The sequence below is a fragment of the Stenotrophomonas sp. SRS1 genome (assembly GCF_026130205.1).
GTDB lineage: Bacteria > Pseudomonadota > Gammaproteobacteria > Xanthomonadales > Xanthomonadaceae > Stenotrophomonas > Stenotrophomonas rhizophila_B.
Window position 1 is genome coordinate 168,269 of sequence record NZ_JAINFD010000005.1, and the last position, 115,343, is coordinate 283,611.

Below are 115,343 nucleotides of genomic sequence, written 5' to 3' on the forward strand. Positions count from 1 at the left end.
GGAAACGAGACTCGAACTCGCGACCTCAACCTTGGCAAGGTTGCGCTCTACCAACTGAGCTATTCCCGCTTGGGAGGCGAAATTCTACAGCCAAATGCATCCCTGTCAACAGCCCTCACGCATTCTTTTTCGCTTTGGCGTTCTCACGCGCAAGGCGCTCGTCTTCGCGCAGGCTCGGCCACGCGGCGTGCAGGTATTGCAGGCCCGACCACAGCGTCAGGATCGAGGCGATCGCCAGGGTCCAGTCACCGATGTGGAAGACCTCGGTGCCCATCCAGATGTCCTGCATCGGGGTGTGCGGTGCGACCGAGTACAGCAGGCACAGCAGCGCGACCATCTGCGCGGTGGTTTTCACCTTGCCGATCACTGCCACACGCACCTTGGCGCGCTGCCCGATTTCCGCCATCCATTCGCGCAGTGCCGACACGGCGATTTCACGGCCGACGATCACGGCCGCCCAGACCGCCATCCACGCGGTGGGATGGCCCTGCACGATCAGGAACAGCGCCACGGCCACCATCAGCTTGTCCGCGACCGGGTCGAGGAAAGCGCCGAATGCGGACTGCAGGTCGTAGCGGCGGGCGATCCAGCCGTCGAGCCAGTCGGTGAGCGCAGCCAGGCCGAAGATCGCCGCCGAGGCGAAATTGGTCCACTTGTAGGGGAGATAGAACACCAGCACCAGGACGGGGATCATCACGATCCGCAGCAGGGTCAGCCAGGTGGGGAGGGTCAACTTCATTGCGTCTCTCTACTCGCCCGCCGCGTCGGGCGTGGGCAGTCCATGAAGGTTAGCGTAGATACGCGCAGCGAGGGCGTCATTGATGCCGTCCACTTTCGCGATTTCCGCTTCGCCGGCGGCTTTCAGGCCGACCAGGCCGCCGAAATGTTTGAGCAGGCTGGCGCGCCGGCGCGGGCCGATCCCAGGAATATCCTCGAGTTTGCTGGTCATCCGGGCCTTCTGTCGGCGACCGCGGTGGCCGGTGATGGCGAAGCGGTGGGCCTCGTCACGCACCTGCTGGATGAACTGCAGCGCCGGTGAGGCCGCGCCCGGGCGCAGTTCGCGGCCGTCCGGCATGACCAGGGCTTCATGCCCTGCCCTGCGCTCCACGCCCTTGGCCACGCCGACCAGCATCACCCCTTCCACGCCCAGATCGGCCAGCGCGGACTGCGCCTGGGCCAGCTGGCCGGCGCCGCCGTCGATCAGCAGCAAATCCGGTAGTACCCCGTCCTCTTCCACCGCGCGGCGGAAGCGCCGCTCGATTGCCTGGCGCATGGCCGCATAGTCATCGCCGGGCTCGATGCCACTGATGTTGAAACGGCGGTACTGGCTGCGCACCGGGCCGGCCGCATCGAACACCACGCACGAGGCCACGGTGGCTTCGCCCATGGTGTGACTGATGTCGAAACACTCCACGCGCTTGACCTGCTCGGTCAGGCCGAGCATCTGCCGGAGGTCTTCGCTGCGTGCGTGCTGCGCGGTCCGGCTGCCGAGCTCGGTCACCAGAGTGATCTGCGCATTGCGTGCGGCCAGTTCCACGTAGCCCGCGCGCTCGCCGCGCACGTTCCAGCGCAGCTGCACCTTGTGCTCGGCCGAGGCGCTCAACGCCGATTCGATCAGGCTGGCATCCGGGATTTCGCGATCGAGCAGGATCTCGCGCGGTGGCGCGTGCTCGGCGTAGTACTGGGACACGAACGCGCCCAGCACTTCATCGGCACTCTCTTCGCCATTGGTGCGCGGGAAGAACGGCCGCGTGCCCATGTTGCGGCCATCACGGAAAGCCAGCAGCAGCACGCAGGCACTGGCGCCCTGGGTGGCGCAGGCCAGCACGTCCAGATCCGCCGCGCGGCCGTCCACGTACTGGCGGGTCTGCATGCTGCGCAACGAGGCGATCAGATCGCGCAGGCGCGCGGCCTGCTCGAATTCCAGTGCTTCGCTGGCGGCCTGCATCTGGGTGCCGAGCTCGCGCGCAAGCTGATCGCTCTTGCCTTCCAGGAACATCGAGGCGCGGCGTACCGACTCGGCGTAATCGTCCGGCGCGACCAGCTCCACGCACGGCGCGCTGCAGCGGCCGATCTGGTACTGCAGGCAGGGTCGCGAGCGGTTGCGGAACACGCTGTCTTCGCAGCTGCGCAGCTTGAACAGCTTGTGCATCAGGTTGAGCGTTTCGCGCACGGCGGTGACGCCCGGGTACGGACCGAAGTACCGCCCCGGCACCGCACGCGGGCCACGGTGCAGCGCGATGCGCGGCCATTGCTCGCGGGTCAGCAGCACGTGCGGATAGGTCTTGTCGTCACGCAGGGAGACGTTGTAGCGCGGTGAGAGCGACTTGATCAGCTGGTTTTCCAGCAGCAGCGCCTCGGCCTCCGAGCGGGTCACGGTCACGTCCATGCGCGCGACCTGCGAGAGCATCGACATGATCCGCGTGGTCTTGGGCGTGCCGTTGAAATAGCTGCCCACGCGGTTGCGCAGCGCACGCGCCTTGCCGACGTACAGCAGGGTGTCGTCGGCGGCGTACATGCGGTACACGCCGGGGGCGGTGCTCAGGTGGGCCGCAAATGCCTTGCCATCGAAGGCGGGGGCGGAAGAAACAGTCATTCGTTGATCGGCACGTCGCTCAGGACACCACTGACGGGGTCGAATCGAAGCACGGCGTGGGCATCGGTCTCGGCGATCCAGACCGCGCCACCGCCCAATGCCAGGCCAGCCGGGCCATGCAGGCGCCGCGGCAACTCCAGCGTGCTCAGCTCACCGCCGCCCAGGCGCAGCGTGCGCAGGCGACCGTTGCCGGCATCGGCGATCCACAGCAGCGGCGCATCCGGACTCAGGGCAATTGCCTGCGGGTACTGCAGCAGCGCCGACGCGCGTGCGCCGTCCTGCTCGCCAAAGGTCCACAGGCCCTGCCCGACCAGCGTCTGCACCAGATCGCCACGCAGCTGCATGGCACGGACCGACGAGCCCAGTGCGTCGCAGACGTACAGCACCTGCTGGACCGCGGCGACCGAGCACGGTTGCGCGAACGCGGCCATGTGCCCACTGCCATCGCGCTCGTCGATCGCCCCGCTGCCGGCGCGCCACTGCAGGCTGCGCTGGCCAAGGTGATAGCTCCAGATGCGGTTGTCGCCGGCCATCGCGATGTGGATCTGGTTGTCGGCGACCGCCAGCCCCTGCGGATGGTTGAGCGCGGTGTAGCGTGGGTCGGCGACCGGCCCTTCGATGGGCTCACCGGGGCGGCCGGTGCCGCACAGCGTGTCGACCTGGCCGGAGAGCAGATGGATGCGGCGCAGGGCATGGTTGCCGGTGTCGGCCACGTACAGCCATTCGCGCTCCAGCGCGAGGCCCTGCGGATGGTGGAAGGCCGCCTGGGCCTGGTCCCCATCCATGAAATCGGCGGTGCCCATGCCGAACTGGCGCAGCACGCGGCCACCATGGCTGCACTCGAGCACGCGGTGATGGCCGGTGTCGGCGATGTACAGGCGCTCGGTGGTCACCGCCAACCCGGTCGGAAAGCGCAGCGGCAGGCGCGGCTCGGGGCTCAGCTCACGGGCGCCGTGCAGATCCTCATCGGACGGCCGCGAGCTGCCTTCGCACAACGCAGCAAGGGAGCGTTCCAGTTCCCCGCCGAGACCGACCAGACGCTCGCGCTCGCGCCCCTGCGCATCGAGCAGGACCAGGGTCGGCCATGCGTTCACGCCGAACCGGCGCCAGCCATCCCAGTCCGCATCCAGCAGGGCCGGCGCGTTCAGCCCCTGGCGGCGCAGCAGCTTGAGGGACTGATCAGGATCGCGCTCGCCATCAAAACGTGGCACCTGCAGCACCAGCAGCTGCAGCTTGCCCGGGTGGCGTGACTGCCACTGGGCCAGCTCGGCCAGCCGCTGCGCGCACCATACCGAGGCGGCGTTGACGAAGGCCAGCACGACCGGCCGCCCCTGCAACTCGGCCAGGGTGGTCGGTGTGGCGTTGAGCCAGGTGGCGAACTCGGGCAGATCCTGGACGGGCTGGACGTTCATGCCCCGATTATGCCGGACGACGCGTCATGCCACCGTCGTGCCACGGTCACGGGTGTGCTGCCCACCAGGCCTCGGCACGCGCCAGATCGCCCGGGGTATCGATGCCGGGCGGGAACTCGGCGGGGGTCAGCGCCACACTGATGCGGTGCCCCGCTTCCAGCACGCGCAGCTGCTCCAGCGACTCCAGCTGCTCCAGCGTGCCGGCCGGCAACGCGGCAAACTGGCGCAGGAAACCGGCGCGGTACCCGTAGATGCCGATATGGCGCAGCCAGTGCGGGCCGGGCAGCGTGTCGCGTGAGCGCGCGAAGGCATCGCGGTGCCATGGAATCGGCGCGCGGCTGAAGTACAGCGCGTCCAGGTTCTGCTTGCGCACGACCTTGACCACGTTCGGGTCGAACAGGGTTTCAGCGTCGTCCACCGGCGTGGCCAGCGTGGACATCTCCGCACCGCTGTAGACCAGGGCTTCGGCCACCGCACGGATGCCTTCGGCCGGGGCAAAGGGCTCATCGCCCTGCAGGTTCACCACCAGGGTGTCATCGGACCAGCCCGCCTGCGCGGCGCACTCGGCCAGCCGATCGGTGCCGGAGGCGTGCTCGGCGGAGGTCATCGCCACGCGCACCTCGGCCAGGCCCTGCAGGGCATCGGCGATGCGCTGATCGTCGGTGGCCACCCACACCTCGCGCGCGCCCGCGAGCAGCGCGCGTTGCGCCACGCGCAGCACCAGCGGCTCGCCGCCGAGCAGGCGCAGCGGCTTGCCCGGCAGCCGGGAGGCGGCATAACGGGCGGGAATGGCGACGACGAACTCGACGGAAGCGCTCATGGGGGATGACCTGTACGAAAGGAATGCAGTCAGAGACGCAGTGTGCCGCAACCGGCACCGGGCCCGTCAACGCTTGCCGAGCTTCTCGACGCGGTCCAGCAGGCTGATCCAGAACGCCGCTGGCAGCTCGGCCGACAGCGGCACGGCGAAGTGCCATTCGGTCGCGAAGGCCTTGCACTTGACCGCGTCCTTCTCGGTCATCAGCACCGGCAGTTCGCTGCCGAAGCGCAGATCCGCTGGCTGGTAGGCATGGTGATCGGCGAAGGCATGCGGCACCACACCGATGCGATGCGCACGCAGCATGTCGAAGAAGCGCTGCGGATTGGCGATACCGGCCACCGCATGCACGCGCTGGCCCTGGAAATGCGAGAGGCGCCGCGCGCGGCCGCCCTGCAGCGGCTGTGCGCTGTCGATACGCAGCTGCATGGGCCATTCGCCGAAGCCGCAGGCGGTCTGTGCCTCGGTACCATCGCTGGCCTGGCCCATGTTGACCACGCGGAAATCGCAGTCGCGCGCGCGGCTGGCCGGCTCGCGCAGCGGCCCGGCGGGAATCAGCCGACCGTTGCCGTAACGACGCTGGGCGTCGACCACTTCAATTTCGATGTCGCGCGCCAGCCGATAGTGCTGCAGCCCGTCGTCGCAGACGATGATGTCGCAGCCCGCCTCGACCAGTGCCTTGCCGGCCGCCACACGGTCCGCATCCACCCGCACCGGCACGCCGGTTTTCCAGGCGATCAGCACCGGCTCGTCGCCGCCGACGGCGGTATCGGTACTGGCCAGCACCCAGCGCGGTGTGCCCGCATCGTCGCGACCATAGCCACGGCTGGCGACCCCCGGCTTCCAGCCCGCTTCGCGCAGGCGGTTGACCAGGGCGATCGTGAGCGGGGTCTTGCCGGTGCCACCGGCGGTGACGTTGCCGACCACCACCACCGGCACCGGCAGTGAATGCCGTTTCAACCAGCGACGGCGATACGCCATCCGGCGCAGCGCGATCGCCGCGCCGTACAGCGGCGACGCCAGGCGTGCCAGGAACGGGATGGCGCTGCCGTCGTACCAGTACGACGGCGTGTGGGTGCCCTTGCCTGCCATCAAGGCTGCCTTTCGCGGAACTGCATCTTGTGCAGATGCTCGTACAGGCCACCCAGCGCCAGCAGCTCGTTGTGCGTGCCGCGCTCGACGATGCGGCCATGGTCCATCACCAGCACCTGATCGGCATGTTCGATGGTGGACAGACGGTGCGCGATCACCAGCGTGGTGCGCTCGGGCATCAGACGCTGCAACGCATCCTGCACCAGGCGCTCGGATTCGTTGTCGAGCGCGGCGGTGGCTTCATCCAGGATCAGGATCGGCGCGTCGCGCAGGATCGCACGGGCGATCGCCAGGCGCTGACGCTGGCCGCCGGAGAGCAGCGCACCGTTTTCGCCTACCGGGGTCTGCAGCTGCTGTGGCATGCGCGCGATGAACTCCCACGCATTGGCCGCTTCGGCGGCAGCGCGGATCTGCTCTTCGGTCGCGTCCATGCCGTAGGCGATGTTGGCGCCCACGGTGTCATCGAACAGCATGACCTTCTGCCCGACCATCGCCACCTGGCGACGCAGGTCGGCCAGCGGATAATCGTCCAGCGCCACCCCATCCAGCGTGATGCGGCCACCGCTGGGTTCGTAGAAGCGTGGCACCAGCCGGATCAGGCTGGTCTTGCCGCTGCCGGAACGACCGACAATCGCCGTCACGGTGCCAGGCTTGGCCACGAAACTGATGTCATCCAGCGCGATGCCGGTGTCTTCGCGATAGCGCAGCATCACGTGCTCGAACGCAAGCTCGCCACGTGCACGGCCGATCCGCTGGATGCCTTCATCGCGTTCGACCGGCATGTCCAGAATCCCGAACAGGCGCTCGGCCGCCGCCACACCGCGCGAGATCGAGGTCTGCACACTGGTCAGGCGACGCAGCGACGGAATGATCGCCATCATCGAGGTCATCAGGCCCATGAACTGGCCCGCGTTGAGTTTGCCGGCCAACGCCTCGCGGGTGGACACCCACACGATCACCGCCAGCGCCAGGGCCGCCAGGAACTGCACCGTGCTGGAGGCCAGCGCGCGCGTGGTTTCGACCTTCATGTTCAGGCCGAGCATGCGGTTGGCAAGCCGGGAATAGCGCGAGATTTCGTGCGCCTGGGTGCCATGCACCTTGACTTCCTGCTGCGCGGCCAGGGACTGTTCGGCGGTCTGCGCCATGCCGCCCATGCCATCCTGGATGCCACGGCTGATCCGGCGGTAGCGCTTGCCCACGATCGACACGATCACGCCGATCAGCGGCACCACCACCAGCATCGCCATGGTGACCTTGACGCTCATCTGCAGCATCACCACCAGCATCGCGATGATGGTGAGGGTATCGGCCACCAGGGTCTTGAGCGCATCCGCGCTGGCCTGGGTGACCTGCTCGGTATCGAAGTTCAGGCGGCTGACCATCACCGGCGTGGCCTCGGCATCGAAATGCGAGGACGGCAGGTGCAGGTACTTCTCCAGTACCTGCTCACGCAGATCGCGCACCACGCTGCGGCCGGTGCGGGCCAGTGCGTAATCGCTGACCAGGGTGGCCAGACTGCGCATCATGAACAACCCGAGGATGGTCAGCGGCAGGATCACCGCCATGCGCGGCTCCGGGTTGACGAAGCCCCGGTTGACCAGCGGCTCCATCAGCTTGGTGAAGCTGTACCCGGCCAGGGCCTCGATCACCATCGCGACCACGGCCGCGACCATGAACACCCAATAGGCACCGGTATACCCGAGCAGGCGCTTGTAGATCGGCCAGACGGGGGAATGTTTCTTGCTCATGGACGCACCTCCGGCGCGGTAGCGATGGCGATGCGGCGGAAGCCCAGCTGGCCCAGAGCATCCTGGGCCGTGACGACAGCCTGGTAAGGCGTGCGCGCGTCGGCGCGCAACAGTACGGTCTGTTCCCGATCGCTGCCGGCCACGGCGGCAATCGTCTGCTTGACCGACTCGACGTCGGTGCGCAGCACCTCCTGATCGTTGACGAAGTAACGCCCTTCGGCATTGACCAGCACGCTCAGCGAGCGCGGCGGCTCGGTGGTGTCCTGCTGGCTGGCGGTCGGCAGCTGCAGCTGCAGCGTCGAACGCGCATCGAAGGTGGTGGTGACCACGAAGAAAATGATCAGAACGAGGATCACATCGATCAGGGGAACCAGATCGATATGCGGCTCGTCCTGGATCCGGTCATTGCGGATGCGCATCCGTCAGCCCTTGACCGTGACCGGTGCCGCACCAGACGGCGCACCCGCGCCGCGCGGCGCGTTGTTCATCACGCCCGGGCGACCATCAAGCGCATCCAGCAGCGCCGACGCCTCCTGCTCCATCTCGATCACGTAGCCGGCGATGCGGCCTTTGAAATAGCGATGGAACATCAGCGCCGGAATCGCCACGATCATGCCGGTGGCGGTGCAGACCAGCGCCTTGCCGATACCGCCGGCCAGCTGGTTCACATCGCCCACGCCGTGGTCGAGGATGCCCATGAACATCTGGATCATGCCGACCACCGTGCCGAGCAGGCCCAGCAGCGGGCCGGCCGAGGCGATCGTGCCGAGGGCATTCAGGAACCGCTCCATGCGGTGAACCAGATGCCGGCCGGCATCTTCGATGCGCTCGCGGATCTGATCGCGCGGACGGTTGCGCGCTTCCAGCGCCGTCGCCAGCAGTGCGCCCAGCGGCGAGTTGCCGCGCAGCGACTGGATGTGACTCGGGTCGAGCTTGCCGCGCGCGGCCCAGTTGCGCACTTCCTGACCCAGCCCGGGGGGCAGGACTTCATTGCGCCGCAGGGTCCAGAAACGCTCCAGGACGATTGCCAAAGCCAGTACGCCCAACAGCAGCAGCGGCAGCATCGGCCAGCCACCGGCCTTGACCAGTTCCCACACGTTTCAATCCTCCGGCCCAGCGGCCGCCTGTTTGATCGCCGATAGGATAGCAGCCGGCCGGCTCCGCTCCGCGGCATCCCACCAACGCCGCTCGAAAACCCGTTGTTCACGTACCTGCAGGCCTTCACGCCCGAGCCAGACGCGAACCGCGCCACTGTCGGCAGTGCTCAGCACTTCTGCGCCGATCGCCTGCCAGCGCGCGACCACCTCCGCACGCGGGTGGCCGAACCGGTTGCGGTGACCCGCCGAGACGATCGCCAGCCGGGGCGCGACCGCTGCCACCCACGCCGGCGTGGACGAGCTGGCGCTGCCATGGTGTGGGACGAGCACCGCTTCGGCCGCCAGCAGGGCCGCATGGTGCTGGACCAGCAGGGCCTCGCTGCGCTTTTCGATGTCGCCGGCCAGCAGGATCGCCCCCTGGCTGGTTTCCAGCCGCAGCACGCAACTGCTGTCATTGATGGACTGCGGCTCGTCGCGCGGTGGATGCAGTACCCGGAACGTCACCCCGTCCCATTGCCAGGATTGCCCCGCATGGCAGGCCGACGCGCGGCCGCGCAGGGCATCAGGTGGCGCCTGCAACAGGGCGTCCGGAAAGCTGCGGCGTACACCGCGCAGCCCCCCGGTATGGTCGCGGTGGTCATGGCTGATCATGATCCGGTCCAGCCGCCCCTGCCCCAGCGCACGCAGGGTGGGCACCACGATCCGCTCGCCCGCGTCGAAGCCATCGTCGGCCCCCGGGCCGGTGTCGTACAGCAGCGTGTGGCGGCGCGTGCGCACTGCTACCGCCAGGCCCTGCCCCACATCCATCACCAGCAGTTCCACTTCGCCCTCGGCCGGCCCATGACGCGCCGGCCACAGCAGCGGCAGGCACAGCAGCAGCGCGGGAACCCGGCCACCGCTGCCGCGCGGCAGCAGCAGCCAGAACACCCCGAACAGGGCCGAGATCAGTGCCCAGCGGCTGGACTGCGGCAGCCACCACAGCGACAGCTCGCTGCGCGCGGCGAACCCGAACAGCCACCAGCTCGCCTCGAAGCACCACGCGGCCAGCTGCCACGGCCAGCGTCCGGCACCGTCGATCAGCGCCTCCAATGCAGTGCCCAGCAGGGCCAGCGGCACGACCACCATCGTCCACCAGGGTATCGCCACCAGGTTCACCAGCGGCCCCGCACGCGAGGCCTGCCCGAACAGCGCCACGGTCAACGGCAGCAGCGCCACGGTCGCCACGCCCTGCGCGCCCAGGAACCCCCGCAACCAGCCCTGCTCGCGCCCGGGCAGGCACCAGATCAGCCACAGCACGCCGGCAAAGCTCAGCCAGAAGCCAGGCGCAAGGACGGCGAGCGGGTCGAACAGCAGCATCGCCAGCGCCGCCAGGGAGAGCGACTGCGCCACGGTTGCCCGCCGCCGGCTGCAGCGCGCAGTGGCCACCACCGCGATCATCAGCAAGGTGCGCACCGTCGGCAGCGCGAAACCCGCTGCGGCGGCGTACAGCGCCGCGCCTGCGACGGCCGCCGCCGCGGCCCCCATCGGACGCGGTACGTACAGGCCAAGCATCGGCAGGCACCGCCAGAGCCCGCCCGCCAACAGAGCAGCGACGCCGGCCACCACGCCGACATGGAAGCCGGAGATGGCCACCAGGTGGGTCACCCCCAGCGCACGCAGGTCGTCCCAGTCGGCCTGGCTCAGGCCGCGGGTATCGCCCAGTGCCAGCGCCTGGACGAAGCGACGGCCGTCGCCCTGGATCGCCCTGGCGATCGCGTTGGCCATCCGCTCGCGCCACGCAGGCAATCCGGTCGGCTCACCCAGCGGATGCGCCTGGGCAGGCTCCCGCACGTACCCGCTGCCAGCCACCCGCTGCCGCAACGCATAGCCCTCGGCGTCGAACCCGCCCGGGTTCACCCGCCCGCGCGGCGGCCGGACACGAACCGTGAGCGACCAGCGTTCGCCGGCCCGGAGTGTGCGCCGCCGATCATCGGCCGCGCCACGGAACCCGTCATACCAGCCCAGTGCCAGGTCACGGCCGCGAAGTTCGGTTGGCATCGTCGCACCTTCGTCCACCCGGAACAGGAACCGGGTACCGCCGGGGCCGTGTTGAGGCAGGCTGATCACGCGCCCGTGCAGCGCATGGTCCACCGCCGGGCCTCCGGGGGGCAGCTGCTGCGCCAGCCCGGCGTGACCGTGCACGGCGGCCCAGCCGATACCGAAGAGGACAGCGCCGAGGAGGCGGAAGCGGCCGGGCAGGATCCAGGACACGATGCCGAACGCTGCTGCGGCAACGCCCCACCCCAGCGGCAGCAGCCGGGGCGAGAAGACGATCACGCAGATGCCTGCCAGCAAAGCGACGGCACACGCCTTGCCGAAGATCGGAACAGACGCGTGTGCAGGCATGCCGCCGGTGTGTAGTGCTCGCCGCATGTGCAGCACCCGGGAAACCCTGAGTGTCGACGGCGGGCGCAGTGCGGGGTATCAGTGCGCCATGCAGGCCGTTGTCAGGAAACGCACAAAGCAAAAAAGCCAACCCGAGGGCTGGCTTTTCTGTTGTGCCACGACAGTCTCCGGGACTGAAGTGGTGGGCGGTACAGGGTTCGAACCTGTGACCCCTACCATGTCAAGGTAGTGCTCTACCGCTGAGCTAACCGCCCGTTTTACTTTCCTGCCCCGCTGCGAATGCGTCGGTGCAGGCCGCGTATATTACGGACGCCCCCTGGAAAGCGCAACACTTTTGTGAAGATATTTCACAACGTGGTGTTCAGCCCAGACTGGCTTCCTTCAACTTGCGGATCTGATCACGTACACGGGCCGCATCTTCGAACTCCAGATCGCGGGCGTGCTGGTACATCTGCTGCTCCAGGGCCTGCAGGCGCTTGGCGATCTGGGCCGGCTCCATTGTGCGGTAATCGGTGGACTCTTCAGCCACTCGCCCGCCCTTGCCTTTGCCCTTCCCTTTGCCGCGCGACTCTTTCTCGGCCGCTTCCGAACGCGCGCCTTCGAGCACATCGGTGATCGGACGCAGCACCGACTTGGGCACGATGCCGTGCAGTTCGTTGTATTCGACCTGCTTGGCGCGGCGGCGGTCGGTCTCGTCGATCGCGGCCTGCATCGAGCGTGTCATCTTGTCCGCATAGAGGATCGCCTTGCCGCGCAGGTTGCGCGCGGCGCGGCCGATGGTCTGGATCAGCGAACCGGTCGAGCGCAGGAAGCCTTCCTTGTCGGCATCGAGGATCGCCACCAGCGACACTTCCGGCATGTCCAGGCCTTCGCGCAGCAGGTTGATGCCGACCAGCACATCGAACTTGCCCAGGCGAAGATCGCGGATGATCTCCACCCGCTCGACGGTGTCGATATCCGAGTGCAGGTAACGCACGCGGATGCCGTGTTCGGTCAGGTATTCGGTGAGGTTCTCGGCCATGCGCTTGGTCAACGTGGTGACCAGCACGCGGTCGCCCAGCTTGATGCGCTCGTTGACCTCGGACATCAGATCATCGACCTGGGTGCCGACCGGACGGATCTCGACCACCGGATCGATCAGGCCGGTCGGGCGCACGACCAGTTCGGTAATTTCGCCTTCGGTCTCGCGCAGCTCATACGGCCCCGGCGTAGCCGAGACATAGATGCTGCGCGGGCAACGCTCTTCCCACTCTTCAAACCGCAGCGGACGATTGTCCAGCGCCGAGGGCAGGCGGAAACCGAACTCGACCAGGGTTTCCTTGCGCGAGCGGTCGCCTTTGAACATCGCGCCGATCTGCGGAATGGTCACGTGCGATTCGTCGATCACCAGCAGCGCGTCCGGCGGCAGGTAGTCGAACAGCGTTGGCGGCGGATCGCCGGCGTTCTTGCCGGTGAGATGGCGCGAGTAGTTCTCGATGCCGTTGCAGTAGCCGACCTCGGCCATCATCTCCAGATCGAACTGGGTGCGCTGCGCCAGACGCTGTGCTTCCACCAGTTTGTTCTGCTCGTACAACTGCTCAAGGCGAACCTTCAACTCAGCCTTGATCGTGTCCACCGCCGACAGCACGCGCTCGCGGGTGGTCGCGTAGTGGGTCTTGGGATAGATCGTGTAGCGCATCATCTTGCGCAGGCTCTCACCGGTCAGCGGATCGAACATGCTGATCTGCTCGACCTCGCCTTCGAACAACTCGATGCGCACCGCTTCGCTGTCCGATTCGGCCGGGAACACATCGATCACTTCGCCGCGCACCCGGAAGGTGCCACGGTGCAGCTCGAACTCGTTGCGGGTGTACTGCAGCTGGGTCAGGTGCTTGATCAGGTCGCGCTGGTCGATCCGCTCACCGGTGGACAGGATCAGGCGCATCGACAGATAGTCCTCCGGCGCGCCGAGGCCGTAGATCGCCGATACCGTCGCCACCACGATCGCATCCGGGCGCGACAGCAGTGTCTTCGTCGCCGCCAAGCGCATCTGCTCGATGTGCTCGTTGATCGAACTGTCCTTCTCGATGAAGGTGTCCGACGACGGCACATAGGCCTCCGGCTGGTAGTAGTCGTAGTAGCTGACGAAATACTCGACTGCGTTGTGCGGGAAGAACGATTTGAACTCGCCGTACAGCTGCGCGGCCAGGGTCTTGTTCGGTGCCATCACCAGGGTCGGCTTCTGCACCCGCTGGATCACGTTGGCGACCGTGTAGGTCTTGCCGGAACCGGTCACGCCGAGCAGGGTCTGCTTGGCGATGCCCGCCTCGAAGTTGGCGGTCAGTTTCTCGATGGCCGCCGGTTGGTCGCCCGCTGGCGAATACGGGGATTCAAGTTGGAAACGATCGCTCATGGTGCCGCCACTGCCGGGAAGCCTTCAGTATAACGGCCGGGTTGGTGACGGCCGGTTGAGGGTTGCACCGATGCTTCATGGCTGGTCAGGCTGATGTTCAGGCTGCACGTCAGGCGGCAACCTCAAGGCTTCCCCGCTGACGGAGGTCCTGTCCCGTGCGCCGGTCCACTCACCGTTACCGATGTGCCGGGCTGACCCTGCTGGAGCTGATGGCCACCCTGGTGATTCTCGGGCTGCTGGTTGCCTTTGCAGGACCCAGCCTCGTCGAGACGGTGTCCAATCTGCGCGCGGATGCGCTGCGGATGCAGCTGAACTCGGCCTTCGCCGGTGCGCGCCTGGCCGCGGTGACCCGCCGGGAAATCGTCAGCGTCTGCCCCAGCGACGATGGTCGGCGGTGCACCGCGGAATGGAGCAAGGGATGGATGACCTACCGCGATCCCCTGCGCAGCAGGCAACCCGCTATCGAGAAGGACATCCTGCAGTACTACCCCGGTCAGACCGGCCTGACCCTGCTGGCCCCGGCCACGGCCGGGCGCCCTCGCCTGCGGTTCCGACCGGACGGTCGCAGCATGGGAGTCAATCAGAGCGTCATCATCTGCGCGCGCGGCCGCCAGCACAGCAAAGTGATCGTCAGCAACAGCGGGCGCGCCCGCTCGGTGATCCTCCGGGACCCAATCCCCTGCGAGCCATGACGGCCAGGGGAGTGGACCGTCAGAAACGACAAAAGCCGCGATTGCTCGCGGCTTCTGCAGAATCTGGCGCCCGAAGTTGGACTCGAACCAACGACCCCCTGATTAACAGTCAAGTGCTCTAACCGGCTGAGCTATTCGGGCGGGGAGGCGCATTGTACGGGCCCCTCGCGCGGAGGGCAACACCCCGGCGCAAGGTTCCGCTCAGCACGTTACCAACATTCGGAAAGCGTGCCGCCACTGGTCTTGACGTTGGCCTGGTTGATGCCGAGGTCGCCGCACTTGTCCTTGGCCTGATTGCCCTGCGCGGTCGCGGACAGCGTAAACGCGGACTGCGTGCCAACAAAGCCGACACTGTAGGCCGCGGTGCCGCCTTCGCGCGGCGAGCTGATCGACGAGCCGCCACCGGGCAACGTGAAGCCCTCGTAGGTGTTCTGCGTGGTGTGGTAGCGCTCGGCCAGCTGCGCATACTCGACCAGATCCGCCTTGACCTGGCCACGCTTGGACTTGCGGGTCTGCTCCACGTAGCTCGGGTAGGCGATACCGGCCAGGATCGCCATGACGATCACCACCAGCATGAGCTCGATGAGCGTGAAGCCGCTCACCCCGCGCGCGAAAGTGGGCGAGGCGCGCCGGGCGCGGACCATGGCGGGAAACGAACGACTCATTGCAACTGCCTCCAGGACTGGCGACCACAGGGATAAGGCACGTACATCGGGACGCCGCCGGCTGCGGTCACGAGCATCTGACAGGGCTCGGCGGGCGGTTCGACCGGCGGCGGCTTGCCACCGCCCGGCGAACCCGGCCCGCCACCACCCGGCCCGCCCGGGTCATCGCCGGAAATGCTGCCCGGCGGCTGCTGGCGCGGCAGCACCTGGACGCCGACGTCCTTCACCGGTGCGTTGCCGCCCGTCGACAGCGGAACCGCCGCCGTGCCTGCACCGTACTTGGTGCCGGTCGGCGACCCGGCGCGCATCTTCGACAACGCGGGAGCGCCGGACTGTGCACTCAACCCGAACAGCCAGTTGGAGCCATCCGAGGCACAGCTCTTGGTGGTCGGGTTGGGCACGTAGGTGGGCATGAAGACCACCCCCGAGGCCAGCGCGGGATAGGCCACGAAACGCTCACCCGCCGGCAGGTCCACATGCCAGCCGCGCGCATTGGCCGGTACCGTCCCCGGTGTCATCGTGCGCACATCACCGGAGGCGGAGACGGTGTACGGGCGCAGATCGGCTGCGGTCATGGTCTCGCCAGGTACATCATCGGAGGCGTCCAGGACGGCATACAGCGATTGAATCGAGTCGTCGCGGACGTCTTCGTTGAACACGAAGCTGCCCGTACCGAAGAACAGCATCACGCCGCCGCGGTCACCGTTGGTGGCATTGATGCCGCCGGTGATCGGCTGGCGGTAGGTCAACCCATTGCGGGTGCTGGTCTGTGTGGTGAACAGCGGCGTGGACACCGTCGCACTGGTGTTGCGCAGGTCGAACTTCCACATCGCGCCCTTCTGATCGGCCGCGTACACCGTATCGGCATAGCCGTCACGCCCGCGGTTGCTGCCGGACCAGCGATCCACCACCAGGATGTTGCCCAGGCCGTTCTTGCCGGCCGGCGGGGTTCCCGCAGTCTCGGACGCTTCGATCATCGTGATGTTCGGCGTGCCCGTACCAATGTCCACCATGAACAACACGACCTTGCCACTGGCGCTGCCGTAGCCGTTGCCGAAGATGGCCTTCCACGTCACCGTCCCGCTGGCATCCTTGAACGGCACGATGGCCGGCTTGCCCAGGACATGCCCGATGTTGGCCTTCACCGCATCGGACCCGCTGAGATCGTTGATCTCCCACAGGCGGCTGGTGGCGCCGAAGCTGCCCGGGCTGGTCACATCCAGAGCGAACACACCGCGCCCGCCTGCACCGGTCGTGCCGACCAGCACGGTGCCCCAGTTGTTGCCGATGCGCGCATCGGACACTGCGACCGGGCCATCGACGTAGTAACGGTGGGAGAACTTCTGGAAGGCCTGATTGTTCGGATCCAGCGGGAACAGCAGGTTGCCCATGTGGCCCATCGACGTGGCGGGGATGTAGGCAAACGTTTCAGCACCGCCGCCATTGTCCATCGTGCCGGCCGCACCCATGCCACCATCGAAGGCATGCAGCATGCCGTCGTTCGCGCCGACGTAGACCATGTAACGACCACTGTCGCGCTTGGTCGTCAGGTAGGCGGAGTAGCTCGTGGCCAGGTCGCCGCCCAGCCCCCGGTAGCCGTAATCATCCACAGGTGCACTGATGACCGGCGAGGAATTGATGATGTCGCCCAGCACCGTGGTGCGATCACGGAAGCGTCCGCCGCGCCGCGTCTCGCGGCTCTTGTCGCCCAGCAGATAGCTGACCGCCGTTGCCGAGGTCGCCCCGATATCCGTCAGCTCGCCAGCCGAGCAACGGGCCATGCCCGGGTACAACGACGAGGACAGATCACACAACGACTCCAGCGTGACATTGTTGGAGTCGAACGGCAGGACATCGCTGTTCCTGCCGAAGAAAACCCGGCGCGAGGTCGGCTGGGGCATCTTGGCACTGGCTTCCCAGGCCGTGGTGTAGACCGCTTTGCGCGTTGCCTGGTCGATGGTGATCTGGCTCGCGGTGAGGCGGCTGAACCAGTCGGTCGACTCGTTGGCGATCTCATAGTACGGCGCCACCGCCATCGAGCCGGTGCCGATACGCGCGCCCGACTGTGCGTAGCTGCCGGAGGAGGAGGCGCCGGCCGTCACCGACGACAGCACGCGGCGCATGGCCTGGGTGATGTCGGCCGGCGTACGCGCGTTGATGAACTCGCCGCGCGTGTTGACCGCGGCATGCCAGATATCATCGATGGTGCTGATCGCGCCGTTCTCGCGCGGTGGCCAGTTGCCGTAGATGGCCGCGTTGGTATACGGATCCTGGACCACATCGGGATTGAACAGCTTGCCGCGGCCACCCAGGGTGATGCCGTAGAAATTGATGTGCAGGTTCTTCTGGCAATCCAGGCGCGGATCCGGATTGGCCGCGCTGCAGGCCTCAGGTACCGGCACCAGCCCCGGGGTGAGGTCCGGTCGCAGCGGGGATTTACCATCCTTGTTGTTGTAATAGGCCGCGGCGATATCGGCCAGGGTGTTGGAATGGGCATCCTTGAACGGAATGCCCATGTTGCCATCGCCATCGGCGTTGGCGACCGTCGGCCCGTCCTGGTTGCTGTAGCCATCGGTGAACAGCATGACGGCATTCTTCTGGCAGGCCAGCTGCACCGGGGCCAGCTCATCGTCGCGGGTGAACTGGGTGGCCGCCGCCTTGACCGCCTGTCGGTTGGGGGTACTGTCCGAGGCGTTCAACGCGATCATGTCGGTATACAGCGCGCGCTTGTCGTCTTTGGTACCAAGGTCGCGGATCGCCAACGCAGCGCCCTTGTCACTCATATCGAACTTGGCGTGGTCGTTGATCTTGAAATAGCCCACGCGCAGGTTGTCCACCGTGGCCATGGATCGGGTCATGCCGGCGATCATGGAACGGTTACGGTTACCGTAGTAGGAGAACCAGTTGGCGAAGTTCTGCAGCGCGACGCCGTCGGTGCTCTTGATCGTGTACTTCCACATCGTGCAGCCCGTGCCGCAGGCATTGCTGACGGCAACGCGATCCACCGCCGTGTAGGCCCCGGGAGAACCCGAGAGCTCAGGGCGCGGATCGTTGGTGCCCGTATACGGAAGGAAGAACGTGGCCGGGATGTAGGTGAAGGTGGCGTCGTACCGGGTTGGCTGATTTCTGTTGACCTTGTAGAAATCCGGGGTGCTCCAGACGTAGTCCTTGTTGGCCGCGAACGGCGTTCCGTCCTTCTTTTGGCCGTTGGCGTCATAGGCGAAGAAGACCGTGCCCTTGGGCACCACCATTCCATCGACCATGTTGAACACCCCGGTGGTGGCTGCAGTCAGCTCCACCGTGTTGGCCGCGTTGGCCGCCAAACGTGGATCGATCAGGGTCTTGCCGGTGGCGGCCTGTGCGTAATCGACCACCTTTTCCTGGGCGGTGTCATAGCGCATCCACGGCTCATACTTGATCGCGGGGTTGTAGAAGGCCGGGTTGTAGGTCGGGGAACGTGCGAAGCCGAACGTGTCGAATGGCGCAATACCGTAGTACGTGCCGGAGATACGTGTGCCCGGCAGCACGTAGTAGAAGGCGCAGGTGCCCGAGGTGTTGAGCGCCTTGGAACTGTTGAAGAAGGTCTTGGTCGACGTACTCCAGCAGGCCTGGCCATCGGCGCCGGGGAACTGGGTCTGGAAGGTCATCGAGCCGGAGTTGTCGACGGTCATGATGAACGCCGGTTGCGCCTGCACCTGATTGTTCAACGGCACCTGGGACAGCGTCCCCTGCCCCTGCGCGGCGATCAGCTGGTACGTCAGCACTCCGCCGCCGACCAGCACGGCCAGTACGGATGCGGAAATGAGTGTGGTCCTGCGCGATACCATGTGCGCGTCCTCAGAGCTTGAAAACCGTGTCGATCACGGTCGAAGAAGTGGGATTGTCAGCATCGTCGGCGGCATAGCCGGTGATCTGGTAGATCGGTATGGGGTTATCGCGCGGCCCGCCCATGCCGACGGTGGTGCCGAAGGGAACGCAGGTGTCGATCTGCCGCACCGTCACCGCCGGCACCGCATCGGAACTCTGCTCGCTGCCCCACTGCGAAGGGTCGAAGGCGGCATCGCAGGCGGGATCGATGTCGCCCGAGCCGATCAGACTGCCGTCGGGCAGCGCCTCACGGTTGGCGATTTTCTCCACGAGATGCTCGGCGGTGCGGACCGTCGCTTCGGTGTTCTGGAAGGACAGGTTGCTGGCGCGATAGTTGGCCGACATCTTCTCCTGCATGCCGGCGACCTGCATGCCGGCGATACCGATCAGCGCCAGCAGGATCAACATCACCAGCGCCACATACAGCACGGCGCCGCGCTGATGGCGCGGGACGGGAGACTGGACGACGGGGCGGACGGAGGCGTGCATGTCAGTTCCCATAGAGTCGATTGCGCAGGGCCACCGATACTTCATAGCTGGCCCGGTAGCGGGTATCACGGGTGTCGGACGGCTCGAACTCCACGCCCAGTGCGCCCTGGCGGGCCACCTTCTGCTGGGCCTGCAACGCATCGGCCGGTTGCGGGCTGCGCGCCAGGACGCCGACCTGGACCAGACCGACACGGCGCCATTGCCCGGCGGCGGTGGCATCGGTGCCCGTGGACACACCACTGGCGGTTTCCTGCGCGGTGATGTTGCCGATCGGCGACGCATCGGCACTGATGTCCGTGGTGGAATCCAGACCGAACAGCACCTGCAGGTTCTCGATGCCTTCCACCAGTTCTTCATTGAGCTCGGCAGGGTACTGGCCGGCGGAATTGGCACGGGCGCGTCGCAGCGCAGGTTCGCCGGAGGCGCCGGTGCCGATGTAGTACACGATGGACTCGGCGCGGTACACCAGCGTCTGCCCGTTGGGTGGCGCATACCTGGACAGGTCCGCATTGGTCGCCGTGACCGTGCCACCGGCCACCGTGCCCGGGAAAATGTCGACATGGGCGCAATCGGCAATGCCGAACATCGTCGGCGCGGCGGGCGTGCCCTGACTCAATCGGGCCACGCGCTCGGTGTCGACCGTCAATTCGCTGCTGCCGCTGTCCGCTGTGATCGCGGTGACCGGCACGCCTTCGCCGGCCAGGAAGCGCAGTACCAGCACATCACTGCCACCCAACGGATTCAACCCGGCGATCCCGGACGGCAGGCCACCTGCTTCACTCCAGGTCTCGCCCAGGGTCAGGGTGTTGCCAGGCGCGGTGCTGCCCGCTTCGTAGCCCTGCACCGCCACGGAAAAATCGAGCGGACTGCCGGCCCCGGTCGCGGCGGTGAAATGATGGCGCGGGTCACCCTCGTCCTTGATGAAGTGGGCCTGGTCGTTGACGCAGCCGTAGTGTCCGGCCATGCGGATGTCGCGTTCGAGGAAATCGATCGCAAACCGGGCGTTTTCCTGAGTGCGTGCCACGCCTTCGGCCAACCGGGAGGCGGTGCGCGAGGCGATGAAGACCTGGATGACGCCCAGCATCAGCACCGTGCCGATCACCACCGCGACCATCAGTTCGATCAGCGACAGACCCTGCTGCCTGCGCGACATGTTCGGGAAAGGGGTCATAGCTGCGACGTCACGGTGAAAGTGGTCTTGTCATCGGGGTTGTCCTTGTCCCAGCGCTGGTCGCCCCAGGCGATCGAGACGGTGACGCTGCCACCGTTGTAGTCGACGTCCGCGCTGGCGGTTTCGCCCAAGGCCTTGGCCACCTGGCACTGCCAGCGCGCGACGTTCTGCTCGATGGTGACCGCATCGCCGGTCGGGCGCCCGCAGGGCCCGGTCACGGCCACCGAGCCGGCCGAGAACGATGCCGTGCTGTACCAGGCGGCCTGGAACCGGTTGGCGCGCATCTGATCGATCAGGTCATACGCCAGGTTGGTCGCCTGGGTGCGGTAATTGGCGCTCTGGGTGAAGCGCACGCTCATGGTCTGCAGCAGCGCGAAGCCGAGCAGGCCGAAGGCGAGCACGACAATGGCGACCAGCACTTCGATCAGGGTGAAACCGCCCGGCACTGCGCGCAGGCGACGTTGGCGCTTGCGGTTCATTGGCACGCTCCCTGGGCACTGCGTGCCTGGCCGGAGGAATTGATGGTCACGGTGCGCTGCATCGGCTGGCTGCCACACTCATCCGGGCGCAGCGTCAGCGTCTGATCGGCGCCGGCCTGGCGGCGCCCGCGGCCATCGAAGCTGATGGCCGTGTTTTCCGGCCCATCGACGATGAGCCTGGGGTGGCCCTGGCTGTAACGCAGCACGGTTTCGCCGGTCTCCAGGGTGCCGCTGCCATCCGGATCGGCGAAGGCCAGGATGCCGCTGTTCCAGTCACCGTCGCAGCTGCTGCCGGTGGCGCTGCCACAGACGCCGCCGCCCCTGTTGTTGCGGATGGCCTCGCTGCGCGCGAGCGACAACAGGCCCAGCGCTTCATTGTTCGCCGCAACCACCCGGTTGGAACGGATCACGCTCAGGAAATTCGGGAACCCCACCGCGACCAGCACGGCAAGAACCGCCATGGTCACCATGAGCTCGATCAGTGTGAAGCCGTTGAACCGGCGCAAAGACATGAAACGCTCCCCAGCGTTGATGACACAGACGATGAACGCCCCGCCGCCGGTCAGCAAGCGGCGGCAGGACGAACGGTCGCCCGGAGGCGACAGGCGTCAATCCGTTGACACAGAACACGGCCGGCGGCAGGCCCCCTGCCCGCCGCCGGTCCGGTCAGAGCCTCAGGCCATGACCTTGTAGCAGGGCTGGTACTCGCCCGAGATCTTCATGCGGCGCTGCTCGACGAAGGCGCGCAGCAGCTCGTCCAAGGCCTGCATCATGTCCGCATCGCCATGGATCTCGAACGGACCGAACTGCTCGATGCGGCGCATGCCGTCTTCCTTCACGTTGCCGGCCACGATGCCGGAGAACGCGCGACGCAGGTCGGCGGCCAGGGCATGCGGCGGACGGCCGTGGTGCAGATCCAACGAGGCCATCGCCTCGTGGGTCGGCACGAACGGCTGCTGGTACTCCCACGGAATCTCGATGGACCAGTTGAAGAAGAACGAGTCCTTCTGCGCCAGGCGGTGCTCGCGCACGCGCTTGATGCCCTGGGCCATCTTGCGGGCGACGTTGACCGGGTCGCCGATGATGATCTCGTAGCGGCTGGCCGCCTCTTCACCCAGCGTGAGCCGGATGAAACGGTCGATCTGCTCGAAGTACGGCGCGGCCACGGTCGGGCCGGTCAGGATCAGCGGGAACGGCAGGTCCTTGTTCTCCTCGCGCAGCAGGATGCCCAGCAGATACAGGATCTCCTCGGCGGTGCCGACGCCGCCGGCGAACACAATGATCCCGTGGCCGATACGCACGAACGCTTCGAGACGCTTCTCGATGTCCGGCATGATCACCAGGTGGTTCACGATCGGGTTCGGCGACTCGGCGGCGATGATGCCCGGCTCGGTCAGGCCGATGTAGCGCGTGGTCGTCTTGCGCTGCTTGGCATGGGCGATGGTGGCGCCCTTCATCGGGCCCTTCATCGCGCCCGGGCCGCAGCCGGTGCAGATGTCCAGCCCGCGCAGGCCCAGCTCGTAGCCGACCTGCTTGGTGTACAGATACTCATCGCGGCCGATCGAGTGGCCGCCCCAGCAGACGACCAGGTTCGGGTCGCCCGGGTTGAGGATGCGCGCGTTGCGCAGCAGCCCGAACACCGCGTTGGTGATGCCCTCGGACGACTCCAGCTCCGCCGCGTACGCCGGGCCCATCTCGATGGCCATGTAGGCCAGGTCGCGGACCACGGCGAACAGCAGCTCGGCCACGCCGCGGATGATCTCGCCATCCACGAAGGCCATCGCCGGGGCGTTGACCAGGTCGATGCGGACACCGCGGTCCTGCTGGGCCACCTGGATATCGAAATCCGGATACAGATCGCGCGCGGCGCGCGGATCGTCCGAGGCGCTGCCACTGGTCAGCACGGCCAGCGCGCAACGGCGCAGCAGCTCGTGCATGCCACCACCGGAGGCATCGCGCAGGCGCGCCACTTCCGCGCGCGACAACACATCCAGTCCACCGCGCGGGTAGATCCGCGCGTCCTGCACCGGCAGCGTCCGCGCCGGTTTTTCGTTGATCGTCATGTCCATCTTGTTCGCTTTCCTCAAGGTTACCGACTGTACCGCTGCCCCCTTAAAAAGCAAAACGGCCGGGAAACCCGACCGTTTGGATATGTGGTGCCCCCGGCGCCACGCTGGGGCTGCCGCAGTTGCATGTTCATCGCGCAACCGGCTGATCATAGGCGTATTGCCCGGGTCGAGCAAGCACCGCGTGACAGGTCCCGCGCTGGCGCCGCCGCCTCCCGGACAGCAGAACGGCCAGGTTGCCCTGGCCGTTCCGGGTGTAACGCGGGTCGTTGCCTCAGTTCATCAGAACTGGTAACGGAAGCCCAGCTGCACCGACCACTGCGACACACCGACGTCGAAGCCGTCTGCGTCATTGTTGGCCACTGCCGGCAGGTCCGCGCCGCGGAAGTTATACACGTACTTGCCGTCCTTGATGCCCTGCAGGCTGGCCACACGTGCATCGGCGAAGAAGCCGTAGTCGTAGATGTTGCCCCAGTCCTTGTTGATCATGTTGCCGACGTTCTGGATATCCAGCCAGATCTCCGACTTGTGCCCCTTCATGAACCCCGGCAGCTGCTGGCTGACACGGATGTCGAAGGTGTTGATCCAGCCGGTACGGAACTGGTTGGCCGGAGCATAGCTGCCTGCGTACTTGGCCAGCTGCGGGTTGTTGGCCAGCCATTCGTAGAACGACTTCTCCATCGCCGCATCCGGGGTGAAGTTGCTGCCCACCAGGTTGCCGAACAGCACATCGCCCGGGCCGGTCGGCACGTAGAACAGGTCGTTCGCGGAACGGTTGTCGCCGTTTGCATCGTTCACGTAGACGTAGCTGTACGGACGGCCGCTGCGGCCTTCGTACACCAGACCGATCTTGGTTTCGTAGTCACCGAAGAACTTGTGCTTCCAGTTCAGACCACCCGACAGGCGGTCGCGGATCTGGTAGCGCGAGGTGTTTTCGATGTTGTCATTTGCGTTGAAGGCGTACTGGTAACCCCAGCCCGAGCTGGCGGTGGAGCTGGTCAGCGAGCCCACTTCGGTCGCGTCCGTGTAGGTGTAGCCGATGTTCCACGACCAGTCGCTGGCGACATCCCACGGCTTGGTCAGCGAGACCGTGAACTGCGAGGTGCGACCCTTGTCGGTGTTCGCAATCTCATACACGGCGTCGTAGGCCTGGTTGCGCCCAGCGCGGGCATTGCCCGTGGCCCAGGCCGAACCGGTGCTGCCAGTGGAGTAGTACATGTCACGGCCGTCCGGACCCTGATACTGCACCGGGCCCAGATTCAGGTTCTTGTAGTACAGGGCGTCCTTGACCTTGGTGACCAGCAGCTCGGCGGAGGCGACGATGCCGTACCACGGGGTCTCGTGATCCAGGGCCAGGTTGGCCTTGTACACCGACGGCATGTTGAAGTCGCTGCTGACGAAGTTCACGTTCTGCCGGTTGGAGCCCGCGGTGTTCGGAACCGGCTGGCTATCCTTGTTCGGGTTGAACGGCAGTGCGGCGTTGTAGGCGGTGTAGGTGTAGACCGAGTTGTTGAAGCCGGTCGTCGAGTAGCTGTTGCTCAGCCACACCTGCGGGGCATCACCCTGGAACAGGCCCACGCCGCCGCGCAGCTGGGTCGGGCGATCGGTGTCGAAGGTGTAGTTGAAACCGGCGCGCGGCTGGATCAGGAACTTGTTGCTCAGCACATCGCTGTTGTCGAGGCCGAAGAACTGCGACGCCGTTGCGTTGTACGTCGGCGCCGGGGAGGTATCGGCACGGTCCGCACGCAGACCCAGGGTCAGGGTCAGGTTGTTGTTGACATACCAGGTGTCCTGCACGAACAGGGCCAGGTTGCTGAACTTGTAGTCAGCCGGAATCGAACCCGGGCTGCGTTCCGGGTTGTAGTTGTAGCTGCTCCAGCGGCCGGCGGCGAAATTGTCCAGGCCGTAGAAGGTGTAAGCGCCCCACGAGTTGGCGCCGAAGTAGTTGTAGATGTCGTTGGTGTCGTACGACGCACCGAACTTGACGTCATGGTCACCCAGGGTCCAGGTGCCGGCAGCGTAGTAGTTCCACGCCTTGGTCTGCAGGATGTTGTCCTGCGAGTTGACTTCGGTACCGAGGTACAGCGAATCGCCGGTCGGCGAAGCCTGTGTGCCCTGGAAGAAGATGCGGATGCTCGGCGCGTCGGTCGACACGTTACGGATCGCAGAATACTCGCGGTACGAGGCCTTCAGTTCGGTGGAGAAGTTGTCCGACCAGTCGCTGAACAGCTGGGCGACGTAACTCTCGTTGGTCTTGTCGTGCTGGTACCAGTAAGAGCTCAGCGAGGCCGTGCTTGTGGACATGCCGTTGATGCGCAGCTTGCTCTGGTCGATCTTGCTGTAACGGATGTTGGCACGGTGGTTGTCGCTGATGTTCCAGTCCAGCTTCAGCGCGTACTCTTCCATCTCCGTATCGCCGTTGCTTTCCAGGCCACCGGCCGGGATGCCATAGCCCTGCGCGATCTGCTGCGCACGAGTAACGTCGGCCAGGGTGAACTGCGGATTGGCCTTGCCCAGTGCAGTGCCGCTGATGTCGGCGCCCGGGGCGGCCTGCTTGAACTTTTCGTAGTTGGCGAAGAAGAACAGCTTGTCTTTCACGATCGGGCCGCCCACGGTCATGCCGTAGGTCTCTTCCTTGGTGAAGCCGTTGAACGCCTTGCCTTCCGGGTTGTCGCCGAACCAGTCGCCGTCACGGTAGGTGCCGTACACGGAACCATGGAATTCGTTGGTACCGGACTTGGTCACCGCGTTGACGGTGGCACCGGCGGCAGCAGCGATGCTGACGTCGTAGTTGGACAGGTTGATGTCCAGCGCTTCGATGGCTTCCATCGCCACCGGCTGGCGGCGGGTCGGCATGTTGTTGCCTTCCAGGCCGAAGGTGTCGCTGGCGGACACACCGTCGATGCTGATCGAGTTGAAGCGCGGATTCTGGCCACCGGCCGAGATCGAGCCCGAGGCGCGATCGATGAAAGTCACGCGCGGATCCAGACGCATCAGATCCTGGATGTTGCCGCCGATCGACGGGGCAACTTCGATCTGCTGCTGGCTGATGTTGGTGCCCGAACCCATCTTGGTCGCGCTGAACACTTCCGAGCCTGCAGCGACGGCAACAACCTGCACCGCCTCCAGGTTGGTCGCCGCCAGGTCACCGGTCAGTGCCGCATTGACGGTACCGGTCTGGTTGACGCCCAGGTACACACCCTCTTCCGTCTTGGTGCCTTCACCGGACTTGTTGATGGTGATGGTGTACGGACCACCCACGCGCAGGCCGCGCGCGTTGTAACGACCCGCCGCATCGGTGGTCGCACGGCTGACCGTGCCCGACTCGGTGTGCGTGATGGTGACTTCGGCACCGGCAACAGGCGAGCCTGAGGCGGACGTGACCTGACCGCCGACACCGGCAGAGGTGCTCTGGGCGAAGGCGGGAGCGGCAGCAAGTGCGGCCACGAGACCAAGGGTGAGCTTGGACATCCGGAGACAGCGTGAGTGGGTCATTGGGGAGTAGCCTCGATGCGAGATTGGCGATGGCGGAGAAAAAAACGCGCCCAAGCAGCCTTGCTGGCGGCTGACTGGACTTTTATCTGGGTTCCCTAGCCGCGAGCTGGTTTCAGCCGCAACGGTTAACACTAGATTAACACGGTAACCTCGGATTGTGACGGTTTGGCGACAAAACACACGCCATCACAACGGGATCGTGACGCTATCTTCACATTTGATTGTGACGGGCTGAATGCGGGCCATCTGGCGCCGCCAGCGGTTTCGGGAGGATCCCCGCGGGGGTTTTTCAAGGTTCACTGGGGAGCCGGCCAGCGGCCGGCACTACCTGACAGCCGTGGGACGGCCTTGGGCACGGTCGCCCTGGGCACAATCACCCAACGGTGACGCCCTTCCCGCCCTCAGGCCTCGAGGATCTCACCGCGGTGGGCAGCGCCGGCGGCGGACAGCAACAGGACCGCCGCGGCGGCGCACTCGGCCGGGTCACGGGCGCTGCGGTCTTCATCCAGCGAAAAGGCACGGGCGCGCAACGCGGTGCGCATCGGGCCCGGCTGCAGGCCACTGACCCGGACCGGGCTGCGGCCGAGTTCGTCGTGCAGGGAGGCGATCAGGCCGCGCAGGCCGTGCTGGGCTGCGCCGTAGCCGCCCCAGTAGGCCTGCCCTACCCGCGCAGGGTCGTCCACGGTGAATACCAGCGCGGCATCGTCGCTCTGGCGCAGCAGCGGCAGGCAGGCCTGCGCCAGCCAGGCGGGGGCGGTCAGGTTCACATGTACCGCCCGGGCGAAGGCGGCCGGGTCGGCCAGTTCGAACGGGGTCAGCCCGGCGAAATCGGCTGCGCAATAGAGCACACCATCCAGATGGCCGAGCTCGGAGTGCAGCCGCTCGGCCAGGGTGGCGTAGTCGTCGGGGGTGGCCCCTTCCAGATCCAGCGGATACAGCAGCGGCTCCGGGCCAACGGCGTCGACTGCGGCGTAGACCCGGTCCAGGCGGCGCGGTTTGCGCCCCAGCAGGACCACGGTTGCCCCGGCCTGCGCGCAGGCGACAGCGGCGGCACTACCAAAGCCTCCCCCGGCCCCGGCGATGAGAATGACGCGATCGGCGAGCGATCCGGTCCCGACCACCACGGACGGGACCGCACTCACGGCTGGGACGCCTCTTCGACGATGCGCTTGAGCTCGCCGGATTCGAACAGCTCCAGCACGATGTCGCAGCCGCCGATCAGCTCGCCGTGGATGAACAGCTGGGGGAAGGTCGGCAGGTTGGAGAAGCGCGGCAGGTTGGCGCGGATCTCGGGTTCTTCCAGCACGTTGACCGTGCGCAGCGCGATCGCGCCGGCGGCCATCAATGCCTGGATGGCACGGCTGGAAAAGCCGCACATGGGGTATTGCGGCGTGCCCTTCATGAACAACACGAGGGGGTAACGTTCGACTTCGGACTGGATCTGCTGCATCACCGCCACAACGACTCTCCCTCCAATGGGACAACCCGGCCTCACCGGTCGGATAGACTTCCCTGACCGCCATTGTATGCCCTACCTTCGGGTGGTGGGCACCCTGTCGGGGCTCTCCCTTCCCAATCTGTCGTGCCCATGCCCCTCGAACTGCCTCGCCTTCCCTACGACCGCGCCGCCCTCCAGCCCCACCTGTCGGCGGAGACGCTGGACCTGCACCACGGGCGGCACTTCCGTGGCTACCTGGACACGGTGAACGCGCGTATTGAAGGCACGGAGCTGGCCGAGCTGCCATTGGAGGAGATCGTCCGCCAAAGCCAAGGCAGCCTGTTCGACGCGGCCGCGCAGGCCTGGAACCACCAGTTCTATTTCCAGTGCCTGCACCCGCGCGCCGGCGGCGATCCGCAGGGCCGGCTGGGTGAACTGGTCACCCGCCATTTCGGCGATGCCAAACGCCTGCGCGAAACATTCGACCGTGCGGCATCGAGCCTGTTCGGCTCGGGCTGGGTGTGGCTGGTGCAGCACCCCAATGGCGCGCTCGCGATCCAGGTGACGCGCAACGCGGGCACACCGCTGACCGGGGAGAGCACCCCGTTGCTGGCCTGCGATGTGTGGGAACACGCGTATTACATCGACTACCAGAACGAGCGCGCACGCTACCTGGAGGCGTTCTGGAAGCTGGTGAACTGGGACTTCGTCACCGCGCAATTGCGCGATTGAGGCGGTGCCGGCCAACGGCCGGCACTACCGGGCCGTCAACCGCGCAGGATCTCGATCACCGGCGCGACCTGGTCGGCGCGATCAAGCTGCACACCGACGCTTTCCAATGCACCGGCCAGCGCTGCCGCATCATCATCGCGCAGCGTGGCATGGCCGACCTTGCGGCCGTCCCGCGCCTGCTTGCCATAGTCGTGCCAATGGCCGCTGGCCTGGCCGAGCACGGCCGCAGCATCGGGCATCTGGCCGATCCAGTTGAGCATGCAGGCATGGCCCAGCATGCGCGTGTCGCCCAGCGGCAGGCCGAGCACGGCGCGCAGGTGGTTCTCGAACTGCGAAGTCTCGCTGCCTTCGATGGTCCAGTGGCCGGAGTTGTGCACGCGCGGTGCCATCTCGTTGGCCAGCAGTTCGTCGCCGCGGCAGAACAACTCCAGCGCGAACACGCCCACGTAGTCCAGGCGCTCGGCCAGCGTACGTGCGTAGCCGATGGCCGCCTCGTGCTGGGCCGCCGACAGCTGTGCCGGGGCCAGACTGGCCGAGAGCACGCCGTTGACGTGCCAGTTGCCGGTGATCGGCCACGCGCGGAACTCGCCATCCTGCCCGCGGACCGCCACCACGCTGACCTCGCGATCAAAGGCGACGAAACCTTCCAGAATCAGCCCGGTCTTTTCGACATAACTGCCGAGCGTGTCCCAGGCCGCGTCGATGTCGGCGGCGCTGCGGATCCGGAACTGGCCCTTGCCGTCATACCCCAACCGGCGGGTCTTGACGATGCAGGGCATGCCGAACTCGGCGACCTTGGCCGCCAGTTCGTCGCGGCTGCGGATATCGGCGAAGGCCGGCAGCGGGATGCCCAGCGACTGGAACAGGGTCTTCTCGCTGAGCCGATCCTGGGCCACCGCCAGCGCATCCGGATTGGGATACACCGGCACGCGCTCGGCCAGGAACGTGGCGCTGCGCGCCGGCACGTTCTCGAAATCGAAGGTCACCACGTCCACGCGCGCGGCGAAGGCCGTCAGGGCCGCCTCATCCTCGAACGCGGCCACCTGCAGCGGTGCCACCTGGGCACCACAGGCATCGGCGGCCGGGTCGAACAGCTCGAAGCGCAGTCCCATCGGCGCACCGGCCAGGACCATCATGCGGGCGAGCTGACCGCCGCCCAGAATCCCAACGGTCTTGGGGGTCATTGACGCGGGTCGTCGTGGGCCATGACATCTTCGGTCTGGCGGGCGCGGAAAGCCTCAAGTGCCTCACCAATCGCCGGCTGGTCCGAGGCCAGCATGGCCGCCGCGAACAGCGCCGCGTTGGAGGCGCCGGCGTTGCCGATGGCGAAGGTGGCGACCGGGATGCCCGCCGGCATCTGCACGATCGAGAGCAGCGAATCCATGCCGTTCAGCGCCTTGGACTGCACCGGCACGCCCAGCACCGGCACGGCGGTCTTGGCGGCGATCATGCCCGGCAGGTGCGCGGCCCCGCCGGCACCGGCGATGATCGCGCGCAGGCCACGCTGGCCCGCCTGCTCGGCGTAGGTGAACAGCACGTCCGGCGTGCGATGCGCCGAGACCACTTTCACTTCATAGGGAACGCCCAGCGAATCCAGCTTCTGGGCGGCGTGCTGCATGGTTTCCCAATCCGAGCGGGATCCCATGACGATGCCGACGAGCGGCGCGGTTTGGTTGAGGGTCATTGGCCGTCACCTGCCTTAAAGACGTATTCTAGCCGTCTTCCACGCAAGACGAAGAATCCATGGATCGCAAGCTGCTCGACCTCCTGTGCTCGCCCGATACGCGCCAGCCCCTGTCCCTGCTCGACGCCACCGGCCTGGACGCGCTCAACCGCGCGATCGGCAGCGGTGCCGTGCTCAAGGCCGATGGCAGCCCGCAGGCGCAGACGCTGCGCGAGGCCCTGCTGACCCGCGACCGCAAGCAGGTGTTCCGCGTGGACGACGGCATCCCGGTGCTGCTGGCCGAAGAGGCCATCGCCACCACCCAGATCGCTGATTTCCCGGAAAAATGAGCCACCTTCCCGTGCCGGCCCCCGAGGCCGCCCTGGTGGCCGCCGATGTGGCCCGTGCGCTGGCCGAGGACATCGGCAGCGGTGATGTCACCGCCGCCCTGCTCCCGGACCGCCCCGACAGCGCCTACCTGCTGTGCAAGCAGGACGCGGTGATCGCCGGTCGCCCCTGGTTCGATGCGACGCACACAGCGCTCGATCCGGAGGTCAGGATCGAGTGGCGCGTGGCCGAGGGCGACCGCGTCGCCGCCGGCACCGTGCTGGCGCTGCTGCAGGGCCGCAACCGCAGCCTGGTGAGTGCCGAGCGGACCTCGTTGAACTTCCTGCAGACACTGTCCGGCACGGCGACCACCACCGCGCAGTACGTCGCGGCCGTGGCCGGTACCGGCGCGCGGATCCTGGACACCCGCAAGACCCTGCCCGGCCTGCGCGTGGCACAGAAGTACGCGGTGCGCTGCGGCGGCGGCAACAACCATCGCCTGGGCTTGTTCGACACGGTGATGCTCAAGGAAAACCACATCCGCGCGGCCGGCTCGCTGACCGCTGCGGTCCTCGCGGCACGTGCGCAGTGGCCGGCGTTGCCGCTGGTGGTCGAGGTCGAAGACCTGGACCAGCTGCGCGAGGCGCTGGAGGTGGGCTGCACCCGCATCCTCATCGACGATTTCGACCCCGCCACGCGGCGCGAGGCCGTGCGCATCGCGGCCGGGCGGATTCCGCTGGAAGTGTCCGGCAGTGTCGGCCTGGACGGCCTGCGCGCGATCGCCGAGGACGGCGTGGACTGCATCTCCATCGGCGGACTGACCAAGCATGTGCAGGCAATCGACCTGTCGTTGAAATTGGGGCCACCCCCGGGCTGACGCGCGCGTCGATCCATGATCGACGGCCAGCCGCACTTTCACGGTATGGGCAGATGCGGTCTGCGAGGCTGCGTCTGCCCCCACCTGGAATGCACGCATGCGCTGCCTGCCGCTTCTCGCCTGCCTGTCTCCCCTGCTCGCGCTGCTGCCGCTCCAAGCGTCCGCCGCCGAGGTCTGCGATGTGCCCCCGCGGTTCGGGCTGAGTCCGCTGGCCGTGGCCATCGTGCAGACCGCCTGCAACGAACACCGCCTCTGGTATCGGCCCTTCATCGACCGTGATGGCCGCGCAGCCAGCCTGAGTGTCACCGAAGCCGAAGACGTCCACCTTGCCGACAACGGCCTGGTGGCCTGGCAGCGCGTGGTCGGCTACTGGCGGCAGAGCGGCACGTTGTCGCCGATGGGCAGCCAGCCCGGTGCATCGAGCTGCATGGCCCCACCGGGCACGCGCTACACCGACACCGACTGTCGTGCGTTCCTGGTCGACAACCCGTGGTCGGCCGCCTTCATTTCCTGGGTGATGACCCGCGCCTCGGTGCCCGGCTTCACCCGTTCGCCCCGGCACATCGACTACATCCGCGCCGCGTACCAGAACAGCGGACCGTACCGGATGACCGACCCGGCGCAGGAGAAACCCGCGCCCGGCGACCTGCTGTGCTACCTGCGCGACCGGCGCGAGGCACTGAGCTACAGCGGGCTGGTGCAGTCGCTGGGCAGTGGTGCGGTGACGCATTGGAAGTCGCATTGCGAGGTGGTGATCGCGGCCAACATGGGCGGCGACCGCACGCTGTATCTGATCGGCGGCAATGTCATGAATACCGTGGCGTTGCGCAAACTGTCGCTGGACCGCAGCGGCCGGATCGAGCTGCCGCCCGCGAAGGCCAGCGCGGGCGATGGCGTGGATCTGGGCTGCACGCCGGGCCGCGAAGAGGAATGCAGCTTCAATCGCCAGGACTGGGCCGCGCTGCTGAAGCTGGTGACCACCGCGCCGGCAGCGGTGCCGATGGATGCGCCCGTTCCGACCGGCATGCCGGTGCCCAATTCGATGACACCGCCCCCACCGCCATCGCGCACGCCGTGATGGCAAACGCGCGGATGGCTTGATCCGCGCCGCATTCGTCGCCATCTTGGGGGGACCGACCTCCCTGACCGCGCCGAGTCACCGATGCCCAGTTTGATCCTGCTGATGATTGCCGGCGCGTTCGCCTACGCCTTCTGGAATTCCTCGCGTGCCGCCGCCGAGCGTGCCGGTGTGCTCGGGCGCAATGCCTGCCGCGCTGCCGATGTGCAGTGGCTGGACCAGAGCGTGCACGCCACCGGCCTGCGCGTGTGCCGCAAGGACAACGGCTGGCTGGGCTGGGAGCGCACCTTCAAGTTCGAGTACTCGCACGATGGCGTGGACCGCCACAGCGGGCGCATGGTGCTGCGCGGTGATCAGCTGATCACGTTCGTGGGACCGTCGGCGGCACGGATCAGTGAGATCCGGCGCGATATCGATACACGGGATGCCGAGGACGTCTAATGAAATGGCCGCCTTGCGGCGGCCATGGTGACTCTTATTTGACCACCCGCAGATGCGGGCGACCGCTGGGCTTGGGTGGTGCATCGTCCGGCGGGGTCGGTGAATCGTCCGGCGGCAGCTCATCGTCCGGGCCCGGCTCGTGACCCGGAATGTCATCCGGAAGCGCCATGCCCTGCCCCGTCTCGCGGGCATACACGGCCAGCACGGCCGAGATCGGCACCTGCACCGGGTAGCTGGTGCCGGAGAAGCGGGCCGAGAAGCTCACGCTGTCATTGTCGATATGCAGGCGCACCACGGCGCGCTCGGCAATGTTCAGGACGACACGGCCGTCCTTGACCGCGCTCTGCGGCACCTGCACGCCAGGCATGCCGGCGTCGACCAGGATATGCGGCGTCAGGTCGTTGTCATTGATCCATTCCACCAAGGCCCGCAACAGGTACGGGCGGTGGCTGGTCATGCGAAAAGTGTCTTCAGTCATGTGGTAGAGCCGAGCCGTGCTCGGCTGCTCTTGATCCGGATTGCCTGATGCAAGTGTACGCGCCCGCCTACCCGCAGGTCAGCCATGGCGCGTACCGGCACCGCGATTTCGTTCAGTCCACCGGTGCCGCACGCGGCACACGTCCCGTCGATCAGACCGGCAGATCGCGCAGTTTCTTTTCCTGGTCGGTCAGGCTGCGGATGAAGCCGGGGTGCCGGAAAATGCGGTTGCCATAATCTTCGATCGACTTGCCATCCTTCGGCAGCGGCACGTCCAGCGCCTGCAGCCGCCAGATGATCGGCGCCATCGCGCAATCGGCCAGGCTCATTTCCGGGTTGAGGAAGAACTTGCTGGCCTTGAACAGCGGCACCGCGCTGGTCAGCAGTTCCTTGAGCCGCTTGCGGCCCGCCTCGGCCTGGGTCTTGTTGCCCAGCTGGATGGCCTGCACCTGCGGTACCCAGTCGTGTTCGATGCGCAGCATCGCCAGGCGGATGCGGGCCCGCGAGAGCGGATCGACCGGCATCAATGGCGGGTGCGGATAGCGCTCGTCCAGGTATTCACTGACCACCGACGCCGCGTACAGCACCAGCTCGCGCTCCACCAGGGTGGGCACGGAATGGTACGGGTTGAGATCGATGAGATCTTCGGGCGGATTCTGCGGATCGACCGGCACCGAGTCATAGGTGACGCCCTTGGCCGCCAGTACCAGCCGCACGCGATGGCACAGCACATCGTCGTTCGAGGAAAACAGCGTCAGGGTATTCCGCATGCGTACGCTCGCCGCCATCAAAGGCTCTCCAACGTCCGGTAACCGCCGGTCGTATCGGCGCCGCCAGCCCATTGCCGACGGTCGTCACAGTACCCGAGTGTGCAACCGCACATCACAAAAGCCAATAGGGCGATGGTCCCACGCGTGGAACGATCGCCACTGGACGGCGCCCGACGGTTCAGTGGACGTCCTTCCAGTATTCCTTCTTGAGCAGATAGGCCAGGAAGGTCAGCAGCGCCAGGAACAGGATCACCCATACGCCCAGCTTCTGGCGTTTGAGCGCCGCCGGCTCGCCGGCGTACTCCAGGAAGTTGGTGATGTCGCGCACCGCCTGATCGTACTGGCCGGGATCCATGTTGCCCGGCTGCTCGATCTTCAGGCCGACCACTGGTGCATCCAGTCCCGGGCCCTCGGCCTTGCCGTGCACGGCATGCTGCAGGCCCTGCATCTCCCACAGGGGATTGGGCATGGAGGCATTCGGGAACACGGTGTTGTTCCAGCCCAGCGGCCGCGTGGGATCCAGGTAGAACGACTTGAGGTAGGTGTAGACCCAGTCGCTGCCCCGCACGCGCGAAATCAGGCTCAGGTCCGGCGGCATCTTGCCGAACCACTTCTCGGCCTGGGCCTTGGGCATCGTTACCGGGACCGGCTCACCCACCGGGGTGCCGGTGAAGTTGAGGTTGTTCATGACCTCCTCTTCGCTCAGCCCGAGATCGGCGGCCATGCGCGAGTACCGCAGGTATTTCAACGCGTGGCAGCCGGAGCAGTAGTTCATGTAGAGCTGTGCGCCGCGTTGCAGCGAGGCACGATCGCTCAGATCATTGCCGGCCTGCAGGGTCTTGGCGCCCTCGGCGGCATCGGCCACCGCGACACCAAGCATCAGCGCCGCCGCGCAGGCCAGCCGGACAATCCAGTGGTCAGTCATGCGTGGTCACCCGGTCCGGTACCGGCTTGGTCCTGTCCAGCTTGGTCCATAGCGGCATGGTGATGAAGAAGGCGAAATACAGGAAGGTCAGTACGCGCCCGATGTAGGTCTCGTGCGCATCCGTACCCGGGCCGGAGCCGATCACGCCCAGCCACACGAAGCACACCGCGAACATGCCCAGCAGGCCGCGCGAGAGCAGGCCGCGGTAGCGGTAGGACTTGACCCGTGCCCGGTCCAGCCACGGCACCAGGAACAGGATGGCGATCGCCGAGAACATCACGATCACGCCGCCGAGCTTGTTGGGCACCACGCGCAACATCGCGTAATACGGGGTGTAGTACCAGACCGGCTTGATGTGCTCGGGCGTCACCAGGCGGTTGGCCTCGGTGAAGTTGTCGTGCTCCAGGAACAACCCGCCGAAGGCCGGGGCGAAGAAGATGATGAAGGCGGCGATGATCAGCAGGAAGCCGGCGCCGACCGCATCCTTGAGCGTGTAGTACGGATGGAAGGGAATACCGTCGGTGGGCGCGGTGGCCGACCAGCGGTTGCCCTTGGGGCCCTTCTTGATCTCCACGCCGTCCGGGTTGTTGGAGCCCACTTCATGCAGCGCGCCCAGATGCAGCACCACCAGCAGCAACAGCACCAGCGGCAGTGCGATCACATGCAGCGCGAAGAAGCGGTTGAGGGTGGCGTCACTGGGCAGGTAATCGCCCATGATCCATTCGGTCAGGCCGGTACCGATCACCGGGATCGCACCGAACAGCGAGATGATCACCTTGGCCCCCCAGAACGACATCTGGCCCCACGGCAGCACGTAGCCCATGAAGGCTTCGGCCATCAGTACCAGGTAGATCAGCATGCCGAGGATCCAGACCAGTTCGCGCGGCTTCTGGTAACTGCCGTAGAGCAGGCCGCGGAACATGTGCAGGTAGACCACGATGAAGAACAGCGAGGCACCGGTGGAGTGCATGTAGCGGATCAGCCAGCCCCACTCCACGTCCCGCATGATGTATTCGATGGAGGCGAACGCTTCGGCCGCGTTCGTCTTGTAGTGCATCGTCAGGAAGATGCCGGTGACGATCTGGTTGACCAGGATCAGCAGCGCCAGCGAGCCGAAGTAGTACCAGATGTTGAAGTTCTTCGGCGCGTAATACTCGCTGACGTGCTTGCGGTACACCGGCATCAGCCCGGGCGCGCGGGCGTTGACCCAGTCGGCCAGGCCGGTGGCGGTGCGGGAAAGGATATTGGCCATGATCAAGCCGCCCCCTGCGGATCAACGCCGATGATGATGGTGTTGTCGTCCTGGTAATGGTGCGGCGGCACCAGCAGGTTGATCGGCGCCGGAACATCCTTGAACACGCGACCGGACATATCGAAACGCGACTTGTGGCAGGGGCAGAAATAGCCGCCCTTCCACTGCGGGTCGTAGGGCTCGGGGCGGATCTCGGCGACCATTTCCGGCGAACAGCCCAGATGGGTGCACAGCCCGACCAGCACCGAGACCTCGGCCTTGATCGAACGGAATTCGGGATTCTGCTTGAGCACGTACTCAGGCTGCTGCTCTTTCTCGCCCGATTCGGGATCCTTCAGGCGGCCGTCCAGCCCGTGCAGCGCGTCGAGGATGGCCTTGGAGCGCTTGACGATCCAGATCGGCTGTCCACGCCACTCCATGACCAGACGCTGGCCTTCCTGGAGCGCACTGATGTCGGCAATCACCGGGGCACCGGCCAGTTTGGCGCGGGCGCTGGGATTCCAGGACTTGATGAACGGTACCGCTGCAAATCCGACGCCGACCGCTCCGACCACCGCAGTGGTTGCTGAAAGGAATCGTCGACGTCCAGTATTGACTGGATCGTTTACCCCATCGTTGGCCATCCGGCACTCCGATATTGATTTAGGTAGCTTGAGGCTGCCAGTAGACCGGTGGGGGCCAGTCCACATTGAATCAGCCGCGAGTGTAGCTGAACCGAAGTCGGCCACACAACGCGGTACTACGGAACGACATTACCCCGACAGTACGGCATCAGGTACTCCCGGCGCCATCGGTTATTGCTGGGTGGCGACCGCACTTCGATAGCGGTCGGCCAACACGGCCACCCGCTTCACGTAATACTGGGTCTCGCTGTAAGGGGGCACGCCGCCATGGCGGGCTACCGCGCCCTCGCCCGCGTTGTAGCCCGCGGCGGCGAGGGTCAGGTCGCCATTGAAGCGCTTGAGCAGCCAGGACAGGTACTGCACGCCACCCCGGATGTTCTGCGAAGCATCATAGGAATCACTGACCCCGAAGCGACGCGCGGTGGGCGGCATCAGCTGCATCAGGCCCTGCGCGCCGGCCCGGCTGAGCGCCAACGGGTTGTAGGCGGACTCGGCATGGATGATCGCGCGCACGATCGCTTCTTCCACCCCGAACTCCCGGGCGGCCGCGGCGATCTCGCTCTGGTAGGCCGTGGTATTGAGGCGGACCGAGCCGAAGTTGACCGAAGGATTCACGCCGCAGGCGTAGCAGCGTTCGATGAAGGTGTAGTGGATGGTGCGGACCTGGCCCAGGCTCGCCATCTGGGCAGGCCGTGCGCTGGTGTAGTGACGCACCCCGTCCTTCATATAGGAATAGAGCTGCCCGCTGCGCACCTGCCCTGCCTTGCCCGCCGCGGGGGCCGGAGCGGACGGTGCGGTCAACACGGTGGCCGGGGCGGGAACAGGCGCGGGGGTGATCGCGGTCGCCGCCGTGGCGGTGTCGGCCCGGGCCGGGGTGGGTGCAGGGGTGACGGTGGCGACCGGGGCGGGCACGGGCGGCGCAGACAGGGCCCGACGGGGCGCGCTGCGGTCGGGCCGGTAGCTGCTGATCACGCTGCAGCTGGCCCCGCCCACGCGCTTGCTCACATAGCTGGGAATGCCGTCGGCGCCCACACACTTGTACAGCGTGCCCGCACTGGCCGGCATAGCGGTCAGCGCAGCCAAGGCCAGCGCAGCGATCCCCAACATCCCCTTCATGAGCGGGAGTGTCCCCAATTCGTGGGGGATTGCCAAGGGGGGAGCCCGACCCGGCTACAATGCCGTGCTCACCGCAGCCATCCGGCTGCCTGCCCGCCCACCCGACTGGAATAAGCGCCATGACCGGGACGCCAGCTTCGACCGCGCCGATTTCGGCCGGTTCTGCCTTGCCTGCCTCCGCTCCGCCCAGCTCCGCCCCGCGCCCCGACCTGCTCCCCCTGCCCGGCGCCAAGCCGCAGGTGACCGGCCCGGTACGCGGCAAGCTGTACATCAAGACCCACGGTTGCCAGATGAACGAGTACGACTCGACCAAGATGGCCGACGTGCTCGCCGCCTCCGAAGGGCTGGAACTCACCGACGACCCGGCCGAGGCCGATGTGTTGCTGATGAACACCTGCTCGATCCGCGAGAAGGCGCAGGAGAAGGTGTTCAGCCAGCTCGGTTACTGGAAAGCGCTCAAGAACAACGGCCGCGGGGTCATCATCGGCGTCGGCGGCTGCGTGGCCTCGCAGGAAGGCGAGGCGATCATCAAGCGCGCGCCGCACGTGGATCTGGTGTTCGGCCCGCAGACCCTGCACCGCCTGCCGGAGCTGATCCGCCAGCGCCGTGAATCGGGCAAATCGCAGGTGGACATCAGCTTCCCGGAAATCGAGAAGTTCGACGCCCTGCCCGAGCCGCGCGCCGAGGGTGCCTCCGCGTTCGTCTCGATCATGGAAGGCTGCTCGAAGTACTGCTCGTTCTGTGTGGTGCCCTACACCCGCGGCACCGAAGTCAGCCGTCCGTTCGAGGACGTGGTGGTGGAGGTGGCGCAGCTGGCCGCCCAGGGCGTGCTGGAGATCAACCTGCTCGGCCAGAACGTCAACGCCTACCGCGGCCCGTATGGCGACGGCGAGTTCGCCGACCTCGGGCTGCTGATCCGGACCATCGCCGAGATCGACGGCGTCGGCCGGATCCGCTTCACCACCTCGCACCCGCTGGAGTTCAGCGATTCGCTGATCGATGCCTACCGCGATGTGCCGCAGCTGGCCAACTTCCTGCACCTGCCCGTGCAGGCGGGCAGCGACCGCGTGCTCTCGGCGATGAAGCGTGGCTACACCGCGCTGGAATTCAAATCCAAGATCCGCAAGCTGCGCGCGGTGCGCCCGGACATCTCGATCAGCTCGGATTTCATCGTCGGTTTCCCCGGCGAGACCGACGCCGAGTTCGAGAAGACCATGAAGCTGATCGAGGACGTAGGCTTCGACCAGAGCTTCTCCTTCATCTATTCACGGCGCCCGGGCACGCCCGCCGCCGATCTGGAAGACACCACCACCGATGCGGAAAAGCACGCGCGCCTGTCGCGCCTGCAGGCCCGGATCAACGAGCAGGCTGCAGCCATCTCGGAAAAGATGGTCGGCACCGTGCAGACCGTGCTGGTGGAAGGCCCGTCCAAGCGCAACCCGAACGAGCTGACCGGCAAGAGCGAGAACATGCGCTCGGTCAATTTCCCGGGGCACCCGCGTTTGATCGGCCAGTTCGTGGATGTGGTGATCACCGAGGCGTACAGCAACTCGCTGCGCGCGCGCATGGTGACGGCAGACTGAGCGCGATGGCCGGACCACGGTCCGGCCATCGTTGACGCTTTTTTGACCACGCAATTGAACCCATTGCCGCAGTAAGGCTGGCGCCACCTATCCACAGGTTGCTGCACCGGCATTGCACAGCCCCTGTGGAAAACCGCTTTCCGCCGGTGCTGTAGCGGCCGCCCCACACCCGCGCTACCCTGTTCTCCCTTTCCCTGCTTGCGGCCCGGTCGGCTGGACCGGCGGCCGCCGGACGCAATGACCGCACTCGCACAACGCGACTTCACCCTCACCCCGGAAGACAACGAGCGCCTGGCCAACATGGCCGGTCCGTTCGATGAACATCTCCGCCAGGTGGAACTCAAACTCGGCGTGGAAATCGCCAACCGTGGCCACGTGTTCCGCGTGACCGGCCCCAAGGCCGTGGTGGCCGATGCGCAGGCCCTGATCGAAGCGCTGTACGCCGAAGCCGGCGACGTGGTGTTCGACAGCCATGCCATCCATCTGCGGCTGAACCAGGCCAACGTGGAGCATGTGGTCGAGCGCGCCTACGAGGCCCAGGAAGTGGCGATCAAGGTCAAGCGCGGCACCGTGCGCGGCCGCGGCGCCAACCAGGCCCGCTACCTGCACCAGATCACCACGCACGACATCAACTTCAGCATCGGCCCGGCCGGCACCGGCAAGACCTTCCTGGCCGTGGCCAGCGCGGTGGAAGCGCTCAATGAAGCGCGCGTGCAGCGCCTGATCCTGGTCCGCCCGGCGGTGGAAGCCGGCGAGAAGCTGGGCTTCCTGCCCGGCGATCTGAGCCAGAAAGTAGACCCGTATCTGCGGCCGCTCTACGACGCGCTGTACGAAATGCTCGGCGTGGAGAAAGTGCTCAAGCTGCTGGAGAAGAACGTCATCGAGATCGCGCCGCTGGCCTACATGCGCGGCCGCACGCTCAACGATGCGTACGTGATCCTGGACGAAGCGCAGAACACCACGGTCGAGCAGATGAAGATGTTCCTGACCCGCCTGGGCTTCGGCTCCACGGCCGTGGTCACCGGCGACCTCACCCAGACCGATCTGCCCAAGCACGTGAAGTCCGGCCTGCGCGATGCGATCGATGTGCTGCGTGATGTCGAGGGCGTGAGCTTCACCTTCTTCGAAGCACGGGACGTGGTCCGTCACCCACTGGTGGCCCGCATCGTCAGCGCCTACGACCGCCGCGATCTGCAGCAGGTCCAACCCGGAGCGACCCCATGACCCGTGGTCCCGTGCGACTGGACGTCGCCATCAGCTACGCCCAGCCCCGCGCCGGGCTGCCCTCGGCGGTGAGCTTCCGCAAGTGGGTGGCCGCCGCCCTGAAGGGCCGCATCCGCGAGGCCGACCTGGCGATCCGTCTGGTCGATGCCAAGGAAGGCCAGTCCTTGAACCGGCATTACCGCGGCAAGGATTACGCGACCAACGTGCTCAGCTTCCCGGCCGAACTGCCGGAGGGCCTGCCCAAGGGCGTGAAGTTCCCGCTGCTGGGCGATCTGGTGATCTGCGCCCCGGTGGTCGCCCGCGAGGCGGACGAACAGGGCAAGGCACTCAACGCCCACTACGCGCACCTGACCGTGCACGGCGTGCTGCACCTGCTCGGCTGGGACCATGAAGACGAGAAGGAAGCCGATGCCATGGAACAGTTGGAGCGTGACATCCTGGCCGAACTGGGCATTGCCGATCCGTACGCCGGCGAGCGCTGAGCGTTGCCTCGCTACCTGTGTTGATTGCCCTGCCATACAAGGACGTATGCCGTCATGCCGATTCCTGATCGTCGTTCCGCACTGGGTGCCGTGCTGCTTGCAGTGTCCTGGGTAGGGCTGCTGTACGCCGCGATCGGAGCCCCGGGGCTCACCGCACTGACGCCGCCCGGCCGCGACCCTGGCGCACTGCAGCTGGGCATGCTTGGGCTGTCGGCCGTCATCGCAGCGCTGTCGTTGGCGCCCGCGCGAAGCTGGTGGGCGGCGCGGCAGCAGCGCGCGCCCCTGTCTGCGGCGTGGGCCGGACGTCTGGCCGGCCTGGCCGCCGGGGTGTTCGTCGTGGGGATGCTGACCTGCGTGGTGGCGGGCCTGATCCTGCCTCGTCTGCTGGCCGGTCCTGCCGAAGCGACCTTGAGCCTTGCCGGCCTGCGCGTGGTGATCTGGTCAGGGCTGGCGGCCGCCCTGGTCGCGCCGCTGGGCTGGCGCACGCTGTATCGCTGGTTCGGCCGCGATGGCGTCGCGCCGGGACAGTCGTCGACCTTCCGCGCACGGCCGGTGCAGGTGGCGCTGCTGTTTGTTCTTGCCGCGTCGTTCGCCCTGATCTTCGGGCGCGCGCTGATGGCCGAGACCGCCAACGGTCCGGGCGCGATCCATCTGGGCACTGCCGCGTTGGTGCTGTTCGCGGCGGGGATCGCCGCGGTCACCTTCCTCCCCACGCTGCGCTGGCTGCTGCGCCGCCGGTGACGCCCTGCCACGCGGGGCCAGCCCCCGCTATGATCGTCACCGTGTCCGTGCGCTGCACGCCCCCGTTGATGGATCTGCTTCGATGACCCCGTTGCGACTTGCCTGCCTTGGCCTGCTGGGCCTGCTGCCCGCCCCTGCGTTTGCCGACGCCCCTGCCCGCCCGCTGGATCTGACCGCCCTGATCGAATGCCGCCAGAGCGTTGGTGACTACGATGCGGTCGCCCTGGTGGTGGCGGACCCGCTCAAGGCGGTCGCCAACGGCCTGCAGCCGCTGCCGCAGACCAACCCGTTCATGACCGAGTTCCGCCTGGCGGCCCCGATCACGGTGTTCGGCGAGCGCGCCGAGTACATCACGGTGGCCGGGGCCAGCATCATGGCCATCCTGGACCTGGCCGACCCGCGTCCCCTGGCCAAGCGCCTTGCGCTGGAGGACGGCGTGGATTCCACGGAGAAGTTCATGGCCGGGCGCGAGCTGGTCAGCCGCGATGTCACCGACCCGCGCACCGGCGAGGCCTTGATCGAATCGGTGATCCTGAGCCTGTCCACGGTCAAGACCCACCCCGGCAAGACCCTGGCCGGCTGTACCTACAGCCTGGACCTGCCGCCGGAGGAAGACACCCCGCCGCCGGGCGCCGCCCCCGCCCCCTTGCCGGGCGTGAATCCACCCTCGGCTGGGCGCTGACAGGCGCCCGCATCCTGATAGACTAAATCCAACGCCCGGCACGCCGGGTGCCTTTTTTTCCAGAGATGTCTGAAGACGACAGTAGTAGCTCCACCCAGGAGCACAATGAAAAGAAGCGCAGCTGGCTCGAACGCCTGACCGCTGCCTTCTCCGGCGAACCCCACACCCGCGATGAGCTGGTGGCGGTCCTGCACACCGCGCACGAAGACGGCCTCATTGCCGCTGACACGCTGCGGATGATGGAAGGCGCCATTTCGGTGGCCGAGCTCACCGTCGGCGACGTGATGATCTCGCGCTCGCAGATGGTCTCCCTGCCGGTCGAAGCCCCCTTCCTTGAACTGATGAAACAGGTGGTCGAATCCGGCCATTCGCGCTTCCCGGTGCACGGCGACAACAAGGACGACATCCTCGGCATCCTGTTGGCCAAGGACCTGCTGCGCGGCGTGGTCGCCGACAACGGGCCGGCCAACATCCGTGAGCTGCTGCGCCCGGCGGTACTGATCCCCGAGGCCAAGAAGCTCAACGTGCTGCTCAAGGAGTTCCGCCTCTCGCGCAACCACATGGCCATCGTGGTCGATGAGTACGGCGGTGTCGCCGGCCTGGTCACCATCGAGGACGTGCTGGAACAGATCGTCGGCGAGATCGACGACGAGCACGACGAGGCGGAGGACCACACCTCGCAGATCGCGATCCAGGCCGACGGCCAGTACGTGGTCGATGCGTTGACCGCGATCGAGGATTTCAACGAGCGCTTTGGTGCCACGTTCCCCGACGACGATTACGACACCATCGGTGGCCTGGTCACCGAAGCGATCGGGCACCTGCCGGAAACCGGCGACGAACTCACCCTGGACCGCTTCGTGTTCCGGGTGGCGCGTGCCGATGCCCGCCGTGTGCAGGCGTTCCATGTGACCGTGCTGCCGCCCGACACCCACAACGAGGATTGACCCACGCCATGCGGCCCCCTTTGAATCGGTGGTCGCTGTGCCGCCTGTTGTTCGTGTTGTCGCTGCTTGCGATGGCCAGCCTGCCCTTCGGGGCGCTGGCCGCGCAGGATGCCGCGCCCGCTGTTGATGCGCCCACGTCCACCGTCGCCGATGCACCGCGCATCGGCGTCGTCACCATGCAGCCGGGCGAGATCTTCTTCGAGCGCTTCGGGCATGACGCACTGGTCGTGGTCGATCCGGTCACCGGCGACGCCACCTCCTACAACTTTGGTTACTTCGACCCGAGCGAATCCGATTTCATCGGCAACTTCGTGCGCGGCGACATGATGTATTACCTCGTCGCGCTGCCGCTCGGGCAGGACCTGTCGTACTACCAGGAGAGCGGCCGCGGTGCGAGCGTGCAGTGGCTGGACCTGACGCCCGAGCAGGCGCGCACCCTGGCCGCGTCACTGGCCGAGCGCGCCAAGCCCGAGAACGCGCGTTATCACTACGATTACTACACCGCCAACTGCGCCACCATGGTCCGCGATGCGATCGATGGCGCGTTGGGCGGCGGGCTGCATTCGCAGCTCTCCGGGCGCTCGCGCGGCAACACCTATCGCAGTGAATCGGTGCGCCTGGCCTCGCCGTCGCCGTGGATGTGGCTGGGCTTCGATATCGGTCTGGGCCCGTTCGCCGACCAGCCGCTGTCGCGCTGGCAGGAAGCGTTCGTACCGATGCGCTTGGCCGATGCGCTGCGCCAGGTGCGCAACAGCGAAGGCCGCCCGCTGGTGCAGGCCGAGCAGGAACTGCTGCCGCACCGGATCGCCCCGGAGCCAACAGAGTCCCCGCGCAGCTGGTGGCCGTGGCTGCTGTGCGGCCTGATCGCCGCTGCGGGTGTGGTTGCACTGCGCCGCCGACGCCGCCTGCTGGGTGGCCTGGCACTGCCGTTCTGGCTGTTCTGCGGCATTGGTGGCGCCCTGCTGACCTACCTGTGGGGCTTCAGTGCGCACCAGGCTGCCTGGGCCAATCGCAACTTGCTGCAGCTCTCGCCGCTGTGCCTGCTGCTCGTTCCCGCTGCGATCACCCTGCTGCGCGGCCGCGCGCCGCGCGCGTGGTTCCGGATCGTGCTGTGGGCGGTCGCCGGCGTGTCGCTGCTCGGGCTGGTGCTGCATTGGCTGACCTTGCAGGCGCAGTACAACCTGCAGTGGATCGTGCTGTTGCTGCCCATCCACATGGCGCTGGCATGGGTGCTGGGCCGCCGTGACCTGCCCGTCACGGGCCGCTGACGCACGATGCCCGCCATGGATACCGTCACACCTGAAAACCCCGCCTGCGTCATCAACTGCGTTCACTACGATGACCAGGGCAAGCGCCACGACATCAGCCTGGATGCGATCAGCGATGTGATCGCCAGCGACAACGGCTTCGTCTGGGTAGGACTGTACGAACCCCAGGACAGCGTGCTGCTGAAGCTGCAGGAAGAATTCGGCCTGCATTCACTGGCCATCGAAGACGCACGCAACGCCCATCAACGGCCCAAGGTCGAGGCCTACGGCAACTCGCTGTTCGTGGTGGTGACCACCGCGCAGATGGTGGACGAGCGCATCCAGTACGGCGAGACGCACGCCTTCCTCGGGCCGCGCTTCCTGGTCACGGTACGCCATGGCGCATCGCTGTCCTATGCTGCCCCGCGCGCGCGCGTGGAGCGCGAGCCGGAGCTGCTGCGCACGATGGGGCCGTCGTACTGCCTGTATGCGGTGCTGGATTTCGTGGTCGACAATTACCTGCCGATCACCCAGCGCTACCGCGACACGCTGGAGCTGCTGGAGAAGGACATCTTCTCGGACAACTACAAGCGCCACACCGTGGTGCGGCTGTACGAGCTCAAGCGCGAACTCAACAAGATGCGCATGGCGGTCGCGCCACTGCAGGACATGCTCTCGCAGATCAAGCGCTACCAGGGCGACCTGGTGCCGGACGAAGTGAAGCTGTACCTGCGCGATGTCCACGACCATGTCGTGCGGATCAGCGATGTGATCGATACCCTGCGCGAGATGCTGGGCACCGCGCTGAGCGTGAACCTGTCGCTGGTGACCCTGGCCCAGGGCGAAACGGTGAAGCGGCTGGGTGCCTGGGCGGCGCTGCTGGCCGCCCCGACCTTGATCACCAGCTGGTACGGCATGAACTTCACCCACATGCCCGAGCTGGACAAGCCGTGGGCTTACCCGGCGATGATCATCGGCGTGGGTGCGGTGTGCGTGGGGCTGTACCGTTTGTTCAAGCGCGCGCGCTGGCTGTAGGTGTAGGTAGGCGACCGTTGGTCGCTACGGTGGTGACCGTTGCCCGCTACGGCGGGCGACCGCTGGCCACGACGGTGGGTAGTGCCGGCCGTTGGCCGGCTCCTCCGGTGGCATGACCCTCATCTGGTGTTCGCGGCCGTCCGGGGCATGGGCGTGAGCCGGCCAGCGGCCGGCACTACCCGGTTCATGGCATCAGGCCACGTAAACGGTCTTGATGTTCATGAACTCATGGATGCCGTGCTCGGCCAGTTCGCGCCCGAAACCGGAGCGCTTGCTGCCGCCGAACGGGAGCCGGACGTCGCTCTTGACGATGGCGTTGACGAAGGCGGCACCGCACTCCAGCTGCTGGGCGATCGCCTCGCCGCGCGCCGCATCGCTCGTCCACACGCTGCCCCCCAGGCCGAAGGTGGTGTCATTGGCCACGCGCAGCGCTTCGGCGTCGTCGCTGACGCGCAGGATCGCGGCGGCCGGGCCGAACAGTTCTTCGTCATAGGCCGGCATGCCGGGCGTCACATTGTCCAGGATGGTGGCCGGGTAACCCGCGTGCGAGCCGGCCACCGGCTCACCGCCGAGCAGCAGCGTGGCGCCCTTGGCGATGCTGTCCTGCACCTGTTTGTGCAGCTCGTCGCGCAGGTCGGCGCGCGCCATCGGCGCGAGCGTGGTCTCCTCGTCCTGCGGGTCGCCGTAGACGCGCTTGCCGGCGGCGGCGACGAACTTCTCCACGAACGCATCGGCGATCGCATCGACCACGATGAAGCGCTTGGCGGCGATGCAGGTCTGGCCACTGTTGTCGAAGCGCGACTTCACCGCTGCGGCCACCGTCTTGTCGAGATCGGCATCGTCCAGCACCACGAAGGCATCGCTGCCGCCCAACTCCATCACGCACTTCTTGAGCTGGTCACCGGCATTGGCCGCAATCGACCGCCCGGCGCGCTCGCTGCCGGTCAGGGTGACCGCCTTGACCCGCTTGTCGCGCAGCACCTCGGCCGCCTGGTCGTTGTCGATATGCAGCACATCGAACACGCCCTCGGGCAGGCCGCCATCGCGGCATACCGCCAGGATCAGATCGGCGCATTGCGGCACGTTGCTGGCGTGCTTGAGCAGCGCCACATTGCCGGCCATGAACGCCGGCGCGAGGAAACGGAACACCTGCCAGATCGGGAAGTTCCACGGCATCACCGCGAACACGCAACCGATCGGCTCATAGCGCACGTAACTGCGCTGGGCTTCGGTGTCGATCAGCTGCGGCTTGAGGTAATCGGCCGCGTGATCGGCGTAGAACTCGCAGGCCTCGGCGCATTTGTCGATCTCGCCCAGCGCTTCCCCCTTGAGCTTGCCCATCTCGGTGGTCATCGCCTGCTGGATGTCGCCCTTGCGCTGGCGCAGCTGGCCGGCGATGGCGCGCAGGATCGCCCCGCGCTCCTGCAGCGAGCGTGCCGCCCAGGCCGGGAACGCCTCGGCGGCGGCGGCCAGGCGCTGCTCGACCCCTTCAGCGGTAAGCAGTTCATGGCGATACGTGACCTGGCCGGTCGCGGGATTGATGATGTCAGCGGTCATCGCGGGTCTCCAAAAGTCAGACCCGCAGTGTGCGCCTGGCGCCGTGATCCGGATGTTGCCGGATCGGGATGACGTTCAGCCGGGGTCCTGCAACGCCATCTGCATATCGCGCTGGCGGCGTTTCTCGGCGCGGGAGGTGATGTACCAGCCCAGCACCGCCGCGATCGATACCGCCAGCACCATCAAGGTGGCCAGTGCATTGATCTCCGGCTTGATGCCCATCCGCACCGAGGAGAACACCTTCATCGGCAGGGTGGTCGAGTTCGGGCCGGCCACGAAGCTGGCGATCACCACGTCATCCAGCGACAGCGTGAACGCCAGCAGCCAGCCGGCCACCAGCGCCGGGGCGATGATCGGCAGGGTGATCTGGAAGAATACCTTCAACCGGCTCGCGCCGAGATCCATCGCGGCTTCCTCCAGCGAGCGGTCCAGCTCCTGCAGGCGCGAGGACACCACCACCGTCACGAAGGACAGGGTGAAGGTGACATGCGCGATCCAGATGCTGGTCACGCCGCGGCTGGGGAAACCGGGAATGCCGCCCATCGCCACCAGCAGGGTCATCAGCGAGAAGCCCAGGATCACTTCGGGCATCACCAGCGGCGCGGTGATCAACGCACCGAACACGGTCTTGCCCGGGAAGCGGCGCATGCGGGTCATCACCATCGCCGCCATCGTGCCGAGCACGGTGGCCGCGCAGGCCGTCCAGAACGCGACCTTGAGGCTGATCCACAGTGCATCCAGGATCTGCCGGTTGTTGAACAGCTCGCCATACCAGCGCGTGGAGAAGCCCGACCATACCGTGGCCAGCTTGGAGGCATTGAACGAGTACACCATCAACAACAGGATCGGCAGATACAGGAAGGCGAAGCCCAGCCCGAGCAGGCTCCAGCCCAGCCAGCGGTTGCTGCGCACCATGCTCATGCCAGCTTTCCTTCCAGCTCGCGCTGCTGCATGCGGTTGAACAGCAGGATCGGCACCAGCAGCAGGGCCAGCATCACGATCGCCACCGCCGAGGCCGTGGGCCAGTCGCGGTTGTTGAAGAACTCGCCCCACAGCACGCGGCCGATCATCAGCGTATCCGGCCCGCCGAGCATTTCCGGAATCACGAACTCCCCCACCGCCGGGATCATCACCAGCATGCAGCCGGCGATGATGCCGGTGCGCGAGAGCGGCAGTGTGATCCGCATGAAGGCCTGCCACGGCTTGGCGCCGAGGTCGTAGGCAGCTTCCAGCAGGCGGTTGTCCAGCTTGACCAGGTTGGCGTACAGCGGCAGCACCATGAACGGCAGGTAGCAGTACACGATGCCGATGTAGGCGGCGGTCGGGGTGTACAGGATCTGCAGCGGCGCATCGATCAGGCCGAGCTTGAGCAGCAGCTGGTTGAGCAGGCCGTTGCGGTCCAGGATGCCGATCCAGGCGTATACCCGGATCAGGAACGAGGTCCACGAAGGCAGCACCACCAGCATCATCGCCACGTTGCGCGCGGCCGGGCTCATCCGCGAGATCACGTACGCCATCGGGTAGCCGATCAGCAGCGTGAGCAGGGTCGAGATGACCGCGATCTTGATCGAGCTCAGGTACGCCAGCGCGTACTGGTTGTCCTTGACCAGGGCCGCGTAGCTGCCGAGGTTGAGCTTGAGCGAGAAGGCGCCATCCACGTACTCCAGCAGCCAGGTGTACGGCGGCGAGCCGACCTGGGTGCGCGCGAAGGAGATCATCAGGATGATCACGAACGGCACCGCGAAGAACAGCAGCAGCCACAGGTACGGCGCGGCGATCACGCCGGCGCGCGTGCCCGGGAGCCAGCGCTTCCAGCCGGTCGCGGTCATGAGGTCAGCACCACGCCATCGTTGTCGCGCCAGTGCACCCAGACGGTGTCACCCCAGGTCAGGCCATCGCTGGCCCAGCGCTGCGAATTGGCGAAGTTGGACAGCACCTTGGCCCCGCTCGGCAGGCGCACATGGAACACCGAGTGGCTGCCGAAGTAGGCGATCTCCTCGATCACGCCCTGGGCCTTGTTGGTGTCCCCGGCCGGCTCGTCCTTGCCGATCATCACCTTCTCCGGGCGCAGTGCGAACGCCACCGGCTGTCCTTCGTAACCGGTGATCCCGTGGGCGACGTAGATCGGTGCGGGGAAAAACGGCGTGCGCACGGTGACGTACTCGGGCAGGTCCTCATCGAGCACGCCATCGAACAGGTTCACCGAGCCGATGAACTCGGCCACGAACCGGTTGGCCGGCTGCTCGTAGATTTCATCCGGCTTGCCGACCTGCTGGATCCAGCCGGCATCCATCACCGCGATCCGGGTCGCCATGGTCATGGCTTCTTCCTGATCGTGGGTGACCATCACGCAGGTCACCCCGGTGGTCTCGATGATGTTGACCAGCTCCAGCTGCATCTGCGAGCGCAGCTTCTTGTCCAGCGCGCCCATCGGCTCATCCAGCAACAGCAGTTTCGGCCCTTTGGCGAGCGACCGCGCCAGCGCCACGCGCTGCTGCTGGCCACCGGAGAGCTGATGCGGCTTGCGCTTGGCCAGCTTGCCCAGCTGCACCAGCTCCAGCATTTCGCCGACCCGGCGGTTGATCGCATCGCGCGCCATGCCGTCCTGCTTCAGGCCGAAGGCGATGTTCTGCTCCACCGTCATGTGCGGGAACAGCGCATAGGACTGGAACATCATGTTGATCGGGCGCTGGTACGGAGGCAGTGCGTTGATGCGCTGGCCGTCCAGATCGATGGTCCCCTGGGTGGGCGTCTCGAAGCCACCCAGGCAGCGCAGCAGCGTCGATTTGCCACTGCCCGAGCCACCCAGCAGCGCGAAGATCTCGCCCTTGCGCACGTCCAGGGTGACGTCGTCGAGCGCGACGAAGCCGTCGAACTCCTTGCGCAGCGCGCGGATGGACAGGTAACCCGGTTCCAGGACCGGCAGGACCGCGCCTTCCGGCTTGGCTTCAAATGGCATGGTCAGCGGCTCCGGGAGCGGCGGCAGGACGGGGGGAGAATGCCATTTTACCGGTGGTGGCCGCGTCATGTCCTACCCCCTGAAGCGACGACGCCGGCACGGGGCCGGCGTCGCGGGGGCGGTCAGCGCCCGGTTTTCACCTCGGTCCACAGCCGGGTGTAGAGCTTGTCCACCTCGGGCGTGTTGATCGAGTAGGTGAACATCTTTGCCGCCACATCGGCCGGCGGGTAGATGGTCGGGTCGGTTCGGATCGCCTCGTCCACCAGCGGCGTGGCCGTGGTCACCGGGTTGGCGTAGTGGATGAAGTTGGTGTTGGCCGCGGCGACCTTCGGCTCCAGCAGGTAGTTGATGAAGGCGTAGGCCGCCTCCGGGTGCTTGGCATCCTTGGGGATGGCCAGCATGTCGAACCACTGCGGGGCACCTTCGCGCGGGATCGAGTACGCCACGGTCACGCCGTTGGACGCCTCGGCCGCACGGTCACGGGCCTGGATGATGTCACCGGACCAGCCCACCACCAGGCAGGTACCACCGTTGGCCAGCGAGCCCACGTACTGCGAGGAGTGGAAGTTCTGCACGTACGGGCGGATCGTCTTGAGCAGCGCGGCGGCCTTCTCCAGCGTGGCCGGGTCCTGGCTGTGCGGATCTTCGCCCAGGTAGTGCAGCGCGATCGGGATCATGTCCGAAGGCGTATCCAGGATCGTGATCCCGCAGTCCTTCATCTTGGCGATGTTTTCGGGCTTGAAGATCAGATCCCAGCTGTTGGCGATGTCGGTGCTGCCACCAAAACGCTGCTTGAGCAGCTCCACGTTGTAGCCAATGCCGGTGGTGCCGATCATGTACGGCACACCGTATTCGTTGCCCGGGTCCTGCTGCGCGATGCGCTGCATCACGCTCGGGTCGAGATTGGCCAGGTTCGGGATCTTGCTCTTGTCCAGCGGCAGGAACACGCCGGCCTTGATCTGGCGCCCGAAGAAGTTCAGCGTCGGCACGACGACGTCGTAGCCGCTGTTGCCGGCCAACAGCTTGGTCTCCACCATCTCATCACTGTCGAACACGTCATAGGTCACCTTGGTGCCGGTGGCCTTTTCGAAGTTGGGAATGGTGTCTTCGGCGATGTAGTCGCTGTAGTTGTAGACGTTCAGCACCTTGGCGTCGTCCTGCTTGTCACCGCCGCCACAGGCAGTCAGCACGGATACGGCAATGCCGAGGGTGAGGATTCGCAGCTTCATCGGACTCTCCACAGGTCAGGTGCGAGTTGGGGGGAACCGGCCGGACCGGCACAACGGGTGCCAGCCTACCGGGCATGCCCTCATTTTCCCACACATGGCCCTCACGGCCATGCCGGGCGTGGCGCCCGGGGTCAGACGTTGAGCAGCAGGAATTCGCGCTCCCAGGAGCTGATCACCCGGAAGAACGTCTCGTATTCCTTGCGCTTGACCGACACATAGGCGCGGCAGAAGCGCTCGCCCAGCATCTCGCGCAGCTCCGGGCAGCCTTCCAGCCCGTCCAGCGCCTCGCCCAGCGACCGCGGCAGGTCGTAGCCGAGCTCCTTGGCGCTGCCACTGATCGGCGCGGTCGGGGAGCCCTGCTCGCGGATACCGAGCAGCCCGGCGGCCAGGGTCGCGGCGATCGCCAGGTAGGGGTTGGCATCGGAGCCGGCGAACCGGCTTTCCACCCGCATGTTCTCCGGCGTATCCAGCGGCACGCGCAGGCCGCAGGTACGGTTGTCGAAGCCCCAGTGCACGTTGCTCGGGGAGACCTCGCCGAACATCAGCCGGCGGTAGGAGTTCACGTTCGGCGCGAAGAACGCCATCGCCGCCGGCACGTATTTCTGCAGGCCGGCCAGGTAATGCCCGAACAACGGGCTGAAATCCTCACCGCCATGTTCTCCGGTGAACACATTGCTGCCGTCGCTGATCCGCAGCAGGCTCTGGTGGATGTGCATCGCACTGCCCGGCTCGTTCTCCATCGGTTTGGCCAGGAAGGTGGCGTAGATGCCGTGGCGCATCGCCGACTCACGCATGGTGCGCTTGAACAGGAACACCTGGTCGGCCAGATCCATCGCATTGGCGTGGGTGAAGTTGACCTCCAGCTGCGCCGCGCCGGATTCATGGATCAGCGTATCCACGTCCAGCTTCATCGCATCGCAGTAGTCGTACATCAGATCGAGAATCGGATCGAACTCGTTGACCGCATCGATGGAGTAGGACTGGCGCGCGGTTTCAGGACGCCCGGAGCGGCCGGCCGGCGGCAGCAGCGGGAAGTCCGGGTCCGTGTTCTTCTGGACCAGGAAGAACTCCAGTTCCGGTGCCACCACCGGGCGCAGGCCCAGTTCGGCATAGGCATTGAGGACGCGCCGCAGCACATTGCGCGGGGCCAGCTCATGTGGCTCGCCGGTTTTGGTGAAACAGTCATGGATGACCTGCGCGGTCGGATCGGTCGCCCAGGGCACCATGCGGACGGTGTCGGCATCCGGGCGCAGGATCATGTCCGAATCCGACGGTGAGGTCAGCTCGTAGTAATCGTCCGGGAACTCGCCGGTGACCGTGGTGGCGAAGATACCCTCCGGCAGGCGCGTGCCGTAATCGTGCGAGAACTTGTCGGCCGGAATGATCTTGCCGCGCGCGTTGCCGGTGATGTCCGGCACCAGGCACTCCACCTCGGTGATGCGCCGGTCCTTGAGCCAGCGCAGCAGCGTGCTCTCCTGGGGAACAGGCTTGGGGGCGGCGGCTTTGCGCGAACGCGTTCGGGTGGTCATGACCGGTCTGCTGTAAGAGAGTTGCGGCGACAAGCATCGCCGAAAGCGTGAAAAATGCTGTGATAGAACGGATTGTCGGCCACCCGCCACTCCGGATGCCACTGCACGCCGAGCACGAAACGATGCGCGGTGCTGCGGGCGGCTTCGATCAGGCCATCCTCGGCAACGGCCTTGATCTGCGGGCCCTCGGCCAAGCGATCCTAGCGGTTGCCTGGCCAGCTCGGCGGCCCGGCCAATGCGGTGAAGGCCCAGCATCGTGCTGTCGGTGGGCAGGCCGACCCAAGGGGGCGAGACCATGCGTCATGCTCGGATGACCTGCGATCACGTTACCCCCGCGCGCAGACCCTGCGCAACACGACCCCACATCGGCGGCGCATGATCCGTCACATGCCGGCGGCAGTGGCTGCGACAGACTGCCCCCTGTCCCGCGCGCCGGTTGCTGGCATGCTCTGTCCATGATTGTTGTCCTCCCCTCCTTCTGCCGGTGCCCGGCATGACCGCTGCCGGCGAGGCGCATGCGCCCAGCTGGTACGCCGACAGCGTGCCAGCGGTCGCTCTGCGCCAGCCACTGACCGGTGACACGACCGCCGACGTCTGCGTGCTCGGCGCCGGCTACACCGGTCTGTCCGCCGCACTGACCCTGGCCGAGCGCGGCTATCGCGTCGTGCTGCTGGAGGCCCACCGGGTCGGCTGGGGCGCCTCCGGGCGCAACGGGGGTCAGGCCATCGTCGGCTATGGCTGCGAAGTGGACACGCTTGAAGACCTGGTCGGCGCCGAGGACGCGAGGGCGCTGTTCGACTTTTCGCGCGACGGCATGCGCCTGCTGCGCGACCGCATCGCCCGGCATCAGATCGACTGCGACTGGCGCGACGGCCACGCCAGCGTGCCGATCAAGCCCCGCCAGGAGCGCATGCTGCGCGCCGGGCTGATCGATCTGGCACAGCGCTACGACTACCCCCTGCAATGGTGGGACCGCGCGCAACTGCGCCAACAGCTGGACAGCCCGCGCTACCGCGGGGCCATGTTCGACCCTCACAGCGGGCATCTGCATCCCCTGGCTTACGCACAGGGCCTGGCCCGCGCGGCCGAGGGTGCCGGGGCGGTGATCCACGAGCAGTCCCCGGTCCTGCAGCTGATCCGTGGCGCGCGGCCGCAGTTGCGCACCGCGCACGGTACGGTAACCGCCGACCACGTGGTGATCGCCGGCAATGCCTGGCTGGAAGGCATCGCGCCGGAGCTGGAATCGCGGATCATGCCGGTCGGCACCTATATCGGCGCCAGTGCGGTGCTCGGGCAGGCGCGGGCACAGTCCCTGATCCGCAATGACATGGCCGTGGCCGATGTCAGCTGGGCGCTGGACTATTTCCGGCTCAGCCGCGACCACCGCCTGCTGTTCGGCGGCCAGGCCAGCTACTCCGCGCTGCCCCCGCCGGGCCTGCGCGGGGTCATGACCCGGCGCATGCGCGCGGTGTTCCCGCAGCTGGCCGATGTGGAGCTGGAGTACGTCTGGGGCGGCTATGTCGACATCACCCGCAACCGTGCCCCGCACTGGGGCCGGCTGACCCCGAATGTCTATTTCGCGCAGGGCTTCTCGGGCCATGGCGTAGCCGCTGCCGGGCTGGCCGGGCAGGTGCTGGCCGAGGCCATCGCCGGGCAGGCCGAGCGCCTGGATGTGTTTGAACGCATTCCGCACCGGCCGTTCCCTGGCGGGCGAATGCTGCGGACCCCGCTACTGGTGGCGGCGATGTCCTGGTACAAGCTTCGGGACGCGTTGTGGTGAGGGCTTAGGAGGCATTCGGCGACCACGGGTAAAGTGAGACACGGCGCGACATCTGAAAGCGGGCGCTCCGTTACCGGGCAGCTCCAGAACAGGCAGTGCTAGCAGACCGTGTGGAGCGCCCCCGCTTGCTGAGCACGCCGCGCGTCACAGCGCAACGACGTGGGGAGAATGCGTCATATCAAGGCCTGCAGTGGCTGAAATGGGCATGCCTCGACCACTGGGAATCGTCTGCGTGTCCGCGGCGCAGCTCAAGTACGCCCCCCAACGACGAGCGTGAAGAGTTTCATAAAAAAATGAGATATGTGTCACGCCTATGAGCGCGGCACATGCCGGCGCGTGAACTCAGACGCTGTGGTCGCCATCACGCCCGGCCACTTTCGTAATTGCATAATCCGGCGCGGATATATACCGTCCAATCTGATCGCGGCATTGATACACAGGGACGTTGACGGCACGAACAGGGGGAGCCGGTGCGAGGAGAATGGTGGAAAAATGGACTTCAGTTGAATCTGCGCATCGAGCCGATCGGGCTTGCCCTTGCCGTCATCTATGCATTCGCGTGCTGGGGCGCACGTCAAGTTTCCCTTGATCAGTTCTACTTGCCAGCAGGCATACGTGTCGCCGCGGTGCTGCTGTGCCCTCCGCGGCTGTGGCCTTACCTGATCCTCGGCGAATATGCCTACTTCGCACAGCTGCGCTACCCGATGGTGGACAAGTACGGCACGGCTTGGGTCATTTTTGCCTCCGCTTTCTTGATGCCCATCGTGGCGCTGATCGTGCACCTGCATCGCAAGATGATCGCAGCGACGACAAACGTATGGCTGATTTCCGTCGCAGCATCCTCCGCAGTTGCCATTTCTCTGCTAAACCGCAGTTTTTCGCAGTTCCTTTGGCCGACACCACCGGACAACGCCTTTGTCGCGACTGTAGCGCGATACGCAGCCGGCGACTTCATCGGCATATTGACGGTAGCCCCCCTTGCATTGCTTTGGGTACGGCGGCGCAGTGAGTCCGACTGGGCGGCGGGATTTCTCAAGCCTACGGGCATGGCACTCGGGCTGATGATGTTACTGGGTGTTTCTGCGGCGTTCCTCCCTGCCGATTCAGCGACCGCGAGAACCAGCCTCCAGGTGCTGATGGCGCTTCCAGCCATCGCGCTGACGTGCATATTAGGTTGGCGTGGTGCTGCCATCGCGGTACCGGTGCTGAACCTCATCATCGGCCTTACTACGCCTAAGCCTTACCCATCGTCTTTCGATCCTCATGCCTTTACAACGCAGCTGATCATGGCCATCACGGGCGTCGCACTGCTGGTCCTCGGCTCACGCATCACGTACTACTACCACCACTACAAGATTCGCGACGACGGCGAGAAGAACGCGATCAAATTGGCTAGAAACTCTCATGTGGCAAGCGAAATGGGGCTTCGCGAACGCGCTCTTGACTTGAGAAAGATCGGGGATGGCATGGACATCTCCCTCAATGAAGTTGTGAACTGGCTGAAGCTGCAGGGGCACCACGAGATCGCCGGAGGATTACTCCACACAGCTGTCGTGCATTCGCGGCAATTCCGTGCGCAGACCAGCATGGTCTATCCGACAGCCCTGGATCACCTTGGCCTGTATGTTGCTCTGCAGGCTGGCGGCGTACGCGAAGCGTGGGAGCTGACCCATCGCGTCACCCGCCCCCGGCTGGAGGGGGATCCGTGCCAATTGAGTATTGGCCTGCAATTGGCTGCCTACCGTGCGATGACCGACGCCGTGGCACTGTTGCTGGAGACTGAGTCGGGTCAGATCCAGGTACGCGCACGCTGCGGACGGTTTGGGCGATATCGGGGAATCGTAGTCACCGTGGCATTGCTGGATGCCGCATATGCGCTTTCCGAAACCACCATGTCCATGGCGATTGAACGTCTCGCGGGGCGAGCCCTTGCCTATGGCGGTGTTGTGCAGTGCCGTCGCAATCGGGTCAGGATGGTGCTTCTGGAAATGCCGCGAACCGCTCCCCATGACGCCGCGCATAGCAGCCCGGTTGAATACGTTAAGACGACGGATCGCGGCAGTAGTCAGGCATTGACCTGACATCCTGCGGACTCGGCGGATCAATCGCCTTTCAGACGAACACAGCGGAACAGTTGCATTGGAGAAACAGCGGGTGAGCTGCGAATATCCCCGCAGCGTGAACCTGCAGGTGAGTGCATCACCTGCAGGCCTACCACGGAGCCATCAACTGAGGCCTAGATTAGGTCGTGCGCCAGGCGGCAATGAAACTCCACCTGATGCTGCTGCAGATGGCCTAGTTGCTGCCGTTCACTGGCTCGACCGACCAGACTGCATCAGTGCCGCTCCCGTAAAGCACCAGCGAGAAGCGCGGGCCGCGGTACACCTCGGAGCGCCTCGCGCCTCTCGGCGGCTGGACGCGCAGCGTCGGCAGTGACACTCGCGCGGGAACATCGCCAGCCGGCAATGCCCAGAACACGCCATCTGCATTTCCGATGATCACGTGCACGCGGCCGGCAAGGTCGTTCACCTGGTAGTACGTGATTCCTTCACGCTCGAATCCATATACCAGCCAATTTGAATCCTGGCTAAGATTCGCTGCCAATGGCTGCGTCTGTCCCAACCCGCGTTTCGCCAGTTTGACTCCGTGATCATCTGACTGCGCCATGCCAACCATCGGAACCGACGCGAGAATCACGATACCCACAACACCCACAATCCTTGGAATGCGCACATTTACCTCCTGATTAAAACGTTGAGGGGAACTTCAGCGATAGTAACCGTAAGCGGCCATCCATCTATCAACACGGGCCGCCTGAGCCGCCGGCGCAGCAAGACGGTCCGCTGGGCAACCGGGCCGAGGCTGCGACAGTACGCAGCACCCGCCCCCCCTAAAGTTGCGTGTGAAACCGCCGCTATCTGTCCCGACCCCCTCGGAACCGAGCGTACGCCTCATGCCGGCACTGTTGCAGGGCGCTGTTCTCAGCGACCCCGGTGATGCCCTGCCCCAGCGGATCCTGCTGGTGGAAAACTCGCGGACGTTCACCAGCATGCTGCGCGAGGCGATCGAGCAGCGGCTGGAGCTGCCGGTCTCGGTGGCGACCAGCCTGTCCGAGGCCGGGCGGTTGCTGGATGAGGAACAGGGCTGGTTCCTGGTGCTGACCGGGCTGGTGCTGGCCGATGGCGACCGCGACACCGTGGTGGACTACTTCCTCTCGCGCGGCCTGCGCACGGTGGTGGTCAGCGGCGTATACGACGAGGACCTGCGCAAGCGCGTGCTGCAGCAGCAGATCATCGATTACGTGCTCAAGAACACCCCTGGCAGCATCGACTATCTGGTGTGGCTGGTGCAGCGGCTGGAGCGCAACCGGCGCATCGCCGCGCTGGTCGTGGATGATTCGATGTCGGCGCGGATGTACGCAGCCTCGCTGCTGCGCATGTACGGCCATGATGTCTACGAAGCCGCCGACGGCGCCGAGGGACTCAAGGCGATCGAGGCGCACCCGGCCATCCGGCTGGCGGTGGTCGACCAGGAAATGCCCGGCATGGAGGGCGTGGAGTTCACCCGTCGCCTGCGTACGATGCGGTCGCGCGACAAACTCGCGGTGATCGGGATTTCCGGCAACTCCGATCCATCGCTGATCCCGCGCTTCCTCAAGAACGGTGCCAATGACTTCCTGCGCAAGCCCTTCTCACGCGAGGAGTTCTTCTGCCGCGTGTCGCAGAACGTGGACCAGCTTGAGCTGATCGGTACGCTGCAGGACCTGGCCACCCGCGATTTCCTGACCGGCCTGCCCAACCGGCGCTGCTTCCTGGAGCAGAGCCAGCGCCAGCTGCCGCAGCTGCAGCTGGACGGCGAGCAGGTGGCGGTGGCGATGATCGACATCGACCACTTCAAGCACATCAACGATACCCACGGCCACGAGGCCGGCGACGATGCGCTGCGTGCGGTGGCCGCCGCGGTGGCGGGCCATGCCCGCCATGAAGATCTGATCGCGCGGTTCGGCGGTGAGGAGTTCTGCCTGCTGGTGCCGGGTTTGGACACCGAACGGGCTGTGGCGTACTTCGAACAGCTGCGCCAAGCCATCGCGGCGCTGGCGGTGGATGTCGGCCATGCCACGCTGCGCATGACCGTCAGCATCGGCCTGTGCTGCCTTCGCCCGCAGCACGACTCGCTGCACCGTCTGATCTCCGAAGCCGACCGTCAGCTGTACCTGGCCAAGGCCGGCGGCCGCAACCGGGTCCACTGCGCGACCGTCGCTACGAGCGCGCTCACCCGCGAGCCCGAACCGGTGCTTTGATCCAGATCAACGCGGCCGTCGGATCGAGTGCCTAGAGTCGCCCCCAGTTGAACAGCGCGGGGAACGCACCATGGCACTTCTGGTCTGGCAGGACGATCTGAACATCGGTATCGATGTCATCGATCACCAGCACATGCGCATCGTGGAGATGCTCAACCACCTGCACGTCGCCCAGAAGAGCCTGGAGCGCCTGGCGGTGGCCGAAGTGATCGACGAACTGGTGGACTACACCATGTCCCATTTCGCCTTCGAAGAAGAGCTGATGGAGGAAGCCGGCTATCCGTTCTGCTCGGCGCACAAGCGCGTGCACGAGATTTTCGGCAAGCGCGTGAGCGAGTACCGGCTGCGCTTCCAGGCGGGCGAGGACATCACCGAAGAGCTGCGCACGATGCTGTCGCGCTGGCTGTTCAACCATATCCGTGGCGATGACAAGGCTTACGCGCCGCAGGTCAAACAGCACCTCAACCAGTTCGCGCGCGAGCACCAGCAGGGCGGTTGGCTGGGCCGCACGCTCAAGCGGTTCTTCCGCTGATCAGCGTCGGCGCCGACCCATCGCCAGCAAAGCGACGATAGTGACCAGTGCGGTCACGCACAGGTAGTAGCCGACCGCAACCAGGCCGTAGCGTTCGGCCAGCCACGTCGCCACATAGGGCGCCGGCGCGGCACCGAGTATGCCGGCCAGGTTGAACGACAAGGATGCGCCGGTATAGCGCACCTGCACCGGGTAGATCTCGGCCAGGAAGGTACCGCACGGGCCGTAGGTCAGGCCCATCAGGAACAGACCCAGCGACAGGAAGCCGAGCACGAGCCACGGGCTGCCGGCCTGGAACAGCGGCGCGAACACCACGCCGAAGGCAAGGATCAGGCCGCTGGCCACTATCATCGTGCGGCGCGTGCCCCAGCGGTCACCATACAACGCGGAGATCGGGATGCCCGCGGCGAAGAACAGAATGCCGACCATCTGCAGCAGCAGGAACTGCTCGCGCGAGTAGCCCAGCACGGTGGTGCCATGGCCGAGGGTGAATACCGTCATCAGGTAGAACAGCACGAAGGTGGCGAACGCCCCCAACGTGCCCAGCACCAAGGTCAGCGGATGCTCGCGCAGCACCGTCCACATCGGCAGCCTGACCCGCTCGTTGCGGTCCAGCGCGGCCTGGAACTGCGGAGTCTCGTGGATGTTCAAGCGCACCCACAGGCCGATGCCGACCAGCAGCGAACTGGCCAGGAACGGCACGCGCCAGCCCCACTGCAGGAAATCGGCGTCGCTCATCGCACGGCCCAGCAGCAGGAAGATACCGGCCGAAAGCAGGAAGCCCAGCGGTGCGCCCAACTGCGGAAACATGCCGTACCAGGCGCGCTTGCCGGGGGGCGCATTCTCGGTGGCCAGCAGCACAGCGCCGCCCCACTCGCCACCCAGCCCCAGGCCCTGGCCGAACCGGCACAGCGCCAACAGCGCAGGTGCCACCAGCCCGATGCTGGCATGCGTGGGCAGCAGGCCGATCGCCACGGTGGAGATGCCCATCGTGAGCAGCGCAGCAACCAGCGTCGCCTTGCGCCCGATGCGGTCACCGTAGTGACCGAACACCGCCGAGCCGACCGGCCGCGCGATGAAGGCCACCGCGAAGGTCGCCAGCGACTGCAGCATCGCCGCACCATCGCTGCTCTCCGGGAAGAACAGGTGCGGGAACACCAGCACCGCCGCGGTGGCGTAGATGTAGAAATCGAAGAATTCGATGGTGGTGCCGATCAGGCTCGCCAGCAGGATGCGGCGGGGAGAGTTCACGACAGGGGCGACAGCAGGTGTGGACATCGGGTACGCAGAAAAGGGCAGCTGCCGGATTCTGCCACGCCCACCCCATGCCTGCCGCGATGGTTGCAGACGAGACTGTCAGCCTGTGACCCGGTCGGCGACCTGCGCATCCGACAGGAACTTCCCCGGCGACACAGGGTCTGAACGCGGTCACCCCACCAGGACGGTCCCGGATGTCAGCCTCACGGAAGAGTGCCAACGCCTCGCGCTGGGCGCAGCCCGCCGCCATCGTGGTGGTGATCGTTGTACACGGGCTGATGCTGGGCGTGCTGCTGCGTTCACCAGCCGCCAACGGCACCGCCGAGGAGGCCCGCCTGGCGGTGTACTGGCTGCCGCGGCCGCTGCCTGCGCCGGCTCCCCCACCCTCGGCGACTCCCTCGCCCCCCATACCGCAGCCCGCCGCCTCGCCGAGTGTGCCCGCGCCACGTGTGGCCACGCCAACCATCACATCGCATGCTGCGGCGGTGGATCCGCAGGCGCCACGCACCGCGTTGGACCTGAGCGTGCCGGGCTCGCTGACAGGCAGCGGTATCGATGCCGCCTCGCTGGTTCCGCGTGTGCTGGGCGACCGCGAGGTACACCCGGCATTCCAGCCCAGACCCAAGCGCTTCCGCATGAAGGCCGGGATGACCCCGGAGCAGATCGTGCACGGCATCTTCCAGCTGATCGGCGCATGGCCACCGGGCTATACGGTGGACCAGTGCCGCCTGACCCGGCAGCAGATCGACTACCTGCGCAACGCCGTGGATGAGATGGACCGCGACCTGCTGCGCGACTCACTCATCCGTCAAGACCAGGACTGCTGACCGGCGTTACCCGCCCAGATGGATCCAGGTCGCCTTGAGTTCGGTGTACTTGTCGAAGGCGTGCAGGGATTTGTCGCGGCCGATACCGGACTGCTTGTAGCCCCCGAACGGCGCGGTCATGTCGCCGCCATCCCACTGGTTCACCCAGACACTGCCGGCCCGCAGCCCGCGTGCCACCCGATGTGCCCGGCCAAGGTCGCGTGTCCACACACCGGCGGCCAGCCCGTAGATCGAATCATTGGCCATGCGCAGCGCATCATCTTCGTGATCGAAGGTGAGCACCGACAGCACCGGCCCGAAGATCTCCTCGCGGGCGATGGTGTGCTGCGGATCGACCTCGTCGAATACCGTTGGCTCCACGTAGCTGCCGCCGGGCACGACCTCCAGCCGCTTGCCGCCCAGCAGCAGGCGCGCACCATCGGCCTCACCGCGTGCTACGTAATCCAGCACGCGGCCTGCATGCGCCTCGTCGACCAGTGCGCCCATCGCGGCGTCCGGCTCGAAGGGATGCTGCGGCTGCATATGCCGGCCATACGCCAGCACCCGTGCCACGAAAGCGTCCTTGATCGAGCGCTGGACCAGTAAACGCGAGCCGGCCGTGCACACCTCGCCCTGGTTGTAGAAGATCGCGGTGGCTGCAGCCTGCGCAGCTTTGTCCAGATCGGGCGCGTCGGCGAACACCAGGTTCGGGCTCTTGCCGCCGCACTCCAGCCAGGTCCGCTTGAGATTCGATTTCCCGGCGCATTGCAGCAACCGGCGGCCCACGGCGGTAGACCCGGTGAACGCCAGCGCATCCACATCCATGTGCAGCGCCAACGGTTCGCCGGTGCGCTCGCCGTGGCCCGGCAGCACGTTGAACACACCATCAGGCACCCCCGCCTCGGCCACCAGCGCCGCCAGCCGGATCGCACTCAGCGGCGAGCGCTCGGAGGGTTTGAGCACCACGGAATTGCCCGCCGCCAAGGCCGGCGCGATCTTCCACGTCGCCATCAGCAGCGGGAAGTTCCACGGCACGATCACCGCCACCACGCCCACCGGCTCGCGGGTGATCAGGCCCAGCGTGTCGAGCGCGGTCGGGGCGACTTCGCCATACACCTTGTCCACCGCCTCGGCGGTCCAGCGCAGGCAACGCAACACACCGGCAAGATCACCTTGGCGTGCGTCGCGCACCGGCTTGCCCATGTCCAGGGTTTCCAGCAACGCAAGCGCATCGGCATGCTGTTCAACCAGATCGGCCAGCCGCAGCAGCACCTGCTTGCGGTGCGAGGGCGCAGCCCGCGACCAGTCGCCCGCATCGAAACTGCGCCGTGCCGCCGCGACCGCACGGTCGACGTCCGCCGTATCGGCATCGGCCACCTGCACCAGCACGCGGCCATCGATCGGGCTGATGCAGTCGTAACGTGCGCCGCTGGCCGCATCGACGTAGCGCCCATCGATGAACGCCTGGCCTTGGAAGGTCAGTGCATCGGCCTGGCGCTGCCAGTCGTCACGGGTGCGTGCGGTGGTCATCGGCGTCGTCCTCATTTACTCATCCGGGTAAAGCGGTTATACCCGGCGCCGTCACGGGTTGACGTGAGGGGAGTGCGATAAAGTCGTGACCATCGCGCCCTTGCGGAGTGCCTCATGCCTCGTTCCGATTCGTCGTTGTCGACTCTGGCCAGCCAGGCACCCGCAGACCTGGATGCCTACTGGATGCCGTTCACCGCCAACCGTCAGTTCAAGGCCGCCCCGCGTCTGCTGGTACGCGCCGAGGGCATGTACTACCACGACATCGACGACCGTCCGATCCTGGATAGCGCGGCCGGCCTGTGGTGCTGCAACGCCGGCCATGCGCGGCCGCGGATCGTGCAGGCGATCCAGCAGCAGGCGGCCACGCTGGATTTCGCGCCACCGTTCCAGATGGGCTCGCCGTTGCCGTTCGTGCTGGCCGAGCGCTTGGCTGCACTGGCACCGGCCCGCTTGAACCATGCGTTCTTCACCAACTCCGGCTCCGAAGCAGTCGACACCGCCATGAAGATCGCCCTGGCCTACCACCGCCTGCGCGGCGAGGGCCATCGCACCCGCTTCATCGGCCGCGAGAAGGCCTATCACGGCGTGGGCTTCGGCGGCCTGTCGATCGGCGGCCTGCCCAACAACCGCAAGACGTTCGGGCCGTTGTTGGCCGGCAGCGATTTCCTGCGCCACACGCTCGATCTGGAGCGCAATGCCTTCAGCCCCGGCCTGCCGCGCCACGGCGCCGAACTCGCAGAAGACCTGGAACGTTTGATCGCGTTGCACGATGCGTCCACCATCGCGGCGGTGTTCGTCGAGCCGATCGCCGGCTCGGCGGGGGTGATCCTGCCCGCGCCGGGCTATCTGCAGCGCCTGCGCGAGATCTGCGACCAGCACGGCATCCTGCTGGTCTTCGATGAGGTGATCACCGGTTTCGGCCGGGTTGGCAACGCCTTTGCCGCGCAGCGCTTCGGCGTCACCCCGGAGCTGATGACCCTGGCCAAGGGGCTGACCAATGGCGCGGTGCCGATGGGCGCAGTGCTGGCCAGCGATGCGATCCACGGCGCCTTCATGCAAGGGCCGGCGGCTGCGATCGAGTTCTTCCATGGCTACACCTATTCCGGCCACCCGCTTGCCTGCGCAGCGGCCCTCGCTGCCCTGGATACCTACGCCGAGGAGCATCTGTTCGAGCGCGCCATCGAGTTGGGTGACTACTGGCAGGAACGGCTGCACAGCCTGCGCGGCTTGCCGCACGTGGTGGACATCCGCAACTTCGGGCTGATCGGTGCGGTCGAGTTGATGCCACGCAAGGATGCCCCCGGCGCGCGTGGCTACGAGGTGTTCGAGCGCTGCTTCCGCGACGGCCAACTGCTGGTGCGCTGCACCGGCGACGTGATCGCCCTGTCGCCCCCGCTGATCCTGGAGCGCAGCCACATCGACCGCATCGTGGACGTGCTGGGCGACATGATCCGCGCCACCGGCTGAGCCTGAATCCGCCGGCGACGACGGCGACCGCCGCGATCCTTACAATGGTCGGTCACGTTTCGCTCGCGTACCGGATTGCATGGACATTGTCGTCAAAGAAGAACTCAAGGCCTACATCGACCCGCTGACGCAGGACGAGCATGACGCGCTGGAGCGCAGCATCCTCGCCGAGGGCTGCCGCGATGCGCTGGTGCTGTGGGGCGAGGTGCTGGTCGATGGCCACAACCGCTACGGCATCTGCCAGAAGCACGGCCTGCCGTTCCAGACGATCCAGAACACCCGCTTCCAGTCGATGGATGACGTCCACCTGTGGATGATCGAACAGCACCTGGGCCGCCGCAGCGTGTCCGATTTCCAGCGCGGCGTGCTGGCGCTGCGCAAGCGCGACATCCTGGCCGAGCGCCACCGTGCCGATCAGGCCCAGTTGCAGAAGGAAAGCGACGGCGAGATCAGCGGCCCGGCAGATGCCGGTGACGAGGACAGCCCGCCATGGGCCGCCGCGCCGAAGGTCAGCCGCGCCGACATGGCGCGCGAAGCGCGCCTGAGCAGCAGCCAGGTGACGATGATCGAGCGCATCCACAAGCAGGCCGCGCCCGAACTGGTGGAAGCAGTCAAGACCGGTGTGATCTCGATCAGCGCCGCAGCCGCCGTGGCCGACCTGCCCGAAGACGAACAGCGCGCCGCGGCCGCCGCCGGCAAGGACGAGCTCAAGCAGGCCGCCAAGCGCGTGCGCGAGTCCAAGCGCAAGCCGCGCAAGCCGGTCCAGGAGGTGCTGCACAGTGCCGATGGCGACGCCGAGGTCGACCCCAGCCGCGCCGCCGAGATCGCCGATGCGCTCAACGCACTGGGCGAAGGCCCGGCCGAGCTGCGCCAGCGCATCATCGCGCTGACCCTGGAAAACGACACCCTGCGCCAGCAGCTGTCCGCGCTGCGCAGGCAGGTGGCGGACAGCGAGATGGCCGACGCCTGATCCGGTGTAGTGCCGGCCGCTGGCCGGCACTACCTGTTGCTCATGCCGGGGTCGTTAAACTGCTGCAATGACGCCCACCTCCCCTCCCGACCCGCGCCGCGCCCAGCTGCGCCGGCTCAAACTGATCGCCCTGGCCATGCTGGTGGCGATGCTGGCCGGCTTCGCGGTCAGCCACTGGCACGGCGAACGCGGGATCTGGGCCTGGGTCTCGGCCTTCTGCGAGGCTGCCGCGGTCGGCGCGCTGGCCGACTGGTTCGCGGTGGTGGCCCTGTTCCGGCGCCCGCTCGGCCTGCCCATCCCGCATACCGCGATCATCCCGCGCAGCAAGGACCGGATCGCCGACAGCCTGGCGCTGTTCGTGCGCGACCAGTTCCTGGAACCGCAGGCCCTGCTGGCCCGGCTGCAGGTGTTCGATCCGGCCAGCCGTCTGGGCAGTTGGCTGGCTGAACCCGCCCGGGCCCGAATGCTGGCCGACATGGCGCGCGGCTGGGCGCTGCAGGCGCTGGACTTCCTGGATGAGGCCGCCGTCCGGCGCAGCATCCAGGGCTTTGTGATCCAGCAGCTGCGGCAGTGGAATGCGGCGGCCACCGCGGGGGAACTGCTCGGCCTGCTCACCGCCGACAACCGCCACCAGCGCGTGCTGGACGAAGGCCTGACCCGGATCAGCGAATGGCTGGGCAACGACAAGGTCAAAGATCGCGCGTCCACGTTGATCGTGGGCTACATCCAGCGCGAGTGGCCCAAGCTGGCCAGCACGGTCAACTGGGTCAAACCGATCGATGAGATCGGCGACACCCTCGCCGAGCGCCTGGCGCATGCGGTGCTGGAAGAGCTGCAGCAGATCCTGGCCCAGCCCGAGCATCCGCTGCGGCGCGATTACGAGACCTGGCTGAGCGATTACATCCAGCGGCTGCGCGAAGACCCGGCCCTGGCCGAGAAGGTGGAACAGCTCAAGCAGCAGGTCATCGACCACCCGGCCGTGCAGGAGTACGTGCAGGGCCTGTGGGCGCGCATCCACGCCAGCCTGCGTGCCGACCTGGCCAGCGAAGACTCCGCACTGGCCGGTCACCTGCGCCGCAGCCTGGCCTCCGTGGGCGAGGCGCTGCAGGCCGACCCGTCACTGCGCGAAGCGCTCAACCAGCACCTGATGGAGGGTGCCGAGCGCCTGACCACGCGGCTGCGCAGCGGCGTCACCGAGCACATCGCGCAGACCGTCAAAAGCTGGGACGAACGCCATCTGGTCGAGCAGCTGGAACTGAGCGTCGGCCGCGACCTGCAGTTCATCCGCTTCAACGGCACCCTGGTCGGTGGCCTGATCGGCGTGATCCTGCATGCACTGACGGTGTGGTTCCGCTGGTAAGCAGCGGGTAGATGCGCGACCGGTGTTTTTGACGGACCAACCGGGTATGCTCGCGCGCATTCCGGGCCAAGGGGGCCCGACGGGGGAGCCATGAGAAGGACCGCGACAATGCTGGCGCTGTGTGCGCTGGCCGGCAATGCGTATGCCCAGCGCGTGTACAAGTGCCAGGAGGGCACGCAGACGATCTACCAGACCGTGCCCTGCCCAGCCCATCAGGACACCGGGGTGACCCGCCCGATCGTCAAAGACCCGAACCTGACCTGGGAAGAGCGCACCCGCGCCGAGCGCGATCTGTATGTCGCCCGCAAGCGCATGCAGGCCGATGCCGGTCGTGGTCAGCCCCCCGTCCGAGGCACGGTGATCAGCAGCGCCGCCGATCCGGAGAAGTGCGATGAACTGCGCTTCCGCCGCGATCTTGCTGAAACCCTGAGTGGACAAAGCGCGCCGCAACGCATCAACGACGCCGTTGCACAGGCCTGCGCTGCCCGTTGATGTCACCTGCAGAGACGCTGCCGAGCCAGCCCGGCAGCGCCGTTGGGTAGCTCAGCCCGCGACCGCGCGCACCGCCACCACCAATGCCTCCATCTGCGCCGGCGTGCTGAAGATGCCCGGCGTCACCCGCAGACAGGCGCCCGAAGCCAGCCCTTCGCGCGGCACCACGAACACGCCGGACTGCTTGACCATCCGCTGCGAGGTAGCCGTGTTGTCGCGCATCGTGGTCTGTCCGCGCAGCCGGAACGAGGTGATCGCGCTGGACAGGCGCGGGTCGTCCGAGCCGAGCAGTTGGATGCGTTCGTCACCGCGCAACGCATCCATCCACTGATTGCGCAAGCGCAGCAGGCGCGCCCGCTTGTTGGCCACGCCGATGCGCTCGTGCAGGTCCAGTGCGGCCGGCAGCGCCATGTACGCCGCGAAATTGACCGTGCCGGTGTGAACGCGGGTACGGATGTCGTCGTGGTCCTGCTCGCCCATGTACGGATCCAGATCACGCACCCGCCCGCGCCGCACGTACACCGCGCCGACGCCGACCGGCGCACCGATCCACTTGTGCAGGTTGATCCCGATGAAATCCACGCCCAGCGCGCGCAGCGGCATATCCACCTGGCCGATGCCATGCGCCGCATCAAGCACCACCTCCACACCTGCCGCTCTGGCCATCGCGGCGATCTCGGCGACCGGCAGCAGCATGCCGTTGCGGTGGTTGACGTGGGTCAGCAACAGCAGGCGCACGCGCGGGTTGGCGGCCAGCGCGCGGCGGTAGGTCTCCACGATGCTGTCGTGGTCGAACGGCTCGGGCAACGTGATGGCCACCGGCTGAACACCGCGCCGCGCCTGCAGCCACTGCATTGCGCTGATCATGCTGTCGTAGTCGGTGTCGGCGTACATCACCGCATCGCCCGGCGACAGCCCCCTGTAGCTGCCGATCAGCACCTGCATCGCCTCGGTGGCACCGCGGGTGAGTACGATCTCGTCGGTCTCAACACCCAGCACCTGCGCAAGACGCACGCGGGCCTGTTCAAACAGCGGTGGAAACGCGAGCCGCCCGAACCAGGCGTTGCCGGCATTCACCGTGGCGGTGGCCTGCTGGTAGGCCTGCAGCACCGGGCGCGCCATCGCGCCCCAGTAGCCGTTGTCCAGCATCACGACCTCGTCGGTGAGGTCATACAGCGCGCGGATCTGTGCCCACCAGCCTTCGTCGGCGGCCAGCTCGGCCGGCGTGCGCGTGCCCACCGCCGGCAGGGCCATCGGCTCAGCGCCCATGGCGGTCGCACCGGACAGCGCCGCGGCGACTGGCAGGGCCAGTGCGCCACGCAGCAGGTGTCGTCGTTGCCGGTCCATCAGTAACGGATCCGGTATTCGGCGTAAAGGTTGCGGCCGTCGGTGTCATACGGCGCGTTCCGCGAGTAGATCAGCCCACGGCTGGCCTGGAAGCTGGCCTCGTCGGGATAGCGGTCGAAGAGATTGTCCGCGCCGATCCGCAGCGTCTGCTGCTCGGTGACGTTCCAGCTCACCGCCAGATCGACGAAGCTCATCGCCCCGAAGCGCTGGAAGATATCGCCCGTGGCATTGCCCGAAGAGTCTGTCCATGCCCCGTAGTATCGCAGCTTGCCGAGTACGCTGAAGCGCCCCCACGCGTAGGTGCTGCTGAGCGTGGCCTTCTGCCGCGGCAGGCGCTCTTCGAAGATGCGGCGCTGGCTTTCATTGGTGGCCACGCCGGTGGCACCGCTGTCCACCTGGGTCTGGTTGTAGTTGTAGCCCAGCGTGGTGCTCAGTCGTCCCGCGCCAAGTGCGGTGGTGTGGCTGGCGACCACATCGACACCGCGCGTGGTGGTGTCGAAATCGTTGGTGTAGAAGCTCACCGAGGTGTACGCCAGCGGGTTGGGCACGCCGGCCGGCACCGCGAACGAGGCCGACTGGCTGAAGCGGTCGGTGACCTTGATGTCGTACAGGTCCACCGAGCCGGAGAAGCCCAGGTCGTTCTTCCAGGTCAGGCCGAGCGAGGCGGTGCGCGATTGCTCCGGCCTGAGCGGCTGGGCACCGAGCTGGATCGCGAGCGGATCGCTGGGCGACAGGCGGCCGGTGGTGAACACCTGCAGGGTCACGGTATCCAGGCCCTGCTGGGTGCTCTGGGTGTACAGCTGGCCGGGCGTTGGCGCGCGGAAGCCGGTGGAGACCGAGCCGCGCACGGCCAGGTCAGGAGTGAACTCGAAGCGGCTGGAGAGCTTGCCGTCCACGCTCTCACCGAAGGCCGAGAAGTGCTCGTAGCGGGTGGCTGCGCCGACCGTCCAGCGCGCGGTCAACGGCGCTTCGACATCGATGTAGGCCGCGCGGCTGCGCTGGCTCCAGCGCCCGGCATTGGCCGCGCTGAAGCCCGGCGCACCGTTGGCACCCCCGGCCAGGCCGGTGACCGCCCCAGGCCCGATCGCATACGACGCCGGATCACCCGCATCCACCCCGTAGGTTTCCTCGCGCGTCTCGGCGCCGAAGGCGATGTTGATCGGTGCGGCCAGCGCGCTGACCGGCAGCGAATAGACGATATCCGCGTTGAGGTTTTTCTCTTCCTGCGAGAGGCGCCCGAGGTAGAACGAGGTGGGGCTGTCCGGGCCGAGCGAGGCATTGATCGAGTTGCCCAGCGTGTAGTCGATGCGGTTGCGCCCGTAGGAGCCGCTCACATCCCAGCGCCAGCGTTCGCCCCAGTAGCCGCGCAGACCGAGCACGCCCTGCAGGTCGTCCTGTTCGTTGCCGTATTTCGGGCTGAAGCCGGTCGGGTACAGGCTGCGCGCATCCCAGCCGGGGAACACACGGCTGCGGTTGTAGACCGAGGCGGTGCCATCGGGATTGCGCCAGTTGAAATCACTGATGCCCTCGCCGTGGCCGTACAGACCGAAGCCGTACAGATCGACGCTGTCATTCAAGGCCAGGTTGAGGTTGAAGCCGAAATGGCGGTTTTCCAGGTCCGGCTGGCCCCAGCGCTGCACGGGATCGGGTACGACCAGATCCGGGTGGGCGTTCTGGAAGGCGATCGCATCGGCGCGCTGGCGGCTGCGCGAGGTCGCATTGGATTTGTCCCAGTCGGCGAACAGCGACAGGCTGCCCTTGTCACCCAGCGCGAAGCCGTGGCGGCCGCCGATCTTGCGACCGGTCCCATCGCCTTCGCTGTATTCGGACAGGCCCAGCGACAGTTCCCCGCCGACGCGGTCGTCCAGGATGATGTTGATCACCCCGGCGATGGCGTCCGAGCCGTACTGCGCCGACGCGCCATCGCGCAGGACTTCGATGCGCTGGATCGCATGCACCGGAATCTGTGCCAGGTCCGGGCCCTGCGCGCCTCGCGCGCCCAGCAGCGCCGAGCGATGGAAGCGGCGGCCGTTGACCAGCACCAGGGTCTGGTCCGGCGAAAGGCCGCGCAGCGTGGCCGGCCGCACGAACACAAGCCCGTCGTTCATCGGCATGCGCTGGACCACGAACGAAGGCACCAACTGCGCCAGCACGTCGTTGAGGTCGGAGGATTCGATCGCCTGGATCTCTTCCTGCGAGAACACGTCCACCGGGGCCAGCGTGTCGAACTGCGTGCGGTTGCTGCCGCGCGTGCCGGTGACGATCATCGTGTCCAGGGTGGCGGGGGCCGCGGCATTCCCTGCCGGGGCGGCCTCGGCGCGCGCATCGGCGGCCGTGGCGAAGGTAAGGACGGACAGCACCGCAACAGCAAGGGCACAACGATTCACTGACGACTCCGCGAACGAACAGGTGGGGGTGGGCGCGACGGTGTGTCACGACATCCTCACAGTCTGTTGACGCGATGTTGCCCGGCAGTGACACGCAGACGACGGTGGCTGCGGGCCTCCACACATACGCCAGCGCACGGCCTTGCATGGCGTTGGACAGTGCCATAACGCTTGTCTAACGAAATGATAATGACTATCATTCTCTGATCGACTGTACGCCCAGCCAATCCGCGCCCGGATGCATGACGGCTTCCCCGCGCAACGCCCCGTGTACACCTCCTGATCCGCCTGCCCTGCCTGCCCTGCTGCCTTCGGCAGCGCCGCTGTGCCTGGCGCGCTGACGTTCTCCCACACTGGAAGTGTTGCCATGCCCTGCTCGTCTGCTTCACCGTTGTCCCGGCCATCGCTGTTGGCGATCGCCCTCGTTGCTGCCCTCGCCGGCCCGGCGCTGCCGGCGTTCGCCGAGGCCGAACCAAGCGATGCGACCACGCTGGACACGATCAAGGTGACCGCCGATGGCGAGATCCCGAACGCCTACACGGTCAAGCAGGCCAGCACCGCCACCAAGTTGAACCTGTCGCTGCGCCACACCCCGCAGTCGGTCACCGTGCTGACCCGCCAGCGTCTGGACGACATGGGCCTGTACGCGCTGTCGGATGTGATGGGCCAGGTCACCGGCGTGCATGTATCGGTCACCGATTCGGAGCGCATCAACTACATCTCGCGTGGCTACAGCATCACCAATTTCCAGATCGACGGGATGCTCAATACCTTCGGTGGCTCGCTCAAGACCAACACCGACAGCGCGATCTACGAGCGCATCGAAGTGGTCCGCGGCGCGACCGGCCTGACCACCGGTGCCGGCGACCCGTCGGGCACCATCAACATGGTCCGCAAGCGCCCGACCCAGGAGATGGCGATGAGCGCCGGCCTGACCCTGGGCCGCTGGGGCAACCAGCGCCTGGAAGCGGACATCGGCGGCCCGGTCGCGCTGGACGGCCGCGTGCGTGCGCGCTTCGTCGCCGCCAAGCAGCAGAGCGATTCCTTCCGCGATGTGTACCGTCTGGACAAGGATGTGTTCTACGGCATCGTGCAGGCCGACCTGACCGACAGCACCCTGTTCGAAGTGGGCTATGACTACCAGTCGCCGGAAACCAAGGGCGTGACCTGGGGCGTGGTGCCGTACTGGGGTCCGGACGGCACGCCGGCCAACCTGCCGCGCTCGACCAACCTGTCGGCAAGCTGGAGCAGCTGGCCGATCGTGGAGAAGACCACCTTCGTGCGCTTGGAGCAGCAGCTCGGCAACGGCTGGTCTCTCAAGGCCAGCGCGACCCAGGCCAAGCGCAACACCGATGGCGACGTCTGGTACGGCGCGCAGGGCTATCCCGCGCCGGATGGGACCGGTGTGCGCGCCTACCTCTCGCATTTCGCCGAACGCAGCGAAATGAACGTGTTCGACCTCAACGCCAGCGGCACCTTCCAGCTGTTCGGCCGCGAGCATGAACTGGTATTCGGCCTCGGTCAGTCGGTTCGCAAGGGCGAATCGCCTGCCTCGGAATTCACGCAGCCGCCGGGCTACGACGTGGTACCGGACTGGCGCACCTGGACCGGTGACGTCGCCCCGTTGCCGCTCACCCGGCATGACTGGCTGGCCTCGGAGAACGAGCTGACGCAGAAAGCCGCCTACGTGGCCGCCCGCCTGCAGCTGGCCGATCCGTTGCTGGCCGTGCTCGGCGCGCGCTATGGCAGCTGGGAGACCCGCAGTTGGCGCTACACCAACGATGCGGCCGGCAACCGCACCGGCACCACCCGCGGCGGCTACAAGCCGGACGATTCGCTGACGCCCTATTTCGGCCTGGTCTACGACTTCAGCAGGCAGTTCAGCGCCTATGCCAGCTACACCGATATCTTCCAGCCGCAGGACTACCGCGACAAGAACAACGACTACCTGGAGCCGGTAGTCGGCGACATGTGGGAGGCCGGTCTGAAGGGTGAATTCTTCGGTGGCCGCCTGAACACCTCCGCCGCCGTGTTCAAGGGCGAGAAGGACAATGTCGCCGAACTCGACGATTCAGTGCCGGCCGCCTCGCTGCCCGATGGCGGCAGTGCCTACCGGTCCACCGGCAAGGGCAACAAGGTCAAGGGCTGGGAACTGGAGGCCCAGGGCAGCCTGACCGAGAACTGGAACCTGTCGGCCGGGTTCGCGCACACCACCATCCGCAACCAGGCTGGCGTGGCGCAGAACACCGCCAACCCGGTGGACACGTTCCGGCTCAACACCAGCTGGCGCCCGAGCGGTGAGTGGAACCGCCTCTCGCTGGGCGGCGGCGTGACCTGGCAGAGCCGGATCTACCGCAACAGCACCAAGCCGCGCGCCGACTACGCGATCAGCGGCCGTACCGAATCGGCGGTGATGAGCCAGGACGCGTTCTACCTGGTCAATGTGTTCGCCGGTTACCGCTTCAATGACAATTTCTCCGCGCAGCTCAACGTCAACAACCTGCTCGACAAGAAATACTTCAGCAACGTCGGTTTCTACAACGGCGTGTACTGGGGCGAACCGCGCAATGTGATGTTGAACCTGCGCTGGAAGCTCTGACACCGGCTCCAAGGGACCACTGCGACGCGCAGTGAACACGGCCAGGGATGGCCACTATTGCTCGTCACCGGCTGCGGCCGGTGATGCCCGTTTCCCCGATTGATCAGCAGGTTTCCGTGGACAGCACGCCGCACGCCAGCGCCAGGTTCAACCGTCTTGGTTCCTTCTTCACCCGCCCCTGGCTGGGTGTCCTGTCACGCTCGCTCGCCGCGATCTTCGGCGGCTACGCGCTGGCCGCGACCTGCTCGATGTTCTTCGCGGTCGCGCTGCCGATCGCGCGCGGGCAAGCGGTGCTGACCGGCATGCTGGTGGCGATCGTGCTGTGCGCCTGCGCGGCGCTGTGGGCGTTCGCTACCCGTACCGCGCTGCGCGCGTGGGGCGGCATCCTGATCCCGACCGCGCTGTTCTGGATCGGCACCCGGCTGCTGCAGGGGGCCGCATGAAGAACGGATTCCGCCAGTCGATGGCCTGGCTGCACACCTGGACCGGCCTGCTGGTGGGCTGGCTGCTGCTGCTGATTTTCATGGCCGGCACGGCCAGCTATTACCGCGAGGAAATCAGCCGCTGGATGCGCCCGGAGCTGCCGCGCAGCAGCGTGACCGCCGACGTGGCGGCCGAGCGCGCCCTGACCTTCCTGCAGCACAAGGCACCGCAGGCCGAGAGCTGGAACGTCACCCTGCCCGACCCGCGCAACCCGGCGATGCGCATGTTCTGGCGCAACCCCGAATCGATGGTCAAGCCGCCGGTGGAAGGCGAGCGCCGCCGGCGCGGCGGTGGCCGCTTCGGCGATGCCACCGTCGATCCGAACACCGGCGAGGAAATCGCCGCGCGCGAAACCCGCGGTGGTGACTTCTTCTACCGCCTGCATTTCGACCTGCACTACATCCCGGTGTACTGGGCGCGCTATCTGGTCGGCTTCTGCGCGATGTTCATGCTGGTGGCGATCATCACCGGCGTGATCACGCACAAGAAGATCTTCAAGGACTTCTTCACCTTCCGCCCGGAGAAGGGCCTGCGGTCATGGCTGGATTTCCACAACGTCAGCGCGGTGATGGCGCTGCCGTACCACGCGATGATCACCTATACCGGCATCGTCACGTTGATGTTCATGTACCTGCCATGGGGCGTGAGCGTTGCCTATCCCAAGGATGAGGAGGCGTTTTTCAGCGAGGCCTTCGCTCGCCTGGCCGAGGTCGAGACCCCGGCTGAAGGACGCGCCACGCCGCTGCCGATCCAGCAGTTGCTCGACAGCGCGCGCGCCGAATGGAAGGGTGCGGATGTGGCCGGCTTCACCCTGTACCACCCGGGCGCGGCGAACGCGATCGTGGATATCACCCAGCGCGATGGAAAGCGCCTGTCGGTGGACACCCCGTCGCTGCGCTTCAATGCGGTGACTGGCGAGTTGATCGAAGCCAGCCCGGCCTCGGGCGGCGCCACCCAGACCCGCGGCGTGATGTACGGCCTGCACCTGGCGCGGTTCGCCGATTGGGGCCTGCGTGCGCTGTTCTTCCTGTCCGGCCTGATCGGCTGCCTGATGGTCGCCAGCGGCGTGGTGCTGTGGGCGGTGAAGGAACGGCCCAAGCACGCCAAGTCCGGCAAGACCGGGTTCGGCCTGCGCCTGGTCGATGCGCTCAACATCGGCGCAGTGGCCGGCCTGCCGATCGCGTTCGCCACTTATTTCCTGGCCAATCGTCTGCTGCCGGTACAGATGGCCGAGCGCGCCAACGCCGAGGTCAATGCGTTCTTCTATGCATGGGCCGCCGCATTGCTGGCCGGTTTCCTCTGGCCCAAGCGGATGATGTGGACCCGGCAGCTGTACCTGGGAGGTGTGCTGTTTGCGTTGATTCCCGTGGTCAACGCAGTCACCACGCATGCGCATCTGGGCGTCACCCTGCGCACCGGTGACTGGGTGCTGGCCGGGTTCGATCTGACCATGCTCGCGTTCGGCGCGATGCTGGCCTACTGCGGTCATCGCATGCAGCGCTGGCAGCCACCGCTGAGCGCGGCCGAAAAGAAGCGTCGCCAGCAGGCGGCCGCGGCGGAGGCCACGGCATGATGCTGCTCGCGATCACGCTGAGCTTCTCGGCTTTCACGGCGTTGTCGCTGGCCATGGACAAGCACCAGCTGGACCTGCACGGCAAAGCCGGCGCCAGCGCATCGCGCATGCGGGTGTGGCGCTGGGTGGGGTGGACGTTGCTGACCGTCGCGTTCGCGCTGTGCGTGCTGGACCACGGCTGGGCGATCGGCCCGGTGCTGTGGCTGGGCGCGCTGACGATCAGCGGGGTGCTGATCGCGTTTGGGCTGTATCCGTACCGCCCGCGCTGGATCGCGCCGCTGGCGTGGGCGTTGCCGGTGGTGGGGCTGGCGGTGGCGCTGGTCACGCGCTGAAGGGATCAGCCACGCATGGCGTGGCTCTGCCTTCAGATCACTCCCTGCGGTGCGCCCGCCGCACCCTCAGGTGCGCAGCCGCATCGCGATCACCGATCAGGGCACCAGTGAAAACATGTGCGCGGCGACAGGACGCCCGTCAATGACCAGCCGGTTTCGCGCCACGCCCTCGCGCAGGGCGCCGGCCTTCACCGCCACCCGTTCGCTGGCGAGGTTGCCCACGGCCACGACGATCTCTACCCGATGCAGGCCCAGCGGCCCGAATGCCTGGACGGCCAGCGCCTGCACGACGCGGGGCGCCACGCCCTGGCCACGGCATGACTGCCGCACCCAGTAGCCCAGGTTGCAGAACCGGGGGTCGTACTGGATCTTGTTCAGTCCCGCGCCGCCGACGAAGGCGGCCGTGTCCTGGTCGAAGATTCCGTACTCGCAGGCGGTGCCTGCCGCCCAGCCGTCCCGGCAGGCCTGGAACCATTGCAGCGCCTGCTCGACGCGGTAGTCGACCGAGCTCCACGGCATCCAGCGCCGCATGCCCTGGGCCGATTCACGCACCGCCGCCGCAAAGGAGGCGGCGTCGGGATCCTCGAACGGACGCAGCAGCAGTCCGTCGGCGTAGAGCTGGCTGTCGTCCATGTCAGCCCCCGGTTGGTCAGGCGCCGTAGCGGCGCAGTTCCCATGCGCGGTGGATGCGCGGGTTGCGTTCGAAGTCCGCACCGATGGTCTCGGGCGAAATCTCCTTGCACTCCGCGAATTCCTTGATCGCTTCGTCGTCCAGCTTGAAGCGGCGGAAGTTGTTGGAGAAATACAGCACGCCTTCCGGGCTCAAGCGGGCCACGGCCGCACGCAGCAGGCGCACGTGTTCGCGCTGGATGTCGAAGTCATCGGCGCGGGCGGAGTTGGAGAACGTCGGCGGATCGCAGAAGATCACATCGAAGCGGTGACGTTCGGCTTCCAGCCACGCCAGCGCATCGGCCTGGATCAGCTGGTGCTGGCTGCCGCCCTTGCCGTTCAACGCGAGATTGTCGGCGCACCACTGCAGGTACGTACCGGATAGATCCACGCTGGTGGTGGTCGCGGCACCGGCCACGGCGGCCTGCACCGAGGCGACACCGGTGTAGCAGAACAGGTTGAGGAAGCGCTTGCCCTGGGCTTCCTGCGCCATGTGCCAGCGCAGTGGACGGTGGTCCAGGAACAGGCCGGTGTCCAGATAATCGAACAGGTTCACGCGCAGCAGCGCATCGTTCTCGCGCACCAGCACGAACTCGCCGCGCTGCTCGAAACGACCGTACTTGCTGCCGCCCTTGCCACGCTCGCGCGACTTCAGCGCGACCTGCTCGGCCGGCACCTGGAAGACCTCGCGCGCGGCAGAGAGCAACTCGTTGCGGCGGCGACGCACATCCACATCCGGAATGGTCGCCGGGGCTGCGTATTCCTGCACATGCAGGAACGTGCGGCGGGCACCGCCGTCTTCTTCATAGACATCGATGGCCGCCGCGTACTCGGGCAGATCGGCATCGTAAACGCGGTAGCAGGTGATGCTTTCGCGCGTCCGCCACGTCTTGAACTTCTTGATGTTCTTGCGCAGGCGGTTGGCCACCATCTGCGCGCCTTCGCTGAGCTCGCGCGGCTGGCCGGTGTTCTCGCGCTGCGGCACCGCGATCGGGTCGCAGACGATCAGCGCGCACTCGATGGCACCGTTGAACAGCTGGTACTTCTTGTTGGCGCGCAGGCCGGTGGCGAAGGCCAGGTCGGCGCTGCCGCACAGCAGGCTGGCACGCCACTGCGGCACCGCACGCTTGAGCGCGTCGCCGAGGCGGCGGTACAGCAGGGCATCGGCGGCCAGACGCTCATCGTAAGGCGGGTTGCAGACCACGCACCCGGTTTCCTGCAGCGGCACCTGCACATCGGCCACGTCGCGCACGCCGAACCAGATCGCATGCGAGACGCCGGCGGTCTCGGCATTTTCCTTGGCCGCGCGGATCGCATGCGGGTCGATATCGCTGCCGTGGATGACCTGCTTGAGCGCACCACGGCCGGCTTCTTCGCGCGTGCGCGCTTCGGCCATCAGGGTGTTCCAGCTCTCGCGGTCAAAGCCCAACCAGCGGCTCGGCGGGATGCTGCCGTGGCGCTGCAGGCCCGGGGCGACGTCGGCGGCCATCAGCGCACCTTCGATCAGCAACGTGCCGCTGCCGCACATCGGGTCGAGCAGGCCACCGCCTTCACTGTGGATCTTCGGCCAGTTGGCGCGCAGCAGCACGGCAGCGGCCAGGTTTTCCTTCAGCGGCGCTTCGTTCTGCGCCATGCGCCAGCCGCGGCGGTGCATCGGGCCACCGCCGAGATCGATCGAGATCGTGGCCCGGCCCTTGCGCAGCGACAGATTGATGCGCACGTCCGGGAACTCCACGTTCACCGACGGCCGCTCCAGGCCCTGCGCGCGCAGGCTGTCGACCACGCCGTCCTTGACCCGCTGCGCGGCGAAGCGCGCGTGCGTGATCTCGGTACCGGACACATGCGCGTCCACCGAGAGGGTCAGCTCGGGGCTGATGTGCTGCTCCCACGCCATCGCCGAGACGCCCTGGTAGAGCGATCCCTCGTCCGGGCACTCGAACTCGGCCAGCGGCCACAGCACCCGGCTGGCCAGGCGCGACCACAGCACCACGCGCTGCGCCTGCGCCAGCTCGCCCTCGGCGTTGACGCCGGAAATGGTGGCGGTGGCCTTGTCCAGGCCGAGCGCCAACAGTTCGTCGGCGAGCAGATACTCCAGGCCCTTGGCGCAGGAAACAAAGAATTTCACGGAATCGGTATCGCAGGTCAGCGGAGAGGGGGTGCCCACGGGCACGGCAAGCAGCCGGGCACGGGGTCCGGGGGGCCATTGTACGTGAGGTGGGCTGGAACGCCCGGTTACAGCGAGGCCAGCAGTTCCTCGAAGGCCCGGCTCGAGGCCTCGACGTGATCGGTCAGGCGGTGCCCGTCGTCCACCATCAGCAGGCGGGCCGAGCGGGCCTGGGCCCAGGCGATCACCTCGGCCGGCGGGATCAGCTCGTCGTGCCAGGCGTGGACCACGCTGGTCGGCACGCGGGCGGCATCCAGCGCCGGCATCGGCCCCATCCGGGTCGGCGGCACCATCAGGAACAGGCCCTGGACCGGCACCTGCAGCGAGGCGATGGCCGAGATGTACGCGCCCAGGCTGGAACCGGCCAGCACCACCGGGCCCTGCGCGGCACGGGCAGTGGCCAGGGTGACCAGGCGCTGCAGGCGGGCACGGACATCGCCCAGACTGCTGACCTCGCGCTGGGCGTCCAGGTCGGTGTAATCCGGGCGCTCGTGGGTCCAGCCCAGGCGCTCGGCCACTTCGGCCAGGGCGGTCACCTTGATGGCGTCCGGGCCGCTTTCAAAGCCATGGGAGAGGATGCAGTGGCCGCGGCTCATGCGCATACCACGCGGGAATCGATAGGAGCGTTCATGCCCAAATGCTAGCATCGCCGCATGCCCGACCGCGCCCCGCCCGCCATCGATGCACAGCCCCTGCCCTACCAGGACAGGCTGCTGCCCCGCACGCACGACGAGATCGATCTGGTGGTCATCCACTGCACCGAACTGCCGGACCTGGCGATGGCACGCGAGTACGGCGAGCGCGTGCTGTATGACAGCGGCACCGGCAACAGCGGGCACTACTACATCGACCGCGATGGGCGCATCGTCCAGTACGTGTCCCTGGACCGCGTCGCGCATCAGGTCAGTGGCTATAACCCGCGCTCGATCGGGATCGAACTGGTCAACACCGGGCGCTACCCACACTGGTGGGATTCCCGCCACCAGGCCATGGACGAGCCCTACCCGGATGCGCAGATCGCGGCGCTGATCGACCTGCTGCAACACCTGTGCGGGACGCTGCCCGCGTTGGCACATATCGCCGGGCATGAGTGGCTGGATACGCGCGAGGAAGTGGCCAGCGATGATCCGGAGCGGCGGGTGCCGCGCAAGCGCGATCCGGGTCCGATGTTCCCGTGGCCACGCGTGCTGGCGGCGGTGCCGCTGCAGGAACTGCGTGGGTGATGATCAGCCGGTTGCGACAGGACGCGAAGCGTCGCTGACCCAGCCACTCCACGAGTCCGCATAGATCCGTGCCCCTTCCAGCCCGGCGGCTTCCATTGCCAGCAGTAGATGGCAGGCGGTCACGCCCGATCCGCACATCAGCACGACCTCGTCCGGTGCGTGCGTGCCGATCAGCGGCTGCAGCGCGGCGCGCAGATCCTCCGCAGGGCGCAACCGTCCCTCATGCACGTTCAACGCGAACGGACGATTCACCGCGCCGGGCACGTGGCCGGCGACCGGATCCAAGGGTTCCACTTCGCCCCGGAAACGTTCGCCCGCCCGCGCATCGATCAACCAGCCCGGCGCGTGCTTGAGACGCGCCTGCACCTCCTCCACCGAGGCGATCTGGCTCCGGTCGAACTGCCCCGGGTACGGCGGCAACGGCGTCACCTGCGGCAGCGCTGCGGTGACTGGCAGACCCGCTGCCTGCCACGCTGCAAATCCGCCATCGAGAACGCGTACCCGTGCATGCCCGATCAGGCGCAGCAGCCACCACAGCCGCGCGGCCGCCATGCTGCCGTCGCCGGCGTCATAGACCACGACCTCGGTCTGCGGCCCGATGCCCCACGCGCCCACGCGCGCGGCGAACGCATCGCTGTCCGGCAGCGGGTGACGGCCATGCCCGGTACGGCCAAGATCGGACAGATCCCGGTTGAGATCGGCGTACAGCGCGCCGGGCAGATGGCCCTGTGCATACAACGCCGCACCGGACTGCGGATCGGCCAACGAGAAGCGCGCATCCACCACCCGTAGCGTGGGGGCGGCACTGGCCGTCGCACGTGCATCCATGAGGCGCGTCGCGCCGTCGTCCAGCGCCCGTGCGAGGGTGGTGACATCGATCAACGGCGTGGTCATGCGGTCTGCTCCAGGCGGCGACGCAGGTTGTAGAGAATGGCGGCGGTCGCGCCCCAGATCCGCTGCCCGGGCCAGCCGTATTCGAGCACGTGGCGGATGCGACCGCGGTGGTCGATCTCGACATGGTGCAGGTTGGCCGGATCCATCAGGTAGGACAATGGCACTTCGAACACTTCCGCGACCTCGCCCGGCTCGGGCACGGCCACGAAGGCGGGATCGATCACAGCCACCACCGGCATGACCCGATAACCGGTAATCGTCACGAACGGATCCAGATACCCGAGCACCTGCACCTGGTCCGGTTTGAGTGCGATTTCCTCATCGCTCTCGCGGATCGCGGCCGCGACGGCATCGCGGTCCTCCGGCTCCCTGCGGCCACCGGGAAAACCGACCTGCCCACCGTGATGGCGCAACGTGTCGGTGCGCCGGGTCAGCAGCACCTGGGCGCCGCCCTCGCGCGGAATGATGCCGGCCAGCACGGCCGCTTCAACCGGCGGACCGGGTGGCAACAGATCGATCAGTTCGCTGCGGTTCCAACCATCACCGGGCGGCGGCTGGTCCAGCGGATGCAGCGCGCGCAGCAGGCGCTCGTGTTCGGCCAGCGAGCCGCGCAGCGATTGCCGCAGTTGTTCGCGCAGGGGCAGCGTGTGCTGCATGACGTGATGTTGTTCGGGTCGGCTCATGGTTCGCCAGCGGGTGATTTCATCCACGGTGCGCAGGCAACCCGTGCAGACGCCGGCGCGGTCCAGCGCGCAGATTCCGATGCAGGGAGTGGGCACGGCATGCGGGGAGTGTTCCATCGATTGCACCGGTCAACAGTACCGCGATTGCACGGAAACAAAAAACGCGCCGGTGTTTCCACCGGCGCGTTCTTGATCTTGCAGAAATTACTTGACGCTGACGAGCTTGATTTCGAACTGCACCGCGACGTTCGGCGGGAACGGCGTGCGCGGATCGGCACCATAGGCCTGATCCGGCGGCAGCGTCACTTCCCACTTGGAACCCGCCGGCATCTGCAGCAGGGCTTCACGCATGGCCTTCATTTCGACTTCGCTGACCTTGATGCCCGGGATCTGCTGGGCCGGACGTGCTTCGGCCGGACGGGTGCCGAACGGGTACGGACCGGCCACTTCCAGCTGCACGGTGCTGGCCTGGGTCGGCTTGGCGCCCTTGCCGGCTTCGATCACGCGGTACTGCACGCCGCTCGGAAGCGACTGCACGCCGGCCTTGGCCTTGTTGGCGGCCAGGAACTGGGTGCTCTTGGTCTTGTTTTCGGCGGCAGCCTTGTCGTACTCAGCCTTGGCGGCCTGCGCACGACCCTGCTCACGCTTCTGGAAGGCTTCGACGGCGGGCTTCAACTGCTCGGCCGTGATCGACGGCTGCTTCTTGGCGTAGGCATCCTGCAGGCCCTTCACCACCGAGTTGATGTCCAGCTGCTCGCCGCGTGCGGTGAGTTCAGCCAGGTTGTTACCGTAGTCGTAACCGAAGTAATAGCTCAGCTTGCCCTTTTCGGACGAGGTGTCCTGGGCGAAGGCATTGCCCGTCAGGGCCAGGGCCGCGACGGCGACCGCGATAGAACGCAACTTCATCAAACTTTTCTCCAGGGGTGGTAACTCAGGACGCGTTGGGCCGCCCTGAGGCGACGGGTTAGGATAGCCGCCGCAACGTTGAACCGCCACTAACGACGCAGGCTCTGACCTGACTTCGTTTCAAGAGTTCAACAATCACTTTTTTTTAACGTTTTCAGGAGTCCTGCCGTGGCCGACGCCCTTATCTCGATTATGGACGATGCTGCCGTGCGCACCGTGACGGTCAACCGCCCGGACAAACTCAACGCCCTGAACCGGGCGACCCTGGAAGCCCTTGATACCGCGTTCTCCGAGGCAGCCGCCGACCCGGTCGTGCGCGTGGTTGTGCTGACCGGTGCCGGTCCCAAGGCCTTCGTGGCCGGGGCGGACATCGCCGAAATGAACGGTCTGAGCGCGGTTCAGGGTCGTGATTTCTCGTTGCTGGGCCAGCGCTTGATGCGCCGCATCGAGCGCATGCCCAAGCCGGTGATCGGCAAGATCAACGGATTTGCGCTGGGCGGCGGGCTGGAGCTGGCCATGGCCTGCCACCTGCGGGTGGCCTCCGAGACCGCCAAGGTGGGGCAACCGGAGATCCATCTGGGCCTGATGCCCGGCTTCGGTGGCAGCCAGCGGCTGCTGCGCCTGTGCGGCCGCGCCGCTGCGCTGGAGCTGTGCCTGCTGGGCACCCCGATCACCGCCGCGCGTGCCGCGCAGCTGGGCATCGTCAATGAGGTGGTCCCGGCTGCGGAGCTGGATGCCCGCGTCCAGGCACTGGCGTCGCAATTGGCCTCGGCCGCGCCTCTCGCGCTGCGCGGCATCCTCGATGCGATCCATATCGGCGGCGAGTGTTCGCTCGGCGAGGGGCTGGAGTACGAGAGCGTGCAGTTCGGGCTGATGTTCGCCACCGAGGACATGCGCGAAGGCACCAGCGCGTTCCTGGCGCGCCGGCCGCCGGTGTTCCAGAACCACTGAGCCATGTCGCCTTCCGATACCGTTTCGCCGGCGCAGCTGCTGGCACTCATCCTCGACGATCAATGGGATGCCGCGCTGGCCGCCGGGTTGATGGACTACGTCCCGCAGCCGGGCGACGAAGCGCTGCGCCCCGATCATCCCGATCTTCCCCAGCGGCTGCAGCACGCACAGCAGCAATTGCAACGCGCCTGGGCCGCACGCGAGCGCTACCGCCAGCGCCAGCAGCGGCTCGCGCGCCGCGCCGCCGAGCGCGATGCACGCCGCGCACCGCCCCCCACACCCGAGATCCAGAAACCCGCCCTGCCCTCGGCCGCTGCCGCGATCCTCGCGCGCGCCAAGGCCAAGGCTGCGGGCCGCACGTCCTGATGGCTACGATGAAGAAACCGGCCGCACGCACCGCGCGCATGCCCAATGCCGACGTGATCGAAATGTTCACGCGCCTGCGCGAACTCAACCCGCACCCCAGGACCGAACTGGAGTACAGCTCGCCGTTCGAGCTGCTGGTGGCGGTCACGCTGTCCGCGCAGGCCACGGATGTCGGCGTCAACAAGGCCACGCGCAAACTGTTCCCGGTCGCCAATACCCCGCAGGCGATCCTTGCGCTGGGTGAGGACGGCTTGAAGAAGTACATCGCCACCATCGGTCTTTACAACGCGAAAGCGAAGAACGTGATTGCGGCCTGCGCGATGTTGGTGGAACAGCACGGCGGCGAAGTGCCGCCCGATCGCGCCGCGCTCGAGGCGCTGCCCGGTGTCGGTCGCAAGACTGCCAATGTCGTGCTCAACACCGCGTTCGGTGAACCGGTGATGGCGGTGGATACCCACATCTTCCGCGTCTCCAACCGCACCGGCCTGGCGCCCGGCAAGGACGTGCGTGCGGTGGAAGATCTGCTGATCAAGGTGATCCCGGCCGAGTTCCTGCTCGACGCGCATCACTGGCTGATCCTGCATGGCCGTTACGTGTGCAAGGCACGCAAGCCGGACTGCCCGCAATGCGTCATCCGCGACCTGTGCCGTTTCAAGGAAAAGACCGCCGCCTGAACGGGGGGCGCGACTGCCATATGGACGCAACCCGGCGGTCATCTGCGCCGGGCATCAATAGCAGCCCCTGACGCCGCTTGGGATACGGGCGATGACGGTTTGTCCGAAACTGTCACATTTACGCAATCTTCACTAATTAGCCTGCGCAGCATCTTCCCACCTGCCTGCAAGGCTCCTTCCATGAAACTGCATCGCCAACTCCTTACTGCGGCCGTGGCGGCTGCGCTGTTCGTTCCGGCCGCTCACGCTGAAGTGGCCATCGATGTGATCGGCGGTTCGGAAATCACGTTCGAAGGCCTGGTCCAGGCTGACGGCAACTGGTTCGACAACGATGTGGCCGACCTCAACGGCGGCGATGCGGCAAATGGCAAGAACAGCGAATTCGAGCTGCGCCGTGCCGAGCTGGTGCTCAAGGGCAAGGGCCCGGGCAACGTGGAATGGGTGGTGGGCTATGACGCCAAGGCCGACAAGTTCCTGGACACCAACCTGAAGTACAAGCTGTCCGGCAATGCCAACCACTTCGTGCAGTTCGGCCAGTTCAAGCAGCCCAACAGCCTGGAAGAACTGTCCAGCACCAAGAACAACGACTTCATCTCCAAGGCCGCGGTCACCAACACCTACGCCGTGGCGCGCCGCCTCGGTGGCGCCTACAGCATCGGTGACAACAACTGGTCCGTCACCGCCAGCGCCTTCGGCCGCGAACTGACCCGCAACCTCGCCCACGGCAGCGGCTACGGCGCGCGTGGCACCTGGGCCCCGATCAATGAGAAGGGCCAGGTCCTGCACTTCGGCCTGAGCTACGTCGACTACGATACGGACGCCGACACCCTGCGCGTGCGTGCCCGCCCGAATGCGGATCTGGCCACCGTGCGCCTGGTCGACAGCGGCAACCTGGTCGATACCGACCGCGTCAGCACGATCGGCGCCGAAGCGATGTACATCGGCGGCCCGTTCAAGGCCCAGGCCGAGTACTACACCAGCAAGGCCAAGCGTTACTCGCATGACAACTACAGCAGCGACGGTTACTACGTCAGCGGCCTGTGGAACATCAGCGGCGAGACCTGGGGCTACAAGGGCGGCACCCCGACCACCGGCCTGCCGGACGAGCCGGGCCGCGGCATGTGGCAGCTGGGTGCGCGTTACGACCACATGGACCTCAACGACGGCAACCTGTCGGCGAACCCGGTGGCCGGTCGCCCGCCGATCGTCGATGGCGTGCTGGGCGGCAAGATGGACATCTGGACCGTGGGCGTGAACTACTACTGGCGCTCCAACACCAAGTTCGCGCTGAACTACGTGATGGTGGACAGCAAGAAGTACAGCTCCACCGCCCGTACGTTCGTCAATGACGACCCGAACATCCTCGAGGCGCGCCTGCAGTTCTTCTGGTAAGCCCTGCAACTCGCGTGACACACAAAGGCGCAGCTTCGGCTGCGCCTTTTTTCGTGACCCCGCACCGGTATGCTGTGCGCCCATTGCCCCATGGATGGAACCCGATGCGTATCGCCCTCCCGCTGTTGCTGGCCGCCGCGTGCAGTGCCGCCGCCCTGCCCGCCCAGGCGCAGGACTGCCATGACGCCCAGTCGGCCGCTGAGGAGGCCTACGTGGTGCGGGCGGACAATGCGCTGCCCGATCGCCTCGGCTACACCCGCGACACTGCCGCCAGCGTCTGCCGTCGATGGCCGGCACGCCCCGAGCTGACCTTGGTGGCCACGCCGGTCTGGCGCGACGGCGGCGACAACGACGCCCGCGATGGCGACGTGGAGGTGCTGGTGATCGATACCGACACCCTCGCCACGCGCGCATGGACGGTGTTGCCCGGCGCACTCGACAGCGATGCGATCTTCTTCGATGGCATGCACCTGGATACCGCGCGCTACCAGCTTGCGCCGGACACCCTTGCCTTCGGCCTGCGTGTGCAACGGCGCAATGGCTCCGGGCCCAATCCGTTCAGCGAAGAACAGTTGCATCTGCTGGCGGTGCAGGCAGACACGCTGCGCACGCTCGGCCCACCGATGGTGCTGCGGCGTTTCCAGGCCGAGTGGGACACCCGCTGCGCCGGCGACTCCACCGACGTCACGCGCACCGTGGCCGTTGGACCCAAAGGCAAACACGGCTTGGCCGACCTCATCCTGCGCGAGCGGCGGGTCAGCACACACAGCTGGATGGACGGCGACACCTGCCGGGACCAGGACACGCCGGTGGACGGCGAGCGCCGTGTGCTGCGCTTCGACGGCCGCCGCTACGCGGTCCCGGAGGCGCTGCAGCCGTTGTGACATCGCCTCCAGAAGGCGTGTCACGAGGTGGTCATATGACAGTCGCTGCGCTGTCATCGAACCGTTATGGAATGAGCACCGGGCGGGACACCCCGCACCTTCATCCATCCCAGGAGCCACCCCGTGATCCACGCCTTCAAGTCGCGCGCCGCTGTTGCCGTCCTCGCCGCGTCGTCCGTGTTCGCCGCCAACGCCGCCGATGTGACCGGCGCGGGCGCCTCGTTCATCTACCCGGTCATGTCCAAGTGGTCGGCCGACTACAGCACCGCGACCGGCAAGAAGGTCAACTACCAGTCCATCGGTTCCGGTGGTGGTATCGCCCAGATCAAGGCCGCGACCGTTGATTTCGGCTCCTCCGATGCCCCGCTGAAGCCCGAAGAGCTGGCTGCGGCCGGCCTGGCCCAGTTCCCGTCGGTCATCGGCGGCGTGGTCCCGGTGATCAACGTGGCCGGCATCGCCCCGGGCGCGCTGAAGCTCGACGGCCCGACCCTGGGCAACATCTTCCTGGGCAAGATCAAGACCTGGAACGACCCGGCGATCGCCGCGCTGAACCCGGGCGTGAAGCTGCCCGACGGCAAGATCACCGTCGTGCACCGCTCGGACGGTTCGGGCACCACCTTCAACTTCGTCAACTACCTCTCCAAGGTCAACCCGGAGTGGAAGACCAAGGTCGGTGAAGGCACCTCGGTGCAGTGGCCGGTCGGCATCGGCGGCAAGGGCAACGAAGGCGTTGCCGCCTACGTGAAGCAGATCAAGGGCGGCATCGGCTACGTCGAACTGTCCTACGCGCTGCAGAACAAGATGTCCTACGCCGCGATGAAGAACGCCTCGGGCAAGATCGTGCTGCCGAGCGACACCTCGTTCGCTGCCGCTGCGGCCAGCGCCGACTGGGCCAGCTCCAAGGACTTCTACCTGGTCATGACCAACGCCCCGGGCGCCGATGCGTGGCCGATCACTGCCACCAACTTCATCCTGGTCCGCAAGCAGCCCAAGAACGTCGCCAACGCCAAGGCCACCCAGGAATTCTTCCGCTGGATCTACAAGAGCGGTGATGCGCAGGCCAAGCAGCTCGACTACGTTCCGCTGCCGGACACCCTGGTCAAGCAGATCGAGACCTACTGGTCGCAGAACCTGAAGTATTGAGGAAGCCACCACCCACGGTGGTGAGCTGGCGGTAGGTACCGACCCCTGGTCGGTACGCACAACGAGGCAATGGCGCCGGAGGGACCTCTCTCCCCCTTCCGGCGCCATCGGGCGCGGACCGCAAGGTTCCGCGCCTTTTTGTTGCCTGCCGCAGAATGCCCGGCCCTTGTGCCGCAAGGCTTTGCGTGCGCTCGGTCACGGCGTCATCAAGCTGTAACAAAAACATCATTTCATAGTCGCGTCGCCGGAAAGACCGGCCCTTATCCCGCTATGGAGTGACGCATGAAACTGCACACGGCCAGCATCGCCGCCCTTTCCCTGGCCATCGCGCTGGGTCTTTCCGCCTGCAAGCCGGGCGCTGAAGGCCAGGCCGCCGCGCCGGCCACCGACGCGCCTGCCGCTGCTCCGGCCGCTGGCGATCGCCTGACCGCCGAGATTTCCGGCGCCGGTGCGTCCTTCATCTTCCCGCTGGTGTCCAAGTGGTCGGCCGACTACAACACCGCCACCGGCGCCAAGATCAACTACCAGTCGATCGGTTCGGGTGGCGGCATCGCCCAGATCAAGGCCGGCACGGTTGATTTCGGTTCCTCGGACAAGCCGCTGAGCAGCGAAGAGCTGGCCCAGGCCGGCCTCGGCCAGTTCCCGTCGGCGATCGGCGGCGTGGTGCCGGTGGTCAACATCGACGGCCTGGAAGCCGGCAAGCTGCGCCTGAGTGGCGCGCTGCTGGCCGATATCTTCCTGGGCAAGGTCAAGACCTGGAACGACCCGGCCATCGTCGCCGCCAATCCGGACGTCAAACTGCCGGACGGCAAGATCACCCTGGTCCACCGTTCGGACGGCTCGGGCACCACCTTCAACTTCTCCAACTACCTGTCCAAGGTCAGCCCGGACTGGAAGAGCAAGGTCGGCGAAGGCACCTCGGTGCAGTGGCCGGACGGCGTGGGTGGCAAGGGCAATGAAGGCGTGGCGTCGTACGTGAAGCAGATCAAGGGCTCGATCGGCTACGTCGAATTGGCCTACGCGCTGCAGAACGGCATGCCGTACGCCTCGATGCAGAACGCCGCCGGCAACTGGGTGCAGCCGAGCGCGGAAACCTTCGCCGCGGCAGCCGCCAGCGCCGACTGGGCCAGCGCCAAGGACTTCAACCTGGTCATCACCAATGCCCCGGGCGACCAGGCATGGCCGATCACTGCCACCAACTTCATGCTGATGCACAAGCAGCCCAAGGATGCGCAGCGCAGCAAGGACACCCTGGCGTTCTTCAAGTGGGCCTTCGAGAAGGGCCAGGCCCAGGCCAACGAACTGCACTACGTGCCGCTGCCGGCCGAGCTGGTCACCCAGATCGAAGCCTACTGGACCAGCGAGTTCAAGTAAGCCAGACAGCGGGCCTGTGCACAGCGCAGGCCCGCTTTCCTCGCCGCACCACCCTGCCGAACCACCACTCGGGCCCCGCCTCAGCCATGAATGCCATCGCCCAGCCTGTTCCCGCACCGTCCCTCCGCGACCTGCGTGATGCCCGCAACGACAAACTGTTCCGCTGGGTCCTGATCGCCACCGTCATCCTGGTGCTGGTCGCCCTGGCCTGCGCCGCGCTCTCGATGCTGTGGGGCGGCCGCCATGCCCTGCAGGAGCAGGGCCTGAGCTTCTTCTACTCCTCCGAATGGAATCCGGTCGAGAACAAGTTCGGTGCACTCGCACCGATCTACGGCACCCTGGTCACGGCCCTGATCGCGATGGTCATCGCGGTGCCGGTAAGCTTCGGTATCGCCTTCTTCCTGACCGAGGTCGCCCCGCGCTGGCTGCGTGGCCCGGTCGGTACCGCCATCGAACTGCTGGCCGGTATCCCCTCGATCATCTACGGCATGTGGGGCCTGTTCGTGCTGGTCCCGGTGATGACCGAGTACGTCACTCCGTTCCTCAATGATCACCTGGGTACGATGCCGATCATCGGCCCGCTGTTCCAAGGTCCACCGCTGGGCATCGGTGTGCTCACCGCCGGCTTCGTGCTGGCGATCATGGTCATCCCCTTCATCTCCTCGGTGATGCGCGAAGTGTTCCTGACCGTGCCGACCCGCCTGAAGGAATCGGCGTATGCGCTGGGTTCCACCAAGTGGGAAGTGAGCTGGGACATCGTGCTGCCCTACACCCGCTCGGCGGTGATCGGCGGCATCTTCCTCGGCCTCGGCCGTGCCCTGGGTGAAACCATGGCGGTGGCCTTCGTGATCGGCAACAGCGTGCGCCTGTCGCCGTCGCTGCTTGAACCGGGCACCACCATTGCCGCCCTGATCGCCAACGATTTCGGCGAAGCCACCGAGACCTACCGCTCGGCGCTGCTGCTGCTCGGCTTCGTCTTGTTCCTGGTGACCTTCGTGGTGCTGGCGATCGCCCGCCTGATGCTGATGCGCCTGGCCCGCAAGGAGGGCAACTGATGTCCACCGCCAACGCCCAACCGCTGTACCTGCGCCGCCGCATCGTCAATGTGGTCGCGTTGCTGATGTCCTGCCTGACCGCGCTGTTCGGCCTGTTCTTCCTCGGCTGGATCCTGTGGACGCTGGCCTCCAAGGGCCTGGCCGGCATCAATCTGGATCTGTTCACCAAGATGACGCCACCGCCGATGCAGGACGGTGGCCTGGCCAATGCCTTCTTCGGCAGCGCAGTGATGTGCGGCCTGGCCATCGCCATCGGGACGCCGCTCGGCGTGCTGGCCGGCACCTGGCTGGCCGAGTACGGCAACTTCCGCAAGACCGGCACGGTGGTCCGCTTCGTCAACGACATCCTGCTCTCGGCGCCGTCGATCGTGCTGGGCCTGTTCGTCTACACCCTGTACGTGATGCAGACCGGTGGCCAGTTCTCGGCCTTCGCCGGCGCGCTCTCGCTGGCCTTCATCGTGCTGCCGGTGGTGGTGCGTACCACCGATGAAATGCTGCGCCTGGTGCCTTCGCAGATGCGCGAAGCGGCGCTGTCGCTGGGCATCCCGCAGTGGAAGGTGACGGTGCAGGTGCTGTACCGCAGCGCCGCCGCCGGCATCGTGACCGGCATCCTGCTGGCGCTGGCCCGCATCTCCGGTGAAACCGCCCCGCTGCTGTTCACCGCCTTCGGCAACCAGTACTGGAACAGCAACGTGTTCCAGCCGATGGCCTCGGTGCCGGTGGTGATGAACCAGTTCGCAGGCAGCCCGTACGAATCCTGGCAGGTGCTGGCCTGGGCCGGCGCGCTGGTGCTGACCGTGTTCGTGCTGCTGGTCAGCCTTTCCGCGCGCGGCATCCTGCTGCGCAACCGTATCTCCCATGACTGACCTTTCCACGGACATCGCCATGAACGATCTCTCCAACGCCGTGCCGATGCAGCGCATCGTGGTCCCGGCTTCGCATGAAAGCCTGAACACCCCGGCGCCGATCAAGCTGGCCGCACGTGGGCTGGATTTCTACTACGACAAGTTCCACGCGTTGAAGGGCATCGACCTGGAGATTCCGGAAAAGCGCGTCACCGCGCTGATCGGTCCCTCCGGCTGCGGCAAGTCCACCCTGCTGCGCATCTTCAACCGCATCTACGCGCTGTACCCCAAGCTGGAAGCGCGTGGTGAAGTGATGCTGGACGGGGAGAACATCCTCTCGCCGAAGTACCCGATGAACCGCCTGCGCAGCAAGGTCGGCATGGTGTTCCAGAAGCCGGTGCCGTTCCCGATGACCATCTTCGAGAACGTGGCCTACGGCATCCGCCACCACGAGAAGCTCTCCAAGTCGGAGATGACCGATCGCGTCGAACAGGCCCTGCGCCAGGGCGCGCTGTGGGACGAGGTGAAGGACAAGCTCAACCAGAGCGCGCTGGGCCTGTCCGGTGGCCAGCAGCAGCGTCTGTGCATCGCCCGCGCCGTGGCCCTGCGCCCGGACGTGCTGCTGCTCGACGAGCCGACCTCGGCGCTGGACCCGATCTCCACCAGCCGCATCGAGCAGCTGGTGGAAGAGCTCAAGCACGATTACACCATCGTGATCGTGACCCACAACATGCAGCAGGCCGCGCGCGTGTCCGATTACACCGCCTTCATGTATCTGGGTGACCTGATCGAACACGACCGCACCGAAGTGATCTTCTCGCAGCCCAACAAGCAGCAGACCGAAGACTACATCACCGGCCGCTTCGGCTGATTCCGGCCCACGAACCCTGGATAGAACCGCATGAGCATTCCCAACGACCACATCGTCAAGAGCTACGACGAAGAACAGCAGCGCCTGGTCGCCGAGATCGTGCGCATGGGCGAGATGGCGGTTGCGCAGCTGGAGGCGTCCATGGACGTTATCGAGAAGCGCGACGAAAACGCCGCCCAGCGCATCATCGCCAACGATGAAGCCATCGATCAGCTTGAGCAGCACATCAGCCACGACGTAATGCGCCTTGCGCTGCGCGGGCCGATGGCACGCGACCTGCGCGAGATCCTGGCCGGCCTGCGCATCCCGGCCGACATCGAACGCATCGGCGATTACGCGGCCAACGTGGCCAAGCGCTCGATCGCCCTGAGCAAGGTGCCGCCGCTGCCGCAGATCCAGGGCCTGCGCGCCCTGGGCCGGCTGGCTGCGCAACAGGTACGCCGCGCGATCGAGGCCTACCGCGACAACGACGCCGCCGCGGCGCTGGAGCTGCGCGACGATGACGCCCGTCTGGACGCGCAGTACACCGCGCTGTTCCGCGAGCTGCTGACGTACATGATGGAAGACCCGCGCAACATCACCCCGTGCACCCACCTGCTGTTCATGGCCAAGAACCTGGAGCGCGTGGGCGACCATGCGACCAACATCGCCGAGAACGTGTGGTTCCTGGTGCATGGCGAGCAGGCGCTGCCGCCGCGCGAGAAGCGCGACGAGACGAGCAGTACCGATCACGTCTGAGCGCTTGCTTCAGAAGTAGAACGCAACAGCCGCTGCCTTCGGGTGGCGGCTTTTTTGTTCCTCACCCAAAGCACGACAGCACCTCAGCGGTACTTTGGATCCACCAGTATCTTCGCTTGGGCCTGCCGCGGGCGTCACGCCCCGCATCAACCGGCAGGCCCCTCGGCAAATGTCCCCCGGCCGGCGCCTCGCGGCGACGGCCTCCTCCTTGATTTTGCCCAGGGGCCTGCCGGCCGCTACGGGGCTCGCGTGCGGTACTCGTACTGCATGCCGGACAGCGCTGGGAGGCGCCAATGATCTCGACACGTGGGTCGCGATGCTCTTGTGGGCGAAATAAAGGAGGAGGCGGCGGCCGCAGGCCGACGCCGGGGGACATTCGCCGGCAAGGGCATCGCGGCCCAGCGCCCGACCCGTCCACCGCTGTTGAATAACGCAACGCACTGCTCTGCACTTCACGAAACGTTGAATCCTGTGTGAGGATTCGATGCGCCGGGCCGGGCCACCATACCCGCACCTGCCCACGCAGCCCTCCCCGGCCCCAGCCCATTTCAAGGAGATCCACACGATGAGCACACCCACCCGATCGCTGTCGTTGTTGGCGGCCACTGCGCTGGCCGCAGGCCTGGGCGTCACCGCCTCGGCGTCCGCATTGAGCATGACCGAGCTGGCCCAGGGCTACCTGGTGGCCGGCCAGGCGGCGACCAAGGCCGCCGAGGGCAAGTGTGGCGAAGGCAAGTGCGGTGCGCATGGCGACAAGGCCGGCACGAAGGCGGGCGACAAGGCCGCGACCGCCGGTGCCAAGGCCGCCGAAGGCAAGTGTGGGGAAGGCAAGTGCGGCGAAGGCAAGTGCGGTGCCAAGCACTGACGCGCTCGCCGCTGGCCTGGGCCGGTCGCCGCTGCCTGCGGCAGCGACCGGACTGGGTTTGCGCCGGGCCCTGCTGCAGGACCTGCGTGACGCGCCCGCCGGCGATATCGACTTCCTCGAATGCGCGCCGGAAAACTGGATCGGTATCGGTGGGCCGGCCGGCGACGCACTCGCCGAACTGGCCTCGCGCCACCCGCTCACCTGCCATGGGCTGTCGCTCTCGCTGGGCAGCACCGCGCCGCTGGATACCGTGCTGCTGGAACAGGTAGGCCGCTTCCTGGCGCGGCACAACGTGCCTCTGTACAGCGAACACCTGAGCTACTGCAGCGATGAAGGTCACCTCTACGACCTCCTGCCGATTCCCTTCACCGACGAAGCCGTACGCCATACCGCATCACGCATTGCCCGCGTGCAGGACCTGCTGGGCCGGCGCATCGCAGTGGAGAACGTGTCCTACTACCTCGCCCCGGAACCGGCCATGGACGAACTGGCCTTCACCAACGCCGTGCTGGCCGAGGCCGATTGCGATCTGCTGCTGGACGTCAACAACGTCTACGTCAACGCCTGCAACCACGGCTACGACGCCGACGCGTTCATCGCCGGGCTGCCGGCCGCGCGCATCGTCTGCCTGCATGTGGCAGGCCATCTGGACGAGGCGCCCGATCTGAAGATCGACACCCACGGCAGCGCGGTGATCGATCCGGTCTGGGACCTGCTCGCCCGCACCTATGCGCGCATCGGTGCGCTCCCCACGCTGCTGGAACGTGATTTCAATTTCCCGCCGTATGCCGAACTGCGCGGCGAACTGCAGCACATCCGCCAGCTGATGGCCGCCCATGCCGGGAACCGCCATGACTGACACCCCGGCACGCCTGCACGCACAGCAGAGAGCGTTCACCGCGCATCTGCGGGACCCGGACCGTATCGCCGCACCCGACGGCATGGACCCGCGCCGGCTGGGCGTCTACCAGCGGTTGGTCTTCAACAACGTCTTGGGCCTGATCGGCAACGGCTTCCCGGTCTGCATGCAGCTCCTGGGGGACGCGGCATGGGCCACCCTGGTCCGGCGCTTCCTTGCCAGTCACCTGGCGCAGACGCCGCTGTTCACCGAACTGGCCGCCGAGTTTGTGCAGTGGCTGCAGCACCAGACCGCGCTGCCACACCCGGCACTGGCCGAACTGGCCCACTACGAGTGGGTGGAAACGGCCCTCCATCAGTTGGACGCGCAGCCCCTGCCGCCCTCGCCGGGCATGGACCCGATGCACGCGGCCCTGCAGCGCTCGCCGTTGGCCTGGCCACTGCTCTATCACTGGCCGGTGCATCGGCTCGGCACCGATGACGCGCCCGCGCAGCCCGGCCCCGAGCCGACCGGGCTGCTGGTCCGGCGCGACCCCGATGGCCAGGTCCGCTTCGCCGCGATCAGCCCGATGGCCGCGCAGCTGCTGGAGCAGATCGGCCAGCACCCCGGCAGCACCGGGGCCACCTACCTGCAGCAGCTTGCGCAGGCGCACGGCATGGCGGCCGATGCGCTGCTCCTGCCCGGCGCCGCCCTGCTGCGTCAGTTCCACGACAACGGCGTGATCGGGCCCGCCGCGCCCGCCCCTGCGCAGGCCTGAGCGCGGGGGGCGTACAGGTCGCTCTGCTAAACTGACGCGATGACTGACGACCTCCCCCGCTCCGACGCGCCGGCTGCTGCCGACGCACTGCCCGCTGCTGCCCAGCGCTTGATGGCAACACGCTTCCGCGGCTTCCTGCCGGTGGCGGTGGACGTGGAGACCGGTGGTTTCGATTCTGATCGCCACGCGCTGCTGGAGATCGCCGCCGTTCCGATCGAGATGGACGAGAACGGCCTGCTCTATCCCGGCCAGACCGCCAGCGCCCACGTGGTGCCGGCCGAAGGCCTGGAGATCGATCCGAAGTCGCTGGAGATCACCGGGATCATCCTGGATCACCCGTTCCGGCTGGCCAAGGTCGAGCGCGATGCGCTGGACCACATCTTCACCCCGATCCGGGCGGCGATGAAAAAGTACGGTTGCCAACGCGCGATCCTGGTCGGGCACAACGCCCACTTCGACCTGGGCTTCGTCAATGCCGCGGTCAATCGCACCGGACACAAGCGCAACCCGTTCCACCCCTTCAGCGTCTTCGACACCGTCACCCTGGGCGGTATCGCCTATGGCCAGACCGTACTGGCGCGCGCCGCCACCGCAGCCGGGCTGGGCTGGGATGCCGATGAAGCGCACAGCGCGGTGTACGACACCGAGCAGACCGCAAAGCTGTTCTGCAAAGTCGCCAACAGCTGGCCGCGCCCCTGAGGGGCATCACCCGATAGCGGTTCTGTCGCGCCCTTCGCTCTTGGCGCGGTACAGCGCGCGATCGGCGCGCTGGTAGAGCAGCATCGGGGTGCGGTCAGCAGCGTCCAGTTCGACCAGACCGGCACTGAAGGTGACCTTCAGGTCGGGGATACCCGCCCAGTCCGGATGATCATGGAACAGCCCGCGCAGACGCGCGCAGACCTGGGCCGCTTCATCCAGGCGGGTATCGTTGAGCAGCAGCGCGAATTCTTCGCCGCCCGTACGTGCGGGCATGTCCGAGTCGCGGCAGGCCGAAGCCAGCAGCCGCGCCACCTCCACCAGCACCACATCGCCCACCGAATGGCTGTGCTGGTCGTTCACTTCCTTGAAGTGATCGATGTCCAGCACCACCAGGCACAACGGGTGGCGGCTGCGCTGCGAACGGGCGAAATCGCGCGCCAGCGCTTCATCGAATGCACGCCGGTTCGGCAGCCCGGTCAGCGCGTCTTCGCGCGCCTGGCGCTCGAACGCCTCGGCCTGCACCGCCAGGCGATCGGCCAGCTGGGTCTTTTCCTGATTCAGCGCCTGCAGGTTGACCGTCTGGGTCTGCAGATCCAGCGTGGCTTCCTGCACCAGGCGCGCCAGCCGCACGTTGCTGGCCTTGTAACGGTTGATCAGATACCGGTACAGCGCGACCAGCCCGGCCAGCAACAGCAGCGCGGCGATCAGCTGCACGCTGTGTCGTTGCCACAGGAACGGCTCCACCGTGAACGCCCAGACCGCTTCGCTGTCGCTCCAGGCGCCACCGGGATGGGCGGCCGACACATGCAGGGTGTATTCGCCCGGCGGCAGGCCGATGAACTCGACACTGCGCTGCTGCCCCCGCTCGACCCAGCCCTTGTCCAGTCCTTCCAGGCGGGTGCGGTAGCGGATGCGCTCGGAGAGCAGGTAACTCAGCCCCACATAGCTCACGCTCAGGCGTCGCCCGCCCGGGATCGTGTTGTGGTTGCTGCCCTGCCAGTGCAGCGGGGCGCCATCGACAAGCACGGTCTCGATCACCGCCGGTGGCGCCAGGCGCTCACGGAAGCGCTGCAGGCGCAGTGGATCGACCGTGCTCAGCCCGCCGGCCGTGACCACCCAGAAGGTGCCGTCCTGGCGCAGGATCGCCGAGGGGCCGGAACTGCCGTTGGCCTGTGAGTTGGCCATGCCGTCAATCTCGTTGTAATGCTCGACCTCGACCCGTGCGGCACGCCCGTCGGCCACCGCGTTGAGCATGGCCATGTCGGTCCGCAGTACCCCGCGGTTGCTGCTGATCCAGACGTTGCCCACGCGATCGGGAATCAGCTGGAAGACCGTATCCACCGGCATGCCCTGCTCCAGGCCTACCCGTGCCAGCTTGCCTTCCTGGTAGCGGTACAGGCCGCGATCGGTGCTGACCCACATCGCATCGCCGATCTGCTGGAACCCGAACACGCTGCGGCCACCCCCCAGTGCCTCCAGATCGATCGCCTGCACGCGGTTGCCGCGCAACACGCGGATGCCCTCGATGGTGCCGATCCACAGGGCGCCTTCGGCATCGTGCGCCAGCGCGGTGGTCAGCCCGGTGGGCATGCCGGGAAAGGCCACCGGCTCGGCCCTGTCGGCGACGATGCGGACCACGCCTTTCTGGGTGCCGGCCCAGATCACCCCGTCACGGTCGATGCTGATCGCGCGGATGTTGCCTCCGAGCAGGCCGTCGGCGCTGCCGTACGTCCGCCGCGGTTGCCCGTTCTCGCCGACCCGGAAGATGCCATCACCGAAGGTCCCGACCCACAGATCACCGTCGCGGTCCTGGGCCAGGCTCAGCACCGAAGGGCTCTTGCCGACGTTGTTGCGCAGCGGCACCGGACTGAAGTTTCCCTGGGCATCGCGGCGATCCAGCCCGCGCGCACTGCCGATCCAGAGCTGCCGTTGGCGATCCTCGAAGACGGTGCGGACGTAATCACCACTGAGCCCGTCGCGTTCGGTGTAGCTGCTGAACAGGGTTTCGCGCAGGCGATACAGGCCACCGTTGGCGCCCACCCAGATGCTGCCTTCGGCATCTTCGCGCAGGCTGACCACGCGCCCGCCGGGCAAGGACAGTCCGGCCGGCAACCGCTCCAGCCCGTGCCGGGACAGCCGCAGCAGGCCCTGGTTTTCGGTCCCCAGCCACAGATCGCCGTGGCGGTCCTGCAGCATGGCCGTGATGTGGGTCGCGCCGGGCAGGCGATGCTGCAGCAACGGCACGCCATCCTGCATGCGGTAGATACGCTCGCTGGCCACCACCCACATCACGCCATCCGGGGCACGATAGGGCCAGACCAGCCCACGGCCCAGACCGAAGCTCTCCGGTGCCCGGCGCAGGACGCCGTCGTTGTCGCGCACCACCAGGCCATCCAGGGTGCCGACCCAGACCCGGTCCTGTGCATCCACGACCAGTTTGGTGAAGCTCATCGCCAACGGCACGTTGGCCGGCGGCGCCTGGTAATCGAAGGTACCGTCCGGGCCCAGACTCGCAATCCCCTTGCCTTCGTACAGCAGCCACAGGCGCCCATGGCTGTCCATCTGCATGGCCTGGATCAGCACCTGCGGTGTGTCGGCGCGGTGTTCCCACACCTGCCAGCGGCCATCCGCACTCCGGCGGGTCACGTTGCCGCGCGAATCACTGATCCACAAGCCGCCACTGCGGTCCACCAGCAACGCCCCGACCCCGTTGTCGCGCAGGCCCGGGGTGGTGCTGCGGTCGAACACGGTGAAGTCCAGGCCGTTGTACCGGACCAGCCCCTCCCAGGTGGCAAACCACAGATGGCCCTCCGGGGTCTGCGCGATATCGCGCAGGGAGTTGTGCGGCAGCCCGTTGCGCGAGGTCCACACGTCGATGGCGTAATCGCGCAGCGGCGGTGGGCCATCCTGCGCCGACAGCGACCATGGCAGCGCGCACAGCAGCAACAGCCACAGCGCTACCGCCTGCAGGGTTGGCATGCCGGAGTCGTTCAGTTGTACCGGCCGCCACCGGATCCTGCCCCCCCGCTCGCTCATCCGTGTGGAGCAGCCTTGGGCAGGCGCCGTGCGCATGGGGGGAACGGCCGTGCACCAGCGCAATGGCTGGCAGAGTCGTACGCTCTCATGGGGGAGACGCTGGAAAGAGACGCCCATAGTAGGCAAAACCGGGCGTCTTGGGGGGCTGGACTCAGCTCCCGCGCGGCCCCGCCGCGGCGCGTGCCGGTGAGGACCAGCGCACGATCGCCTCCAGCCCCCCGTGGGGATGGTTGCGCAGGTGCAGCGTCGCCCCGTCCTTTTCGGCCAACGCCCGGGCGATGGTCAGCCCCAGCCCGGCACCGCCGGTCTGGCGCGAGCGCGAGGTCTCCAGCCGCACGAACGGGTCGAACACCGCTTCGAGCTCGTCCTCGGCCAAGCCGGGGCCGCTGTCGCGGATGCGTACCTCCACATCCTGACCAGCCTGCTCCACCCGGACCCGAGCGGTCTGCCCGTACATCACCGCGTTGTCGACGAGGTTGGAGAACAGGCGATGCATGGCCAGCGGCCGCAACATCAGCACCGCACCGCTGGGCTGCTCGAAGTGCACATCGGCACCGGCTTCGGCGGCATCTTCGACGATGCTCTCCAGCAGTGAATCCAGGTCCAGCGCGGCGCGCTGCTCGGCGCTCTCGGCGCTGCGGGCCAGCTCCAGGCCCTCGCGGATCAACGCCTGCATCGCACCGAGGTCACCGATCAGGCGCTCACGCAGCGCCTCATCGGTGACGTTCTCCAGCCGCAGCCGGAGACGGGTGACCGGGGTCTGCAGATCGTGGGTGATCGCCGCCAGCATCTGGGTGCGCTCGCCAAGGTGGCGCTGCAGGCGTTTCTGCATGGCGTTGAACGCTTCGGCGGCGCGACGCACTTCCAGCGGACCGGTCACCGGCATCGGCGCACCCTGCAGGTCATCGCCCAACGCCGCGGCGGCATCGGCCAAGCGCTGCAACGGCGCGCTGGCCATGCGCGCCACGATATACGCCAGGATCGCGATCGCGATCACCAGCAGGGTCAGGAACAGCGGGTCGACGGCGAGCACACCGTTGTGTGCCACCGCAGGGGAATCCAGTGCCAGCCGCAGCGGCGTGCCGTCAGTCAGCTGCAGGGTCACCACGCGGCACTTGGGCGGGATGAAGGCTGGGTCGCGTTCGCGCGGCGGATGCCGCAGTTTGTCCTTGTCGCGCGGAGGCGGCGGCAGCAGCTCCGGCAGGCGCGGCAGGCAGGAACGGAACGAGGTGAAGGCCACCTGGCTGCTGGCGACGGGGCCAGGGCGGTCATCGAGAATTTCCATCAACGCCGCGTCGGGCCGGCCGATCCGCGCACCTTCCGGCAACTGGCGCACGCTCGGCCCGCCACTGCCGAGCAGGCGCTCGCGCAGTTCCGGATTGCCGTCGAGCAGGTTCACGAAGCCCTGCAGGCGATCAGCGATGCGGTTGAGGTTCTGCCGTTCGAACTCCTGCTGGCGCTTGGTGCTGGCCAGCATGGTGGCACCGACCGCGGCCACGCTCATGCCCAGCAGCAGGATGACGAACAGCCGCCCGACCATCGAGGCGAAAAAGCGCCGCAGGCGTTTCATTCCAGGGTCACTGCCGCAGCAAGGACGTAGCCTTCGTTGCGTACGGTCTTGATGAGCCCGTCGCTGCCGCCGTCATCGGCCAGCTTGTTGCGCAGGCGGCTGACCTGCAGATCGATGGCACGGTCCTGCGATTCGTAGTTGCGGCCGCTGCTCAGCGAGACCAGCTGCTCGCGCGACAGCACCTTGTTGGCGTGCCCGACGAACACCCGCAGCAGCCGGAACTCGGCGCCGGACAACACCACCACGCGCCCATCGGGATCGACCAGATGGCGATGTTCGAGATCGAAGATCCAGCTGGAGAAGCGTGCACGCCGGATCGCCAGCGGCTCCAGGTTGGCTGGCAACGCTTCAGTGCGACGCAGCACGTTGCGGATGCGGGCGAGCAGCTCGCGCGGTTCGAACGGCTTGGCCAGGTAGTCGTCGGCGCCCATTTCCAGGCCCAGCACGCGATCGATCGGCTCGCTGCGCGCGGTCAACATGATCACCGGTGTGCTCGAGCGCGCGCGCAGGTCGCGGCACAGGGTCAGGCCGTCTTCGCGCGGCAGGTTGAGGTCGAGCACGATCAGGTCGACGTGCTCGCGCTCCAGCAGCTGGCGCATGCCATTGCCGTCGCCGGCAGCGCTGACCAGGTAACCGGCGCGGCCAAGCTGCTCGGCGAGCAGCTGGCGGATATCGTTGTCGTCATCGACGATCAGCAGTCTGTGCATGCTGTTGGCAGTCTCCATGCGGTGATCATCCCCTGTCGGGAGCTGAACCGCATCTCCTGGTTTGCGTACGTCTGTTTCAAAGGGTGATGCAGATACACAACGAAACGTGTTGAGCACCGCAGGGATACATCTTGGTACACGGCGAGCATTGAGCCGGCAATGAACGATCTTCACAATGCTGACAACGCCGATGCACCGGCCTGCCGAGTTGACGATCATCGTGAAGCCCCGTTTGCCCAGAACCCGCCGTGCTCGCCTCCTGCTGTTGCTTGTGGTGCTCGTCCTGATCGCCGCGATTGTGGCATGGATGCTGCGCAAGCCGGCCGCGCCCACCCTGGCGACTTCGCCGGTCAGCCGTGGCGATATCGAACAGACCGTGGAAGCCACCGGTGTTATCGATGCCTACAAGCTGGTCAGCGTCGGTGCGCAGGCCTCCGGTCAGATCAAATCGCTGAAGGTCCAGCTCGGCGATACCGTCAAGGAAGGCGACCTGATCGCCGAGATCGACGCCACCACCCAGCAGAACCAGGTGCTCAACGCGCAGGCCTCGCTGGATCAGGTCAAGGCGCAGCGCGCGGTGCAGCAGGCCAGCCTGCGTGAAGCCGAGCTCGAGTTCGCGCGCCAGCAGCAGATGCTGGCCGCCGAGGCTACCTCGCGCGCCGAGTTCGATGCGGCCGACGCCAAGCTCAAGACCGCGCGCGCCCAGATCCAGTCCTTCGATGCACAGATCACCGGCCGCGAAACCGAGCTGGGCACCGCCCGCGCCAACCTGGCCTACACCCGCATCATCGCGCCGATGGACGGCACCGTGGTGGCGGTGGTCGCCGAAGAGGGCCGCACCGTCAACGCCAACCAGACCGCACCGACCATCGTGATGCTGGCCCGTCTGGACCTGGTCACGGTCAATGCGGAAGTCTCCGAAGCGGACGTGGTCAAGATCAAGGCCGGCATGCCGGTGTACTTCACCACGCTCGGAGAGCCGGATCGCAGATTCCATGCCACGCTGCGCCAGATCAACCCGGCGCCGGCATCGATCGCCAACGACAGTTCCAGCAGCTCCAGTTCGTCCAGCTCCAGCTCCAGCACCGCGGTCTACTACAACGCGCTCTTCGACGTGGAAAACCCGGATGGCACCCTGCGCATCGACATGACCGCGCAGGTCTCGGTAATGCTCAAGCAGGCCAAGGACGTGCTGATCATCCCGGCCGTTGCACTGGGCCCGAAGACCCGTGACGGGCAGTACATGGTGCGTGTGGCCGATGCCGATGGCATGCCCGCGCCGCGCAAGGTCAAGATCGGCATCAACAACGGCGCCAATGCCGAGGTACTGTCCGGCCTGGAAGAAGGCGACAAGGTCATCGTCGGCGAAGGCGGCGGCGCCCAGGGTGCCGGTGCCGGCAACCGCGGTGGTGGTGGGGTCCGGATCAGCGGCCCCGGCATGGGTGGGCCGCGCCGATGAGCAGCGCCTCGACGGGCACGCCGCTGCTGCGGCTGCGCGACCTGCGCCGCGAGTTCCCGGCAGGCGATGAAACGATCGCCGTGCTGCGCGACGTGAATCTGGACATCGCCGCTGGCGAATTGGTCGCCATCGTCGGCCAGTCCGGCTCGGGCAAGTCCACGCTGATGAACATCCTCGGCTGTTTGGACCGGCCAACGCGCGGCAGTTACCAGGTGGCCGGCCGCGAGACCGGCCGGATGGAGCCGGACGAACTGGCCGAACTGCGCCGCGAACATTTCGGCTTCATTTTCCAGCGCTACCACCTGCTCGGCGATCTGGACGCGCGCGGTAATGTCGCCGTGCCGGCCGTGTACGCCGGCAGCCCGGGCCCGGTCCGCACCGCGCGGGCCGAACAGCTGCTGCAGCGGCTCGGCCTGGGCGACCGCATGAACCACAAACCCGGTCAGCTCTCCGGTGGCCAGCAGCAGCGCGTGTCGATCGCGCGGGCGCTGATGAACGGTGGCGAGGTGATCCTGGCCGACGAACCCACCGGCGCACTGGACACGAAATCGGGCGAAGAGGTGATGGGCATCCTCGGCGAGCTGCATGCCGAGGGTCATACCATCATCATCGTCACCCACGACATGAGCGTGGCCGAACACGCCCAGCGCATCATCGAGATCCGCGACGGCGAGATCATCGCCGACCGCATCAATCCGAAGGCGCCGAGCTACCGCGCGCAGCGTCAGCCGACCGTGGCTGCCGGCAAGGGCCACAGCTGGCGGGCCGCGCGGGATCGTTTCACCGAAGCCTTCCGCATGGCCCTGCTGGCCATGAATGCCCACCGCCTGCGCACCTTCCTGACCATGCTCGGCATCATCATCGGCATCGCCTCGGTGGTATCGGTGGTGGCGATGGGCAATGGCTCCCAGCAGCAGATCCTGCAGAACATCAGCGCGCTGGGCACCAATACCATCGATGTCTATCCCGGCCGCGGTTTCGGCGACATGCGCTCGGCCCGGGTGCAGACCCTCAAGGCCAGCGACGCCGATGCACTGGGGCGGCAGAGCTACATCGACAGCGCCACGCCCAGCGTGTCCTCCTCGGTGACTGCGCGCTACCGCAACCAATCGGCTACCGCGCAGGTCAACGGCGTGGGCGAGCAGTTCTTCCGGGTCAAGGGCGTGACCCTGATCGCCGGCAGCTTCTTCGATACCGATGCGGTGCGCAGCCTGGCCCAGGTGGCGATCATCGATGAGAACACGCGCACCCAGTTCTTCCCCAACGGCGAAGACCCGGTGGGCCAGGTGATCCTGCTGGGCAACGTGCCGGTCCGCGTGGTCGGCGTGGCCCAGCGTCAGAGCTTCGGCTTTGGTGGCAGTACCAGCTTGAGCGTGTGGGTGCCCTACACCACGGTGATGTCGCGCATGCTCGGCCAGAGCCATGTCTCCAGCATCACCGTGCGCGTGGATGACGCCACCCCGATGGATGCCGCACAGGCGGCCATCTCCAAGCTGCTGATCATGCGCCACGGCACCGAGGACTTCTTCCTCAGCAACAGCGCCGAGATCCGCCAGACGATCGAGCAGACCACCCGCACCATGACGCTGCTGATCAGTGCGATCGCCGCGATCGCGCTGCTGGTCGGCGGCATCGGCGTGATGAACATCATGCTGGTCTCGGTGACCGAGCGCACCCGCGAAATCGGCGTGCGCATGGCCGTCGGCGCGCGGCAGAGCGATATCCGACAGCAGTTCCTGATCGAGGCGGTACTGGTGTGTCTGCTCGGCGGCCTGCTCGGCGTCGGCCTGTCGCTGGTGGTGGGCTGGCTGTTCGGAAAATTCGCGCCGGACTTCCAGATGCTGTTCTCGACCGCATCCATCGTGGCCGCCTTTGCCTGCTCCAGCCTGATCGGCGTGGCGTTTGGTTTCCTGCCGGCCCGCAATGCCGCCCAACTTGATCCCGTGGAGGCGCTGGCGCGCGAATGAAGATTTCTCCTGCTCTGCTGCACCCCGCTTCGCTGCGTCCGCTGGCCCTGGCCTGCATGACCGCGCTGGCCTTGTCCGCCTGTGTCAGCACCGGCCGCTACCAGGTCGACGCGCCGGCGGTGCCGGCCACCTATGGCCGCGGCGATGCCACCCTGAACACCCCCACCGAGGCCGTGAGCGAACAACCGCATGCGGCTGCCGCCGATGTCCGCAGTGATGCCTGGTGGACCCAGTTCGGCGACCCCGGCCTGGACCGCGTGATCGATCGCGCTCTGTCCGCCAACACCGACCTGGTCTCGGCCGGGCTGGCGGTGCAGCGCGCGCGCCTGCAGGCCGGGCTGGCCGACAACGCGCTGTGGCCGCAGCCCTCGGGCAGCGTCAGCAGCAGCGGCAATCGCCCCATCGACCAGAGCGCGGACTGGAACCGCGGCAGCTCGGCCGGCGTGTCCCTGCAGTGGGAGATCGATCTGTGGGGCCGCCTGCGCACCCAGCGTGACATCGCCCAGTGGGAAGCCCAGGCCAGCCAGGAAGACCTGCAGAACACCGCGCTGCTGGTAATCAGCGACGTGGCCACGCAGTACTGGACGCTGGCCTTCCTCAACCAGTCCATCGCCGCCGGCCAGGCCAATCTGCAGCGCCTGGAGCGCACCCGCGAGCTGGTCCAGGCGCGCTTCGACGCCGGTGCGGTCTCGCGCCTGGAAGTGCGCCAGGCCGTCCAGAGCCTGGAGGCGCAGCGTGCCGCGCAGAGTGCGCTGGAGCAGCAGCGTGTCGCCGCGCGCAATGCACTGACGGTGCTGCTGGATGGGCAGCCGCTGGCACTGGCCGAGGAGCCGCAGCAGCTGCAGCGCGCGGGCAGCCCGGTCGTGGCCGAAGGCCTGCCGGCCGATCTGCTCGGCCGCCGGCCGGACCTGCGCGCCGCCGAGCTGCGCCTGCGCAACAGCCTGAAGACCATCAAGGTCACCGCCACCCAGTACTACCCGGCGCTGAGCCTGACCGGCAGCGTCGGCACCGGCGCCACCTCGCTCTCGGACGTGCTGAAGAATCCGGTCGCCACCTTGGGGGCGGGGCTGTCGCTGCCGTTCCTCAATGTGCGCCAGGCCCAGTTGAACACCCGCCTGGCCGGCACCGACTACCAGATCGCGGCCAACGGGTTCCGCCGCACGCTGTACACCGCGCTGTCGGAAGTGGACAACGCCTTGTCGGCGCGCACCCAGTTCGCCACGCAGGTGGCGGCCTCGCAGGCATCCTACGACGAAGCGGTTGAGATCGAGCGGATGTACGAAGTGCGCTACCGGGTCGGTGCCACCGACCTGCGCACCTGGCTGGAAGCCCAACAGACCCGGCGCGATGCCGAGCTGTCACTGGCCTCCGTGCGCCAGCGGCAGTTGATCAACGATGTGACGTTGTTCAAGGCGCTGGGGGGAAGCGCGGGGTGATCCCCCGCGCCAGGCGCAGCACAGGTAGAGCCACGCCATGCGTGGCCGCCTCTGGATCCCGCACCGCACATTGACTGCCTTTCGATACGACGCCGCTCAGCCACGCATGGCGTGGCTCTACCCTCGGGGCAAGCCCGCGGCTTACAGCCCGCGCTGACGCACGGCTTCGAACAGGCTCACGCCGGTGGCGACGGAGACGTTCAGGCTTTCGATATCGCCCGGCATCGGAATCTTGACCAGGCCATCGCAGTTTTCGCGGGTCAGGCGGCGCAGGCCGTCAGCTTCACCGCCCAGCACAAGCGCTACGTTGCCCTTGAGGTCGATCGCGTACAACGACTCGGTGGCTTCACCGGCCAGGCCGTAGATCCACACGCCCAGTTTCTGCAGGTCCTTCAGGCAGCGCGAGAGGTTGGTCACCTGCACCACCGGGATACGATCGGCCGCGCCGGCCGAGGTCTTGCGCACGGTCGCATTGACCGAGGCCGACTTGTCCTTGGGAATGATCACCGCCGTGGCACCGGCTGCCGCCGCGCTGCGCAGGCAGGCGCCGAGGTTGTGCGGGTCCTGGACCTCGTCGAGGATCAGCAGCAGGGCCTTGCCCTCTGCCGCTTCGACCAGCCCTTCCAGCTCGTTCTCGCCCCAGGTCCGTGCGGCCTGGTAGCGCGCCGCCACGCCCTGATGACGCACCGAACCGCCCACACCGTCCAGCGCCTGGGTGTTCACCTTGCGCACGTCGATGCCCTTGCGGCGTGCGTTTTCCTCGATCTCGGTCAGACGCGGGTTCTTCGCACCGGCCTCGATGAGGACCTCGCGGACGTTCTCGGCATCATTCTCGATCGAAGAGGCGACGGCGTTGACGCCGACGATCCACTGGCTTTGCTTGCTCATTGCGGGGGGCGGGACCGGTAAAGGGGTTGGTAATGGTAGAGCATCAAGGCCCACGCTGCCCTGCCGGGCGTTCACGGGGGGCGTTCACTGGCCGCCTTCAGTCCGGCGGCCAATCCGCGGTGTCGTGGTCCGGGTGCTGGTGGGAGACGATATGCAGCAGGAAGTCACCAGCCTCGGTGTCCTCCTCGCTGCGCAGCGCGCTGAGCGACCCCAGGGCATCCACGAACGGGAGCTTGGCCTCGATCCCGTACTGGATCGTCGGCGGCAGGCGGGCCGGTTCGTCGAAGGCGCCGGCCGCGACCGCCACGCCATCCGGGGCTTCGTAGGTCAACGGGGTGCCGCAGTCGGCGCAGAAGCCGCGCTGGACCCAGTTCGAGGATTGGAAACGTCGGGGCTCGCCGCGGGTCCAGCGGAACTCGCTGCCACGCACCGACACCAGGGGGGCGTAATACGCGCCGAAGGCCTTCTGGCACATCCGGCAATGGCAGATCGAGCTGTGGGTCAGCGCACCGACCACGTGGAAGCGGATCGCGCCGCACTGGCAGCCGCCGCTGTATTCGGGGAGGGACGGCATGGGATTGCTCCGATGAGATCCAAGGGGGACAGCCCGCCCATCAAGCGTGGGCGGGTACCCAGAGTGCCGACCGAGGGTCGGCACTTGCCGCGTACCGGCCGTGGGCCGGTACGCGACGATCAGTACTTCTGTTTCTGGCGCTTGGCCGGCTGGCCGCGCGGCGGCAGCTCGGGCAGCGAATCGTCCTTTTCTTCCACCAGGCGGAAGTCGATCTTGCGCTCTTCCATGCTGGCCTTGAGCACCAGGATCCGCACGCGGTCACCGAGGCGGTAGATCTTGCCGCGGCGTTCGCCGTTGAGCGTTTTGCGCACCGCGTCGAACTGGTAATAGTCGTGCGGCAGCTGGGTCACGTGGACCAGGCCGTTGACCTTGGATTCGTCCAGTTCCACGAACAGGCCGAAGCTCGTCACGCCACTGATCACGCCCTCGAACTGGCCGCCAACGTGCTTTTCCATCCACGCGGCGCGGTAACGCTCGTCCACTTCACGCTCGGCTTCATCGGCACGGCGTGCTCGCTCGGAGCACTGCAGGGCCAGTGCAGCCATCTCACGCGGCGAATAGGTGAACTTCTCGGGCGCGGCTCCACTGAGTGCGTGCTTGATCGCACGGTGCACCAGCAGATCGGGGTAGCGACGGATCGGCGAGGTGAAGTGAGCGTACGCATCCAGCGCCAGGCCGAAGTGGCCCAGGTTGTCCGGCGAGTACACCGCCAGGCTCTGGCTGCGCAGCAGCACCGATTCCAGCAGCGCCGCGTCCGGGCGATCGCGCACTTTCTTCAGTAGCTTGGTGAAATCGGCCGGCTGCACCTTCGACCACGGCGGCAGGCTCAGCTTGAATTCCTTCAGGAACTCGAGCAGATCGGCGTACTTGGATTCCGGCGGACGCTCATGGTCACGGAACGGCGCCGGCACCTGCTTGGCCAGCAGGTAGCGCGCCGCCTGCACGTTGGCCGCGATCATGCATTCTTCGATCAGCTTGTGCGCATCGTTGCGCACCATCATCCCGGCCTGCGTGACTTCGCCGGTGTTGTCCAGCACGAAGCGTACTTCGGAGGTTTCAAATTCGATCGCGCCGCGGCGGGTACGCGCCTTGGCCAGCACGTGATACAGCTGGTACAGGCGATCCACCTGCGGCATCAGCGGACCGATCGCCTTGCGCGCGGCCGGGTCGTTCTCGCCCACCGCTTCCCAGACCTGGTTGTAGGTCAGGCGCGCGTGCGAGTTCATCACCGCTTCGTAGAAGCGCGAATGGATGACCTCGCCTTCGCGGTTCACCTGCATGTCGCAGACGAAGCACATGCGGTCGACCTTGGGCATCAGCGAGCAGATGCCGTTGGACAGCGTCTCCGGCAGCATCGGCACCACGAACCCGGGGAAGTAGACCGAGGTCGCGCGCTTCTGCGCTTCATTGTCCAGCGGCGTACCGGGACGCACGTAATTGGAGACGTCGGCGATCGCCACGACCAGGCGGAAGCCTTCGGCATTGGGTTCGCAGTAGACCGCGTCGTCGAAGTCCTTGGCGTCCTCACCATCGATGGTGACCAGCGGCGTATTGCGCAGGTCTTCGCGGTGACCGATCTGTTCCGGTGTGACCACCATCGGCACGGCGGTGGCTTCAGCCAACACTTCAGCCGGGAACTCGAACGGCAGCTCATGGCCGTGGATGGCGGTTTCCACGACCAGCGAGGCCGTCAGCTTGTCGCCGAGCACGGCGATGATGCGGCCGATCGGCGGGCGGCGGGTGTCCGGCGCCTGGGTCAGCTCGCAGACCACCAGCTGGCCATCGCGGGCATCCCCGGTCTGGTCGGGCGGAATCTGTACGTTGCGCTGCACGCGCTTGTCGTCGGGCACCACGTAGTTGATGCCGAACTCGACGCTGAAGCGGCCGATCAGGCGGCTCATGCCACGCTCGAGCACACGCGAGATGCTCGCCTCGCGACGGCCACGACGATCGATGCCGGTCACGTTGACCAGTACGCGGTCACCATGCAGCACCTTGCGCATTTCGAACGGTGGCAGGAACAGATCGTCGCCACCTTCAACCGGGCGCAGGAAGCCGAACCCTTCCGGGTTGGCGATCACCACGCCGGTGATCAGGTTGACCGCCTGCAGCGGCGCGAAACCGCCACGGCGGTTCTGCACCAGCTGGCCGTCACGGCACATCGCGCCCAGGCGCTTGCCCAGGGCATCGGCACGGTCCGGCTCGGTCAGGCCGAGGTGGATGGCGATCTCTTCGGCGGTCTGCGGGCCATCGCAGCGGTCAAGCAGCTGCAGGATCGCCTCACGGCTGGCGATCGGCTGCGCATAGCGCTCGGCCTCGCGGGCGGCGAAGGGGTCCACCTGGACCTCACCGTCGAGCGGGGTCGGATGCGGGCGGCGGCGGGTCGGGATCGGCCCGGCATGCGCAGGCTTGGGGCCGCGCTTGTTGCCACGCGGCGGCTCAGCGGTGTTCAGGGATTCGGGCATCCAGGGGGGCAGCTTGCCGGCTTTCTTGGCGGCAGCGCGGGGCTTGCCCGACGGACCGGCTGCCTTCTTGGGCGCCGGGGACTTGGGGGCTTTCGCGCCCTGGGTCGGTTTCTTTGGTTTCATTGACCTCAATAGTAACCGCTGCGCGTGTGCAGAACCGGTCAGCGGCGCTCCTGTGCAGGATTGTGAAGAAATTTCACAAAACCGTTGACAACCCGCGGAGACATGCCCAGAATTCGCCCCCTGAGTCGCCCAGGTGGCGGAATTGGTAGACGCACTAGCTTCAGGTGCTAGCGGGGGCAACTTCGTGGAGGTTCGAGTCCTCTCCTGGGCACCATGACTCAGCAAATGATCAAACCCGCGCAAGCGGGTTTTTTCGTTTCTGGCGCCCTGCATCCGCCACGCACGATTCGCGCGTCACCGCGGGCGATGGCGCTGCATCGAGCGAGGAACAAAAATTCCTGCGACATCCTGTTGACACATTCCCGGTTCTCCCGCAGAATTCTCCTCCTGAGTCGCCCAGGTGGCGGAATTGGTAGACGCACTAGCTTCAGGTGCTAGCGGGGGCAACTTCGTGGAGGTTCGAGTCCTCTCCTGGGCACCATGACTCAGAAAATGATCAAACCCGCGCAAGCGGGTTTTTTCGTTTCTGCGGTTCGTCACTGCGTGGCTCTGCCCTGCGTAGTGCGTAACGCACGCGGTGCGTGGCATCAACACGACGATGACGCGGCGACTGACGACTGACGACTGACGAAAAATTTCCCACGCGATCCTGTTGACACATTCCCGGTTCTCCCGCAGAATTCTCCTCCTGAGTCGCCCAGGTGGCGGAATTGGTAGACGCACTAGCTTCAGGTGCTAGCGGGGGCAACTTCGTGGAGGTTCGAGTCCTCTCCTGGGCACCATGACTCAGAAAATGATCAAACCCGCGCAAGCGGGTTTTTTCGTTTCCGGGCATCGAAAAAAAACCCCGCCTTTCAGCGGGGTTTTTTCGTTTCAGCTCACCGCAAGCATTTCAATGCCCACCGGCCGAGGCAGCGCCCGCCCCTGCACCGAACGGCGGCTTGGCCAGCCACAGGAAGGCGATGATGGCCAGGAAGATCCAGCCCAGCAGGAAGAAGATGTCGTTGAAGCCCATCTGCGAGGCCTGGTGGTTGATCATGTTGTTGAGCGCCGCCGCGCCATGTTGCAGGTCGCCCTGCCCCATCGCGGTCACCTGGTCCTGCATGCCCGGGGTGTAACCGGAAATGTGTTCGGTCAGATGCGCGTGGTGTTCCTGGGTACGGCGTGCCCACAACCACGTGGTCAGCGAGGCGGCGAAGCTGCCGCCCAGCGTGCGCAGGAAGGTGGCCAGGCCGGAGCCCGCGGCGATCTCGCGACCGTCCAGATCCGACAGCAGGATCTGCAGCACCGGCATGAAGAACAACGCCACACCGATACCCATGATCAGCTGGATGCCGGCCACATGGCCGAAGTCCACCTGCAGGTTGAAGCCCGAGCGCAGGAAGCTGGTGAAGGACAGGAAGATGAAGGCGATCGTGGCCAGCATGCGCATGTCGAACCGCGAGGCGTACTTGCCCACGAACGGCGTCATGATCACCGGCAACACACCGATCGGTGCGGTCGCCAGACCGGCCCAGATCGCGGTGTAGCCCATGTCACGCTGCAGCCATTGCGGAATCAGCAGCGCCACGCTGAAGAACGCCGCGTAGGCCACCACCATCGCCAGCGTCCCGGCGCGGAAGTTGCGGTGCCGGAACAGGCGCAGATCGACGATGGGATCCTTGTCGGTCAGTTCCCAGATCAGGAACACCGCCAGCGCCACCACCGACACACAGGCCAGCACGACGATCTTGGTCGAACTGAACCAGTCTTCGTCGTTGCCCAGATCGAGCACCAGCTGCAGCGCGCCCACGCCGATCACCAGAGTGATCAGGCCGACGTAATCCATCTTCGGCTTTTCGATCTGTTCCGGGCGCCCCTTGAGCTGGTTGCCCACCACCAGCGCGGCGAAGATGCCCAGTGGCACGTTGATCAGGAAGATCCATTCCCAACTGTAGTTGTCGGTGATCCAGCCACCGAGGATCGGGCCGGCGATCGGCGCGACCACGGTGATCATGGCCAGCAACGCCAGCGCCTGCCCGCGTTTCTCACGCGGATAGAGCGAGACCAGCAGGCTCTGCGTGATCGGGTACATCGGGCCGGCGACGAAACCCTGGATCGCACGTGAGACGACCAGCATGCCCATGCTCTGGGCCAGGCCGCACAGCAGCGAGGCCAATGTGAAGGCCAACGTGGCCCACACGAACAGCTTGGTCTCGCCGAAGCGGCGGCTGAGGTAGCCGGTCAGTGGCAGCGCGATCGCGGTGCTGACCGCGAACGAGGTGATGACCCAGGTGGCCTGCTGCGAACTGGCGCCGAGATTACCGGCGATGGTCGGCAACGAGACGTTGGCGATGGTGGTGTCCAGGACCTGCATGAACGAGGCCATCGCCAGGCCTGCGGTGCACAGGGCGACGTTGGCCGGCCGGAAGGCCGTGCCCGGGGCCGCGGGGGCGCCCGGTGCGGCGGGAGCTTGTGCGGACATGAGGGCCTCAGCTCGCCTTGCCCTGCTGCGGCAGGTTGCGCTGGATGATCTGGTGGATCACATCGTCAGCGCTGTGCAACTGCTTGGCATAGACGTCGGTATCGAACACCTGGCCCTTGGCGATGTCGGTCGGCAGCACGGTGCCCTTCTGGTCACGCAGGCTCACTTCGGCCTTGATCGACAGACCGATGCGCAGCGGATGCTCGGCCAGCTGCTTGGCATCGATGGCGATACGCACCGGCACGCGCTGCACGATCTTGATCCAGTTGCCGCTGGCGTTCTGCGCCGGCAGCAGCGAGAACGCCGAACCGGTGCCCAGGCCGAGGCTGTCGATGCGCCCCTTGTAGGTCACATCGCCACCGTACAGGTCCGAACGCAGCTCCACTTCCTGGCCCAGGCGCATGTGGCGCAGCTGGGTTTCCTTGAAGTTGGCTTCCACCCACATCTGCTCGGTCGGCACCACGGCCATCAGGGCATTGCCCGGCTGCACGCGCTGGCCGACCTGCACCGAACGACGCGCCACGTAACCGGTGACCGGCGCGACGATGCCGGCGCGGGCATTGTTGAGGTAGGCCTGGCGCAGCTGCGCGGCAGCGGCCTGCACGTCCGGCTGGGTGGCGATCACGGTGTCATCGACCAGCGCGTTGCTCTGCTCGAAGGTCTCGCGCGAACCGGCCACGGCGGCTTCGGCAGCCGCCAGTTCGGTGCGGGCATGCGCCAGCTCTTCGTTGGAGATCGCACCGCTGCTGGCCAGATCCTTACGGCGGTTGAAGTCCTCGCGCACGCGCTTGAGGGTGACCTGGCGCGCGTTCAATTCGGCCTGGGCACCTTCCACGCTGCGGTACAGACCGCGTACCTGGCGGACCGTCTTGGCGAGGTTGGCTTCGGCCTGCTGCAGGGCCACTTCGGTGTCGGCCGGGTCCAGCTGGACCAGCAACTGGCCGCGCTCGACGCGCATGCCGTCATCGGCGTTGATCCCGACCACGGTGCCGCTGATCAGCGGGGTGATCTGGACCTGGTTGCCCTGCACGTACGCATCGTCGGTTTCTTCGAACCAGCGGCCGAACATGAAGTACCACAGGGCCAGCGCGGCCAGCAGCAGCACCACGATGACCAGCAGGCCGCGCAGCAGCTTGCCACGACGGGAGGGAGCTGCCTTCTCGGCAGCGGGGGCGGAGGTCTGACTCATGGGGATGACTCTCAGGAATGCGAGGATTCAGGGGTGGCGGCGACCGTGGCGGCATCGCTGGTCGGGGTGAAGCCACCGCCCAACGCCTGGCTCAGGCGGACCGAAACAAGGATCTGACGCGACTGCAGACTGGCCAGCCGCTGCTGGGAGACCAGCAACTGCTCTTCGACGCTGAGCACATCCAGGTAGCTGCCGATGCCGGCGCGGTAGCGCTGCTCGGCCAGATCATGGGCGGCACGCGCGGTGCTGACGGCCTGAGCCTGGGCACTGGCCTGGTCGGCCAGCGAGCGCAACGCATTGACCTGGTCGGCGACATCGCGCAGCGCGTTGAGCACGGACTGGTTGTAGTCGGCCACGGCCAGGTCGTACTGCGCGTCGGTCTTGCCCAGATTGGCGCGCAGGCGGCCACCGTCGAAGATCGGCAGGCTCAGTGCCGGGCCGAGGAAAGCGAACGTCGAACCACTCTTGAGCAGCTGGTCCACTTCACTGGAGACCACGCCGCCGAGGGCGGTCAGGTTGAGACTGGGGTAGAACGCGGCCTTGGCGGCGTGGATGTCACGGCTGGCCGCTTCCACGCGCCAGCGCGCGGCGACGATGTCCGGGCGGCGGCCCAGCAGTTCGCTCGGCAGTACGCCGGGTAGCTGCAGGGCCAGCGGGTTCAACACCTGCGGGCGCGCGATCTGCAGGCCCCGGTCCGGGCCCTGCCCGACCAGCGCGGCGAGCGCGGTGCGGGCTTCGTCGATCTGCTGCTGCGCGGCCTGCTGTTGCTGCTGCGCGGCCGGAATACGGGCTTCGGCCTGGCGGGTCTGCAGGTCGCTGTCGATGCCGGCGGCACGCCGCT

The 115,343-nt window shown here is 66.6% G+C and carries 100 protein-coding genes, 6 tRNA genes and 1 pseudogene (2 of these 107 running past the window's edge); 49 read left to right on the top strand and 58 right to left on the bottom strand.

The window, feature by feature from the left end; genetic code table 11:
• The 12 genes from K4043_RS17830 to uvrB all read right to left on the bottom strand — a co-directional run.
• A tRNA-Gly gene (locus K4043_RS17830) sits at positions 1-69 on the bottom strand; it reaches 7 nt to the left of the window's first position.
• 46 nt (positions 70-115) lie between these two features.
• Entirely contained in the window at positions 116-739 is a 624-nt protein-coding gene (pgsA, locus tag K4043_RS17835; RefSeq protein WP_123728870.1) for a CDP-diacylglycerol--glycerol-3-phosphate 3-phosphatidyltransferase, read from the bottom strand.
• A 9-nt stretch (positions 740-748) separates the two neighbouring features.
• The gene (gene uvrC, locus K4043_RS17840) at positions 749-2,596 is read right to left on the bottom strand and encodes an excinuclease ABC subunit UvrC (protein ID WP_123728869.1); all 1,848 of its coding nucleotides are present in this window, start codon (positions 2,594-2,596) and stop codon (positions 749-751) included.
• Complete coding sequence (locus K4043_RS17845) at positions 2,593-4,008, bottom strand: hypothetical protein (RefSeq protein ID WP_265310104.1); 1,416 nt, start codon at positions 4,006-4,008, stop codon at positions 2,593-2,595. Before K4043_RS17845 ends, uvrC begins: the two co-directional genes overlap by 4 nt.
• 46 nt (positions 4,009-4,054) lie before the next feature.
• Entirely contained in the window at positions 4,055-4,828 is a 774-nt protein-coding gene (kdsB, locus tag K4043_RS17850; protein WP_265310105.1) for a 3-deoxy-manno-octulosonate cytidylyltransferase, read from the bottom strand.
• Between the two features lie 66 nt (positions 4,829-4,894).
• Complete coding sequence (lpxK, locus tag K4043_RS17855) at positions 4,895-5,917, bottom strand: tetraacyldisaccharide 4'-kinase (RefSeq protein WP_123728866.1); 1,023 nt, start codon at positions 5,915-5,917, stop codon at positions 4,895-4,897.
• On the bottom strand, positions 5,917-7,665 hold the full coding sequence (gene msbA, locus K4043_RS17860; RefSeq protein WP_265310106.1) for a lipid A export permease/ATP-binding protein MsbA: 1,749 nt from the start codon (positions 7,663-7,665) through the stop codon (positions 5,917-5,919). Before msbA ends, lpxK begins: the two co-directional genes overlap by 1 nt.
• Positions 7,662-8,084, bottom strand: coding sequence for a biopolymer transporter ExbD (locus tag K4043_RS17865; RefSeq protein ID WP_265310107.1), 423 nt, complete (start codon positions 8,082-8,084; stop codon positions 7,662-7,664). The genes msbA and K4043_RS17865 overlap by 4 nt, the downstream gene beginning before the upstream one ends.
• 3 nt (positions 8,085-8,087) lie before the next feature.
• Complete coding sequence (locus tag K4043_RS17870; protein WP_123728863.1) at positions 8,088-8,762, bottom strand: MotA/TolQ/ExbB proton channel family protein; 675 nt, start codon at positions 8,760-8,762, stop codon at positions 8,088-8,090.
• 3 nt (positions 8,763-8,765) lie between these two features.
• On the bottom strand, positions 8,766-11,174 hold the full coding sequence (locus K4043_RS17875) for a DNA internalization-related competence protein ComEC/Rec2 (protein ID WP_265310108.1): 2,409 nt from the start codon (positions 11,172-11,174) through the stop codon (positions 8,766-8,768).
• A gap of 152 nt (positions 11,175-11,326) precedes the next feature.
• Positions 11,327-11,401: transfer RNA gene (locus tag K4043_RS17880), tRNA-Val, on the bottom strand.
• A 107-nt stretch (positions 11,402-11,508) separates the two neighbouring features.
• A complete protein-coding gene (gene uvrB / locus K4043_RS17885; RefSeq protein ID WP_265310109.1) occupies positions 11,509-13,539 on the bottom strand; it encodes an excinuclease ABC subunit UvrB in 2,031 nt (676 codons plus the stop codon).
• A 155-nt stretch (positions 13,540-13,694) separates the two neighbouring features.
• On the opposite strand from uvrB, the gene K4043_RS17890 reads away from it, so the two are divergent.
• Entirely contained in the window at positions 13,695-14,231 is a 537-nt protein-coding gene (locus tag K4043_RS17890; protein WP_265310110.1) for a GspH/FimT family pseudopilin, read from the top strand.
• A 64-nt stretch (positions 14,232-14,295) separates the two neighbouring features.
• Here the strand turns inward: K4043_RS17890 and K4043_RS17895 are convergent.
• From K4043_RS17895 to grxD, 11 genes are all read right to left on the bottom strand, one after another.
• Positions 14,296-14,372 (bottom strand) — tRNA-Asn (locus K4043_RS17895).
• Between the two features lie 68 nt (positions 14,373-14,440).
• Positions 14,441-14,875 (bottom strand): type IV pilin protein, encoded by a 435-nt coding sequence (locus K4043_RS17900; protein WP_123728852.1) that lies wholly within the window; start codon positions 14,873-14,875, stop codon positions 14,441-14,443.
• 17 nt (positions 14,876-14,892) lie between these two features.
• Positions 14,893-18,723 (bottom strand): PilC/PilY family type IV pilus protein, encoded by a 3,831-nt coding sequence (locus K4043_RS17905; protein WP_265310111.1) that lies wholly within the window; start codon positions 18,721-18,723, stop codon positions 14,893-14,895.
• 10 nt (positions 18,724-18,733) lie between these two features.
• Positions 18,734-19,252, bottom strand: coding sequence for a PilX N-terminal domain-containing pilus assembly protein (locus tag K4043_RS17910; protein ID WP_265310112.1), 519 nt, complete (start codon positions 19,250-19,252; stop codon positions 18,734-18,736).
• A 1-nt stretch (position 19,253) separates the two neighbouring features.
• Entirely contained in the window at positions 19,254-20,423 is a 1,170-nt protein-coding gene (locus tag K4043_RS17915) for a PilW family protein (RefSeq protein WP_123728849.1), read from the bottom strand.
• Positions 20,420-20,902, bottom strand: a complete 483-nt coding sequence (pilV, locus tag K4043_RS17920) for a type IV pilus modification protein PilV (RefSeq protein ID WP_123728848.1) — start codon at positions 20,900-20,902, stop codon at positions 20,420-20,422. The genes K4043_RS17915 and pilV overlap by 4 nt, the downstream gene beginning before the upstream one ends.
• Positions 20,899-21,414 (bottom strand): Tfp pilus assembly protein FimT/FimU, encoded by a 516-nt coding sequence (locus K4043_RS17925; protein ID WP_265310113.1) that lies wholly within the window; start codon positions 21,412-21,414, stop codon positions 20,899-20,901. The genes pilV and K4043_RS17925 overlap by 4 nt, the downstream gene beginning before the upstream one ends.
• 162 nt (positions 21,415-21,576) lie before the next feature.
• Positions 21,577-22,965 (bottom strand): nucleotide 5'-monophosphate nucleosidase PpnN, encoded by a 1,389-nt coding sequence (gene ppnN, locus K4043_RS17930; RefSeq protein WP_026070247.1) that lies wholly within the window; start codon positions 22,963-22,965, stop codon positions 21,577-21,579.
• Between the two features lie 285 nt (positions 22,966-23,250).
• Complete coding sequence (locus K4043_RS17935; protein ID WP_265310114.1) at positions 23,251-26,439, bottom strand: TonB-dependent receptor; 3,189 nt, start codon at positions 26,437-26,439, stop codon at positions 23,251-23,253.
• A gap of 425 nt (positions 26,440-26,864) precedes the next feature.
• Positions 26,865-27,605, bottom strand: a complete 741-nt coding sequence (locus tag K4043_RS17940; protein WP_123728845.1) for an SDR family NAD(P)-dependent oxidoreductase — start codon at positions 27,603-27,605, stop codon at positions 26,865-26,867.
• A complete protein-coding gene (grxD, locus tag K4043_RS17945; RefSeq protein WP_019186185.1) occupies positions 27,602-27,922 on the bottom strand; it encodes a Grx4 family monothiol glutaredoxin in 321 nt (106 codons plus the stop codon). Before grxD ends, K4043_RS17940 begins: the two co-directional genes overlap by 4 nt.
• Positions 27,923-28,051: 129 nt before the next feature.
• On the opposite strand from grxD, the gene K4043_RS17950 reads away from it, so the two are divergent.
• Entirely contained in the window at positions 28,052-28,633 is a 582-nt protein-coding gene (locus tag K4043_RS17950; RefSeq protein ID WP_265310115.1) for a Fe-Mn family superoxide dismutase, read from the top strand.
• A gap of 35 nt (positions 28,634-28,668) precedes the next feature.
• On the opposite strand, the gene K4043_RS17955 is transcribed toward K4043_RS17950, so the two are convergent.
• Together K4043_RS17955 and purE are read right to left on the bottom strand one after the other, a co-directional pair.
• Positions 28,669-29,817, bottom strand: coding sequence for a 5-(carboxyamino)imidazole ribonucleotide synthase (locus K4043_RS17955; RefSeq protein WP_265310116.1), 1,149 nt, complete (start codon positions 29,815-29,817; stop codon positions 28,669-28,671).
• Entirely contained in the window at positions 29,814-30,317 is a 504-nt protein-coding gene (gene purE / locus K4043_RS17960; RefSeq protein ID WP_019186188.1) for a 5-(carboxyamino)imidazole ribonucleotide mutase, read from the bottom strand. Before purE ends, K4043_RS17955 begins: the two co-directional genes overlap by 4 nt.
• 59 nt (positions 30,318-30,376) lie before the next feature.
• Between purE and K4043_RS17965 the strand changes: the two genes are divergently transcribed.
• From K4043_RS17965 to K4043_RS17980, 4 genes are all read left to right on the top strand, one after another.
• Positions 30,377-30,646 (top strand): Trm112 family protein, encoded by a 270-nt coding sequence (locus tag K4043_RS17965; RefSeq protein ID WP_265310117.1) that lies wholly within the window; start codon positions 30,377-30,379, stop codon positions 30,644-30,646.
• Positions 30,643-31,500 carry a carboxylating nicotinate-nucleotide diphosphorylase gene (gene nadC / locus K4043_RS17970; protein WP_265310118.1) on the top strand — a complete coding sequence of 286 codons (858 nt, stop codon included), beginning with the start codon at positions 30,643-30,645 and terminating at the stop codon, positions 31,498-31,500. Before K4043_RS17965 ends, nadC begins: the two co-directional genes overlap by 4 nt.
• Positions 31,501-31,597: 97 nt before the next feature.
• A complete protein-coding gene (locus K4043_RS17975; RefSeq protein WP_265310119.1) occupies positions 31,598-32,578 on the top strand; it encodes a DUF2272 domain-containing protein in 981 nt (326 codons plus the stop codon).
• Positions 32,579-32,662: 84 nt separating this feature from the next.
• Positions 32,663-33,019: a DUF3301 domain-containing protein gene (locus tag K4043_RS17980; RefSeq protein ID WP_019186192.1), complete on the top strand. Its 357-nt coding sequence runs from the start codon at positions 32,663-32,665 to the stop codon at positions 33,017-33,019.
• A gap of 34 nt (positions 33,020-33,053) precedes the next feature.
• Here K4043_RS17980 and K4043_RS17985 read toward each other — a convergent pair whose 3' ends face one another.
• The 6 genes from K4043_RS17985 to K4043_RS18010 all read right to left on the bottom strand — a co-directional run bounded on the left by K4043_RS17985 (position 33,054) and on the right by K4043_RS18010 (position 38,182).
• Positions 33,054-33,497, bottom strand: coding sequence for a ClpXP protease specificity-enhancing factor (locus K4043_RS17985; protein ID WP_088433018.1), 444 nt, complete (start codon positions 33,495-33,497; stop codon positions 33,054-33,056).
• Positions 33,498-33,648: 151 nt separating this feature from the next.
• Positions 33,649-34,284, bottom strand: coding sequence for a glutathione S-transferase N-terminal domain-containing protein (locus tag K4043_RS17990; RefSeq protein WP_019186262.1), 636 nt, complete (start codon positions 34,282-34,284; stop codon positions 33,649-33,651).
• Between the two features lie 160 nt (positions 34,285-34,444).
• Positions 34,445-35,191, bottom strand: coding sequence for a cytochrome c1 (locus tag K4043_RS17995; protein ID WP_123728839.1), 747 nt, complete (start codon positions 35,189-35,191; stop codon positions 34,445-34,447).
• Positions 35,184-36,443 carry a cytochrome bc complex cytochrome b subunit gene (locus K4043_RS18000; protein ID WP_123728838.1) on the bottom strand — a complete coding sequence of 420 codons (1,260 nt, stop codon included), beginning with the start codon at positions 36,441-36,443 and terminating at the stop codon, positions 35,184-35,186. The genes K4043_RS17995 and K4043_RS18000 overlap by 8 nt, the downstream gene beginning before the upstream one ends.
• Before the next feature lie 2 nt (positions 36,444-36,445).
• On the bottom strand, positions 36,446-37,066 hold the full coding sequence (petA, locus tag K4043_RS18005) for a ubiquinol-cytochrome c reductase iron-sulfur subunit (RefSeq protein ID WP_019186259.1): 621 nt from the start codon (positions 37,064-37,066) through the stop codon (positions 36,446-36,448).
• A gap of 171 nt (positions 37,067-37,237) precedes the next feature.
• Positions 37,238-38,182 (bottom strand): lytic transglycosylase domain-containing protein, encoded by a 945-nt coding sequence (locus tag K4043_RS18010; protein ID WP_265310120.1) that lies wholly within the window; start codon positions 38,180-38,182, stop codon positions 37,238-37,240.
• A 119-nt stretch (positions 38,183-38,301) separates the two neighbouring features.
• Here K4043_RS18010 and miaB point away from each other — a divergent pair, with 119 nt between their 5' ends.
• The 8 genes from miaB to K4043_RS18050 all read left to right on the top strand — a co-directional run bounded on the left by miaB (position 38,302) and on the right by K4043_RS18050 (position 46,123).
• Positions 38,302-39,765 (top strand): tRNA (N6-isopentenyl adenosine(37)-C2)-methylthiotransferase MiaB, encoded by a 1,464-nt coding sequence (gene miaB / locus K4043_RS18015; protein WP_265310121.1) that lies wholly within the window; start codon positions 38,302-38,304, stop codon positions 39,763-39,765.
• 237 nt (positions 39,766-40,002) lie between these two features.
• Entirely contained in the window at positions 40,003-40,989 is a 987-nt protein-coding gene (locus K4043_RS18020; protein WP_265310122.1) for a PhoH family protein, read from the top strand.
• Positions 40,986-41,471 carry an rRNA maturation RNase YbeY gene (ybeY, locus tag K4043_RS18025; RefSeq protein ID WP_265310123.1) on the top strand — a complete coding sequence of 162 codons (486 nt, stop codon included), beginning with the start codon at positions 40,986-40,988 and terminating at the stop codon, positions 41,469-41,471. The genes K4043_RS18020 and ybeY overlap by 4 nt, the downstream gene beginning before the upstream one ends.
• A gap of 54 nt (positions 41,472-41,525) precedes the next feature.
• Positions 41,526-42,212: a hypothetical protein gene (locus K4043_RS18030; RefSeq protein ID WP_265310124.1), complete on the top strand. Its 687-nt coding sequence runs from the start codon at positions 41,526-41,528 to the stop codon at positions 42,210-42,212.
• A gap of 82 nt (positions 42,213-42,294) precedes the next feature.
• Positions 42,295-42,894 carry a hypothetical protein gene (locus tag K4043_RS18035; protein WP_265310125.1) on the top strand — a complete coding sequence of 200 codons (600 nt, stop codon included), beginning with the start codon at positions 42,295-42,297 and terminating at the stop codon, positions 42,892-42,894.
• Between the two features lie 65 nt (positions 42,895-42,959).
• On the top strand, positions 42,960-43,841 hold the full coding sequence (locus K4043_RS18040) for a transporter associated domain-containing protein (RefSeq protein WP_123728832.1): 882 nt from the start codon (positions 42,960-42,962) through the stop codon (positions 43,839-43,841).
• A gap of 8 nt (positions 43,842-43,849) precedes the next feature.
• Entirely contained in the window at positions 43,850-45,109 is a 1,260-nt protein-coding gene (locus tag K4043_RS18045) for a DUF4105 domain-containing protein (protein WP_265310126.1), read from the top strand.
• A gap of 15 nt (positions 45,110-45,124) precedes the next feature.
• A complete protein-coding gene (locus tag K4043_RS18050; protein WP_123728830.1) occupies positions 45,125-46,123 on the top strand; it encodes a magnesium and cobalt transport protein CorA in 999 nt (332 codons plus the stop codon).
• Positions 46,124-46,315: 192 nt separating this feature from the next.
• On the opposite strand, the gene K4043_RS18055 is transcribed toward K4043_RS18050, so the two are convergent.
• The 7 genes and pseudogenes from K4043_RS18055 to K4043_RS18085 all read right to left on the bottom strand — a co-directional run.
• Complete coding sequence (locus K4043_RS18055; RefSeq protein WP_265310127.1) at positions 46,316-47,680, bottom strand: NAD-dependent succinate-semialdehyde dehydrogenase; 1,365 nt, start codon at positions 47,678-47,680, stop codon at positions 46,316-46,318.
• Positions 47,681-47,755: 75 nt separating this feature from the next.
• Positions 47,756-48,601: an ABC transporter permease subunit gene (locus tag K4043_RS18060; protein ID WP_123728828.1), complete on the bottom strand. Its 846-nt coding sequence runs from the start codon at positions 48,599-48,601 to the stop codon at positions 47,756-47,758.
• The gene (locus K4043_RS18065; RefSeq protein ID WP_123728827.1) at positions 48,598-49,509 is read right to left on the bottom strand and encodes an ABC transporter permease subunit; all 912 of its coding nucleotides are present in this window, start codon (positions 49,507-49,509) and stop codon (positions 48,598-48,600) included. Before K4043_RS18065 ends, K4043_RS18060 begins: the two co-directional genes overlap by 4 nt.
• On the bottom strand, positions 49,506-50,639 hold the full coding sequence (gene potA / locus K4043_RS18070; RefSeq protein ID WP_265310128.1) for a polyamine ABC transporter ATP-binding protein: 1,134 nt from the start codon (positions 50,637-50,639) through the stop codon (positions 49,506-49,508). The genes K4043_RS18065 and potA overlap by 4 nt, the downstream gene beginning before the upstream one ends.
• Before the next feature lie 122 nt (positions 50,640-50,761).
• On the bottom strand, positions 50,762-51,868 hold the full coding sequence (locus K4043_RS18075; RefSeq protein ID WP_123728826.1) for a polyamine ABC transporter substrate-binding protein: 1,107 nt from the start codon (positions 51,866-51,868) through the stop codon (positions 50,762-50,764).
• Between the two features lie 131 nt (positions 51,869-51,999).
• Entirely contained in the window at positions 52,000-53,397 is a 1,398-nt protein-coding gene (locus K4043_RS18080) for a glutamine synthetase family protein (protein ID WP_123728825.1), read from the bottom strand.
• Positions 53,394-53,594: pseudogene (locus K4043_RS18085) on the bottom strand (gamma-glutamyl-gamma-aminobutyrate hydrolase family protein); the annotation flags it as partial. The pseudogene K4043_RS18085 and the gene K4043_RS18080, both read right to left, overlap by 4 nt.
• Before the next feature lie 296 nt (positions 53,595-53,890).
• On the opposite strand from K4043_RS18085, the gene K4043_RS18090 reads away from it, so the two are divergent.
• Positions 53,891-55,177, top strand: coding sequence for an FAD-binding oxidoreductase (locus K4043_RS18090; RefSeq protein WP_265310129.1), 1,287 nt, complete (start codon positions 53,891-53,893; stop codon positions 55,175-55,177).
• A gap of 503 nt (positions 55,178-55,680) precedes the next feature.
• Positions 55,681-57,258, top strand: coding sequence for an MASE1 domain-containing protein (locus K4043_RS18095; RefSeq protein WP_321160155.1), 1,578 nt, complete (start codon positions 55,681-55,683; stop codon positions 57,256-57,258).
• Between the two features lie 214 nt (positions 57,259-57,472).
• Here K4043_RS18095 and K4043_RS18100 read toward each other — a convergent pair whose 3' ends face one another.
• A complete protein-coding gene (locus K4043_RS18100) occupies positions 57,473-57,883 on the bottom strand; it encodes a hypothetical protein (protein ID WP_260232173.1) in 411 nt (136 codons plus the stop codon).
• Between the two features lie 247 nt (positions 57,884-58,130).
• Between K4043_RS18100 and K4043_RS18105 the strand changes: the two genes are divergently transcribed.
• Complete coding sequence (locus K4043_RS18105) at positions 58,131-59,477, top strand: diguanylate cyclase (protein ID WP_123728821.1); 1,347 nt, start codon at positions 58,131-58,133, stop codon at positions 59,475-59,477.
• 70 nt (positions 59,478-59,547) lie between these two features.
• Positions 59,548-60,009: a bacteriohemerythrin gene (locus tag K4043_RS18110; RefSeq protein WP_265310131.1), complete on the top strand. Its 462-nt coding sequence runs from the start codon at positions 59,548-59,550 to the stop codon at positions 60,007-60,009.
• Here K4043_RS18110 and K4043_RS18115 read toward each other — a convergent pair whose 3' ends face one another.
• A complete protein-coding gene (locus K4043_RS18115) occupies positions 60,010-61,287 on the bottom strand; it encodes an MFS transporter (protein WP_123728819.1) in 1,278 nt (425 codons plus the stop codon).
• Between the two features lie 173 nt (positions 61,288-61,460).
• Here K4043_RS18115 and K4043_RS18120 point away from each other — a divergent pair, with 173 nt between their 5' ends.
• Positions 61,461-62,093 (top strand): hypothetical protein, encoded by a 633-nt coding sequence (locus K4043_RS18120; RefSeq protein WP_265310132.1) that lies wholly within the window; start codon positions 61,461-61,463, stop codon positions 62,091-62,093.
• 6 nt (positions 62,094-62,099) lie between these two features.
• Here the strand turns inward: K4043_RS18120 and K4043_RS18125 are convergent, their stop codons facing one another.
• A complete protein-coding gene (locus tag K4043_RS18125; protein ID WP_265310133.1) occupies positions 62,100-63,602 on the bottom strand; it encodes an aldehyde dehydrogenase in 1,503 nt (500 codons plus the stop codon).
• A 114-nt stretch (positions 63,603-63,716) separates the two neighbouring features.
• Between K4043_RS18125 and K4043_RS18130 the strand changes: the two genes are divergently transcribed.
• The 4 genes from K4043_RS18130 to K4043_RS18145 all read left to right on the top strand — a co-directional run bounded on the left by K4043_RS18130 (position 63,717) and on the right by K4043_RS18145 (position 67,891).
• Positions 63,717-65,069, top strand: coding sequence for an aspartate aminotransferase family protein (locus K4043_RS18130; protein ID WP_265310134.1), 1,353 nt, complete (start codon positions 63,717-63,719; stop codon positions 65,067-65,069).
• 79 nt (positions 65,070-65,148) lie between these two features.
• Positions 65,149-66,039 carry a plasmid replication/partition related protein gene (locus K4043_RS18135; protein ID WP_265310135.1) on the top strand — a complete coding sequence of 297 codons (891 nt, stop codon included), beginning with the start codon at positions 65,149-65,151 and terminating at the stop codon, positions 66,037-66,039.
• Positions 66,040-66,106: 67 nt separating this feature from the next.
• Positions 66,107-67,399: a DUF445 family protein gene (locus K4043_RS18140; RefSeq protein ID WP_265310136.1), complete on the top strand. Its 1,293-nt coding sequence runs from the start codon at positions 66,107-66,109 to the stop codon at positions 67,397-67,399.
• Positions 67,400-67,507: 108 nt separating this feature from the next.
• Positions 67,508-67,891 (top strand): hypothetical protein, encoded by a 384-nt coding sequence (locus K4043_RS18145; RefSeq protein ID WP_123728813.1) that lies wholly within the window; start codon positions 67,508-67,510, stop codon positions 67,889-67,891.
• A gap of 51 nt (positions 67,892-67,942) precedes the next feature.
• Here K4043_RS18145 and K4043_RS18150 read toward each other — a convergent pair whose 3' ends face one another.
• A complete protein-coding gene (locus K4043_RS18150) occupies positions 67,943-69,238 on the bottom strand; it encodes an aminotransferase class V-fold PLP-dependent enzyme (RefSeq protein WP_265310137.1) in 1,296 nt (431 codons plus the stop codon).
• A complete protein-coding gene (locus tag K4043_RS18155; RefSeq protein WP_265310138.1) occupies positions 69,238-71,625 on the bottom strand; it encodes a TonB-dependent receptor in 2,388 nt (795 codons plus the stop codon). The genes K4043_RS18150 and K4043_RS18155 overlap by 1 nt, the downstream gene beginning before the upstream one ends.
• A 367-nt stretch (positions 71,626-71,992) precedes the next feature.
• Here K4043_RS18155 and K4043_RS18160 point away from each other — a divergent pair, with 367 nt between their 5' ends.
• The 4 genes from K4043_RS18160 (at position 71,993) to K4043_RS18175 (ending at position 76,612) form a co-directional block, all read left to right on the top strand.
• Positions 71,993-74,224, top strand: a complete 2,232-nt coding sequence (locus K4043_RS18160) for a TonB-dependent siderophore receptor (protein ID WP_265310139.1) — start codon at positions 71,993-71,995, stop codon at positions 74,222-74,224.
• An 83-nt stretch (positions 74,225-74,307) separates the two neighbouring features.
• Positions 74,308-74,667 (top strand): DUF3649 domain-containing protein, encoded by a 360-nt coding sequence (locus K4043_RS18165; protein ID WP_265310140.1) that lies wholly within the window; start codon positions 74,308-74,310, stop codon positions 74,665-74,667.
• Positions 74,664-76,280, top strand: a complete 1,617-nt coding sequence (locus K4043_RS18170; RefSeq protein WP_265310141.1) for a PepSY-associated TM helix domain-containing protein — start codon at positions 74,664-74,666, stop codon at positions 76,278-76,280. The genes K4043_RS18165 and K4043_RS18170 overlap by 4 nt, the downstream gene beginning before the upstream one ends.
• Positions 76,277-76,612: a DUF3325 domain-containing protein gene (locus tag K4043_RS18175; RefSeq protein WP_123728808.1), complete on the top strand. Its 336-nt coding sequence runs from the start codon at positions 76,277-76,279 to the stop codon at positions 76,610-76,612. Before K4043_RS18170 ends, K4043_RS18175 begins: the two co-directional genes overlap by 4 nt.
• Positions 76,613-76,708: 96 nt before the next feature.
• On the opposite strand, the gene K4043_RS18180 is transcribed toward K4043_RS18175, so the two are convergent.
• The 3 genes from K4043_RS18180 to K4043_RS18190 form a co-directional block, all read right to left on the bottom strand.
• Positions 76,709-77,245 (bottom strand): GNAT family protein, encoded by a 537-nt coding sequence (locus K4043_RS18180; RefSeq protein ID WP_123728807.1) that lies wholly within the window; start codon positions 77,243-77,245, stop codon positions 76,709-76,711.
• Between the two features lie 16 nt (positions 77,246-77,261).
• Complete coding sequence (gene rlmKL, locus K4043_RS18185; RefSeq protein ID WP_123729701.1) at positions 77,262-79,406, bottom strand: bifunctional 23S rRNA (guanine(2069)-N(7))-methyltransferase RlmK/23S rRNA (guanine(2445)-N(2))-methyltransferase RlmL; 2,145 nt, start codon at positions 79,404-79,406, stop codon at positions 77,262-77,264.
• 107 nt (positions 79,407-79,513) lie between these two features.
• Entirely contained in the window at positions 79,514-80,041 is a 528-nt protein-coding gene (locus tag K4043_RS18190; protein WP_265310142.1) for a hypothetical protein, read from the bottom strand.
• A gap of 57 nt (positions 80,042-80,098) precedes the next feature.
• Between K4043_RS18190 and K4043_RS18195 the strand changes: the two genes are divergently transcribed.
• Positions 80,099-80,668: an N-acetylmuramoyl-L-alanine amidase gene (locus K4043_RS18195; protein ID WP_070426972.1), complete on the top strand. Its 570-nt coding sequence runs from the start codon at positions 80,099-80,101 to the stop codon at positions 80,666-80,668.
• 3 nt (positions 80,669-80,671) lie between these two features.
• On the opposite strand, the gene K4043_RS18200 is transcribed toward K4043_RS18195, so the two are convergent.
• From K4043_RS18200 to K4043_RS18210, 3 genes are all read right to left on the bottom strand, one after another.
• Entirely contained in the window at positions 80,672-81,562 is an 891-nt protein-coding gene (locus K4043_RS18200) for a sulfurtransferase (protein ID WP_265310143.1), read from the bottom strand.
• Positions 81,559-82,362, bottom strand: a complete 804-nt coding sequence (locus K4043_RS18205) for a CoA pyrophosphatase (RefSeq protein ID WP_123728805.1) — start codon at positions 82,360-82,362, stop codon at positions 81,559-81,561. The genes K4043_RS18200 and K4043_RS18205 overlap by 4 nt, the downstream gene beginning before the upstream one ends.
• An 87-nt stretch (positions 82,363-82,449) precedes the next feature.
• Positions 82,450-83,151: an FKBP-type peptidyl-prolyl cis-trans isomerase gene (locus K4043_RS18210; protein WP_019185884.1), complete on the bottom strand. Its 702-nt coding sequence runs from the start codon at positions 83,149-83,151 to the stop codon at positions 82,450-82,452.
• Positions 83,152-83,319: 168 nt separating this feature from the next.
• On the opposite strand from K4043_RS18210, the gene K4043_RS18215 reads away from it, so the two are divergent.
• The 15 genes from K4043_RS18215 to rnt all read left to right on the top strand — a co-directional run bounded on the left by K4043_RS18215 (position 83,320) and on the right by rnt (position 96,624).
• Positions 83,320-84,102, top strand: a complete 783-nt coding sequence (locus K4043_RS18215) for an enoyl-CoA hydratase-related protein (RefSeq protein WP_265310144.1) — start codon at positions 83,320-83,322, stop codon at positions 84,100-84,102.
• A 3-nt stretch (positions 84,103-84,105) separates the two neighbouring features.
• Complete coding sequence (locus K4043_RS18220) at positions 84,106-84,468, top strand: hypothetical protein (protein WP_123728803.1); 363 nt, start codon at positions 84,106-84,108, stop codon at positions 84,466-84,468.
• Complete coding sequence (gene nth, locus K4043_RS18225; protein WP_265310145.1) at positions 84,468-85,142, top strand: endonuclease III; 675 nt, start codon at positions 84,468-84,470, stop codon at positions 85,140-85,142. Before K4043_RS18220 ends, nth begins: the two co-directional genes overlap by 1 nt.
• 180 nt (positions 85,143-85,322) lie before the next feature.
• A complete protein-coding gene (locus tag K4043_RS18230) occupies positions 85,323-86,534 on the top strand; it encodes an OprO/OprP family phosphate-selective porin (protein WP_123728801.1) in 1,212 nt (403 codons plus the stop codon).
• Positions 86,535-86,638: 104 nt separating this feature from the next.
• Positions 86,639-87,418, top strand: a complete 780-nt coding sequence (locus tag K4043_RS18235; RefSeq protein WP_265310146.1) for a hypothetical protein — start codon at positions 86,639-86,641, stop codon at positions 87,416-87,418.
• A gap of 123 nt (positions 87,419-87,541) precedes the next feature.
• A complete protein-coding gene (gene pstS, locus K4043_RS18240; RefSeq protein WP_046272026.1) occupies positions 87,542-88,561 on the top strand; it encodes a phosphate ABC transporter substrate-binding protein PstS in 1,020 nt (339 codons plus the stop codon).
• Positions 88,562-88,843: 282 nt separating this feature from the next.
• On the top strand, positions 88,844-89,935 hold the full coding sequence (pstS, locus tag K4043_RS18245) for a phosphate ABC transporter substrate-binding protein PstS (protein WP_265310147.1): 1,092 nt from the start codon (positions 88,844-88,846) through the stop codon (positions 89,933-89,935).
• An 86-nt stretch (positions 89,936-90,021) separates the two neighbouring features.
• Positions 90,022-90,990: a phosphate ABC transporter permease subunit PstC gene (gene pstC, locus K4043_RS18250; RefSeq protein ID WP_123728799.1), complete on the top strand. Its 969-nt coding sequence runs from the start codon at positions 90,022-90,024 to the stop codon at positions 90,988-90,990.
• A complete protein-coding gene (gene pstA / locus K4043_RS18255) occupies positions 90,990-91,856 on the top strand; it encodes a phosphate ABC transporter permease PstA (RefSeq protein WP_121041559.1) in 867 nt (288 codons plus the stop codon). Before pstC ends, pstA begins: the two co-directional genes overlap by 1 nt.
• Before the next feature lie 19 nt (positions 91,857-91,875).
• Positions 91,876-92,706, top strand: a complete 831-nt coding sequence (pstB, locus tag K4043_RS18260) for a phosphate ABC transporter ATP-binding protein PstB (RefSeq protein WP_123728798.1) — start codon at positions 91,876-91,878, stop codon at positions 92,704-92,706.
• Between the two features lie 30 nt (positions 92,707-92,736).
• Entirely contained in the window at positions 92,737-93,444 is a 708-nt protein-coding gene (gene phoU / locus K4043_RS18265; protein ID WP_070471813.1) for a phosphate signaling complex protein PhoU, read from the top strand.
• A 565-nt stretch (positions 93,445-94,009) separates the two neighbouring features.
• Positions 94,010-94,309 carry a hypothetical protein gene (locus tag K4043_RS18270; RefSeq protein WP_265310148.1) on the top strand — a complete coding sequence of 100 codons (300 nt, stop codon included), beginning with the start codon at positions 94,010-94,012 and terminating at the stop codon, positions 94,307-94,309.
• A complete protein-coding gene (locus K4043_RS18275; RefSeq protein WP_265310149.1) occupies positions 94,296-95,168 on the top strand; it encodes a DUF692 domain-containing protein in 873 nt (290 codons plus the stop codon). Before K4043_RS18270 ends, K4043_RS18275 begins: the two co-directional genes overlap by 14 nt.
• Positions 95,161-95,925, top strand: a complete 765-nt coding sequence (locus K4043_RS18280; protein WP_265310150.1) for a putative DNA-binding domain-containing protein — start codon at positions 95,161-95,163, stop codon at positions 95,923-95,925. The genes K4043_RS18275 and K4043_RS18280 overlap by 8 nt, the downstream gene beginning before the upstream one ends.
• 111 nt (positions 95,926-96,036) lie before the next feature.
• Positions 96,037-96,624: a ribonuclease T gene (rnt, locus tag K4043_RS18285; protein WP_121042195.1), complete on the top strand. Its 588-nt coding sequence runs from the start codon at positions 96,037-96,039 to the stop codon at positions 96,622-96,624.
• Positions 96,625-96,630: 6 nt separating this feature from the next.
• Here rnt and K4043_RS18290 read toward each other — a convergent pair whose 3' ends face one another.
• The 3 genes from K4043_RS18290 to K4043_RS18300 all read right to left on the bottom strand — a co-directional run bounded on the left by K4043_RS18290 (position 96,631) and on the right by K4043_RS18300 (position 101,955).
• On the bottom strand, positions 96,631-99,603 hold the full coding sequence (locus K4043_RS18290; protein ID WP_265310151.1) for a ligand-binding sensor domain-containing diguanylate cyclase: 2,973 nt from the start codon (positions 99,601-99,603) through the stop codon (positions 96,631-96,633).
• 208 nt (positions 99,604-99,811) lie between these two features.
• Entirely contained in the window at positions 99,812-101,230 is a 1,419-nt protein-coding gene (locus tag K4043_RS18295; protein WP_265310152.1) for an ATP-binding protein, read from the bottom strand.
• Positions 101,227-101,955: a response regulator transcription factor gene (locus K4043_RS18300; RefSeq protein WP_265310153.1), complete on the bottom strand. Its 729-nt coding sequence runs from the start codon at positions 101,953-101,955 to the stop codon at positions 101,227-101,229. Before K4043_RS18300 ends, K4043_RS18295 begins: the two co-directional genes overlap by 4 nt.
• A 172-nt stretch (positions 101,956-102,127) precedes the next feature.
• On the opposite strand from K4043_RS18300, the gene K4043_RS18305 reads away from it, so the two are divergent.
• From K4043_RS18305 to K4043_RS18315, 3 genes are read left to right on the top strand one after another with little or no spacing between them, the layout of a single operon-like run.
• A complete protein-coding gene (locus tag K4043_RS18305) occupies positions 102,128-103,396 on the top strand; it encodes an efflux RND transporter periplasmic adaptor subunit (protein ID WP_123728791.1) in 1,269 nt (422 codons plus the stop codon).
• Positions 103,393-105,363: a MacB family efflux pump subunit gene (locus tag K4043_RS18310; protein WP_265310154.1), complete on the top strand. Its 1,971-nt coding sequence runs from the start codon at positions 103,393-103,395 to the stop codon at positions 105,361-105,363. The genes K4043_RS18305 and K4043_RS18310 overlap by 4 nt, the downstream gene beginning before the upstream one ends.
• 56 nt (positions 105,364-105,419) lie before the next feature.
• A complete protein-coding gene (locus K4043_RS18315; protein ID WP_321160157.1) occupies positions 105,420-106,799 on the top strand; it encodes a TolC family protein in 1,380 nt (459 codons plus the stop codon).
• A gap of 141 nt (positions 106,800-106,940) precedes the next feature.
• Here K4043_RS18315 and rlmB read toward each other — a convergent pair whose 3' ends face one another.
• The 3 genes from rlmB to rnr form a co-directional block, all read right to left on the bottom strand.
• Positions 106,941-107,687 carry a 23S rRNA (guanosine(2251)-2'-O)-methyltransferase RlmB gene (gene rlmB, locus K4043_RS18320; RefSeq protein WP_019184367.1) on the bottom strand — a complete coding sequence of 249 codons (747 nt, stop codon included), beginning with the start codon at positions 107,685-107,687 and terminating at the stop codon, positions 106,941-106,943.
• A 97-nt stretch (positions 107,688-107,784) separates the two neighbouring features.
• A complete protein-coding gene (locus K4043_RS18325; RefSeq protein WP_265310156.1) occupies positions 107,785-108,261 on the bottom strand; it encodes a GFA family protein in 477 nt (158 codons plus the stop codon).
• Positions 108,262-108,380: 119 nt separating this feature from the next.
• Positions 108,381-110,726, bottom strand: coding sequence for a ribonuclease R (gene rnr / locus K4043_RS18330; RefSeq protein WP_260232222.1), 2,346 nt, complete (start codon positions 110,724-110,726; stop codon positions 108,381-108,383).
• Between the two features lie 250 nt (positions 110,727-110,976).
• Here rnr and K4043_RS18335 point away from each other — a divergent pair.
• From K4043_RS18335 to K4043_RS18345, 3 genes are all read left to right on the top strand, one after another.
• Positions 110,977-111,063: transfer RNA gene (locus K4043_RS18335), tRNA-Leu, on the top strand.
• 180 nt (positions 111,064-111,243) lie between these two features.
• A tRNA-Leu gene (locus tag K4043_RS18340) sits at positions 111,244-111,330 on the top strand.
• 214 nt (positions 111,331-111,544) lie between these two features.
• A tRNA-Leu gene (locus K4043_RS18345) sits at positions 111,545-111,631 on the top strand.
• Between the two features lie 110 nt (positions 111,632-111,741).
• Here K4043_RS18345 and K4043_RS18350 read toward each other — a convergent pair.
• The 3 genes in view from K4043_RS18350 to K4043_RS18360 are tightly spaced (at most 11 nt apart) and all read right to left on the bottom strand, a layout consistent with a single transcriptional unit that may run on beyond the window.
• A complete protein-coding gene (locus tag K4043_RS18350; RefSeq protein WP_121041533.1) occupies positions 111,742-113,313 on the bottom strand; it encodes a DHA2 family efflux MFS transporter permease subunit in 1,572 nt (523 codons plus the stop codon).
• A 7-nt stretch (positions 113,314-113,320) separates the two neighbouring features.
• Positions 113,321-114,502, bottom strand: a complete 1,182-nt coding sequence (gene emrA / locus K4043_RS18355; protein WP_123728786.1) for a multidrug efflux MFS transporter periplasmic adaptor subunit EmrA — start codon at positions 114,500-114,502, stop codon at positions 113,321-113,323.
• 11 nt (positions 114,503-114,513) lie between these two features.
• Positions 114,514-115,343, bottom strand: the 3' portion of a protein-coding gene (locus K4043_RS18360) for an efflux transporter outer membrane subunit (protein ID WP_265310157.1). The gene runs 655 nt beyond the window's last position; only the last 830 of its 1,485 coding nucleotides appear in the window; the start codon falls outside the window, past its right edge; it ends in the stop codon at positions 114,514-114,516.

Excerpts from the sequence above, each read along its gene's own strand:
- K4043_RS18040 (WP_123728832.1), top strand. The coding sequence starts at position 42,960 with ATGTCTGAAGACGACAGTAGTAGCTCCACCCAGGAGCACAATGAAAAG.
- rnr (WP_260232222.1), bottom strand. The coding sequence starts at position 110,726 with ATGCCCGAATCCCTGAACACCGCTGAGCCGCCGCGTGGCAACAAGCGC.
- K4043_RS18065 (WP_123728827.1), bottom strand. The coding sequence starts at position 49,509 with ATGACCGCGACCGGCTGGAAGCGCTGGCTCCCGGGCACGCGCGCCGGC.
- K4043_RS17845 (WP_265310104.1), bottom strand. The coding sequence starts at position 4,008 with ATGAACGTCCAGCCCGTCCAGGATCTGCCCGAGTTCGCCACCTGGCTC.
- msbA (WP_265310106.1), bottom strand. The coding sequence starts at position 7,665 with ATGAGCAAGAAACATTCCCCCGTCTGGCCGATCTACAAGCGCCTGCTC.
- K4043_RS18030 (WP_265310124.1), top strand. The coding sequence starts at position 41,526 with ATGCCGATTCCTGATCGTCGTTCCGCACTGGGTGCCGTGCTGCTTGCA.
- ybeY (WP_265310123.1), top strand. The coding sequence starts at position 40,986 with ATGACCCGTGGTCCCGTGCGACTGGACGTCGCCATCAGCTACGCCCAG.
- K4043_RS18315 (WP_321160157.1), top strand. The coding sequence starts at position 105,420 with ATGACCGCGCTGGCCTTGTCCGCCTGTGTCAGCACCGGCCGCTACCAG.
- K4043_RS18305 (WP_123728791.1), top strand. The coding sequence starts at position 102,128 with ATGCACCGGCCTGCCGAGTTGACGATCATCGTGAAGCCCCGTTTGCCC.
- K4043_RS18190 (WP_265310142.1), bottom strand. The coding sequence starts at position 80,041 with ATGAGCCGCGGCCACTGCATCCTCTCCCATGGCTTTGAAAGCGGCCCG.
- K4043_RS18110 (WP_265310131.1), top strand. The coding sequence starts at position 59,548 with ATGGCACTTCTGGTCTGGCAGGACGATCTGAACATCGGTATCGATGTC.
- K4043_RS18045 (WP_265310126.1), top strand. The coding sequence starts at position 43,850 with ATGCGGCCCCCTTTGAATCGGTGGTCGCTGTGCCGCCTGTTGTTCGTG.
- K4043_RS18055 (WP_265310127.1), bottom strand. The coding sequence starts at position 47,680 with ATGACCGCTGACATCATCAATCCCGCGACCGGCCAGGTCACGTATCGC.
- K4043_RS18270 (WP_265310148.1), top strand. The coding sequence starts at position 94,010 with ATGAGCACACCCACCCGATCGCTGTCGTTGTTGGCGGCCACTGCGCTG.
- potA (WP_265310128.1), bottom strand. The coding sequence starts at position 50,639 with ATGCCATTTGAAGCCAAGCCGGAAGGCGCGGTCCTGCCGGTCCTGGAA.
- K4043_RS18150 (WP_265310137.1), bottom strand. The coding sequence starts at position 69,238 with ATGGACCGGCAACGACGACACCTGCTGCGTGGCGCACTGGCCCTGCCA.
- K4043_RS17980 (WP_019186192.1), top strand. The coding sequence starts at position 32,663 with ATGCCCAGTTTGATCCTGCTGATGATTGCCGGCGCGTTCGCCTACGCC.
- K4043_RS18290 (WP_265310151.1), bottom strand. The coding sequence starts at position 99,603 with ATGCCAACCCTGCAGGCGGTAGCGCTGTGGCTGTTGCTGCTGTGCGCG.
- K4043_RS17865 (WP_265310107.1), bottom strand. The coding sequence starts at position 8,084 with ATGCGCATCCGCAATGACCGGATCCAGGACGAGCCGCATATCGATCTG.
- pstS (WP_265310147.1), top strand. The coding sequence starts at position 88,844 with ATGAAACTGCACACGGCCAGCATCGCCGCCCTTTCCCTGGCCATCGCG.
- K4043_RS17875 (WP_265310108.1), bottom strand. The coding sequence starts at position 11,174 with ATGCGGCGAGCACTACACACCGGCGGCATGCCTGCACACGCGTCTGTT.
- K4043_RS17910 (WP_265310112.1), bottom strand. The coding sequence starts at position 19,252 with ATGCACGCCTCCGTCCGCCCCGTCGTCCAGTCTCCCGTCCCGCGCCAT.
- K4043_RS18350 (WP_121041533.1), bottom strand. The coding sequence starts at position 113,313 with ATGTCCGCACAAGCTCCCGCCGCACCGGGCGCCCCCGCGGCCCCGGGC.
- K4043_RS18160 (WP_265310139.1), top strand. The coding sequence starts at position 71,993 with ATGCCCTGCTCGTCTGCTTCACCGTTGTCCCGGCCATCGCTGTTGGCG.
- petA (WP_019186259.1), bottom strand. The coding sequence starts at position 37,066 with ATGGCCAACGATGGGGTAAACGATCCAGTCAATACTGGACGTCGACGA.
- K4043_RS17925 (WP_265310113.1), bottom strand. The coding sequence starts at position 21,414 with ATGTCTTTGCGCCGGTTCAACGGCTTCACACTGATCGAGCTCATGGTG.
- lpxK (WP_123728866.1), bottom strand. The coding sequence starts at position 5,917 with ATGGCAGGCAAGGGCACCCACACGCCGTCGTACTGGTACGACGGCAGC.
- uvrB (WP_265310109.1), bottom strand. The coding sequence starts at position 13,539 with ATGAGCGATCGTTTCCAACTTGAATCCCCGTATTCGCCAGCGGGCGAC.
- pstA (WP_121041559.1), top strand. The coding sequence starts at position 90,990 with ATGTCCACCGCCAACGCCCAACCGCTGTACCTGCGCCGCCGCATCGTC.
- K4043_RS17950 (WP_265310115.1), top strand. The coding sequence starts at position 28,052 with ATGCCCCTCGAACTGCCTCGCCTTCCCTACGACCGCGCCGCCCTCCAG.
- K4043_RS18050 (WP_123728830.1), top strand. The coding sequence starts at position 45,125 with ATGGATACCGTCACACCTGAAAACCCCGCCTGCGTCATCAACTGCGTT.
- K4043_RS18280 (WP_265310150.1), top strand. The coding sequence starts at position 95,161 with ATGACTGACACCCCGGCACGCCTGCACGCACAGCAGAGAGCGTTCACC.
- K4043_RS18060 (WP_123728828.1), bottom strand. The coding sequence starts at position 48,601 with ATGAGCATGGTGCGCAGCAACCGCTGGCTGGGCTGGAGCCTGCTCGGG.
- K4043_RS18105 (WP_123728821.1), top strand. The coding sequence starts at position 58,131 with ATGCCGGCACTGTTGCAGGGCGCTGTTCTCAGCGACCCCGGTGATGCC.
- K4043_RS18200 (WP_265310143.1), bottom strand. The coding sequence starts at position 81,562 with ATGACCACGCCGTTGATCGATGTCACCACCCTCGCACGGGCGCTGGAC.
- K4043_RS18145 (WP_123728813.1), top strand. The coding sequence starts at position 67,508 with ATGCTGGCGCTGTGTGCGCTGGCCGGCAATGCGTATGCCCAGCGCGTG.
- kdsB (WP_265310105.1), bottom strand. The coding sequence starts at position 4,828 with ATGAGCGCTTCCGTCGAGTTCGTCGTCGCCATTCCCGCCCGTTATGCC.
- K4043_RS18000 (WP_123728838.1), bottom strand. The coding sequence starts at position 36,443 with ATGGCCAATATCCTTTCCCGCACCGCCACCGGCCTGGCCGACTGGGTC.
- K4043_RS18195 (WP_070426972.1), top strand. The coding sequence starts at position 80,099 with ATGCCCGACCGCGCCCCGCCCGCCATCGATGCACAGCCCCTGCCCTAC.
- emrA (WP_123728786.1), bottom strand. The coding sequence starts at position 114,502 with ATGAGTCAGACCTCCGCCCCCGCTGCCGAGAAGGCAGCTCCCTCCCGT.
- K4043_RS18300 (WP_265310153.1), bottom strand. The coding sequence starts at position 101,955 with ATGGAGACTGCCAACAGCATGCACAGACTGCTGATCGTCGATGACGAC.
- K4043_RS18140 (WP_265310136.1), top strand. The coding sequence starts at position 66,107 with ATGACGCCCACCTCCCCTCCCGACCCGCGCCGCGCCCAGCTGCGCCGG.
- K4043_RS17905 (WP_265310111.1), bottom strand. The coding sequence starts at position 18,723 with ATGGTATCGCGCAGGACCACACTCATTTCCGCATCCGTACTGGCCGTG.
- K4043_RS18115 (WP_123728819.1), bottom strand. The coding sequence starts at position 61,287 with ATGTCCACACCTGCTGTCGCCCCTGTCGTGAACTCTCCCCGCCGCATC.
- nadC (WP_265310118.1), top strand. The coding sequence starts at position 30,643 with ATGAGCCACCTTCCCGTGCCGGCCCCCGAGGCCGCCCTGGTGGCCGCC.
- K4043_RS18020 (WP_265310122.1), top strand. The coding sequence starts at position 40,003 with ATGACCGCACTCGCACAACGCGACTTCACCCTCACCCCGGAAGACAAC.
- rnt (WP_121042195.1), top strand. The coding sequence starts at position 96,037 with ATGGCAACACGCTTCCGCGGCTTCCTGCCGGTGGCGGTGGACGTGGAG.
- K4043_RS18080 (WP_123728825.1), bottom strand. The coding sequence starts at position 53,397 with ATGACCACCCGAACGCGTTCGCGCAAAGCCGCCGCCCCCAAGCCTGTT.
- K4043_RS18210 (WP_019185884.1), bottom strand. The coding sequence starts at position 83,151 with ATGAAGTTGCGTTCTATCGCGGTCGCCGTCGCGGCCCTGGCCCTGACG.
- K4043_RS17975 (WP_265310119.1), top strand. The coding sequence starts at position 31,598 with ATGCGCTGCCTGCCGCTTCTCGCCTGCCTGTCTCCCCTGCTCGCGCTG.
- K4043_RS17985 (WP_088433018.1), bottom strand. The coding sequence starts at position 33,497 with ATGACTGAAGACACTTTTCGCATGACCAGCCACCGCCCGTACCTGTTG.
- ppnN (WP_026070247.1), bottom strand. The coding sequence starts at position 22,965 with ATGACGATCAACGAAAAACCGGCGCGGACGCTGCCGGTGCAGGACGCG.
- K4043_RS18075 (WP_123728826.1), bottom strand. The coding sequence starts at position 51,868 with ATGAAGCTGCGAATCCTCACCCTCGGCATTGCCGTATCCGTGCTGACT.
- rlmB (WP_019184367.1), bottom strand. The coding sequence starts at position 107,687 with ATGAGCAAGCAAAGCCAGTGGATCGTCGGCGTCAACGCCGTCGCCTCT.
- K4043_RS18165 (WP_265310140.1), top strand. The coding sequence starts at position 74,308 with ATGCCCGTTTCCCCGATTGATCAGCAGGTTTCCGTGGACAGCACGCCG.
- pilV (WP_123728848.1), bottom strand. The coding sequence starts at position 20,902 with ATGAACCGCAAGCGCCAACGTCGCCTGCGCGCAGTGCCGGGCGGTTTC.
- K4043_RS18125 (WP_265310133.1), bottom strand. The coding sequence starts at position 63,602 with ATGACCACCGCACGCACCCGTGACGACTGGCAGCGCCAGGCCGATGCA.
- K4043_RS18135 (WP_265310135.1), top strand. The coding sequence starts at position 65,149 with ATGGACATTGTCGTCAAAGAAGAACTCAAGGCCTACATCGACCCGCTG.
- purE (WP_019186188.1), bottom strand. The coding sequence starts at position 30,317 with ATGACCCTCAACCAAACCGCGCCGCTCGTCGGCATCGTCATGGGATCC.
- K4043_RS18120 (WP_265310132.1), top strand. The coding sequence starts at position 61,461 with ATGTCAGCCTCACGGAAGAGTGCCAACGCCTCGCGCTGGGCGCAGCCC.
- K4043_RS18310 (WP_265310154.1), top strand. The coding sequence starts at position 103,393 with ATGAGCAGCGCCTCGACGGGCACGCCGCTGCTGCGGCTGCGCGACCTG.
- pgsA (WP_123728870.1), bottom strand. The coding sequence starts at position 739 with ATGAAGTTGACCCTCCCCACCTGGCTGACCCTGCTGCGGATCGTGATG.
- K4043_RS18130 (WP_265310134.1), top strand. The coding sequence starts at position 63,717 with ATGCCTCGTTCCGATTCGTCGTTGTCGACTCTGGCCAGCCAGGCACCC.
- K4043_RS17995 (WP_123728839.1), bottom strand. The coding sequence starts at position 35,191 with ATGACTGACCACTGGATTGTCCGGCTGGCCTGCGCGGCGGCGCTGATG.
- K4043_RS18220 (WP_123728803.1), top strand. The coding sequence starts at position 84,106 with ATGTCGCCTTCCGATACCGTTTCGCCGGCGCAGCTGCTGGCACTCATC.
- K4043_RS17935 (WP_265310114.1), bottom strand. The coding sequence starts at position 26,439 with ATGTCCAAGCTCACCCTTGGTCTCGTGGCCGCACTTGCTGCCGCTCCC.
- K4043_RS17955 (WP_265310116.1), bottom strand. The coding sequence starts at position 29,817 with ATGACCCCCAAGACCGTTGGGATTCTGGGCGGCGGTCAGCTCGCCCGC.
- K4043_RS18230 (WP_123728801.1), top strand. The coding sequence starts at position 85,323 with ATGAAACTGCATCGCCAACTCCTTACTGCGGCCGTGGCGGCTGCGCTG.
- pstC (WP_123728799.1), top strand. The coding sequence starts at position 90,022 with ATGAATGCCATCGCCCAGCCTGTTCCCGCACCGTCCCTCCGCGACCTG.
- K4043_RS17900 (WP_123728852.1), bottom strand. The coding sequence starts at position 14,875 with ATGGTCCGCGCCCGGCGCGCCTCGCCCACTTTCGCGCGCGGGGTGAGC.
- K4043_RS18010 (WP_265310120.1), bottom strand. The coding sequence starts at position 38,182 with ATGAAGGGGATGTTGGGGATCGCTGCGCTGGCCTTGGCTGCGCTGACC.
- K4043_RS17915 (WP_123728849.1), bottom strand. The coding sequence starts at position 20,423 with ATGACCCCTTTCCCGAACATGTCGCGCAGGCAGCAGGGTCTGTCGCTG.
- K4043_RS18035 (WP_265310125.1), top strand. The coding sequence starts at position 42,295 with ATGACCCCGTTGCGACTTGCCTGCCTTGGCCTGCTGGGCCTGCTGCCC.
- K4043_RS17990 (WP_019186262.1), bottom strand. The coding sequence starts at position 34,284 with ATGGCGGCGAGCGTACGCATGCGGAATACCCTGACGCTGTTTTCCTCG.
- K4043_RS18295 (WP_265310152.1), bottom strand. The coding sequence starts at position 101,230 with ATGAAACGCCTGCGGCGCTTTTTCGCCTCGATGGTCGGGCGGCTGTTC.
- phoU (WP_070471813.1), top strand. The coding sequence starts at position 92,737 with ATGAGCATTCCCAACGACCACATCGTCAAGAGCTACGACGAAGAACAG.
- K4043_RS18180 (WP_123728807.1), bottom strand. The coding sequence starts at position 77,245 with ATGGACGACAGCCAGCTCTACGCCGACGGACTGCTGCTGCGTCCGTTC.
- miaB (WP_265310121.1), top strand. The coding sequence starts at position 38,302 with ATGACCGGGACGCCAGCTTCGACCGCGCCGATTTCGGCCGGTTCTGCC.
- K4043_RS18205 (WP_123728805.1), bottom strand. The coding sequence starts at position 82,362 with ATGGAACACTCCCCGCATGCCGTGCCCACTCCCTGCATCGGAATCTGC.
- K4043_RS18175 (WP_123728808.1), top strand. The coding sequence starts at position 76,277 with ATGATGCTGCTCGCGATCACGCTGAGCTTCTCGGCTTTCACGGCGTTG.
- uvrC (WP_123728869.1), bottom strand. The coding sequence starts at position 2,596 with ATGACTGTTTCTTCCGCCCCCGCCTTCGATGGCAAGGCATTTGCGGCC.
- K4043_RS17965 (WP_265310117.1), top strand. The coding sequence starts at position 30,377 with ATGGATCGCAAGCTGCTCGACCTCCTGTGCTCGCCCGATACGCGCCAG.
- K4043_RS18235 (WP_265310146.1), top strand. The coding sequence starts at position 86,639 with ATGCGTATCGCCCTCCCGCTGTTGCTGGCCGCCGCGTGCAGTGCCGCC.
- nth (WP_265310145.1), top strand. The coding sequence starts at position 84,468 with ATGGCTACGATGAAGAAACCGGCCGCACGCACCGCGCGCATGCCCAAT.
- K4043_RS18090 (WP_265310129.1), top strand. The coding sequence starts at position 53,891 with ATGACCGCTGCCGGCGAGGCGCATGCGCCCAGCTGGTACGCCGACAGC.
- pstB (WP_123728798.1), top strand. The coding sequence starts at position 91,876 with ATGAACGATCTCTCCAACGCCGTGCCGATGCAGCGCATCGTGGTCCCG.
- K4043_RS18170 (WP_265310141.1), top strand. The coding sequence starts at position 74,664 with ATGAAGAACGGATTCCGCCAGTCGATGGCCTGGCTGCACACCTGGACC.
- K4043_RS18325 (WP_265310156.1), bottom strand. The coding sequence starts at position 108,261 with ATGCCGTCCCTCCCCGAATACAGCGGCGGCTGCCAGTGCGGCGCGATC.